The following is a 115,343-nucleotide window of genomic DNA, read 5'->3' as shown; positions in this document are numbered from 1 at the left end:
GAGCGCCGCGTCGCCGAGGAGACCACCCGCGCCGAGGGCAAGCCCGAGGCCGCGCTGCCGAAGATCGTCGAGGGTCGCGTCAACGGCTTCTTCAAGGAGGCCACGCTCCTCGGCCAGCCGTACGCGCTGGACAACAAGAAGTCGGTCGAGAAGGTTCTCGCCGAGGCCGGTGTCACCCTGAAGCGCTTCTCGCGCATCAAGGTCGGCATCTGAGTCCGTACCGCGATCGACGGTAGACCCCGCTAGGGTCGAAGGCGGTCGCCCGCGCACGGAGCACTCGTGCGCGACGTACGACCGCAGGATCTGACGAGGAGGCCATTGCCGACATGGGTTGCGAACGACACCCCACCGGCAGTGGCCTTCTTCGTATGTGTGCCAAGTAAGAGAAGCGAGAACCACATGACCACCAAGGCCGACTCGAAGAGTGACGACGGCAAAGTTCCCGGACGTTTCCTGCTGAAGCTCTCCGGCGAGGCGTTCGCCGGTGGGGGCGGCCTCGGTGTCGATCCCGACGTGGTGCACGCCATCGCCCGCGAGATCGCGGCCGTCGTCCGCGACGGCGCCCAGATCGCCGCCGTCATCGGCGGCGGCAACTTCTTCCGCGGCGCCGAGCTCCAGCAGCGCGGCATGGACCGGGCCCGCTCCGACTACATGGGCATGCTCGGCACGGTCATGAACTGTCTCGCGCTGCAGGACTTCCTGGAGAAGGAAGGCATCGACTGCCGCGTCCAGACCGCCATCACCATGGGGCAGGTCGCGGAGCCGTACATCCCGCTGCGCGCCGTGCGCCACCTGGAGAAGGGCCGCGTGGTCATCTTCGGTGCGGGCATGGGCATGCCGTACTTCTCCACCGACACCACCGCCGCGCAGCGCGCCCTGGAGATCGACGCCGAGGCGCTGCTCATGGGGAAGAACGGCGTGGACGGCGTCTACGACTCCGACCCGAAGACCAACCCCGACGCGGTGAAGTTCGACTCCCTCGGCTACGGCGAGGTCATCACGCGCGACCTCAAGGTCGCCGACATGACCGCGATCACGCTGTGCCGGGACAACAAGCTGCCCATCCTCGTCTTCGAGCTGCTCTCCGAAGGCAATATCGCCCGGGCCGTCAAGGGTGAGAAGATCGGCACTCTCGTGGGCGACCAGGGAAGCCGGGCCTGACCCCCGCGACCTGGGTCAGTCTCAAGGGACGCACGCGAGACGTCACTTGAGAGGGATGGACAAAGCCCTGCCGGTCGGACACCGTGCAGGAAAGAGACGCGACGCAGCCGGCCGCCCCGTGCTAGCCGGGCCACTCAAGACACGCAGGAGCAAGTGGTGATCGAAGAGACCCTCCTCGAGGCCGAGGAGAAGATGGAGAAGGCCGTCGTGGTCGCCAAGGAGGACTTCGCCGCGATCCGCACCGGGCGTGCGCACCCGGCGATGTTCAACAAGATCGTGGCGGACTACTACGGCGCGCTGACGCCGATCAACCAGCTGGCCTCGTTCTCGGTGCCCGAGCCGCGGATGGCCGTGGTGACCCCGTTCGACAAGAGCGCGCTGCGCAACATCGAGCAGGCGATCCGCGACTCCGACCTCGGCGTCAACCCGAGCAACGACGGCAACATCATCCGGGTGACCTTCCCCGAGCTCACCCAGGACCGCCGCAAGGAGTACATCAAGGTCGCCAAGACCAAGGCCGAGGACTCCAAGATCTCGATCCGGTCGATCCGCCGCAAGGCCAAGGAGGCCTTCGACAAGGCGATCAAGGACGGCGACGTCGGCGAGGACGAGGGACGCCGCGCCGAGAAGGAGCTCGACGACACCACCGCGAAGTACGTCGCCCAGGTGGACGAGCTGCTCAAGCACAAGGAAGCCGAGCTGCTCGAAGTCTGATCGAGGTCTGATCGAGGCTGATCGAAGTCCGAGGAATCAGGAAACCGATCCGTGAACGACTCTTCCTGGGGGGCGCCGCCCAGAGCCGGGTATTGGGGGCCGCCCGACCAGGGGCCTGGTCAGGGGGCGACCCCGCCGGGTCCCGCGTACGATGCGCAGGACGCGCTGTTTCCGTCTGAGACGCAGCCCATGCCCATCGTGCCCGACGTACCCGTGAACGGCGGAGACCAGGACGACGACCGGGGGGCCACTCGGATGGGCGGCCCCCTGTTCCGTGACGAGCCTCCGCAGGAGCCCATGCCCAGCGCACCACAGCCCGCCCCGGCAGCACCGCAGAAGAAGAGCGCGGGTCGCGACCTCGGGGCGGCCATAGGAGTCGGTGTGGGACTCGGCGCGGTGATCGTCGCGTCGTTGTTCATCGTGAAGGCCGTCTTCGTCGGCGTCATAGCGGTCGCCGTCGTGGTCGGTCTCTGGGAGCTCACCTCCCGGCTCGAGGAGCGCAAGGAGATCAAGGCGCCGCTGGTGCCGCTGGCGGTGGGCGGCGCGGCGATGGTCGTCGCCGGCTACGTCCGCGGGGCCGAGGGCGCCTGGGTCGCGATGGCGCTCACGGCGCTCGCGGTGCTCGTCTGGCGCATGACCGAGCCTCCCGAGGGCTATCTGAAGGACGTCACGGCGGGGGTCTTCGCGGCCTTCTACGTCCCCTTCCTCGCGACGTTCGTGGCGCTGATGCTCACCGCGGACGACGGTCCGCAGCGGGTGCTGACCTTCCTGCTCCTGACCGTGGTCAGCGACACCGGCGCGTATGCGATCGGCTGGCGCTTCGGCAAGCACAAGCTGGCGCCGCGCATCAGCCCCGGCAAGACCCGCGAGGGCCTGGTCGGCGCGGTCACCTTCGCGATGGCCGCGGGTGCGCTGTGCATGCAGTTCCTGATCGACGGCGGTACGTGGTGGCAGGGCCTGCTGATCGGCCTCGCGGTCGCGGCGAGCGCCACGCTCGGTGACCTCGGCGAGTCGATGATCAAGCGGGACCTCGGGATCAAGGACATGGGCACGCTGCTGCCGGGCCACGGCGGCATCATGGACCGCCTCGACTCCCTGCTCCCGACGGCACCGGTGGTGTGGCTGCTGCTGGTGGTCTTCGTCGGCTCCGGCTGAGCGGTTCCCTTGCACAGATCGTTGTACGAGCCCTCTTCCCGCACCGGAAGGGGGCTCGTTGCCGTGGGGGCCGGGGGCGGCGTGGTGATCGGGTTTCCGGGCGCGAGAGGCATGGGCGGTCATCTGCGACACTGGTAGTGCCATGCCTAAGCCCGGAGAACTCACTTTCGTCGCGCCCCGCGGAGCCAAGAAGCCGCCGCGGCACCTCGCCGACCTCACGCCCGCCGAGCGCAAGGAAGCCGTCGCCGCCATCGGCGAGAAGCCGTTCCGCGCCAAACAGCTCTCGCAGCACTACTTCGCGCGGTACGCCCACGACCCGGCGGAGTGGACCGACATCCCCGCCGGTGCGCGCGAGAAGCTCCGTGACGCGTTGCTGCCCGATCTGATGTCCGTGGTGCGGCACATCAGCTGTGACGACGACACCACCCGCAAGACGCTCTGGCGTCTGTTCGACGGGACGCTCGTCGAGTCGGTCCTCATGCGGTACCCGGACCGGGTCACCATGTGCATCAGCTCCCAGGCGGGCTGTGGCATGAACTGTCCGTTCTGTGCCACGGGACAGGCCGGGCTCGACCGGAATCTCTCGACCGGCGAGATCGTGCACCAGATCGTGGACGGCATGCGGGCGCTGCGGGACGGCGAGATCCCCGGCGGGCCCGCGCGGCTCTCCAACATCGTCTTCATGGGGATGGGCGAGCCGCTCGCCAACTACAAGCGCGTCGTCGGCGCCATCCGCGCGCTGACCGACCCCGAGCCGGATGGTCTCGGCCTCTCGCAGCGCGGCATCACGGTCTCGACGGTCGGGCTCGTCCCGGCGATCCACCGGTTCGCCGACGAGGGCTTCAAGTGCCGCCTCGCCATCTCGCTGCACGCCCCGGACGACGAGCTGCGCGACACCCTCGTGCCGGTCAACACGCGCTGGAAGGTGCGCGAGGTGCTCGACGCGGGCTGGGAGTACGCCGCGAAGTCGGGGCGCCGCCTCTCCATCGAGTACGCGCTGATCAGGGACATCAACGACCAGGCGTGGCGCGGTGACCGGCTCGGCCGGCTCCTCAAGGGCAAGCCCGTGCACGTGAACCTCATACCGCTGAACCCGACGCCGGGCTCCAAGTGGACGGCCTCGCGGCCGGAGGACGAGAAGGCGTTCGTGGAGGCCATCGCCGCCCATGGCGTGCCGGTCACGATCCGGGACACCCGGGGCCAGGAGATCGACGGAGCGTGCGGCCAGCTCGCCGCGGCCGAGAGGTAGTCTGGCGGGCGTACGGCTCGTACACACATCTGCATATTCCGACAGGGGAGCGCCACAGCGCTGAGAGTGCGGCACCTTGGACAGGTGGGCCGCAGACCCTCTGAACCTCGCCCGGGTCATTCCGGGTAGGAAGTTCGGTCATCACTCAAGCTGTTGCGCCCTGCCCGCAGGCCGTCCGGCCGGCGGGCAGGGCCGCGTCTTCTCCTGGTCACCCAGGAGGAAAGTCAGTGAGCACCACCAAGAAGGTCACGTCCGCCGCGGTCGCGGTGGGCCTCGGGCTCGTCGCGCTCTCCGCGTGCGGCGGGTCCGGGGAGAGCGACGCCAAGAGCGTCACGCTCGTCAGCCACGACTCCTTCAACGTCTCCAAGGACGTACTGAAGGACTTCGAGAAGCGGTCGGGCTACAAGGTCAAGGTCCTCAAGGACGGTGACGCGGGCGCCGCCGTGAACAAGGCGATCCTGTCCAAGGACAACCCGCAGGGCGACGTCTTCTTCGGCGTCGACAACACCCTGCTCTCGCGCGCGCTCGACAACGGGCTCTTCCAGTCGTACGAGGCCAAGGGCTCGGACAAGATCGGGGCGCAGTACCGGGTCGACCAGGACAAGCACCGGGTCACGCCCGTCGACAGCGGTGACATCTGCGTCAACTACGACAAGAAGTACTTCGCCGACAAGAAGCTCGCGCCGCCGAAGTCCTTCGACGACCTGGCCGAGCCGCGGTACAAGAACCTGCTCGTGACCGAGAACGCCTCGACCTCGTCGCCCGGCCTCGGCTTCCTGCTCGGCACCGCCGCCCAGTACGGCGACAAGGGCTGGCAGGACTACTGGACGAAGCTCAAGGCCAACGGCGTCAAGGTCGTCGACGGCTGGGAGCAGGCCTACAACGAGGAGTTCTCCGGCTCCGCCGGCGGCAAGAAGGCCAAGGGCGACCGCCCGCTCGTCGTCTCCTACGCCTCCTCGCCGCCCGTCGAAGTCCTCTACGCCGAGCCGCAGCCCAAGGAGGCGCCCACCGGCGTCGCCACCGGCACCTGCTTCCGTCAGGTCGAGTACGCGGGGCTGCTCAGCAACGCCAAGAACACCAAGGGCGGCAAGGCGCTCCTCGACTTCCTCGCGGGCAAGGAGTTCCAGGAGGACATGCCGCTGAACATGTTCGTGAACCCCGTGCGCGAGGGCACCGAGCTGCCCGAGCTGTTCACGAAGCACGGTGTGACGGTCGACGAGCCCGAGACCCTGGACCCGAAGAAGATCGCGGACAACCGCGAGGCGTGGATCAAGTCGTGGACCTCGCTCGTACTGAAGTGACGGAAGTGAAAGTGCGCCCCGTGCAGGGGCGCTCCCGCGGGAGCGCGGCGCGGCTCGGTCTGATGGCCGCGCCCGTCGCGTTCTTCGCGCTCTTCTTCGCCTACCCCGTCACGGCGATCGTCGCGCGCGGGCTGCACGTCGACGGCGTCTGGCGCTTCGGGCGGATCACCGAGGTGCTCGGGCAGTCCGACATCCGGTCCGTGCTGTGGTTCACCACCTGGCAGGCGCTCGCCTCGACCGGTCTGACGCTGCTGATCGCGCTCCCCGGCGCGTACGTCTTCGCGCGCTTCGACTTCCCCGGCAAGCAGGTGCTGCGGGCCGTGGTCACCGTGCCGTTCGTGCTGCCGACGGTCGTCGTCGGGACGGCCTTCCTCGCGCTCATCGGGCGGGGCGGGCTCTTCGACGAGCTGTGGGGCGTGCGCCTGGACACCACGGTGTGGGCGATCCTGCTCGCGCACGTCTTCTTCAACTACGCGGTCGTCGTCCGCACGGTCGGCGGGCTCTGGTCGCAGCTCGACCCGCGGCAGGAGGAGGCCGCGCGGATGCTCGGCGCCTCGCGCCTCAGGGCCTGGCGGACGGTGACGCTGCCCGCCCTCGGCCCGGCGGTGGCCGCCGCCGCGCTCATGGTCTTCCTCTTCACCTTCACCTCCTTCGGCGTCGTGCAGATCCTCGGCGGACCCGCGTACTCGACGCTCGAAGTGGAGATCTACCGGCAGACCGCCCAGCTCCTCGACCTGCCGACGGCCGCCGTCCTGACGATCGTGCAGTTCGCCGCCGTCGGGCTGATCCTGGCGGTCCACGCGTGGACGGTGCGCCGGCGCGAGAGTGCGCTGAAGCTCGTCGACGCGGCGGCCGTCGCGCGGCGCCCGCGCGGGGCGGGGCAGTGGACGCTGCTCGGCCTGGTCATGGCGACGGTCGCCGTGCTGATCGTGCTGCCGCTCGGCGTGCTCGTCCAGCGGTCGTTCGACGGTCCCGACGGCTTCGGGTTCGCGTACTACAAGGAGCTGACCTCGGCGGACGGCGGCGCCTTCCTCGTGCCGCCGATCGAGGCGGTCTGGAACTCCCTGCAGTACGCGGTCGTCGCCACGGCCATCGCGGTCGTCATCGGCGGGCTCGCGGCGGCCGCGCTGACCCGGCGCGCCGGCCGGCTCGTCCGCGGCTTCGACGCCCTGCTCATGCTGCCGCTCGGGGTCTCCGCGGTGACGGTCGGCTTCGGGTTCCTGATCACGCTGGACAAGCCGCCGCTCGACCTGCGGTCCTCCTGGATCCTGGTGCCGCTCGCCCAGGCGCTGGTGGGCGTGCCCTTCGTCGTACGCACCATGCTGCCCGTCCTGCGCGCGGTGGACGGACGGCTGCGCGAGGCGGCGGCCGTGCTCGGGGCCTCGCCGCTGCGGGCGTGGCGGGAGGTCGACCTGCCGATGGTGCGGCGGGCGCTGCTGATCGCCGCCGGGTTCGCCTTCGCCGTGTCGCTCGGCGAGTTCGGGGCGACCGTCTTCATCGCGCGGCCCGACAATCCGACGCTGCCGGTCGCCGTGGCGCGGCTGCTCGGGCGGGCCGGTGACCTCAACTACGGCCAGGCGATGGCCCTTTCGACGATCCTCATGGTGGTGTGCGCGGTGTCCCTGCTGCTCCTGGAACGCATTCGGACCGACCGCACCACGGGGGAGTTCTGATGACGGACGCGCTGCTGAGCCTGCGGGACGCGACGGTACGGTTCGGGGCGCGGGCCGCGCTCGACGCCGTCGGCCTCGACGTCGCCGAGCACGAGATCGTCTGTGTGCTCGGGCCGAGCGGCAGCGGCAAGTCGACGCTGCTGCGCGTGGTGGCCGGGCTGCAGGGGCTCGACGCGGGGCAGGTCCTGCTCGGCGGGCGCGACCAGCGCGGGGTGCCCGCGCACAAGCGGGGCGTCGGCCTGATGTTCCAGGACCACCAGCTCTTCCCGCAGCGCGACGTGGCGGGCAACGTGTCCTTCGGTCTGCGCATGCACGGCGCCTCGCGGGGCGAACAGGCCGACCGCGTGGCGGAGTTGCTGGAGCTCGTCGGGCTGCCGAAGGCGCAGCGGCGCGCGGTCGCCTCGCTCTCCGGCGGCGAGCAGCAGCGGGTCGCGCTCGCGCGGGCCCTCGCGCCCCGGCCCCGGCTGCTGATGCTGGACGAGCCGCTCGGGCAGCTCGACCGCTCGCTGCGGGAGCGGCTCGTGGTCGAACTGAGGGAACTCTTCGACGAGTTGGGCACCACCGTGCTCGCCGTCACGCACGACCAGGGCGAGGCGTTCGCGCTCGCCGACCGGGTCGTCGTCATGCGGGACGGGCGGATCGCCCAGTCCGGTACGCCCCTTGAGGTGTGGCAGCGCCCGGCGGACGAGTTCGTGGCACGCTTCCTCGGCTTCGACAACGTCGTCGTGGCGACGGTGACGGGCGAGGTCGCCGACACGGTGTGGGGCAAGGTACCGGTGCCCGAGGGGGCGCCGGCCGGGCGGCGCAAGGTGCTGGTGCGGCCGGCCGGGGTGCGTCTGGTGGCCGCCGACGAGGGGCTGCCGTGCGTGGTGACGGCGCGTACGTTCCGGGGCACGCATGTCGCCGTGCACCTGCAGCCCGAGGAGGGGCCGCGCCTGGAGGCGGCGTGCGCGCTGCGGCAGGCGCCGGAGGTGGGGGAGAGCGTGGGGGTCGGCTTCGACGCCGCCGATGTGGTGGTGCTGGGCTGAGGCCGGTGCGGGGCCGATGTGGTGGTGCTGGGCTGAGGCCGGTGCGGGGCCGATGTGGTGGTGCTGGGCTGAGACCGGTGCGAGGTCGATGCGGTGGTGCTGGCTGAGACCGTCTTGAGGTCGAGATGCCGGTGCCTGGCCGAGGCCGACGTGGTCGGGCCCGATCGGGCCCGCGAAAACGCGGGTGCCCTCGGTGGGGAGGCCGACCTAAGGTGCGGGCATGACGAGATTGAGCCATGATCGCTACTGCGCCGAAGTGACCGCCCAAACAACCCTCTTGAGGGCCACGCTGACCGGTGCGGATCTCTCCGTCACCGTGCCGACCTGCCCCGACTGGACGCTGGCGCAGCTCGTGCGGCACATGGGCGGCGCGGTGCGCTGGAGCGAGCGCCTGGTCGCGACGCGCGCCGAGCGGGACATCCCGGAGGAGGACATCCCCGAGGCCGGGGGCCCGGAGGGGGACGATCCGGCCGCGCTCGACGCCTGGCTGGCCCGGACCGCCGAGCTCGGCGAGCGGACGTTCCGCGCGGCGGGCGCCGACGCCGAGGTCTGGTCGTGGTCGGACGACCCGAGCGCCGGGTTCTGGGCGCGGCGCATGACGCACGAGCTGGCGATCCACCGTGCCGACGCGGCCATCGCCGCCGGTGTCGCGTACGAGATCGATCCGGAGGTCGCGGCCGACGCGATCGACGAGTGGCTCGACCTGGTCGCGCTCGCCCAGCGCGCCGACCCCGAGGACAGCGCCTCCGAGCTCAAGGGCGCCGGGCGCAGCATCCATCTGCACGCCACCGATGCCCCGCCCGGCCTGGACGCCGAGTGGCTCATCGAGTTCGGCGAGGACGGCTTCACCTGGCGGCGCGGGCACGCGAAGGCGACGGTCGCGCTGCGCGGCCCGCTCACCGAGGTGCTGCTCGCCTTCTACCGGCGGCGGCCGCTGGACGGCGGGCAGGTGGAGGTCTTGGGCGAGCGGGAGCTGCTCGACTTCTGGCTGGAGCGGGCGTCCTTCGGGTGACCGGGGCGCCGCGGGGGTGACGGGTCACCCGGGCCGGACCCCGTCCGATACCCGGGCCGGACCTCATCCGTCACCCAGTCCGTTACCCGGGCCGCACTCAGTCCGTCGGGGCGCCCGCGCCGAGGTCCCGCAGCGCGTCCGGCGCCTCCTCCACGCGGTCCACCAGGGCGATCCGCGACTCCATCGGCCTGTCGCGCGCCAGCGCCTGGAGCAGGGGCCACACCGGCAGGCGGTCCGTCCAGTGCGCGCGGTCGACGAGGACCATCGGTCGCGGCTCGCCGCGCGACTCGTAGTAGTTGGGGGTCGTGTTGTCGAAGACCTCCTGGACCGTGCCCGCGGCGCCCGGCAGGAAGACGACGCCCGCGTTCGAACGGGCCAGCAGGCCGTCCTCGCGGGTGGCGTTGGCGAAGTACTTGGCCAGGTGCGCGGCGAAGGGGTTCGGCGGCTCGTGGCCGTAGAACCAGGTGGGGATGCCCACCGACGTGCCGCCCGCGGGCCAGCGCTCGCGGACCGCGAAGGCCGCGCGCGCCCACTCGGTGATCGACGGCGTGAACGACGGTGCCTTGGCGAGGAGTTCGAGCGCCTCGTCCAGCATGTCGTCGGCGAAGACCGAGGCGTACGCGCCGAGGTTCGCCGCCTCCATCGCGCCGGGCCCGCCGCCCGTGGCGACGGTGAAGCCCGCGCGGGCCAGCTCCCGGCCGAGCCGGGCGGCGCCCGCGTACGCCTCCGTCCCGCGGGCCATCGCGTGGCCGCCCATGACGCCCACCACCCGCGCCCCGACGAGGAGTTCGTCGAGCGCGTCGGAGATGGAGTCGTCGTGGATGGCGCGGAGCATCGAGGAGAAGACGTCGCCGTCGGAGGTGGTCCGCTGGAACCAGTCGTACGCGTGGGCGTCCGGGGTCGCGTCGTAGCCGCCGTCGGCGAGGCCGGCGAACAGGTCGTCGGGGGTGTACAGCAGACCGCGGTACGGGTTGAACGGCAGGCCGGGGACCGGCGGGAAGACCAGGGCCCCACCGGCCCGCACGCGCGCCGCCGCGTCCTCGTCCATCGGGCAGCCGAGGAAGACGGCGCCCGCGACGTCGGCGGTGAGCAGTGCGGAGGTGCGCTCCGTCAGGTCGACGGCCTGGACGCGGCACCCGGCGAGACCGCCGCCTGCCGCGACCTCGTCGAACTCGGCGAGGGTCTCGATCTCGCGGTCCTCGCCCGGGAGTTGCGGGTCGGCCGTGCGGTGCGGGGCGGATGCGCTGTCGGGTGTCGGCTGCATTCGCCCATGCTAAGCAGCGCTCGGGGAGAGAGCCCGGTCAGCCCTGGACCTCCGAGGGGTCCATCCACATGATCTCCCAGGTGTGGCCGTCCAGGTCGTCGTAGGCGCGGCCGTACATCGAGCCGTAGTCCTGGACCTTGCCCGCCGTGCCGCCCGCGGCGATCGCCCTGTCGACGAGCTCGTCGACCTTCTCGCGGCTCTCGGCGCTCAGACAGAGCAGCGTCTCGCTGGTCTTTCTGGAGTCGGCGATCTCCTTCTGCGTGAAGTCCGCGTAACGCTGCTTGCTCAGCATCATCGCGATGATGGTCTCGCTGATGACGACGCACGCGCAGTCGTCGGTCGAGAACTGCGGGTTGATCGTGTAGCCGAGCTCCGTGAAGAACTTCTTCGACGCGGCGACGTCGTCGACGGCCAGGTTCACGAAGATCATCTGCTGGTACATGAGTGTCTCTCCCAGTGAGTGCGTGTGCCTTACGAAGGGGTAGACGGACACTCGGCACGGAACTCATCGCCCGTCGCGAACTTTTTTCGCACGAGTTTTCCCGTGTCCCCGCCGTCGCCGTCCCCGCCGTCGCCGCTCAGCGCACCAGCGGCAGGGCGGCGAGCTCCGCGACGAGCCAGGTCAGCGGCCCGAACACGGCGGCGAGCGCGCCCGCGCGGAGCGCCACCGAACCGCGCAGCATCGTCGCGGGCGCGCCGAGCCGCAGCAGCGCGGCCGTCGTGTGCGAGCGGGACTGCCGGGCCTCGATCGCGGCGGTGGCCAGGGTCAGCACCGCGCAGCCCGCGACGAGCAGCGCGCCGAGCGCGGTGAGCGGGCCGACGGCGGGGCGCGGCCCCGCGTACAGCACGGCCGAGGCGTACGCGCCCGACGCCACTGCGCACAGCACGCCCAGCGGCCGTCCGATGCGGCGCGCCTCCTGTTGCAGGACGCGCCCGGCGAGCAGCCGCACCGCGCCGGGGCGCACCGCCTGGAGGATCCGGCCGCAGAGGTGGGTGAGGCCGGGCCCCGCGAGCACCAGCCCGAGCGCGGTCAGCGCCCAGCCCGCCAGTACGCCCGCCGGGCTGCCGTCGGCGCCGCCCGGCATGGGCAGGCCGCCGCCCCCCGCCCCCACGCCGGAGCGGCTCGCGTACGTCTCGACGGCGAGGCCCGCCGCGAGCAGTGCGACGCCCCAGGGGAGTCCGCTCGGCGCCGGTGCCGGGGCGTCCGGTTCCCCGGCCGGGTCGGCACCGGGTTCCGTTCCGGTGGACTTGGCGGGGCGGGGCCGCAGGACCAGGGCGACGACGGCAGAGGCGAGGAGGGGGACGAAGGTGAGCAGGGTCAGGGCGGCGGCGAGGGGCAACGGCTTGTCGGCGGCGAGCAGTTCGGCCGCCGCGCCGTCGAAGGGCAGCCCCGACAGGTCGCCGCGCAGGTGCAGGAAGAAGAGCAGCGCGAGCAGGGAGCCGAGGGTGCAGGCCACGGCCGTGGAGATCGCGGCGAGCACCATCAGGCGGCCGGGCCCGAGCCCCACGGCGGAGAGCCCGGGACGGGGTCGGGTGGCGGGGTCGGTCCGGGCCACGGCGACGGCGAAGTGGACGGTGGCCGCGATCGGGGCGAGGCACCACGCGAGGCGCAGCACGGAACCGGCGCCGGGGTGTTCCATCGCGTACGTCAGGGTGCACAGCAGCAGGAACCCGGTCCCGGCGGACGCGGCGGCGACGAGCAGGCGCCGCAGCTGGACGAGCGGGTGCGCCCCGCGGGCTAGACGGAGAGCGAGCACGCGGCGCGGCCTTCCGCGGAGGAGACACCGGAGGTTCCGGTTCCGGCGACGGTGCCGGCGGGGGCGCCGGCGGGGGTGGCGGCGACGGTGCCGGCGGGGGTGGCGGTGGCCCCGGCCCCGGCAGCCGCGCCGGAGCCCTGCGCGGGCGTGGCACCGGCACCCGAGCCGCGCGTGGCGGCGGGCTGCTGCGTACCGGTGGGAGGGGCCGCCTGGCGCGTACCGGTGGGAACGGCTGCCTGATGGGTCCCGGTGGGAGCGGCTGCCGTGTGCGTACCGGCTGCGGCGTCGGCGGTCCCCGACCCGGCCGCGGTACCCGCCCCACTCGTGGCGCGCCCGGCGCCCGCGGCCCCGGCACCCGAAGAGGCGTCGGCCGCCCCCGCACCGGCGGACCTCGCCGTGACACCGGAGCCCGCCGGGCCACCGGCCCCTGAGGGGGCGCCGGAACCTGCCACGCCCCGGGAGGCCTCGGCGCCCCTCGAAGCCCCAGGAGTCTCCGAGGCCCGTGAAGAGGCCCGTGAAGCCCCGCCCGACCGCGCGGCCGGTGCGGAACCACCGGCCCCGGTCCCGGTCCCGGTCCCGTCCCCGGCCGGCAGATGCACCGTGTTCACGCGGCGGCCGTCCAGCAGGGTGACCGTGCGGTCGGCGAGGGTGGCGACCTCCGCGTCGTGCGTGGCGAGGACGACCGTGATGCCGTGGGAGCGCGCCGCCGTCGTCAGGGTGCGCAGCACGTGCGCGCGGTCGGCGCGGTGCAGGGGAGCCGTGGGCTCGTCCGCGAAGAGGACGTTCGGCGTGGTGACCAGGGCGCGGGCGATGGAGACGCGCTGGCGCTCCGCCTGGAGCAGGGCGTGCGGACGCTTGCGGGCGCAGTCGCCGATGTCGAGCCGGTCGAGCCACTCCTGGGCGGCCGGTTTGGCGACGCGGTGCGAGGCGCCGCGCAGCATCAGCGGCAGCGCGACGTTCTCCCAGGCGGTGAGCTCGGGGACGAGGTGCGGCTCGGGGTCGATCCAGCCGAACCGGTCGCGGCGCAGCCGCTCGCGCACGAAGGGGCCCATCGTGTGGACGGGCGTGCTGTTGAACCACACCTCGCCCTGCTGGGGCAGCAGTTGGCCCGACAGGCACCGCAGGAGGGTCGTCTTGCCGCAGCCGCGCGGGCCGTTGACGGCGAGGATCTCGCCCTCGCGGACACCGAGCGAGACGCCGGTGAGGGCGGGGGAGCCGTTGTGCTTGACGTGCAGAGCGCGTGCCCACAGCACGTCGTTGTCCGGCGGGGCCACCATGGCGTACACCTCGGTTCAGATCAGTTTGCCTCCCCCGTACGGGGGAACGAAGGCGGGGCCGATCGGTCACTGGGCACGCTAGGGATTCGGGTGGACCAGCCAGGAAAGGACGCGGCCCGGGTCACCCGTTCTCACTCGAACGGGTGCCCCGGGCCGGTGTCTGCTCAGACCTGACCGCCGGAGGTCACAGCTTCGTCCAGGCCTCCGTGAGGACCTGTCGCAGGACGCCCTCGATCTCGTCGAAGGTCTCCTGGGTGGAGATCAGCGGCGGGGCCAGCTGGACGACCGGGTCGCCGCGGTCGTCGGCACGGCAGTACAGGCCGTTGTCGTAGAGCGCCTTGGAGAGGAAGCCGTACAGGACGCGCTCGGTCTCCTCGTCGTTGAACGTCTCCTTGGTGGCCTTGTCCTTCACCAGCTCGATGCCGTAGAAGAAGCCGTTGCCGCGGACGTCGCCGACGATCGGCAGGTCGAGCAGCTTGCGGAGGGTCTGGTAGAACGCGTCCTCGTTGTCGAGCACGTGCTGGTTCAGGCCCTCCTTCTCGAAGATGTCGAGGTTGGCGAGGCCGACCGCGGCGGAGACGGGGTGGCCGCCGAAGGTGTAGCCGTGCAGGAAGGTGTTGTCGCCCTTGTAGAACGGCTCGGCGATGCGGTCCGAGACGATGCACGCGCCGATCGGGGAGTAGCCCGAGGTCATGCCCTTGGCGCAGGTGATCATGTCCGGGACGTAGCCGAACTTGTCGCAGGCGAACATCGTGCCGAGGCGGCCGAAGGCGCAGATGACCTCGTCCGAGACGAGCAGTACGTCGTACTGGTCGCAGATCTCGCGCACGCGCTGGAAGTAGCCGGGCGGGGGCGGGAAGCAGCCGCCCGCGTTCTGCACCGGCTCCAGGAAGACGGCGGCGACCGTCTCCGGGCCCTCGAAGAGGATCTCCTGCTCGATCTGGTCGGCGGCCCAGCGGCCGAAGGCCTCGGGGTCGTCGCCGTGGATCGGGGCGCGGTAGATGTTGGTGTTCGGGACCTTGTGCGCGCCGGGGACCAGCGGCTCGAAGGGGGCCTTGAGGGCCGGCAGACCGGTGATGGACAGGGCGCCCTGCGGGGTGCCGTGGTAGGCGACCGCGCGCGAGATGACCTTGTACTTCGTGTGGTTGCCGTTGAGCTTGTGGTACTGCTTCGCCAGCTTCCACGCGGTCTCGACGGCCTCGCCGCCGCCGGTGGTGAAGAAGACCTTGTTGAGGTCGCCCGGCGCGTAGTCGGCCAGACGTTCCGCCAGCTCGACGGCCTTGGGGTGGGCGTAGCTCCACACCGGGAAGAAGGCCAGCTCCTGCGCCTGCTTGTAGGCGGTCTCGGCGAGCTCGTGACGGCCGTGGCCGGCGTTGACGACGAACAGGCCGGAGAGGCCGTCCAGGTACTTCTTGCCCTTGTCGTCGTAGATGTAGGTGCCCTCGCCACGCACGATGGTGGGAACGGGCGCGTTCTCGTACGACGACATGCGGGTGAAGTGCATCCACAGGTGGTCGTAGGCGGTTTGGCTGAGGTCCTTGCTCACGGCTATCGGGTTCCCCACATATAGGTCTGCTTCTTGAGCTTGAGGTAGACGAAGCTCTCGGTGGAGCGCACGCCGGGGAGGGCGCGGATGCGCTTGTTGATGACTTCGAGCAGGTGGTCGTCGTCTTCGCAGACGATCTCCACGAGGAGGTCGTGCGAGCCCGCGGTCATCACCACGTACTCGGCCTCCGGCATGGCGGCCACGGCGTCCGCGACCGGGTCCACATCGCCCTCGACGTCGATGCCGACCATCGCCTGCCTGCGGAAGCCCACGGTGAGCGGGTCCGTGACGGCGACGATCTGCATCACGCCCTGGTCGAGCAGCTTCTGGACGCGCTGGCGCACGGCCGCCTCGGACAGGCCCACGGCCTTGCCGATGGCGGCGTACGGACGGCGTCCGTCCTCCTGGAGCTGCTCGATGATCGCCAGAGAGACGGCGTCCACCGGCGGGGTGCCGCTCCCGCCGCCGTTCCCGGTGCGGGAGCTGCGGGGGTTACTGGGGTCTGCGCTGCGACTGGCCACGACCTCACTGTGCACGACGTCTCGTCACTTCCGCAAGGCCAGATCGATGAAATTCGTTGTTCAAGACTTCGATACTCACGAATTCCGCAGTTCTGGGCTGCTGGGTATGTTGAAAGCGTCGGTACAGCGATTAGGGTGGGTGTCTCATCCACTGGACATCGGGACCCCGGGGCACACCGGGGCACCGGGAATCTGACAGGAGGGCCGGCAGTGACCACCGAGCTGCGCCGTCTGCGCAACTACATCAACGGAGAATTCCGGGACGCGGCCGACGGACGGACCACCGAGGTGATCAATCCGGCGACGGGCGAGGCCTACGCCACCGCGCCGCTGTCGGGTCAGGCCGACGTCGACGCCGCCATGAAGGCCGCGGCCGACGCGTTCCCCGCCTGGCGCGACCTGACGCCCGCCGAGCGGCAGAAGGCCCTGCTCAAGATCGCCGACGCGTTCGAGGAGCGCGCCGAGGAGCTCATCGCCGCCGAGGTCGAGAACACGGGCAAGCCGATCGGGCTCACGCGGTCCGAGGAGATCCCGCCCATGGTCGACCAGATCCGCTTCTTCGCGGGTGCGGCCCGGATGCTCGAAGGCCGCGCCGCGGGCGAGTACATGGAGGGTCTGACCTCCATCATCCGCCGCGAGCCGATCGGCGTCTGCGCGCAGGTCGCGCCGTGGAACTACCCCATGATGATGGGCGTGTGGAAGTTCGCCCCGGCGCTCGCCGCGGGCAACACGGTCGTCCTCAAGCCGTCCGACACCACGCCGGCGTCGACCGTCCTGATGGCCGAGATCATCGGCTCCATCGTGCCGCCCGGCGTCTTCAACGTCGTCACCGGCGACCGTGACACCGGCCGCGCCATGGTCGAGCACAAGACGCCCGCGATGGCCTCCATCACCGGCTCCGTGCGCGCCGGCATGCAGGTCGCCGAGTCCGCCTCCAAGGACCTCAAGCGGGTCCACCTGGAGCTCGGCGGCAAGGCGCCCGTCGTCGTCTTCGAGGACACCGACATCGCCGGTGCCGTCGCGGGCATCTCCGAGGCGGGCTTCTTCAACGCGGGCCAGGACTGTACGGCCGCCACGCGCGTGCTCGTCCACGAGTCCATCCACGACGAGTTCGTGACGGCGCTCGCCAAGGCCGCCGCCGACACGAAGACCGGGCAGCCGGACGACGAGGACGTGCTCTACGGCCCGCTCAACAACGCCAACCAGCTCAAGCAGGTCTCCGGCTTCATCGACCGGCTGCCCGCGCACGCCAAGGTCGAGGCGGGCGGCCACCAGGTCGGCGAGAAGGGCTACTTCTACGCGCCGACCGTGGTCTCCGGCCTCAAGCAGGACGACGAGATCATCCAGAACGAGGTCTTCGGCCCCGTCATCACCGTGCAGTCCTTCACGGACGAGGCACAGGCCGTCGAGTACGCGAACGGCGTCGAGTACGCGCTCGCCTCCTCCGTCTGGACGAAGGACCACGCGCGCGCGATGCGCATGTCCAAGGTCCTCGACTTCGGCTGCGTCTGGATCAACACGCACATCCCGCTGGTCGCGGAGATGCCGCACGGCGGCTTCAAGAAGTCCGGCTACGGCAAGGACCTGTCCGCGTACGGCTTCGACGACTACACGCGCATCAAGCACGTGATGACGTCCATCGAGGGTTAATCGTGTGACGCCCGATCCGCCCCCGCGTACCGTTGCGTACGCGGGGGCGGCTCCGCGGTGTGCTTCCTTCTTCTCTTCTCTGCAAAAGATCCGTAGCGCACCCACTTCCCGCCCCCGCCTTTGCGTACGCACGGGGGTATGACCTGATGACGAAGACGACGACCGACGACCTCGCGGGACTGCTGCTGCGCCGCCGGCAGAGCGTGTCCGTGCCCGAGGGCGCCGGACGGTCCTCGGTGACCGATGCCGCCGTCGTCGTCCTCGAGGCCGAACTCGCCGACCGCGGCCACCTGTTGACCGCCCCGCTGCGCCGCGCGCTCACCGCGCTGTCCGTCGAGGACCTCGCCGCGACCGGGCACGGGCTGCTCGCCGACGTCGACGCGCTGCTGGGCTCCGACCGTCACCACGAGCCCCTCTTCCGCCGGTTCCCCGACGAGATCCCGTACCAGTACGCGCACCGGCACTTCACCTCCGTCGTCGCCGCGCGCCTCGCCGCCCAGCCGCACCAGCCCTGCATGAACTGCGCGGGCACCGGGAACCGGGTGCGCGCCCTCGGCCCCTGCGCCCACCTGCTCTGCGACGACTGCCTCACCAAGATCGACGACTGGGGCTGCTGCGACGAGTGCTGCGTCTGGTACGCCTGCCCGATCTGCGAGAACCGCTACGAGACGGACGGGCCCACCGACCCCTGGCTCGACACCGGCGCGGGCCTCGGCGGCGACGGCGGCGCGATCCTGCGCACCCTGCGCCTCGGCGCGCCCGGCGACGCCGCCGCCGAGCTCACCGCGCTGCTCGCCCGCCGCACGCCCCTGAACCCCGAGGACCACGACGACCTGGTCCTCCTCCTCGGGCGCCTGGACCCGGCCGACGCCGGACGGTGGCTGCCCGCCGCCGTCCCGCTGCGCGAGAGCAAGGCGCTCGCCCTCGCGCCGCTCCTCGACCTGCCCGCGACGCGCCCGCTCGTCGCGCGGTACGCGGACACCGCCACCGACGTGCTGCGCATCCTCGCCGTACGCTCCGGCGGCGACCCCGACCTGCTCGAACTCCCGCGCCTGCGCGGCCTTTCGCGGCCGGTCCGCCGTGCGCTCCTGGACCTGCTCGACGGGCTGGACTTCGCGCGCCTCGCCGAGGACATGGCCCGCCACCCGCGCGCGTGGAAGCGGGCCGGCGAGATCCTGCACCCCTTCGAGGGCGCCCACCGGCACCCGCGCGCGGCGCTCGCCTTCGCCGTGCTGCGCGGGACGCGCCTCGGCGAGGACGCGCTCGGCGAACTGCTGCTCGCCGAGGCCGCCCGGCACGACGACGTGCGCCTGTCCGGCGACCGGCTGCGCGTCGTCACCTGGCAGGCGCGCGTCGAGGCGGCGCTGGGCCGCTGGGACACCGAGGGCGCGGCGCGCCTGCTGGCCGAGCGACCCGGTGAACTCCTGCGCCGTCTGGACCTGTTGCTGGCCCGCTCCGGCGCGGCGACCCTGCCGGAGACGCTCGGCGAGGCGCTCGCCGGGGCCCTGCCCCGCACCGCCCCCGGGCCGCTGCTCGGCGCGTACGGCCGGATGCAGGTCCGCGCCGTGCCCGGCCACCGCCGGGTCTTCTTCCCGCGCGGACGCGTCACCAAGGCGTACGCGGTCGCGGACGAGCGCCCGCCGCTGCCCGCCCGGGTCGCGGGGCGCGCCGGTGAGCTGATCGCGGCGGAGGCCGTGCGGCGCCTGGCCGCGCGCGAGGGGGAGCGGTACGACCTGGCGGTCCTCGACGCCTCGCTCACCGACCTGCCCGTGCCGTTCGCCGAGCGCGCCTCGGCCGCCTCGCTGGTCGCCGTGCCGCGCGGCAGCGCGCTGCCGATGCCCGCGGACGGCGAGACCGTGCGGCTCTTCCTGCACTGGACGCAGCCCAAGGGCCTGCGCGTCGACCTCGACCTGTCCGTCGCGCTCTACGACGACCAGTGGCGCTTCGTCGGCCTGTGCGACTACACCCAGCTGGAGTACGCGGGCGGCGCCGCCCTGCACTCCGGCGACCTGACCTCGGCGCCCGCCCCGCACGGCGCCACCGAGTACCTGGACCTGAACCTGCCGCGGCTCGCGCACGCGGGCGTGCGGTTCGTGGTGCCCGCGGTCCTGTCGTACAACGACGTGCCGTTCGACGAACTCCCCGACGCCTTCGCGGGGTTCATGGCCGTCGAGGGCACGGCGCGGGCCGTCTACGACCCGCGCACCGTGCGCCGGCGCTTCGACCTCGCGGGCGACGCGACGGTGCGCGTCCCGATGATCGTCGACCTGCGGACACGGCGCGCGTGGTGGGCCGACGTCACCCTCGCCACGAGCGGCGGCGCGCACGACGTGTGGCGCTACCGCAGGAAGCTCGCCCACCTGGGCAGCGACCTGCTCGACACCTTCACGCCGGGCGGCCGGGCCACGCTGTGGGACCTGGCCTGCTGGACCGCGGCGGCCCGCACCGACGGCGACGTGTACGTGCGCGGGCGCGGCCACGTCCTGTGGGGCTACCGCCGTGCCGAGGACGAGCCGCGCGAGGACTTCGCGCTGCGGATCAGGGACGGATGGGAGCCGGACGCGCTGCGCGCCGAGCCGGAGCTCGGCGGGCGCCGTGCGCTTCTGGCGCTGCTGCACGGCGAGTTGGCGGGTGCGGACGACGTCGCGTCCGGCACGGCGTACCGGCTCTACCCGGGCCCGGTCGACGCCGCCCCGCTGGAGCGGATCACGGCGGGGGACCTGGCGGCGTGGCTGGAGCCGGCCCGGCGGTCCGCCGGGCCGCGAGCGGCGGGGTGATCGACAGGGTGTCGGGTCCACGCGACGGGGCTCGACGCTGCGTCCATTGCCGCGCCGCCGCGCGACGGCGCATGCTGCCGGGGTGCGAGCGAACCCCAGAGCCACCTCCGTGTCCCGCCGTTCCCTGCTGCGTGCCCTCGGCGGCGGCGCGGCCGTCAGCGTGCTCGCGGGCTGCGGGGTGCCCGCCGCGTACATCGAGCCGGGGGAGCGGTCCGCCGGTGACCGCTCCCGGCAGGACCGGAAGCTGACCTTCGCCAACTGGCCGCTGTACATCGACACCGACGACGAGGACAAGACGAAGCGCCCTTCGCTGGACGCCTTCGAGAAGCGGACCGGGATCGACGTCCGCTACACGGAGGAGATCAACGACAACGACGAGTTCTTCGGCAAGATCAGCCCGTCCCTGATGAACCACCAGGAGACCGGCCGCGACCTCATCGTCATCAGCGACTGGATGTGCGCCCGCTTCGTACGCCTCGGCTGGGTGCAGGAGATGGACCGCGCGAAGCAGCCGAACGTCACCAAGTACCTGGACCCGCAGCTGCGCTCCCCGCACTTCGACCCGGGCCGCAAGTTCACCGTGCCCTGGCAGTCGGGCATCACCGGCATCGCGTACAACAAGCGCCGGGTCGGCCGCGAGATCAAGCACGTCTCCGACCTGTGGGCCGACGACCTCAAGGGCCGCGTCACGCTGCTCTCCGGCCTCGACGAGGCGTTCGCGCTGCTGCTCCAGGGCGACGGCGTCGACATCACGAAGTGGACGGCCGACGACTTCCACCGGATGTGCGACAAGGTCGAGAAGATGGTGGACTCCCACCACATCCGCCGCTTCACCGGCAACGACTACATCAAGGACCTCTCCAGCGGCGACGTCCTGGCCTGCCAGGCCTACAGCGGCGATGTCATCCAGCTCCAGGCGGACGACCCGGACATCGAGTTCATCGTCCCCGAGGAGGGCGCCGAACTCTGGGCCGAGTCCCTGATGATCCCCAACCTGGCCCGGCACAAGCAGAACGCCGAGCGGCTCATCGACCACTACTACGAGCCCGAGGTCGCCGCGGAACTCGCCGCCTGGGTCAACTACGTCTGCCCGGTCCCCGCCGCCCGCGACATCCTCGCCTCCTCCAAGGACAAGGACCTCGCGGCCCTCGCCGAGGACCCGCTGATCTTCCCCGACGACGACATGCGCAAGCGGCTCGCCATCGCCCGCGACATCACGTCGAAGGAGCGGACGGAGTTCGCGAAGCGGTGGAACGCGCTGGCGGGGCTGTAGGGACCGCGGCGGCCTGCTCGGCCAGCCCTTCCTGGGGCACATGGCTGTCCGGCCCGCCCGCCACGACGAGCGTCCTGGCCGTGATCTAGGCGTACACACGACGGTGAGGGGCGGCCCTTGAGGCGGCCTGGACACCCGGCAGGCGAGCCGTACGCCCGCCAGGTCCACGGTGCGGTGATCGACCATGTCCCGAGTGCAGGCGGGCTGTTGACGCACCGGTCGGGGTGAGTCAGCGGCGCCGGCGCAGGGCCTTGTGGATGTCCTCGGCGGCGTACGTGACGTTCAGGCGCCAGGTCGCCAGCTTGTCCTCCACCGTGGACGCCGCCCTGCGCCATTTGAACCAGGGCGGCAGCTGCCGGAACGGCACGTGGTCCAAGGTGTCGTCGACGGCGTTCTCCGCGAGACCTCTGTGCCCCTCCGCGCGCAGCGCCTCGTACAGCTCCGGCGTCAGCTCGCCGTTGATCCGGGCTGCCGTGCCGGCCGCGGTGTACGCGAAGCCCCGCTGAGCGGGGTCCGCCAGCCGCATCGCCGTGATGATCCGGGGCGAGGCCTCGGCCAGCGGGCAGTTGAAGGCCAGGCCGATCACGGCCGTGCCGAGGTGCGGCTCGCCGCGCTCGTACGCCGCGTCCCACGCGGCGGGGTCGTCCAGGCCCAGCAGACCCTCGCCGCTCTCCCAGTGCCACGCAGACGTCATGCCCCGACTTTCTTGTTGCTGTTCATCTGACGACGCGCTCAGCCCAGAGCCGCCCGCGCGATCCGCTCGGCCACCGGGTTCATGCCCTCGGCCTTCGCGTCGGTCGCGTTGACCGAGTGGACGAGGGTACGGCGGCCGTCCTCGGTGGCGGCGATGATGGTGGAGTAGCCGTAGCGGGCGCCGGTCTTGAGCCAGACCATCCGGTCGCCGATGCGCATGCGCTGGAGACCCGCGCCGAAGACGGCGCCCTTGATCTTCTCCGGCACCGTGAGCATCTCCTTCAGCTGCGGCTCCGGCAGGATGTCACCGCCGAACAGGGCCCGCGTGAACACCTCCAGGTCGGCCGTGGAGGAGATCATGTCGCCCGCCGCGAAACGGTCGTACTGGTTCCACTCGGTCACGTCGACGAGGCGGGTCGTGCCGTCGGCCTGCTTCATCTGCTGGTAGCCGCGGTTGTGCGGGCCGCGGATGCGGGGGTCGGTGCCGGGGAAGTACGTGTCGCGCATGCGCAGCGGCTCGAAGATCCGGACCTTGGCCTGGTGGGCGTACGTATCCCCGGTGACCTTCTCGATCAGCAGGCCGAGCACGGTGTAGCCGATGTTGCGGTAGTGCTGCTCGTCGCCCGGGGAGTGCTCGGGGCCCTTGGCGACGGCGGAGTCGACGACGGTGCGCGGGTCCAACGTGTCGTAGCGGTGCGCGAACTCGTCGTCGAAGCCGTCGCCCGGCTTCAGGCCGCTCGTGTAGTTGAGCAGGCTGCGTACGGGAATGGGCTCGAAGTCGCCCGTGAACAGGCCCGGCATGTAGTGCTGCACCGGCTTGTCGAGGTCGAGCCTGCCCTCGGCGGCCAGCTGGAGCGCCACGGCCGCGGTCACGATCTTCGTGACGGAACCGGCGCGGAAGCGGCCGTGCGGATCGGCCTTGCGGTGCGTGACCAGGTCGTGCACGCCCGCGCTGCCGCGCCAGGTCCCGTCCGTGCCGCCGACGCGGACCAGGGCGGCGGTCGCGTCGGCGTCCGGAAGACCCTTGATCGCGTCGCGCAGGGCCGTGCCGTCGGGTCGGTCCGACGGGGCGTCGACGGCGGTGACGGGCGCGGCCCGCGGGTGGGCGAGGGCAGGGGCGGCCGCGGCGCCGGTCAGGCCGAGGACGAGGGCGGCGGCGAGAGCGGCGCGGGCGGGGACCTTCACGGTGACTCCTGGGGCTGCTGGGCTGTGGTGCTCTCATCCTGGTGATCGCGGGCAGGGCGCGGATCGTCGGTGAGGAGGGCACGGGCCCGGTGAGCCGTCGGGGTCAAGCGGCCTCGGGGGCAGGGAAGTTGAGGGGGATGTCCCCTAGGGGGTGGCGGTGCGCAGCGCCGTCAGGACGTCGACGCGGTTCGTGGTGACGGAGTCGACGCCCGCGTCGAGCAGACGGCGCATCGAGCGCCGGGTGTCCGGGGTCCAGGCGGAGATCAGGAACCCCTCGCGGTGCACCTGGAAGGCCAGCTCGCGGTCGACCAGCGGGAAGCGGTAGTTGAGCCAGCGCGGCGCGAGCGCGTCGAGCAGGGCGCGGCGCGGCGGGGCCGGGCTCGTCCAGGTCAGCGCGATCTCGGCGGCGGGGTCCGCGGCGCGCACCGCGAGCATCGTCCGGGCGCCCGCGCAGTAGTAGACGCGCTCGGCGGCCCCGCAGTCCGCGACGGTGCCGACGACCGTGCGCACCGACACGGGGGTCGCGTCCGGCAGATCGATCATGATCCGGTGCCCGTCCGTGGCTTTCAGGGCCGCTTCGAGCGTCGGTACGCCGCCCTCGGTGAGGCCCTCGACCTCCGCGGCGGACAGCGCGGCGAGCGGACGTTCGTACCCCCACAGCCGCTTGAGCGTCGCGTCGTGCAGCAGCACGGGCACGCCGTCGCGGCTCAGGCGGACGTCGATCTCCACCGCGTCCGCGCCCCGGTCGAGCGCGGAGCGCAGGGACGGGATCGTGTTCTCGCGGACGCGGTAGGGATCGCCTCGGTGGGCCACAGCAGTCACGGTGCGCATGGGCCCATTGTGGTGCCGTCGTTACGGGGCGAGCCAGGTCTCCGTGTACGTGTCGATCTCGGCGGCGATGCGGTCCTTGCCGGCCCGGTCGAGGAAGGAGGCCTCGACGGCGTTCTTGGCGAGGGCCGCGATGCCGCGCTCGTCGAGGCCGAGGAGGCGGGCCGCGACGGCGTACTCGGTGTTCAGGTCGGTGCCGAACATGGGCGGGTCGTCGGAGTTGATCGTGACGGTCACGCCCGCCTCGACGAACTGCTTGACGGGGTGCTCGTCGAGGGTGGCCACCGCGCGCGTCGCGATGTTGGAGGTCGGGCAGACCTCCAGCGGGATGCCGTGCTCGGCGAGGTGCGCGAGGAGCTTCGGGTCCTGGGCCGAGCTGGTGCCGTGGCCGATGCGCTCGGCGCCGAGGTGGGTCAGGGCGTCCCAGACGGTCCCGGGGCCCGTGGTCTCGCCGGCGTGCGGGACCGAGTGCAGGCCCGCCGCGATGGCCCGGTCGAAGTAGGGCTTGAACTGCGGGCGCGGCACGCCGATCTCGGGCCCGCCGAGGCCGAAGGAGACCAGGCCCTCGGGGCGCAGCCGGTCGGTGGTGGCGAGCCGCACCGTCTCCTCGGCCGACACGAGCCCCGCCTCGCCGGGGATGTCGAAGCACCAGCGCAGCACGGTGCCGAACTCGCCTTCTGCGGCCTTGCGGGCGTCCTCGATGGCGTCCATGAAGGCGCGGTCGTCGATGCCGCGGCGCACGGAGGAGTACGGGGTGATGGTCAGCTCGGCGTAGCGGACGTTCTGCCGGGCCATGTCGCGGGCCACCTCGAAGGTGAGCAGGCGCACGTCGTCCGGGGTGCGGATCAGGTCCACGACGGAGAGGTACACCTGGATGAAGTGCGCGAAGTCCGTGAACGTGAAGTAGTCGGCCAGCGCCTCGGGGTCGGTCGGCACCGCGGAGTCGGGGTGCCGGGCCGCCAGTTCCGAGACGATGCGGGGGGAGGCCGAGCCGACGTGGTGCACGTGCAGTTCCGCCTTGGGCAGTCCGGCGATGAAGGCGTGCGGGTCTCGGTCGGTCGACGCCGTGGGCGTCCGCTGCTGCTCGGTCACGGTTTCCTCCCCAGGAACGGGCTTGATCGGCTGATCGGTGGGTCGGCCTCATCGTAGGCGGCGGTCGGCACGGGAAAAGCAGGGGCCGTAGCATGACGGAACGTACGAAAGAGGTGACCCGTCATGTCCGCCAAGTCCGAGGACGACGCCGTTTCCGGTGCCGAGACGCCTTCCGGCGCGGATGCGCCGTCGGGCGCCGAGGCGCCGGAGGAGCGGGATCCGTGGGCTCCGCCGTCGGAGGACGGGGTGCAGCTGGAGAAGCGGGGGGTCTGGGCCGCGCCGGTGCCGGACGGCACTCCGGGGCAGAGTGGTACTCCGGGGCCGGGGGGTGCGCCTGTGCAGGGCGGTGCGCCCGTGCAGGACGGTGCTCCGGTGCCGGGCAGCGCGCCCGTGCCGGGTGGCGCACCGGTGCCGGGCGATGCCCCGGTGCCCGCTGACCCGTCGGCCGGGCCGCCGGTGCACGACCAGTGGACGATGACGTCGATGCCGGGGGCCCCGCAGGGCGCTCCGGGGGCGTATCCGGGGGCTCCGGTGCCGCCCGGACCCGCGGGGGAGAGCAATCCCTTCGCGGCACCGGGGGAGCACAATCCCTTCGCGGCGCCGGGGGAGCCGGTGCCGCCGCCCCCGCTCTCGCCGGACGGTCCCGGGCAGGTGCCGTACGGCTACCCGGGGCAGCCCGGCCCCGCCGGTCAGCCGGGGTATCCGGGCCCGCAGGGCGGCTATCCCGGCTACCCCGGATACCCGGGTCACCCGGGCGGTCACGGCGCCCCCGGCTACGGCTGGCCCGCCATGCCGATGGCCCCGGCGAACGGCATGGGCGTGACGGCGCTGGTCCTCGGGATCATCTCCGCCGCCGTCTTCTGCCTGTGGCCGCTGGCGATCGTCCTCGGCATCCTCGCGGTGGTCTTCGGCGCGGTGGGCCGCGGCAAGGCGCGGCGAGGCGAGGCGACGAACGGCGGCCAGGCCCTCGCGGGGATCATCTGCGGGGCGGTGGGCGTCGTCCTGGGCGTGGTCCTGCTGGTGATCCTGATCGTGGTGCCGGACGAGGACCTGGACGCGGGGTCCTCGGACGACCCGGGCTTCTCGACGACGCTGGTCGTGGGCTCCCAGCGGGGGAGGGCCGGGGGCTCCATGCGCCCCCGGAACCCCGGCCCCCTCCGACCACAGGGCCACCCCACGCCTAAAGCCGCCCCCGCGCCTCCATCAGCGCGAAGCCCAGCAGGTTCGTGCCCCGCCACCGCGCGGGGTCCTCGATGCGGGGGTCGTCCGCAGCCAGGCCCACGCCCCACACCCGGTCCAGCGGGCTGGCCTCCACGAGGACCCGCCGCCCCGTCCCCACGAGGTACTCCCGCAGCGCCGGGTCCGACGTGAACTTGTGGACGCTGCCCTCGACCACGATCGCGAACCGCTCCCGCGCCCACGTCGCCTCGTCGAAACCCCGCACGAGCCGTCCCGCGTTCTTCGCCTCGGCGGGGGTCCTCGCCGTGAGCGCGGCGCGCTCCGCGTCCGCGTCGCCGAAGAGGCGGGCCTTGCCGGCCATCATCCAGTGCTCGGCCGTCGCGTACGACACGCCGTCGACCGTGAAGGGGGACGGCCACCACTGGCTGAGGCGGCTCGGGCCCGGCGTGCCGTCCCGGCGCGGGGTGTGTCCCCAGAAGTGCAGGTACTTGATCCGCTCCCCGGCGCGCGCCGCGCCGACCAGCTCCGCCACCGAGCGGACCGAGTCGATCTTCGTCATGACACGCGAGTCTGGCACGCACCACGGACACTCCGTCCTTGGTTTTCCGGGACGACTCGACACCTGGTCGACAGATTCCGTCGCGTAACCAAAAGGCAACTACGGAATCACTTGTTGGACTACCACCGCTCTGTCAGGATCGGCACTCAAATCGATCTGGAGCTACGCCGATCCCCGCCGCACGGGGAGCTCGGCGGAGGAGAGCGTCATGCACAACTTCCAGGCGCAGGACCACTTCGCGGACGGCGCGCAGTACATCGCAGGGCAGCTGACCAAGGGGACGTCGGGGAACACCCACGCCGTCGTCGACCCCGCCACCGGCGACGAGGTCTACGCGTACGAACTGGCCGGGACGGACGACGTCGACGCCGCCGTCGCCGCGGCCGCCGAGGCGTTCCCCGGCTGGGCGGGCGCCACCCCGGGCGAGCGCTCCGACGCGATGCACCGCTTCGCGGGCGTGCTGGCCGAGCGTGCCGAGGAATTCGCGCAGGCGGAGTCGTTGCAGTGCGGCAAGCCGATCAAGCTGAGCCGGGAGTTCGACGTCCCCGGCACCGTCGACAACGCCGCCTTCTTCGCGGGCGCGGCCCGCCATCTCCAGGGCCAGTCGGCGGGCGAGTACACCGGCGACCACACCTCGTACGTACGGCGCGAGCCCATCGGTGTCGTCGGCTCCATCGCACCCTGGAACTACCCCCTCCAGATGGCCGCCTGGAAGGTCCTGCCGGCGATCGCGGCCGGCAACACCATCGTCCTCAAGCCGGCCGAGCTCACCCCCTTCACCTCGCTGCTCTTCGCGCAGGCCGCCACCGAGGCCGGCATTCCGGCCGGTGTCGTCAACATCGTCTCGGGCGCGGGCAGGGACGCCGGAGAGCACCTCGTCGGGCACCCGGACGTGGCGATGACCTCCTTCACCGGGTCCACCGGCGTCGGCAAGCGCGTCGCCGAGATCGCCACCGCCACCGTCAAGCGGCTCCACCTGGAGCTCGGCGGCAAGGCGCCCTTCGTGGTGTTCGACGACGCCGACCTCGACGCCGCCGTGCACGGCGCGGTGGCCGGCGCCCTCATCAACTCGGGCCAGGACTGCACCGCCGCCACGCGCGCGTACGTCCAGCGCCCGCTGTACGACGCCTTCGTGGCGGGCGTCGCCGACCTGATGGAGAGCGTGCGGCTCGGCGACCCCTTCGACCCGAGCACCGACATGGGCCCGCTCATCTCGCACGTGCACCGCGACCGCGTCGCCGGTTTCGTCGACCGTGCCCGCTCCTACGCGCGCGTGGTCACCGGCGGCGAGGCGCTCCGGCACCCCGGCGCGTACTACAAGCCCACGCTCGTCGCGGACGCCGCGCAGGACAGCGAGATCGTGCAGTCCGAGATCTTCGGCCCCGTCCTCGTGGTGCTGCCCTTCGACAGCGACGACGAGGGCATCCGGCTCGCCAACGACACGCCCTACGGCCTCGCCGCCTCCGCCTGGAGCCGCGACGTGTTCCGCGCCAACCGCGCGACCCGCGAGATCAAGGCCGGGTGCGTCTGGGTCAACGACCACATCCCGATCCTCAGCGAGATGCCGCACGGCGGCTACAAGGCGTCCGGCTACGGCAAGGACATGTCCGCGTATTCGTTTGAGGAGTACACGCAGGTCAAGCACGTCATGTTCGACAACACCGCCGTGGTCCGCAAGGACTGGCACCGCACGATCTTCGGGGACCGATAGCCACCAGCCGACAGACCGCCCGACCAGCGGCCGGCTCCCTCCCGAAAGGGCAACCACGCGCATGGAGCAGTACGAGCCCGACACTCCGTCCCCGGCCCAACTGGCCGCCATGCACCGCAGCCTGCGGAACGGCAGGGGCGCCCTGACCCGCCGTTCCCTGCTGCGCGCCACCACCGGCGGCGCGCTCGCCGTCGGCGGTCTCGGGGCGCTGAGCGCCTGCGGGATCCCCGCGGCGGGCAAGGAACAGGGCGGTGTCGCCGCCGACGACCACTCGGCCGACGAGAAGCGGATCAACTTCTCCAACTGGACCGAGTACATGGACGTCGACGAGAAGGACAAGAACCGTCGGCCGACCCTCGCGGCGTTCACGAAACGCACCGGGATCACGGTCAAGTACACCGAGGACATCAACGACAACGTCGAGTTCTTCGGGAAGATCAAGCCGCAGCTCGCGGCGGGCCAGGACACCGGGCGCGACCTCATCTGCGTCACCGACTGGCTGGCGGCCCGGCTCATCCGCTTCGGCTGGGTCCAGAAACTGGACCCGGCCAACCTGCCCCACGCGTACACGAATCTGTCGTCCCAGTTCCGCAACCCCGACTGGGACCCCGGCCGTGCCTACTCCTACCCCTGGACCGGCATCTCCACCGTCATCGCGTACAACAAGAAGGCGACCGGTGGGAAGAAGATCACCTCGGTCTCCGACCTGCTCGACGACCCCGCCCTGAAGGGGCGCGTCGGGTTCCTCTCCGAGATGCGCGACACCGTCGGCATGACGCTCATCGACATGGGCAAGGACCCCGGGGACTTCACCGACGACGACTTCGACGCGGCGATCGCCCGCCTCCAGAAGGCCGTCGACAAGAAGCAGATTCGCCGCTTCACCGGCAACGACTACACCTCGGACCTCGACAAGGGCGACATCGCCGCGTGCCTCGGCTGGGCCGGCGACATCGTGCAGCTGAAGGCCGACAACCCCGACGTCGACTTCCACATCCCGGACCAGGGCTACATCACGTCCACGGACAACCTGCTCGTCCCCAACAAGGCGCGCCACAAGCGCAACGCCGAGCGGCTCATCGACTACTACTACGAGCCGGAGCCCGCCGCCCGCCTCGCCGCGTACATCAACTACGTGTGCCCGGTCGACGGCGTGCGGGACGCGCTCGCGCGGATCGACGAGGACGCGGCGTCGAATCCGCTGATCATTCCCGACAAGGAGATGAAGGCGAAGTCCCGGGCGTTCAGGTCGCTGACGCCGAAGGAAGAGACCGCGTACGAAGAGAAGTTCGCGAAGCTGACCGGCGCGTAGGCGGCTGCGCTTCGGCGTGCATTCGTCCGCGGCTCTCGTGTGGTTGCTCGCGCAGTTCCCCGCGCCCCTCACGGGGCCACTCCTCCCGCTCCTCGATTTCCCTGGACCCCACCATGACCTCTGCCCAAGAACCCGGCGGCGACGTCCGCCTCAGCGGGATCAGTAAGACGTACGGCTCCTTCACCGCCGTGCACCCGCTCGACCTCACCGTGCCGCAGGGCTCGTTCTTCGCGCTGCTCGGCGCGTCCGGCTGCGGCAAGACCACCACGCTCCGCATGATCGCGGGCCTGGAGGAGCCCAGCTCCGGCACGGTCCGCCTCGGCGACCAGGACGTCACGGCCCTGCCCCCGTACAAGCGGCCCGTGAACACGGTCTTCCAGTCGTACGCGCTCTTCCCGCACCTCGACATCTACGAGAACGTCGCCTTCGGCCTGCGTCGCCGCGGCATCAAGTCCGTGAAGAAGCAGGTCGGCGAGATGCTCGACCTCGTCCAGCTCGGCGAGCAGGCCCGCAAGAAGCCGCACCAGCTCTCCGGCGGCCAGCAGCAGCGCGTCGCCGTCGCCCGCGCGCTCATCAACCACCCCAAGGTGCTCCTGCTCGACGAGCCGCTCGGCGCCCTCGACCTCAAGCTGCGCCGCCAGATGCAGCTGGAGCTCAAGCGCATCCAGACCGAGGTCGGCATCACCTTCGTGCACGTCACGCACGACCAGGAGGAGGCCATGACGATGGCCGACACCGTGGCCGTGATGAACGGCGGCCGCGTCGAGCAGCTCGGCGCCCCCGCGGACCTCTACGAGAACCCCCGCACCACCTTCGTCGCCAACTTCCTCGGCACCTCGAACTTCATCGAGGCCGAGATCGGCGGCACCAGCGGCGACGACATCGTCCTCAAGGCCGGGGACGGCAAGCTCGTGCTGCCCGCCGCCCGATGCAGCGCCCCCACCACCGCCGGCGGCAAGGTCCTGGTCGGCATCAGGCCCGAGAAGATCTCCCTCACGCACGCCGACGACGCGGGGGAGATCCCCGAGGGCCGCAACCGCATCACCGGACGCATCGCCGACAGCAGCTTCATCGGCGTCTCCACGCAGTACGTGGTCGACAGCCCGGTCTGCGACTCCTTCGAGGTGTACGCGCAGAACATCGAGCGCGACGGCCGCCTCGTCCCCGGCGCCGACGTGGTCCTGCACTGGAACCCCGCGCACACCTTCGGCCTCGACGCCGCCCAGGACGTCGAGGCGGGCGTCGAGAAGGTCGAGGAGGACGCCTCCGCATGACCACCGTGACCGACGCACCACCACCCAAGGCGCCCGTCCCCGAGGAAGCGCCGCCGCGCAAGGTGCGCAGGCGCGGCCGCCTCGTCCCGTACTGGCTGCTGCTCCCCGGCATCCTCTGGCTCGTCGTCTTCTTCGCGCTCCCGCTGGTCTACCAGGCGTCGACGTCCGTGCAGACCGGCTCCCTCGAAGAGGGCTTCAAGGTCACCTGGCACTTCGCCACGTACTGGGACGCGCTCTCCGACTACTGGCCGCAGTTCCTGCGCTCGGTGCTCTACGCGGGCGCCGCCACGATCCTGTGCCTGCTGCTCGGCTATCCGCTCGCGTATCTCATCGCGTTCCGCGCGGGCCGCTGGCGCAACCTCATCCTGGTCCTCGTCATCGCGCCGTTCTTCACCAGCTTCCTCATCCGTACGCTGGCGTGGAAGACGATCCTCGCGGACGGCGGGCCCGTGGTCGGCGCCCTCAACTCCCTGCACGTCCTCGACGTCACCAGCTGGCTGGGCGTCACCGACGGCGACCGGGTCCTGGCCACCCCGCTCGCGGTGATCTGCGGACTCACGTACAACTTCCTGCCGTTCATGATCCTGCCGCTCTACACCTCGCTGGAGCGCATCGACGGCCGACTGCACGAGGCCGCGGGCGACCTCTACGCCTCGCCGGCCACGACCTTCCGCAAGGTCACCTTCCCGCTCTCCATGCCCGGTGTCGTCTCCGGGACGCTGCTCACCTTCATCCCGGCGGCCGGCGACTACGTGAACGCCGATCTGCTCGGCTCCACCGACACGCGCATGGTCGGCAACGTCATCCAGACGCAATTCCTGCGCATTCTGGATTACCCGACCGCCGCGGCGCTCTCCTTCATCCTCATGGCCGCGATCCTCTTCATGGTGACCTTCTACATCCGCAAGTCGGGGACGGAGGATCTCGTCTGATGGCCGCTTTCTTCCGCTGGCTGCGACGCCATCTCGTCGTCATCGCGGGCCTGTGCACGCTCGCTTATCTGCTGCTGCCGAACGTGATCGTGACGGTCTTCTCCTTCAACAAGCCGAAGGGGCGTTTCAATTACTCCTGGCAGGAGTTCTCGCTCGACGCCTGGAAGGACCCGTGCGGCGTCGCCGACATGTGCGGGTCGCTCTCGCTGAGCCTGCAGATCGCCACCTGGGCGACGATCGGCGCGACCGTGCTCGGCACGATGATCGCCTTCGCGCTGGTGCGCTACCGCTTCCGGGCGCGCGGCGCCGTGAACTCGCTGATCTTCCTGCCTATGGCGATGCCCGAGGTCGTCATGGCCGCCTCGCTGCTGACCCTCTTCCTCAACATGGGCGCTCAGCTGGGCTTCTGGACGGTCCTGATCGCCCACATCATGTTCTGTCTCAGCTTCGTGGTGACCGCCGTCAAGGCGCGCGTCATGTCGATGGACCCGCGCCTTGAACAGGCCGCGCAGGATCTCTACGCCGGACCCGTGCAGACCTTCCTGAGGGTCACGCTGCCGATCGCCGCACCGGGCATCGCGGCGGGCGCGCTGCTCGCCTTCGCGCTCTCCTTCGACGACTTCATCATCACGAATTTCAACGCGGGATCGACTGTGACGTTCCCCATGTTCGTCTGGGGATCCGCACAGCGGGGCACGCCCGTTCAGATCAATGTGATCGGTACGGCGATGTTCCTCGTCGCGGTCCTGCTCGTGGTCGCCGGAATGCTGATCGGCAGGCGCCGCGGCAAGCAGGCGAATTAGCTCTACTACCGTTTTCCTGAAGGAGTGGAAATCATGGCCCCTGGCGCCATGACCCGTTGGACCAGCTCACTCTCCGACGCCCAGCCGGTCTCGTACTGGCTGGACGACCCCGGCAGGCCCGCCCCCGAGCCCGCGCTCACCGGCGACGACCGGTGCGACCTCCTGGTCGTCGGCGGCGGGTACAGCGGACTGTGGACCGCGCTCATCGCCAAGGAGCGCGACCCGCGCCGCGAGGTGGTCCTCGTCGAGGGCCGCGAGGCGGGCTGGGCCGCCTCCGGCCGCAACGGCGGCTTCTGCGCCGCCTCCCTCACGCACGGCCTCGCCAACGGCCTCTCCCGCTGGCCCGGCGAGATCGGGAAGCTGGAGGAGCTCGGCGCCCGCAACCTCGACGAGATCGAGGCGGCCGTCAAGCGCTACTCCATCGACTGCGACTTCGAGCGCACCGGCGAGATCGACGTCGCCACCGAGCCGCACCAGCTCGCCGAACTGCGCGAGATGTACGACGAGATGGCCGAGCGCGGCCTCGCGGGCGGCGTCGAGCTGCTCGACGCGGACGCCCTGCGCGAGCAGGTCGACTCGCCGACCTTCCTCGGCGGCCTCTGGGACCGCGACGGCGTCGCGATGCTGCACCCGGCGAAGCTCGCCTGGGGCCTCAAGCGCGCCTGCCTGGCGAAGGGCGTACGCGTCTACGAGCACACGCCCGCGCTCCAGCTGGCCTCCGCCGGCGCGGGTATGGCGGTCCGCACGCCGTACGGCAGGGTCTTCGCCCGCCAGGTCGCGCTCGCCACGAACATCTTCCCTTCGCTGGTCAAGCGCATCCGCTCGTACACCGTCCCGGTCTACGACTACGCGCTGATGACGGAGCCGCTGACCGACGAGCAGCTGGCGTCGATCGGCTGGAAGAACCGCCAGGGGCTCGGCGACAGCGCCAACCAGTTCCACTACTTCCGGTTGTCGGCCGACAACCGCATCCTGTGGGGCGGTTACGACGCGATCTATCCGTTCGGCGGGAAGGTGCGCGCCGAGTACGACGACCGCCCCGAGACGTACGCGAGGCTCGCGGGCCACTTCTTCACCTGCTTCCCGCAGCTGGAGGGGGTGCGCTTCACGCACGCGTGGGGCGGCGCGATCGACACGTGCTCGCGCTTCTCGGCCTTCTTCGGTACGGCGCACAAGGGCCGCGTCGCGTACGCGGCGGGCTACACGGGCCTCGGTGTCGGCGCCACCCGGTTCGGCGCGGACGTCATGCTGGACCTGCTCTCCGGTGAGCGCACGGAGCGCACGGAGCTGGAGATGGTCCGCACGAAGCCGCTGCCGTTCCCGCCCGAGCCGTTCGCGTGGACCGGGGTCGCCCTGACCAAGTGGTCGCTCGCCCGCTCCGACGCCAACGGCGGCAAGCGGAACCTGTGGCTCAAGACGATGGACAAGCTGGGCCTCGGCTTCGACAGCTGAGGCACCGCGGTCGAGCGGGCCGAGTCACCGCGATCGAGCGGGGCGATGCGCCGCGGTTGAGCGGGGCGTGATCGACCGGCGCACGCCCCGCCTCCCGCCTGTGACCCCATTCACTGCCAACTCGTGGCCGCAACCCGCGTAATGCCCGGCGCCCGGACGCCTCTCACCTGTGACGTACATCGTTGTCGCACAGACAGAGGGAGGTCCCGCCATGACTGAATCCGGGGCTAAGCCGGCGGTCGAATGGCTCGTATCGGTGGCGCCGGATCCGGACGCCTGCCGCTGGGAGTGGGAGCGCAATCCGCTCGGGGTCGCGCTCCTTCCCGCGGGCAGGCGCTGGGACGTGCTGATCCTGCCGGGCGAGCTCGGGCATCCCACGCTCGACGTGCTGACCCGCTGCATCGACCGCCCCGGTCCCGTCCTCGCCGACTTCGGGGACGCGCGCATGGGCTTCTTCGTGCCGCCGGGCACGGTGGCCCGCTGGGTGGGCACGGGGGTGCGCGGCGCGGGCCGCGGGACCTGGATCGTCGTGCCCTACCCGGGCCGGGCCACGGGCGGTGTCCGCTGGCTCGTCGCTCCGGACGGCTCGGGCACGCTGACGGATCCGGCGCTGCTCGAACTCGCGATGCACGAGGCCGCCGCGGGGCTGGCCCGGGACCCGCAGGGCCCGCAGGACGCACGTGACCCACGGAACTCGCGGGACCCGCAGGACGCGCGGGACGGGGAGGAGTGAACTGCGTGAACCCTTGACAACTTAATTGGTCTGGACCAAGTTGGGCGCGCGCCACCCTCCAATCCCCCCATGTCCGGAGGCAGTTGTGGACCGCTCGCTGATACGCCATGCCAGACGCACGACCCTCGCCATCGCCGCGGCCCTCGCCATCGCCGCGCCCGCGGTGACCTCGGCGACCGCGCAGGCCGCCGACGCCGCGCCGAAGGCCTCCGCCGCCGACCGCGCGCAGGCCCCCGCCGACCACGCCCTCGTCGGCTATCTGCACACCAGCTTCGCCAACGGCTCCGGCTACACCCGGCTCGCCGACACCCCCGACAGCTGGGACATCATCGACCTCGCCTTCGGCGAGCCGACCTCCGCCACCTCGGGCGACATCCGCTTCGGCCTCTGTCCGAAGACCGAGTGCCCGAACGTCGAGACCAAGGACGAGTTCAAGGCCGCGATCAAGGCCAAGCAGGCCGCGGGCAAGAAGGTCCAGATCTCCATCGGCGGCCAGAACGGCCAGGTCCAGCTCACGACGACGGCGGCCCGCGACAAGTTCGTCTCCTCCGTCTCGGCGATCATCGACGAGTACGGACTCGACGGCCTCGACATCGACTTCGAGGGCCACTCCCTCTCGCTGAACGCCGACGACACGGACTTCAAGAACCCGAAGACCCCGTCGATCGTGAACCTCATCTCGGCGGTGAAGACCCTCAAGGCCAAGTACGGCTCCGGCTTCACGCTCACGATGGCGCCCGAGACCTTCTTCGTGCAGCTCGGCTACCAGTACTACGGCACCGGCAAATGGGGCGGCCAGGACCCGCGCGCGGGCGCCTACCTCCCGGTCATCCACGCCCTGCGCGACGACCTCACGCTGCTGCACGTCCAGGACTACAACTCCGGGCCCATCATGGGCCTGGACAACCAGTACCACTCCATGGGCGGCGCGGACTTCCACATCGCGATGACCGACATGCTGCTCACCGGCTTCCCCGTGGCGGGCGACAAGAACAACGTCTTCCCGGCGCTGCCGCCCGAGAAGGTCGCCATCGGCATGCCGGCCTCCGTCAACGCGGGCAACGGCCACGTCTCGACCGGAGAGGTCAACAAGGCCCTGGACTGCCTGACGAAGAAGACGAACTGCGGCTCGTACCAGACCCATGGCACCTGGCCGAACCTGCGCGGGCTGATGACGTGGTCCATCAACTGGGACCGCTTCAACAACTGGGAGTTCTCGAAGAACTTCGACGCGTACTTCGGCTGACGGGCCGCCTTCCGCACGGTCGACGCACCACGCGTACGTGAGGGGCGGACGCGCCACGCGTACATGAGGGGCGATCGCGGGCTACTCCGCGGTCGCCCCTCGCCCGTACCGCGCGATCACCACCACCATCACCTGGAGCAGCATCGCGCACAGCAGCCACGAGCCCACCACGTCCAGGGGCCAGTGGTAGCCGCGGCGCACCAGGCCGAAGCCGACCGCCACGTTCAGCAGGGCGCAGCCGATGACCAGTTCGCGGCGGCCGTACGCACCGCGCAGCCAGGGGAGCAGGAGCAGGGCCGCCGCGCCGTAGGCGACCAGGGCGGTCGCCGCGTGGCCCGAGGGGTAGAACCCGCCCTCCCCGGCCATGCCCGGCGGTCCGGGGCGGTCGACGGCCGCCTTGAGCGGGGCGATCAGTACCGGTACCAGGGCCATCGCGACGGCCGCCGCCACCGGCGGCAGCCACCAGCGGAACGCGTCCGCGCGCCGGCCGCGCCAGGCGACGTACGCGAGGACGGCGGCGAGGACCGGCACGGCCACCGGGATGTTGCCGAGGTCGGCGAGGAGCTCCGCGGCGCGGTCGGGGACGCCGCTGCCCACGAGGGCGCGCCCCGCGCGTTCGTCGGCGCGGCGCAGCGGGCCGTCGACGACGACCTGCCAGGTGAGCAGCGCGAACAGCAGCGCGCACAGGAGGAGGAAAGGGGTCGGCCGCCCGGGAACAGGGGGGGTGGTTCCGGGGCGGCCGAGATGACCGGGGTGCCGCGCGCCCCGGGGGGTTTGGGGCGGGCGGCGATCCGATCGGTGAGGAGTTCCGGAGCCGGAGGCCCCAGGTGTGTGCGCGAAGGCACGGCCAGGGCGGGGCTGGGGAGGCTCCGCGCCGGCGTCGCCCACAGTCCCCTGTGGGCGGGGTGTTTCTCTCATCTGCAGAAACCGTACGGCAGGTCTTCGCGGGCCGACAGGCGGAACGGCATCCCGTCATCGTGCCCGCACACGTTCTTCACACGCCCCGACGGTCACCCCAGGTCACGACTTCCTCAGCGTGCGGGGTACACACACGTCAGGGCCCGTTCCGGCGATGCGGAGGGGCCCTGACGCGCGCGGGGCAACAGGGGTCAGACGCGGGCGAACGCGCCTTCGATGATGTCCAGGCCCTCGTTCAGCAGTTCGTCGCCGATGACCAGCGGCGGCAGGAAGCGCAGGACGTTGCCGTACGTGCCGCAGGTGAGGACGAGCAGGCCCTCCGCGTGGCAGGCCTTGGCCAGGGCGGCGGTCGCCTCCGGGTTCGGCTCCTTGGTCGTGCGGTCCTTGACCAGCTCGATGGCGATCATGGCGCCGCGGCCGCGGATGTCGCCGATGACGTCGAACTTCTCGGCCATCGCGGCCAGGCGGGCCTTCATCGTCGACTCGATCGCCTTCGCCTTGGCGTTGAGGTCGAGCTCCTTCATGGTCTCGATGGCGCCGAGCGCACCGGCGCAGGCCACCGGGTTGCCGCCGTAGGTGCCGCCGAGGCCGCCGGAGTGCGCGGCGTCCATGATCTCGGCGCGGCCCGTCACGGCGGCGAGCGGCAGACCGCCCGCGATGCCCTTGGCGGTGGTGATCAGGTCCGGGACGATGCCCTCGTCCTCGCAGGCGAACCACTGGCCGGTGCGGCAGAAGCCGGACTGGATCTCGTCCGCGACGAAGACGATGCCGTTGTCGTTGGCGAACCGCACGATCTCCGGCAGGAAGCCCTTGGCCGGCTCGATGAAGCCGCCCTCGCCGAGCACCGGCTCGATGATGATCGCGGCGACGTTGTCGGCGCCGACCTGCTTGGTGATCATGTCGATGGCCTGCTGGGCGGCCTCGGGGCCGGCGTTCTCGGCACCGGTCGGCCAGCGGTAGCCGTAGGCGACCGGAACGCGGTAGACCTCGGGCGCGAACGGGCCGAAGCCGTGCTTGTACGGCATGTTCTTGGCGGTCAGCGCCATCGTCAGGTTCGTGCGGCCGTGGTAGCCGTGGTCGAAGACGACGACGGCCTGGCGCTTGGTGTACGCGCGGGCGATCTTGACGGCGTTCTCGACGGCCTCGGCGCCCGAGTTGAACAGCGCCGACTTCTTCTCGTGGTCACCCGGCGTCAGCTCGGCCAGCGCCTCGGCGACGGCGACGTAGCCCTCGTACGGCGTGACCATGAAACAGGTGTGCGTGAAGTCCTGGAGCTGGGCGCTCGCCCGGCGTACGACGGCCTCGGCGCTGGCGCCGACGGAGGTGACCGCGATGCCGGAGCCGAAGTCGATCAGACGGTTCCCGTCGACGTCCTCGATGATGCCGCCGCCGGCGCGCGCGGTGAAGACGGGCAGCACGGAGCCCACGCCACCGGCGACCGCGGCGGTACGGCGGGCCTGCAGCTCCTGCGACTTCGGACCGGGGATGGCGGTGACGAGGCGGCGCTCCTGCGGGATCTCGCTCATGCGGGGCTCCTGATTCTGGGGTTGGACGGCTGCCCCGGGGCTGATTCCGGTTTCGCCTGGTTCTTCGGGGGGTTTCTTCGCAGGTTAGGGGCGCGGCGCGGAGGCGGTCATGCTCCATCGGGGTGGGATTTGGCCGCGTCGTTGTCCGACTTGGACACATGCCGCGCCCCGGCCGTCCGGACCGACCGGGCGCGTAAGCGGTGAACTCCCCTCGCGCGGGCACTACATTGAGCGCGGATCGACGGACGGACCGGCAGGTCAGGGGGCAAGGGCGATGGACACCGAGGGCACGCACGGGGCACGCGACGGACAGCGGGCCGCACCGGTTCCGCGCCCGGCACCGCCCGCCGTCCCCACCACGCCGCCGATGCCCCGACAGGCACCCGGCACCCCCGTCGGCGCGCCCTCCTCCGCCGCCCCCGCCGAGGTGCCCGCCTCCGTCGCCGAATGGCTCGCCGCGCCCCGCCCCGAGACCGCCCCCGGCATCTGGCGCTACGGCTACCGGCCCCCGGAGCCCGAGGCAGACACCGAGAGCACCAACCGCCGCCTGGTCGTCGGCATGGTGATCTCCGCCGTGCTCGGCCTGGTGTTCTGGTCGCTGTGGCGGCAGGGCAGCATTCCCTACCAGTGGGCCCCGCTGAAGCTGTTCACCCCGGGGGACTGGTGGTGGGCGGGCAGCACCCAGCCCAAGGCGTCGCAGGGCATGGACGCCCGGATCGTCTACGACGGGATCGTCTTCGGCGCCGTCGTCTACACCGTGGGCCGGCTCGGCGCCTGGCCCGACGCGATCCGGCACTTCGTGATGCGGCGCCCCCAGCCGTCCCGCGCCGTCCTCGCCTCCGTCGGAGCGGTCGCCGTCCTGGTCTTCGTCTGGCCGGACGCCCTCGGGCTCGACACACGGCCGCTGCCCGTGGTCGACCCCGTCCTGTCCCTGGTCGCCCTCGTCGCGGGCGGCCCCGAGGTCCTGGCCTCGGTCGTGCTCACCGACACCGTGTACGTGCTGATCACGCTCGCCGTGCTGTGGCCGTTCGTGCGGATCGGCGGCTGGTGGCAGGCCGTCCGCGAGAGCAGGACCCCGGCGGCCCGGCGGCCCGCCGCCCCGCCTCGCCCCGCCGACGCGCCGGCCCGCGCCCACTGGCCCGAACTGCGCGCGGCCGGCCAGGACAAGGCCGCCGACCTGCTCTCCCTCGAACTGGTCAGCGGCCGCATGAACGACGTCGACTGCGCCCGCGTCACCCACGCCTGGCGCACGGCCGCCCCCGACCCGGCCGCCCTGTCCACCTTCGTGGACACGGTCTCCCGGCAGGGCGCCGCCGCCTGGCTCCACCCCTCCGGCCAGCGCGACCTGCCCGCGCGCGCCGCCGCCCACGACCTGCTCGTCGGCCAGGTCCGGATCGGCCGCTTCGCGCGCGACGAGCGCAACCCGTACGCCGTGCGGGGCGCCCACGCCGCGCTCGACCCCGCCGTGCTCGGCACCTCGCTGCTCGCCGTCGGGCCCTCCGGAGCGGGCAAGACCGGCAGGCTCATGAGCCCCGTCGCCGAGTCGCTGGCCCTGGGCGCGCTCACCGGACGGTGCGCCGTCGTCGCCGTGTGCGCGGCGGGCACCGCCCTCGGTCCCGACCAGGCGTACGACGTCGTGGTCAAGCCGGGCGACCCGGAGTCCGTGCACGACATCGACCTGTATGCGGACTGCGCCGACCCCGACGAGGCCGCCGCCTTCCTCGCCGAGGGCCTGGTCGGCGACCTCGACGCCGTCGACACCCGGCGCGCCGCCACCGCGCTCGCCCAGCTCCTCGGCCCCTTCCGCGCCGTGCGCGGTCACTTCCCTTCCGTGCCCGTGCTGCGCGAACTGCTCGAAGGCGACCCCGCCGCCCTCGGCGCTCTCCAGAAGGACCTCGCCGGCGCCGAGCACACCGCCATGCGCCGCGAGCTCGACGCGCGCGTGCGCCAGGCCGGCTCGCCGGGCGACCCCGGTCCCGCCCTCGCCGACCGGATCGGCCTGCTCGACCGGCCCGCCTTCGCCGACTTCTTCGACCCCACGGGACAGGGGCGCCCCTTCTCGATGCGGGCCGTCGCGCACCATCCGCTGCGGGTCCGCGTCGACCTGCCCGAACACGGTCACGAGGAGGCGTCGCGGCTGCTGGCCCGGCTGCTCCTCGCCCAGTTCGCGTACGTCGTGCGCGGCCGGGCCCGGCGCCCGCACTTCGCCTGCCTGGTCCTCGACGACGCCGCGCGCACCCTCACCGCCGAGAGCGTGCGCGCCATCCAGCGGCTGCGGTCGCTGAACGCGGGCGTCGTCCTTGGCCTGCGCACCATCGGCGAGGTGCCGGAGCCGCTCCAGGGCCCGCTGTACGCGGCGGTCGGCTGCCGGATGGCGTTCTCCGGCGTGACGACCTGGGACGGGCGCCGGTTCACCGAGGCCTGGGGCACCGAGTGGATCGAGACCAAGGAAGTCGCCCAGCACACGGTCTTCGCCGACCAGCCGATGACGCGCGCGCTGCACTCGCTGCGCAAACTGGTCACCGGCAAGGCGGTGACCACGGACGCCGTGACCGTCCGCAAGGTCGAGCGCGAGCGCTGGTCCGCCTCCGACCTCGCCCACTCCCTGCCGCCGGGACACGCCGTCCTGTCGCTCACCACGGTGGACGGCGAGCACGCGCCGCCGCTCCTGGTGGACCTGCGGGGCCGCGGGGCTGCCGGGGCGGCCGGGGCGCGCGACTGATCATCCGGGCGCACCTCTTGTTACCCGGGCGTACATCGAGTTACCCGGGCTTACGTCTTGTCGGCACCCGACGGTGAGGCAGAATCGACACAGGTCGTTCATACGGACCGGCCAAAAGATCCACAACCCGGCGTCCGGGCCTCCGGAGGCGCCGGACCGCAGTCCGTCCGCCCGCCTGCCGCAGACCTGAAGGTCCCATGCCGCCCACGCTCGCCTCGCTCGTCCACCACTCCGCGCTCAAGCTGACCGTGCGCGCGGGCGAGGAACGCCTGGACACCCCCGTCCGCTGGGCGCACGCCAGCGAGCTCGCCGACCCCGTGCCCTACATGGAGGGCGGCGAGCTCCTCCTGATCACCGCGCTCAAGCTGGACGCGGAGGACCCGGAGGCCATGCGCCGCTACGTGAAGCGGCTCGCGGGCGCCGGGGTCGTCGGCCTCGGCTTCGCCGTCGGCGTGCACTACCCCGACATCCCCAAGGCCCTCGTCGACGCCGCCACCGACGCGGGCCTGCCGCTCATCGAGGTGCCCCGGCGCACGCCGTTCCTCGCCATCAGCAAGGCCGTCTCCGCCGCCATCGCCGCCGAGCAGTACCGCGCCGTGACGGCGGGCTTCGCCGCCCAGCGCGAGCTGACCCGGCAGGCCCTGAGCGACGGCCCCGAAGGGCTGCTGCTCGCCCTCGCCGGACAGGTCGACGGCTGGGCCGCGCTGTACGACGCGTCCGGCGCCGTCGTCGCCACCGCCCCGGAGTGGGCCTCGCGCCGGGCCGCCCGGCTCACCGCCGACGTCGAGCGGCTGCGCGAGCGGCCCGCGCCCGCCAGCTCCGTCGTCGCGGGCGCCGACGACCGCGTGGAGCTGCACTCGCTCGGCACCGGACGCAGGCCGCGCGCCGCGCTCGCCGTCGGCACGGCGGCCGCCCTCGGCACCGCCGAGCGGTACGCCGTGCACTCCGCCGTCGCCCTGCTGACCCTGACCACGGAGCGGTCCCGCTCGCTGCACGCCGCCGAGCAGCGCATCGGCGCCGCCGTGCTGCGGATGCTGCTCGCGGGGGAGCCGGACCACGCGCGCACCGTCGCGGGGGAGCTGTACGGCGGCCTCCTCGACGCGCCCTTCCGGCTCGTCGTCGCCGACGTGGCGTCCGCGTCTGCCGCGCGCGTGCGGGCGGGCGCCGACGGCGCGGGGGCCGAGGGCGACGCGTCGAAGGAAGCGACCCCGCAGACCGCGGCGCTCCTCGCGGCGGCCGGCGCGGGCGGCGGCACGGATCCGCTCGCCGCGCTCGTCGACGTCGTCGAGGCCGCGGCGGCGCGCTCCGGAGAAGCGCTCCTCGTCGTCCCCTACGGCGAGCGGCTCGTGCTCCTCGCCGTGGACGGGGGAGCGGGTGTGCGGGCCTGCACGGAGTACGCGGCGGCGCTGGAGTCCGCGCGCGTCGGCGCGGCGCACGAGGCCGCGGTCTCGGGCGAGGAGGCCGAGCTGGTCATGGGGCTCTCCGCGCCGGCCGGGCCGATCGCCGCGGCCACCGCGTACAAGCAGGCCGAGCAGGCGCTGTCCGTCGCGCGGCGGCGGGGGCGGGCTCTGGTCGAGCACGAGGAGCTGGCGGCGGGCTCGGTGCTGCCGCTGCTCGCGGACGACGCGGTGCGGGCGTTCGCGGACGGTCTCCTGCGGGCGCTGCGCGAGCACGACGCGACGGGGCGCGGCGATCTCGTCGCCTCGCTGCGGGCGTGGCTCTCCCGCCACGGCCAGTGGGACGCGGCGGCGGCGGACCTGGGCGTCCACCGCCATACGCTGCGCTACCGCATGCGCAGGGTCGAAGAAATCCTGGGCCGCTCCTTGGACGACCCGGACGTCCGCATGGAACTGTGGCTCTCCCTGAAGGCCACATCGACGACAACGGACTGACGCTGACGCGCTCTGCCGGTGCGCCTTTGTCCGTCGGTGGGGCGGGGCCGCGGGGGTATGTGCGTACTCGCCATCCCTGCGCCCCGCCCCAAGCCCAAAGACGCCATCGCCCGCTCGGTGCTCCGTTCGCACATACCCCCACGTCCCCTCGGGCCGGTCGTGCGCGTGCGGCCCGGTGGCCGCTCCCGCTGTGGGCAGGCGTTCCGCAAGGCGGAACGGGTGGGCACAGCCCCCGGTGCCGGGCGGCGATGACCGTGGCTCCAGCCCCGGCGCAGCCGCCCCGTGCCGGGCAGCGATGAAGGAGGCCCCGCCCCGGCCCACCCGGGGCACCCCGTACAAACCGGTTAAGGCCCCCCGGCCAGTACTCCGCGTCGGACAAACGTCAGGCCCACCCCCTGCCCCTACGGTGAGGGACGTACCCCCAGACACATCTCCGCGGAAGGGCCGGGAATCGACATGACTTCCATCCACGCCTTCTGGCTCGCCGGTCGCCAGACCACCGGCGAGACCACCTTCGACGTCACCTCTCCCTGGGACGGACGGGTCGTCGGCAAGGCCGCCGTCCCGACCGACGCCCAGGTCGAGGAGGCCGTCGCCGCCGCGTACGCCGTCCGCGACGAGTTCGCCGCGACCCCGGCCCACGTCCGCGCCGCCGCCCTCACGCACGTGTCGAACCGCCTGGTCGAGCGCACCGAGGAGATCGCCCAGCTGATCTCCGCCGAGAACGGCAAGCCGATCAAGTGGGCCCGCGGCGAACTCGGCCGCGCCATCTCCGTCTTCCGGTTCGCCGCCGAGGAGGCCCGCCGCTTCAACGGCGGCGAGGCCCAGCGCCTGGACACCGACGCCGGCGGCCAGGGCCGCCTCGCCCTGACCCGCCGCTTCCCCAAGGGCGTCGTCCTCGGCATCGCGCCGTTCAACTTCCCGCTGAACCTCTGCGCGCACAAGATCGCCCCGGCCATCGCCGTCGGCGCGCCGATCATCCTCAAGCCGGCCCCGGCCACCCCGCTCTCCGGCCTGATCCTCGGCGAGCTGCTCGCCGAGACCGACCTGCCGGCCGGTTCGTGGAGCATCCTGCCGGTCGCCAACGACAAGATGCCCGCCCTCGTCCAGGACGAGCGGATGCCGGTCATCTCCTTCACGGGCTCCGACAAGGTCGGTTACGCGATCATGGACTCGGTGCCGCGCAAGCACTGCACCCTGGAGCTCGGCGGCAACGGCGCGGCCGTGATCCTCGACGACTTCTCCTCGGACGAGGACCTCGACTGGGCCGCCTCGCGCATCGCGACCTTCTCCAACTACCAGGGCGGCCAGTCCTGCATCTCGGTGCAGCGGGTCATCGCGGACGCCGCCGTGTACGACCGGCTCGTGCCGCGCATCGTCAAGGCCGTCGAGGCCCAGGTCACCGGCGACCCGTCGGACCCGAAGACCGATGTCGGCCCGCTGGTCAGCGAGGACGCCGCCAAGCGCGTGGAGTCCTGGGTGGACGAGGCGGCCAGGGCCGGCGCCACGGTCCTCACGGGCGGCAAGCGCGACGGCGCCTCCTACGCGCCGACCGTCCTCGCCGACGTACCCGCCGACGCGACCATCGCGTGCGAGGAGGTCTTCGGCCCGGTCCTCACGCTGAAGAAGGTCAACGGCGAGGAAGAGGCGTTCGCCGCCGTCAACGACTCCAAGTTCGGCCTCCAGGCGGGCGTGTTCACGCACGACCTGCAGGTCGCCTTCCGCGCGCACCGCGCCCTGGAGGTCGGCGGCGTGGTCATCGGCGACGCCCCGTCCTACCGCGCCGACCAGATGCCGTACGGCGGCGTGAAGCAGTCCGGCGTGGGCCGCGAGGGCGTGCGCTACGCGATGGACGACTACACGTACGAGCGCGTGATGGTCCTGACCGGTCTCGCCCTCTAGGACGCGACCGCCCACCATCGGGCAAGACCCCGGCGCGCGCCTGTTCCGCGCGCCGGCGACGACGGCCGGAGCCCACTGTGCGGGGGCTCCGGCCGTCGTGCTGTACGCCGTGCGTCAGACGATGCGCTCCTGCGCGTCGAACTGGTCGACCGGCTCGTTCGTGCAGGCCGCCACCGGGCCGCCGAGCACGTTGCCGCCGACGCCCTGGGGCGCCGGGACGGCGCAGCGCAGGTCCACGTGGACGAACGAGGCGCCGTAGCTGTTGAGGATGCCGCCCGGGTCGCCGCCGATGGCCACGTCGCCGTTGTTGGTGGCGAACTCCGAGGAGTCGGCCGCGGCCACGCCCGCACCGCCGACCGTCGCGGCGGCGGCCGCCGCCATGAGCGCGGCACCGGTCAGTACTTTCCGGATCATCTGTGCTCCAAGAGGGGAGAGGAAGTCGATGGCAGCACGTGCGGCCATCAACCGGAGAAAACAGGGCGGCCGGGTAAAGGTCACCGCGTTTCATTCATTCAGGGCAATGCGCTGAGCAAATGCCCGAAGTCAATGTGTCGCGTCAATGGACCGAGTCAATGGGCCGAGTCAATGAGTCGAGTCAATTCAAGGGCGTAAATGTCGACCTGCATGGTCGATGGAGTGGAATTGTTCACGCGAATGCCGGAGAAACGAGAGGGCCCTCCCCCGGCCGTGCAAGGAGACAGCACGGTCGGGGGAGGGCCCGCTCAGACCCGCGACGAAGGAAGGGATCCCCGGCGCAGGGTCAGAGGATGCGCTCCGGGGCGTCGAACTGGTCGACCGGCGCGTTGTTGCAGGTCGTGACCGGGCCGCCGAGGACGTTGCCGCCGACACCCTGGGCCGCCGGGACGGCGCAGCGCAGGTCGACGTCGACGAACGGGGCGCCGTAGGCGTTGGCGACACCGCCCGGGTCGCCGGCGATGGCGACGTCACCGTTGTCGGTGGCGAACTCCGAGGAACCGGTGCCCGTACCGCTGACCGTGTCGCCATAAGCGACGCGGGCGGCCTGGTTCATGTCGTGCGCGCTGGTGGTCATGTTCTCGGCCTCGGGACCACTCGTCGTCGCCGAGGCCACACCGGCGGCGCTCACGGTGGCGGCGGTGGCGGCGGTCGCGAGCGCGGCGCCGGCCAGAACCTTCCGGATCATCATTTCTCCAATTCGAGAGGGGGTGACGGCTGCATTCTGCAGCAGTCGTTCTGCTGGAACGGGACTCCGGGAAGAAAGGTCACCCGCATTCACGCATTCAGTCCATTCGGTGCCCCGGACGCCTTGTGCGGAATGTGGACCGACAAAGTCCTTTGCGGACGAGCGGCGGAATGCGGGGCCCTCTCCGGCCGGCGCGGCGGCCGGTCCGGTCCGGCCGGATGCTGCGCGAGGGCTGGCCGGGATGCCCTGGATCGGGTACATACGATCGAGTAGCACCGGTCGGTAACGAGCCGGGCCGGTGGCCCCGACACGCGGCGAGGTGAACCTCATGTCCGCAACATCCCCCGCACCCGAGAACCGGGCGAAGGTCTCCGAACGAGAGGCCAGGCAGGTCGCCGAGGCCGCTCGTGAGCAGGACTGGCGCAAGCCGAGCTTCGCCAAGGAACTCTTCCTCGGCCGCTTCCGGCTCGACCTGATCCATCCGCACCCGCTGCCCCCCGGCCCGGACGCGCAGCGCGGCGAGGAGTTCCTCGCCAAGCTCCGCGACTTCTGCGAGACGAAGATCGACTCCGCCCGCATCGAGCGTGAGGCGCAGATCCCCGACGAGGTGGTCGAGGGGCTCAAGGAGCTCGGCGCGCTCGGCATGAAGATCGACACCAAGTACGGCGGGCTCGGCCTCACGCAGGTGTACTACAACAAGGCCCTCGCCCTGGTCGGCTCCGCGAACCCCGCGATCGGCGCGCTGCTCTCCGCGCACCAGTCGATCGGCGTACCGCAGCCCCTGAAGATCTTCGGCACCCAGGAGCAGAAGGACACCTTCCTGCCCCGGTGCGCCCGCACCGACATCAGCGCCTTCCTGCTGACCGAGCCGGACGTCGGCTCCGACCCGGCGCGGCTCGCCACGACGGCCGTGCCCGACGGCGACGACTACGTACTGGACGGCGTGAAGCTGTGGACCACCAACGGCGTCGTCGCCGATCTGCTCGTCGTCATGGCGCGCGTACCGAGGTCCGAGGGCCACAAGGGCGGCATCACGGCCTTCGTCGTCGAGGCGGCCGCCGAGGGCATCACCGTCGAGAACCGCAACGCGTTCATGGGCCTGCGCGGTCTGGAGAACGGCGTGACCCGCTTCCACCAGGTCCGCGTCCCGGCCGCCAACCGCATCGGCCCCGAGGGCGCGGGCCTCAAGATCGCCCTCACCACGCTCAACACGGGCCGCCTCTCGCTGCCCGCGATGTGCGTCGGCGCCGGCAAGTGGTGCCTGAAGATCGCCCGCGAGTGGTCGGGGGCGCGCGAGCAGTGGGGCAAGCCGGTCGCGTACCACGAGGCCGTCGGCGCGAAGATCTCCTTCATCGCGGCGACGACCTTCGCCCTGGAGGCCGTGCTCGACCTCTCCTCGCAGATGGCCGACGAGGACCGCAACGACATCCGCATCGAGGCCGCCCTCGCCAAGCTGTACGGCTCCGAGATGGCCTGCCTGATGGCCGACGAGCTCGTCCAGATCCGCGGCGGGCGCGGCTTCGAGACCGCCGCGTCGCTGGCCGCCCGCGGCGAGCGCGCCGTCCCCGCCGAGCAGATCCTGCGCGACCTGCGCATCAACCGCATCTTCGAGGGCTCCACCGAGATCATGCACCTGCTGATCGCGCGTGAGGCCGTGGACGCCCACCTCAAGGTCGCGGGCGACCTCATCGACCCGGACAAGTCCCTGTCCGACAAGGCGAAGGCGGGCGCCAAGGCCGGTGGTTTCTACGCCCGGTGGCTGCCGAAGCTGGTCGCGGGCCCCGGTCAACTCCCGCGTTCGTACGCCGAGTTCCACCCGGAGGGGCATGTCGACCTCTCCGGTCACCTCCGCTACGTCGAGCGCGGCGCCCGCAAGCTGGCCCGCTCCACCTTCTACGCCATGTCCCGCTGGCAGGGAAAGATGGAGACCAAGCAGGGCTTCCTCGGCCGGGTCGTCGACATCGGCGCCGAGCTCTTCGCGATGAGCGCGGCGTGCGTCCGCGCCGAACTCCTGCGGACCACCGAGGACTACGGCCGCGAGGCGTACCAGCTCGCCGACGCCTTCTGCCGCCAGGCCCGCATTCGGACCGACGAACTCTTCGACCGGCTGTGGACCAATACCGACGAACTGGACCGCAAGGTCGTCAAGGGAGTTCTCTCGGGAACGTACACCTGGCTCGAATCGGGGATCATCGACCCCTCCGGAGACGGTCCGTGGATCGCGGAAGCGGCCCCCGGACCCTCGAAACACGAGAACGTCCACCGCCCCATTCGCTGAAAGCCGTCACCCCCACCGCATTCCGCCCCAGCCGAAACCGGTCCGCTTGATGTGTGTGGTGCCCCCGCCCACAATGGGCGGACCGGCCGGCGAACCCAGGGGGGATTTCGGTGTCCGTCCTCAAACTGGAGCGTCTCACCGGAAAGATCATGCGCGCCGGCGAGGGCCGCATGCTCCGCAGGCTGGAACGCATCAGGGATCTCGTCAACTCCGTCGAGGGCGACATCGAGGAACTCTCCGACGAGGAACTGCGCGCCCTCACCGACGATTACAAAGATCGGTACGCCGAAGGCGAGAGCCTCGACGACCTGCTTCCCGAGGCCTTCGCGACCGTCCGCGAGGCCGCCCGGCGCACCCTCGGCATGCGCCACTTCGACGTCCAAGTGATGGGCGGCGCCGCGCTCCACCTCGGCAATGTCGCGGAAATGCAGACGGGCGAGGGAAAGACCCTCTCCGCGACGCTGCCCGCCTATCTGAACGCCCTCACCGGCAAGGGCGTCCACCTCGTCACGGTCAACGACTACCTGGCCGCGCGCGACGCCCGGTGGATGGGCCGCGCCTACCGCTTCCTCGGCCTGACCGTCGGCGTCATCAGGGCCGAGATGAGCCCGGCCGAGCGCCGCGAGGCCTACGCCTGCGACATCACGTACGGCACCAACAACGAATTCGGCTTCGACTACCTGCGCGACAACATGGCCTGGTCGAAGGGCGAACTCGTGCAGCGCGGACACCATTTCGCGATCGTCGACGAGGCCGACTCCATCCTCATCGACGAGGCCCGCACCCCGCTGATCATTTCCGGCCCGGCCGACCAGCCCACGCAGTGGTACGGATTCTTCGCCGCCGTCGTACGGAACATGAAGGGCGTCGCGATCCAGGAGGAGAAGTTCACGACCCCGCAGCGCAAACTCGAACTCGCCGAGCTGCGCGCCGCGCACGACTACGAGTACGACCCGAAGAAACGTACCGTCGCCGTCCTCGACAGCGGCGTGGAATTCCTCGAGGACCAACTCGGCATCGACAACTTCTACGACTCCGCCCACACGCCCCTCATCGGCCAGCTGAACAACGCGCTCAAGGCCAAGGAACACTTCAAGAAGGACAAGGACTACGTCGTCACCGACGGCGAGGTCCTCATCGTCGACGAGCACACCGGCCGCATTCTCGCCGGCCGCCGCTACAACGAGGGCGTCCACCAGGCGATCGAGGCCAAGGAAGGCGTCACGATCAAGGACGAGAACCAGACGCTCGCCACGATCACCCTGCAGAACTTCTTCCGCCTCTACGAAAAGCTCTCCGGAATGACCGGCACGGCCATGACCGAGGCCGCCGAGTTCCACCAGATCTACAAACTCCACGTGGTGCCCATCCCCACCAACAAACCGATGGTCCGCGCCGACCGGCCCGACGTGGTCTACCGCGACGAGTCCGTGAAGTTCGGCGCGGTCGTCGAGGACATCGTCGAGCGGCACGACGCGGGCCAGCCGATCCTCGTCGGCACGGTCTCCGTGGCGAAGTCCGAGCACCTCTCCGCGCTGCTCAACCGGCGCGGCATCCGGCACGAGGTGCTCAACGCCAAGAACCACCGGCGCGAGGCACAGATCGTCGCGCAGGCCGGCCGCAGGGGCGCCGTCACCGTCGCCACCAACATGGCGGGCCGCGGCACCGACATCATGCTCGGCGGCAACCCCGAGGCCATGGCCGAGGCCGAGCTCAAGGAGAGCGGCCTCACCCCGGAGGAGGCCCCCGACAGCTACCGCGCGGCCCTGGAGCGCACCGAGGCCGCCGCGCGGGCCGAGCACACCGAGGTCAAGGAGCTCGGCGGCCTCTACGTCCTCGGCACCGAGCGCCACGAGTCGCGCCGCATCGACAACCAGCTGCGCGGCCGCAGCGGCCGCCAGGGCGACCCCGGCCAGTCCCGCTTCTACCTCTCCCTCGGCGACGACCTGATGCGGCTGTTCCGCGCCGAGCTGGTCGAGCGGGTCATGCTGATGGCCAACATCCCCGACGACGTCCCCATCGAGAACAAGATGGTGACCCGCGCCATCGCCTCCGCCCAGTCCCAGGTCGAGCAGCAGCACTTCGAGACCCGCAAGAACGTCCTCAAGTACGACGAGGTCCTCAACCGCCAGCGCGGCCTGATCTACCAGGAGCGCCGCCGCGTCCTGGAGGGCGAGGACCTCCGCGGGCAGATCCACCACTTCATGGACGACACCGTCGAGGGGTACGTCGCCGCGGCCACCGCCGAGGGCTTCGCCGAGGAGTGGGACCTGGAGCGGCTGTGGAGCGCCTGCCGCCAGCTGTACCCCGTGCGGGTGACCACCGAGGACCTCGACCAGGAGGCGGGCCACCGCTCCGACGTGAGCGCCGAACTGATCGCCGAGGCCCTGCGCGACGACATCCACGCGCGCTACGAGGAGCGCGAACGGGCGCTCGGCGAGGACGTCGTGCGCGAACTGGAGCGCCGCGTCGTGCTCTCCGTCCTCGACCGCAAGTGGCGCGAGCACCTCTACGAGATGGACTACCTCCAGGAGGGCATCTGGATGCGGTCCTACCTCGGCCGGGACCCCCTCTTCGAATTCCAGCGCGAGGGGTACGAGATGTTCGTCGCGATGATGGACGCCATCAAGGAGGAGTCCGTCGGCTATCTGTTCAACCTGGAGGTCCAGGTCGAGCCCCAGGAACAGGCCCAGCGGGACGCCGTGGAGATCAGCGCCAAGGGCCTCGGGGCGGGCCGCGCCGACGCCCGGCTGCACTTCAGCGCGCCGACGATGGACACCGCGGAGGGCGTCATGGAGGGCGACTTCACGGCCGCCGACGCGGCGCCCGCGGACCGCCGCGGCAAGCGGCGCTGACCGCCGCCGTACGCCACGTACGCGCTATCGGGGCCCGCGCTGTCCGGCCGGGCCGCCCGTGCGGCCACAATGGGGGGATGAGCGACAGCCCATCCCCCCTCGCCGACCCGCACCTCGTCTTCGACCCCCTGACGGGAGACGGTCCGCGGGATCTCGTGATCCTCGGCTCCACGGGCTCGATCGGCACCCAGGCCATCGACCTCGTCCAGCGCCACCCGGACCGCTTCCGCGTCACCGGGCTCTCCGCCGCGGGCGGCCGCGTCGGCCTCCTCGCGGAGCAGGCGCGCCGGCTGCGCGTGAAGACCGTCGCGGTCGCCCGCGAGGACGTCGTCCCTGCGCTGCGCGAAGCCCTCCGGGACCAGTACGCGGGGGAGCCGCTCCCCGAGATCCTGGCCGGGGCCGACGCCGCCACCGAGCTCGCCGCCTCCGACTGCCACACGGTCCTCAACGGCATCACCGGCTCCATCGGCCTCGCGCCGACGCTCGCCGCTCTGGAGGCGGGCCGCACCCTCGCGCTCGCCAACAAGGAATCCCTCATCGTCGGCGGCCCCCTGGTCAAGGCGATCGCCAAGCCCGGCCAGATCATCCCGGTCGACTCCGAGCACGCCGCGCTCTTCCAGGCGCTGGCAGCCGGCACGCGCGCGGACGTACGCAAACTGGTCGTCACCGCCTCCGGAGGCCCCTTCCGGGGACGTACGAAGGCCGATCTCGCCGATGTCACCCCCGAGGACGCCCTGGCGCACCCCACCTGGGCCATGGGCCCGGTGATCACCGTCAACTCCGCGACCCTGGTCAACAAGGGTCTGGAGGTCATCGAGGCGCACCTGCTGTACGACATCCCCTTCGACCGCATCGAGGTCGTGGTCCACCCCCAGTCGTACGTGCACTCCATGGTGGAGTTCACCGACGGCTCGACGCTCGCCCAGGCCACGCCGCCCGACATGCGCGGCCCGATCGCCGTCGGCATCGGCTGGCCCGAGCGGATCCCCGACGCCGCTCCCGCCTTCGACTGGACGAAGGCGTCGACCTGGGAGTTCTTCCCCCTCGACAACGACGCTTTCCCGTCGGTCGGGCTCGCCCGGCACGTCGGGGAGCTCGCGGGCACGGCCCCGGCGGTGTTCAATGCCGCCAACGAGGAGTGCGTCGACGCGTTCCTGAAGGGCGCGCTGCCCTTCAACGGCATCATGGAGACGGTGACGCGGACCGTGGAGGAGCACGGCACACCGGCCGCGGGAACCTCCCTGACCGTCGCGGACGTCCTCGAGGCGGAGACCTGGGCGCGTGCTCGGGCACGTGAACTGGCAGCACAGACGACCGCGGAGGCTCGTGCATGACGACCTTGATGATGATCCTCGGGATAGTCGTCTTCGTGATCGGGCTGCTCTTCTCGATCGCCTGGCACGAGCTGGGGCACCTGTCGACCGCCAAGATGTTCGGCATCCGCGTGCCCCAGTACATGGTCGGGTTCGGCCCGACCCTCTTCTCGCGCAAGAAGGGCGACACCGAGTACGGCATCAAGGCCATCCCCCTCGGCGGCTACATCCGCATGATCGGCATGTTCCCGCCGGGCGCGGACGGCCGCATAGAGGCACGCTCCACGTCGCCGTGGCGCGGCATGATCGAGGACGCCCGCTCGGCGGCCTTCGAGGAACTCCAGCCCGGCGACGAGTCCCGCCTCTTCTACACGCGCAAGCCGTGGAAGCGCGTGATCGTGATGTTCGCGGGCCCCTTCATGAACCTGGTCCTCGCCGTGGCGATCTTCCTCGGCGTCATGATGACGTTCGGCATCAACAGCCAGACGACCCAGGTCAGCAAGGTCTCGGACTGCGTCATCCAGCAGAGCGAGAACCGCGACAAGTGCGCGAAGGGCGACCAGGTCGCCCCGGCCAAGGCGGCGGGCCTCAAGGCCGGCGACAAGATCGTCGCGTTCCAGGGGCAGGCCGTCGACGACTGGTCCACGCTCCAGTCGAAGATCCGCGACACCATCGGCCCGGCCACGATCACGGTCGAGCGCGACGGCAAGAAGCTCGACCTGCACGCGACCCTGATCAAGAACCAGGTCACCAAGACCGACGGCGACGGCGCCTACGTCGAGGGCAAGTACGTGAACGCGGGCTTCCTCGGCTTCACCCCCGCCAGCGGCATCGTCCAGCAGTCCTTCGGCCAGTCCGTGGACCGCATGGGCGACATGATGGAGAACGGCGTCGAGTCGATCATCGCCCTGCCGTCCAAGATCCCCGACCTGTGGGACGCGGCGTTCGGCGACGGCGAGCGCAAGCAGGACTCCCCGATGGGCGTGGTCGGCGCGGCCCGCGTCGGCGGCGACGTGTTCACCCTGGACATCCCGCCGGAGAACCAGATCGCGATGATGCTGTTCCTCATCGCGGGCTTCAACCTCTCGCTGTTCCTCTTCAACATGCTGCCGCTGCTCCCGCTCGACGGCGGCCACATCGCGGGCGCCCTGTGGGAGTCCGTGCGGCGGAATACGGCCAAGGTTCTGCGCCGTCCCGACCCGGGACCCTTCGACGTCGCGAAGCTGATGCCGGTCGCCTACGTGGTGGCGGGGATCTTCATCTGCTTCACGATCCTGGTGCTCATCGCGGACGTGGTGAACCCCGTGCGCATCTCCTGACGAGGCGCGCAGGACGTCGGCGGAACGCGGACGTCCGCGGGAAGAAGTCCCGGTAACGAGAAGTTTGCGGCGGCCCGGCACCCTATGTGGCGGGCCGCCCACCATTGAGTGGAGTTGTGGCCGTGATGTGCCCGGCTCCACCGGGGTGCCGTAATCTCGGAGTCCGGAGCCCGCCGATCTCGGGACCCTGATCCACACACAGTGATCCACACTCTTGGGGATGCTCGCCAGATGACTGCCGTATCGCTCGGAATCCCGTCCGTTCCGACCAAGCTCGCCGACCGAAGGGTCAGCCGCAAGATCCAGGTCGGTTCGGTGGCCGTAGGCGGGGACGCGCCGGTCTCGGTGCAGTCGATGACCACCACGCGTACGTCCGACATCGGGGCGACGCTGCAGCAGATCGCGGAGCTGACCGCGTCCGGCTGCCAGATCGTGCGGGTGGCCTGCCCGACGCAGGACGACGCGGACGCGCTCGCCACGATCGCGCGGAAGTCCCAGATCCCGGTGATCGCGGACATCCACTTCCAGCCGAAGTACGTCTTCGCGGCGATCGACGCGGGGTGCGCGGCGGTCCGTGTGAACCCCGGCAACATCAAGCAGTTCGACGACAAGGTCAAGGAGATCGCGCGGGCCGCCAAGGACGCGGGTACGCCGATCCGCATCGGCGTCAACGCGGGATCGCTGGACGCCCGTCTCCTGAAGAAGTACGGCAAGGCCACCCCCGAGGCCCTCGTCGAGTCGGCCCTGTGGGAGGCGTCCCTCTTCGAGGAGCACGGCTTCCGGGACATCAAGATCTCGGTCAAGCACAACGACCCGGTGGTCATGGTCAACGCCTACCGCCAGCTCGCGTCCCAGTGCGACTACCCGCTCCACCTCGGCGTCACCGAGGCCGGCCCCGCCTTCCAGGGCACGATCAAGTCGGCCGTCGCCTTCGGCGCGCTGCTCTCCGAGGGCATCGGCGACACGATCCGCGTCTCCCTGTCGGCCCCGCCGGCCGAGGAGATCAAGGTCGGCATCCAGATCCTCGAATCCCTCAACCTCCGCCAGCGCCGCCTGGAGATCGTCTCCTGCCCGTCCTGCGGGCGCGCCCAGGTCGACGTCTACAAGCTCGCCGAAGAGGTCACCGCGGGCCTGGACGGCATGGAGGTCCCGCTCCGCGTCGCCGTCATGGGCTGCGTCGTGAACGGCCCGGGCGAGGCCCGCGAGGCCGACCTCGGCGTCGCGTCCGGCAACGGCAAGGGCCAGATCTTCGTCAAGGGCGAGGTCATCAAGACCGTCCCCGAGTCCAAGATCGTGGAGACCCTCATCGACGAGGCGATGAAGATCGCCGAGCAGATGGAGAAGGACGGCGTCGAGTCCGGCGAACCGACGATCTCGGTCGCGGGCTGACCCCACACGCCCCGGTGCCCCGCCGCTCCCGAAGCGGCGGGGCACCCGCATGTCCACAGCCGCCCTCTCCACCCACCGGGGGCCACCGGGCACGTCCTGCCCCGTAGGACGCGGCCGGGAGCCCCCCATCGGAGGCGGCCGGGCACCTCCTGCCCCATCGGACGCGGCCGGGCAGCCCCTGCCGCACCCGAGGCCACCGAGGCAGCACCCACCCGCCCCGGTCCGGAGCCGCGACACCTCACCCACCCACCCACCCGCCCCTACTCCCACCCGACGTCGCGGGGCGAACGGGTGGGTGGGTGGGAGCAACGCCGCGCAGCGGCGAAAGGACCCCGGGCCGCACCCGGGCCGCACCCGCGCACCCAGGGCGGCCCCCACAGACAAAAGGCGCCCCCGCACAAGGCGCCCCCGCCAGGTACAGTGCGGAGATCAGCAGACCGTATGGTGAGGCCCCCGCACGTGTTGACTCAGACCACCACCCGGGTCCTCGAACCGAGTGACCTCGACGCCGCGCTCGCCGTGCTCGACCGCGAGCCGGTCGCGAACGCCTTCGTGACCGCCCGCGTCCAGGTGGCGGGCCTCGACCCCTGGCGCCTCGGCGGCGAGATGTGGGGCTGGTACGAGGACGGCATGCTGGAGTCCCTCTGCTACGCGGGAGCCAACCTCGTCCCCATCTGCGCCACCCCACGGGCCGTCCGCGGCTTCGCCGACCGCGCCCGCAGGGCAGGCCGCCGCTGCTCCTCGATCGTGGGTCCCGCGGGCCCCACGGCCCAGCTGTGGCGCCTGCTCGAACCGTCCTGGGGCCCCGCCCGCGAGGTCCGCGCCCAGCAGCCCCTGATGGTCGCCGACCGCCTCCCGGACGACGTCGTCCCCGACCCGTACGTCCGTCGCGTCCGCAAGGACGAGATGGAGACGATCATGCCGGCGTGCGTCGCGATGTTCACCGAGGAGGTCGGCGTCTCGCCGCTGGCCGGCGACGGCGGACTCCTCTACCAGGCCCGCGTCGCCGAACTCGTCGGCTCCGGCCGCTCCTTCGCCCGCCTCGACCAGGACGGCAAGGTCGTCTTCAAGGCCGAGATCGGCGCCGCCACGGCACAGGCCTGCCAGATCCAGGGCGTCTGGGTGGCCCCCGAGTACCGCGGCCGCGGCCTCGCCGCCCCCGGCATGGCCGCCGTCCTGCGCTACGCCCTCGCGGACGTCGCCCCCGTCGTCAGCCTCTACGTCAACGACTTCAACACCGCGGCCAGGGCGGCGTACCGACGGGTCGGCTTCCAGGAGGTCGGCGCGTTCATGAGCGTCCTGTTCTGAACCGGCCGACACCGTGCCCCGCCCCGCCGAGCGCCCTGTTCAGAAGCGCGGCGGCGCGAAGTAGGGTCGCCCCATGACTGACGACGTCGTGATCGGGCCGCTCGACCTCGCCGCGCGGGTCGACGAGGCGCTGCGCGTCCAGGCCCACGCCTTCGGTCTCAGTGACGACGAGGTGGCCGTACGACGGCAGATCGTGCTGCGTCACCTCACCTACCCCGGCGCCCGCGCCTTCGGCGCCACCACCCCCGACGACCGGCTCGTCGGCTTCGTCTACGGCATGCCCAACGACCGCGCCCACTGGTGGTCGACCGTCGTCGAGCCCTATCTGCGCAGCCGTGACCTGGACGGCTGGCTGGACGACTCCTTCGTCATCACCGAACTGCACGTCCACCCCGGCCACCAGAACCGCGGTGTCGGACGCGCGCTCATCACCACCATCACGGACGGCGTCGCCGAGCCCCGCTCGATCCTGTCCGCCATCGACGTGGAGAGCCCGGCCCGCGGCCTGTACCGCTCGCTCGGGTACGCGGACCTGGCCCGCCGCGTCCTGTTCCCCAGCGCCCCCAAGCCGTACGCGGTGATGGGCGCCCCCCTGCCCCTGCACCGTCACCGCTGAATCGATTTCCGACCGGGGCGGGGCGCCGGATAACCTCCTGGGACCAACCTTTCGCAGCAGGAGTCAAGAATCATGGCCAAGGCCCAGGTCCAGCGCATGTCCCGGTTGATGGCGAAGACCCTGCGCGACGACCCGGCGGACGCCGAGGTACTGAGCCACAAGCTCCTCGTCCGCGCCGGTTACGTACGCCGTACCGCCGCCGGCGTCTGGTCCTGGCTGCCGCTGGGCAAGAAGGTCCTCGCCAACGTCGAGCGCGTCGTCCGCGAGGAGATGGACGCCATGGGCGCCCAGGAGGTCTCGCTGCCCGCCCTGCTGCCCAAGGAGCCCTACGAGGCGACCGGCCGCTGGACCGAGTACGGCGCGGAGCTCTTCCGCCTCAACGACCGCAAGGGCGGCGACTACCTCCTCGGCCCCACCCACGAGGAGATCTTCACCCTCCTGGTCAAGGACCAGTGCACGTCCTACAAGGACCTGCCGGTGATCCTCTACCAGATCCAGACCAAGTACCGCGACGAGGCCCGCCCCCGCGCCGGCATCCTGCGCGGCCGCGAGTTCCTGATGAAGGACTCGTACTCCTTCGACCTGGAGGACGAGGGCCTCGCCCAGTCGTACGCGCTGCACCGCGCCGCGTACCAGAAGATCTTCGCCCGCCTCGGCCTCGACTACCGCATCTGCGCCGCCACCGCCGGCGCCATGGGCGGCTCGAAGTCGGAGGAGTTCCTCGCCCCGGCCGCGGCCGGCGAGGACACCTTCGCCGACTGCCCGAACTGCGACTACGCGGCGAACACGGAGGCGGTCTCCTACGCCCTGAAGCCGGTCGACGCGGCCGGTGTGCCCGCCGCCGAGGAGATCCCCACCCCCGACACCCCGACCATCGAGACGCTCGCCGCGCACCTCGGTGTCGAGGCGTCCGCGACGCTCAAGAACCTCCTGGTGAAGGTGGACGGCGAGATCGTCGCCGTCGGCGTCCCCGGAGACCGCGAGGTCGACATGGACAAGGTCGAGGCCCACTTCGCCCCGGCCGCCGTCGAGCTGGTCACGGCCGAGGACTTCGAGGGCCGCGACGACCTCGTGCGCGGCTACGTCGGGCCGCAGGGCCTGGAGAAGGTCACCTACCTCGCCGACCCGCGCGTCGCCCCCGGCACCGCCTGGATCACCGGCGCCAACAAGGACGGCGTGCACGCGAAGAACGTCGTCGCGGGCCGCGACTTCGAGGTCGACGCGTACGTCGACGTCGTCGTCGTCCAGGAGGGCGACCCGTGCCCCCAGTGCGGCACCGGCCTCAAGCTGGACCGCGCCATCGAGATCGGCCACATCTTCCAGCTCGGCCGCAAGTACGCCGACGCCTTCCAGCTCGACGTGCTCGGGCAGCAGGGCAAGCCGGTCCGCGTGACCATGGGCTCGTACGGCATCGGCGTCTCGCGCGCCGTCGCCGCGCTCGCCGAGCAGCACGCCGACGACAAGGGCCTGATCTGGCCCGAGGAGATCGCCCCGGCCGACGTCCACGTCGTCGCCGCGGGCAAGGCCCTGCAGACCGAGCTGGCCCTGGAGGTCTCGGACAAGCTGGCCGCGGCCGGTGTCCGGGTCCTGGTCGACGACCGTCCTGGCGTCTCCCCGGGCGTGAAGTTCACCGACTCCGAGCTGATCGGTGTGCCGAAGATCCTGGTCGCGGGACGCCGCGCCGGTGACGGCGTCGTCGAGCTGAAGGACCGCCGCACCGGCGAGCGCGAGGAGCTCACGGTCGACGAGGCGATCGCCCGCCTCACCGCCTGACGGCCCCCGCACACGAAAGAGGGCGCACCCCGCACGGGGTGCGCCCTCTCGCGTACCGCTACAGCCAGCCCGCGAACTCCAGGAGCAGCTCCGCGTCCTGCGTGCGCCCGACCCGCCGGGCCCGGACCCCCGACTCGACCGCGCGGAACAAGGTCCAGCCCCGCAGCCGTTCCTGGTCCACCTCCAGGGACTCGGCGAGCTTCTTCACACGCCGTCGCGTGATCGAGGCGCCCGAGGGCGAGGCGATCAGGTCCTCCACCCGGTCACGGACCAGCCGCGCCAGATCGAAGGCGGGCTCGCCCACCACGGGGTCGGGCCCCACGGCCAGCCACGGCAGCCGGTCCCCGGCGAGGACCTTGCTCTGCCGGAAGGTGCCGTGCAGCAGCCGGGCCTCGGGCGCGGCGGCGAGCAGTTCGTCGCGGGCGGCCAGCGCCGCGTCCACCAGCGGCGCGACCTCCGCGTCGGCGGCGGCCCGCATGGCCTCGGCCTGGCGCCCCGTCCGCTCGGCGACGGTCTCGAAGCGGTGGCCGGCGGGCGGCTCGACCCACAGCCGCCGCAGCGTCCCCGCGGCCTCCAGGAGCGCCTTGGCCTCGGGCAGCGAGCGCACGGAGACGTCCCTGTGCAGCCGTTCGAGCAGCACCGCCCCGTCGGCGGCGTCCGGGTCGAGGAGCCGGACGGCCCCGAGGCCGCCCCAGTGCGCGAGCGCGGCCCGCTCGCTGCCGGGGCGCGAGCGGGGCGGCACGAGCTTGAGCACGGCGGGTGTGCCGTCGGCCAGCTTCACCAGCAGCACGAGCCCGCTGCGGCCACCGGGGACGTGCATCCGTTCGACGGTCAACTCGCGTAGAGCGACGGCCTGTTCGGCTGCCTCGGGCAGCTTCTCCAGCCAGTCGTCGCCGTCCTGCGCCGTCTCGCCGAGTGCCGTGACGAGGCGCTGGGGCGGTTCGAAAGCCATGCGCGAGTCGTTCCCTTCCTGGACGTCCTGGCCCGGTTACGCCTTGGGGGTCGCCGGTGCCGTCGAGCCGGACGCGGCGGACCGCTCGGCGAGCCCAGGGAAGGCTACGCTCCCGCCCCGCCACCGCGCCGCCCGGACCGCGGCCTCGCGCAGGGCCGCGGCCGCGCTGCCCCGGCGGGTGCCCGCGGCGGCGCGGACGAGGTCGGAGTAGACGCCCGCGACCCGGTCCTCCAGCTCCGCCGCGAGCCGCACGGCCGCCGCGGAGTCCGGCACGGGGAACGGCAGGGCGTAGGCCGCGTCGGCGGGCTGCGGCTCGCCGCCCAGGTCACGGACGGTGCGCTGCAACTCGTCGCGCCGGGCGCGGTGCGCGTCGTACGCCGTGCGCGCCTCGGCCCGGCGCGCCTCGCCGATCCGGCCGCCGACGACGCCGTAGCCGTACACGGCCGCGTGCTCGGCGCTCAGGGCGGCCTGCACGGCCTTCAGCTCCTCGTCCTCGGCGGCCCGGGAGGAGCCGTTCGGGACCATCGCGCGGCTCACTTGTCGTCCTCCGTCAGCAGATAGGCGTGGGCAGCGCCCGCGGCGGCCACCGAGGCGAGCAGCCTGGCCTGCTCGGCCGGGGCGTCGAGCAGGGCCTCGGACCTGCGGTCGGCGAGCTCGCGCTCGGCCTTGGCCAGGTCGCGTACGGCCCGCTTCGGGTCGGACGCCACGGACGGCGCGGGCGAGGGCTTCGCGGAGGCGGAGGCAGGGGCGGAAGCGGACGGCTTCGCCGAGGGGGAGGCCGGAGCCCCGTCGTCCTCGAACGCCTCCGCGTGCCGCCGCACCTCGTCCCGCAGCGGCCCGAGCCGCCCGGCGAGCGAGGGATGCGCGGCGAGCACCGCGTCGTAGCGCCCGAGGAGCACCCTGCTGTCCTTGGCGGCGCGGGCGCGCAGGCGCCGGGCCGCGGAGGGGCGTTCGTCGGTGTCGGTGGCGTCCGTGCAGCCCGCGAGCAGCGCGGCCGACGTGACGCCGGCGGCCCCGGTGAGCAGACTCCTTCGGCGCGGGCCCGGACGGGACCGCGGGGTGGTGAGATACGGCGGCACGGCAGACATCCTCGGAAGGAAGGCCAAAAGGCGTGAACGAGAAAGGAACGGAAGGGAAGAACGGGTGGGCGCGGGCCCGGTGATCACCGTACCTTCGGACCGCCCCGCTCCCGGCGATCGGCTCGGTGCCGGGGCCCGAGTCCTCCCGCCGGTGGGCGGCAACACCCCTTCGGACCGGATACCCTTTGACCTGACACGCGACGATCCCACAACAGCACACGCGGCCGAGGAGTCACCCGGATGAGCACCACCCAGAGCGAGAGGCTGCGGCAACTACTGGAACCGCTCGTGACCTCCCAGGACCTGGATCTCGAAGAGATCGAAGTGGCCTCGGTCGGACGCAAGCGGGTGCTGAGAGTCGTCATCGACTCCGAGGACGGCGTGGACCTGGACCAGATCGCGGACGTGAGCCGGGCGCTCTCCGCGAAGCTCGACGAGACCGACGCCATGGGCGAGGGGGAGTACGACCTGGAGGTCGGCTCGCCCGGCGCCGAGCGCGCCCTGAGCGAGCACCGCCACTTCGTGCGCGCCGTCGACCGCCTGGTCAAGTTCCAGCTCACCGAGGGCGGCGAGCTGATCGCCCGCATCCTCACCGTGGACGACGAGGGGCTCGACCTGGAGGTCCCCGGCGTGAAGGGCCGCAAGCCCACCACCCGCCGCATCGCCTTCGACGAGATCGACAAGGCGCGCGTGCAGGTCGAGTTCAACCGCAAGGACAAGAAGGAAGAGGAGGCGTAGCCGTGGACATCGACATGAGTGCCCTGCGGGGTCTGGTCCGGGAGAAGGAGATCTCCTTCGACCTGCTTGTCGAGGCGATCGAGTCGGCCCTCCTCATCGCCTACCACCGCACCGACGGCAGCTTCCGCCGCGCGCGCGTGAAGCTGGACCGCGAGAGCGGCCATGTGACGGTGTGGGCGACGGAGGACCCGGCGGACCTCGAAGAGGGCCAGGAGCCCAAGGAGTTCGACGACACCCCGTCCGACTTCGGCCGCATCGCCGCGACCACGGCCAAGCAGGTCATCCTGCAGCGTCTGCGCGACGCCGAGGACGACGCGACCCTCGGCGAGTACGCCGGGCGCGAGGGCGACATCGTCACGGGCGTCGTCCAGCAGGGCCGCGACCCGAAGAACGTGCTGGTCGACATCGGCAAGCTGGAGGCCATCCTGCCGGTGCAGGAGCAGGTCCCCGGCGAGGAGTACCCGCACGGGATGCGCCTTCGTTCGTACGTCGTCCGGGTGGCCAAGGGCGTCCGCGGCCCGTCGGTGACCCTCTCGCGCACGCACCCGAACCTGGTGAAGAAGCTCTTCGCGCTGGAGGTCCCGGAGATCGCCGACGGTTCCGTCGAGATCTCGGCCATCGCCCGCGAGGCCGGCCACCGCACCAAGATCGCGGTCCGCTCGACCCGCTCGGGTCTGAACGCCAAGGGCGCCTGCATCGGCCCGATGGGCAGCCGTGTGCGCAACGTCATGGGCGAGCTGAACGGCGAGAAGATCGACATCGTCGACTGGTCCGACGACCCGGCCGAGATGGTCGCCCACGCGCTCTCCCCGGCCCGCGTCAGCAAGGTCGAGGTCGTCGACCTCGCCGCCCGCTCGGCCCGGGTGACCGTGCCGGACTACCAGCTGTCGCTCGCGATCGGCAAGGAGGGGCAGAACGCCCGCCTGGCCGCGCGGCTCACCGGCTGGCGCATCGACATCAGGCCCGACACCGAGCAGCCCGCCGACCAGTAGCGGGTCCGCCGGGCCGGTGGCCGCCGGGAATAAATTCCGGGCGGTCATGGCTTGGATCACGACAGTATGTGGCGAGTAGCCGTTCGATTCTTGCCCCAAAGGGGTGAGGTCGGTGCGGGGAGGTAGACTTAAGCGTGTCTGGCCGGACGCATGCCCGCGCACGCCCTGAGCGCACCTGTGTGGGGTGCCGGGAGCGAGCGGCCAAGAGCGATCTGCTGCGCATCGTGGCGATGGAGGACGCCTGCGTCCCCGATCCAAGCGGTACGCTGCCCGGCCGGGGTGCGTATGTACACCCCGCCCTGGTCTGTCTGGACCTGGCGGTCCGCCGCCGGGCGTTCCCCCGGGCCTTCCGTGCCCAGGGACCGCTCGACACGGAGGCGTTGCGCCGGGCTGTCGAGACAGTTGCCCAGCAGGCAACACCGTAAGACGCGGTCGTACGGAACCCCGTGCGGCCCTGGTACCTCGCGAGTTGGAAGTAGGTCGAGATTGCGATGAGCACTCGATGAGTACGCGATGAGTACGCCCATGAAGTAGCGACGGTCCGGCGTAACCCGGACCTAAAAGGAGCGAAGTGGCTAAGGTCCGGGTATACGAACTCGCCAAGGAGTTCGGCGTGGAGAGCAAGGTCGTCATGGCCAAGCTCCAAGAACTCGGTGAATTCGTACGTTCGGCGTCCTCGACGATCGAGGCGCCCGTGGTACGCAAACTGACTGACGCATTCCAGCAGGGCAGTGGCAACGGCAAGTCCGCCGCCAAGCCCGGGGCGCCGCGCAAGGCCGCCCCCAAGCCGCCGACCCCGTCGGCGCCCTCTCCCGCGCAGGCCGCCCGACCGGGTCCGGTCGCGCCGAAGCCTGCGCCCAAGCCCGCCGCGGCCGAGAAGCCCGCGGCTCCGGCCTCCCCGGCGACCCCGGGCCCGCGCCCGACGCCCGGCCCGAAGCCGCCCGCGCCGAAGCCGGCCCCGGCCTCCCCGGCGCCGTCCGCCCCGGAGTTCACCGCTCCGCCGGCCGCGCCCGCCGCTCCCGCGGCGCCGCAGGCCCCCCGCCCGGGCGCTCGTCCGGGTGCCCCGAAGCCCGGTGGCCGTCCGGCCCCCGGCCAGGGTCAGGGTGGTCAGGGCCAGGGCGGTCGCGGTGACCGTCAGGGTGGTGCCCCGCGCCCCGGTGGCCAGGGTGCTCCCCGTCCCGGCGGTGCCCGTCCCGCGGGTCCGCGTCCGGGCAACAACCCCTTCACCTCTGGTGGCTCCACCGGCATGGCGCGCCCGCAGGCGCCCCGTCCGGGCGGTGCCCCGCGTCCCGGCGGCCAGGGCGGCCCCGGTGGCGCCCCGCGCCCGCAGGGCGGCCAGGGCGGTCCCGGCGGCGCTCCCCGTCCGCAGGGTCAGGGCGGCGCCCGTCCGACCCCGGGCGGCATGCCCCGTCCGCAGGCTCCGCGTCCCGGCGGCGGCCCCGGCGGCAACCGTCCGAACCCGGGCATGATGCCGCAGCGTCCCGCTGCGGGCCCGCGTCCCGGCGGCGGCCCCGGCGGTGGCCGTGGTCCCGGCGGCGGCGGTCGTCCGGGTGGCGGCGGCGGTCGTCCCGGTGGCGGCGGCTTCGCGGGTCGTCCCGGTGGCGGTGGCGGCGGCTTCGCCGGCCGTCCCGGCGGTCCCGGTGGCGGCGGCGGTGCCGGTCGTCCCGGTGGTGGCGGCGGCTTCGGCGGTCGTCCCGGCTTCGGTGGCCGTCCCGGTGGTCCGGGTGGCCGTGGTGGCACGCAGGGCGCCTTCGGCCGTCCCGGCGGTCCCGCGCGTCGCGGTCGCAAGTCGAAGCGGCAGAGGCGCCAGGAGTACGAGGCCATGCAGGCCCCGTCGGTCGGCGGCGTGATGCTGCCTCGCGGCAACGGCGAGACCGTTCGCCTGTCGCGCGGTGCGTCCCTCACCGACTTCGCGGAGAAGATCAACGCCAACCCGGCGTCGCTCGTCGCGGTCATGATGAACCTCGGCGAGATGGTCACGGCCACGCAGTCCGTCTCCGACGAGACGCTGCAGCTCCTCGGCGACGAGATGAACTACACGGTTCAGATCGTCAGCCCCGAGGAGGAGGACCGCGAGCTGCTCGAGTCCTTCGACATCGAGTTCGGCGAGGACGAGGGCGGCGAAGAGGCGCTCATGTCCCGTCCGCCGGTCGTCACCGTCATGGGTCACGTCGACCACGGCAAGACCCGACTGCTCGACGCGATCCGCAAGACGAACGTCGTCGCGGGCGAGGCCGGTGGCATCACCCAGCACATCGGTGCCTACCAGGTCGCGACCGAGGTGAACGGCGAAGAGCGTGCCATCACCTTCATCGACACCCCCGGTCACGAGGCGTTCACCGCCATGCGTGCCCGTGGTGCGAAGTCCACCGACATCGCGATCCTCGTGGTCGCGGCCAACGACGGTGTGATGCCGCAGACGATCGAGGCGCTCAACCACGCCAAGGCGGCCGACGTGCCGATCGTGGTCGCGGTCAACAAGATCGACGTCGAGGGTGCCGACCCGACCAAGGTGCGCGGTCAGCTCACCGAGTTCGGTCTGGTGGCCGAGGAGTACGGCGGCGACACGATGTTCGTCGACATCTCCGCGCGCCAGGGTCAGAACATCGACCAGCTGCTCGAGGCCGTGGTCCTGACCGCGGACGCCTCGCTCGACCTGCGGGCCAACCCGGAGCAGGACGCGCAGGGTATTGCCATCGAGGCCCACCTCGACAAGGGCCGCGGCGCCGTCGCGACCGTCCTCGTCCAGCGCGGTACCCTCCGCGTCGGCGACACGATGGTCGCCGGTGACGCCTACGGCCGCGTCCGCGCGATGCTCGACGACAAGGGCGAGAACGTGGAGGAGGCGGGTCCCTCGACCCCCGTCCTCGTGCTCGGTCTCACCAACGTCCCGGGCGCCGGCGACAACTTCCTGGTCGTCGACGAGGACCGCACGGCCCGTCAGATCGCCGAGAAGCGTGCCGCCCGTGAGCGCAACGCCGCGTTCGCCAAGCGCGTGCGCCGTGTCTCGCTCGAGGACCTGGACAAGGTGCTCAAGGCCGGCGAGATCCAGCAGCTCAACCTCATCATCAAGGGTGACGCTTCTGGTTCCGTCGAGGCCCTGGAGTCCTCCCTGCTCCAGCTGGACGTCGGCGAAGAAGTCGACATCCGCGTCCTGCACCGCGGCGTGGGTGCGGTCACCGAGTCGGACATCGACCTGGCGATGGGCTCCGACGCCATCGTCATCGGCTTCAACGTCCGCGCGGCCGGCCGTGCCGCGCAGATGGCGGAGCGCGAGGGCGTCGACGTCCGCTACTACTCGGTGATCTACCAGGCCATCGAGGAGATCGAGGCGGCCCTCAAGGGCATGCTCAAGCCGGAGTACGAGGAGGTCGAGCTCGGCACCGCGGAGATCCGCGAGGTCTTCCGCTCGTCCAAGCTCGGCAACATCGCGGGTGTGCTCATCCGCTCCGGCGAGGTCAAGCGCAACACCAAGGCCCGCCTGCTCCGCGACGGCAAGGTCATCGCGGAGAACCTCAACATCGAGGGTCTGCGCCGCTTCAAGGACGACGTCACCGAGATCCGCGAAGGCTTCGAGGGCGGTATCAACCTCGGCAACTTCAACGACATCAAGGTCGACGACGTCATCGCGACGTACGAGATGCGCGAGAAGCCGCGCGGCTGATCGACCGCCGCACGGCGGTCGTGACCGAGTGGTCTGTGTCGGGGCCGGTCGACGGGGGAAATCCCGTCGATCGGCCCCGGCCGTTCCGTGTACGGTTCTGGTGTCCCTGCCAAGCGGTTGGCGGGGCACCGAACCCGTACCGGCGGGACATCCGGACACACATGTATGTGGGGACTCTGTCCTTCGATCTGCTCCTCGGCGACGTACATTCGCTGAAGGAGAAACGCTCCGTCGTCCGTCCGATCGTCGCCGAACTCCAGCGCAAGTACGCGGTGAGCGCGGCGGAGGTCGGCGGTCAGGAACTGCACCGGAGGGCCGAGATCGGCCTCGCGGCGGTGTCCGGTGACGCGGGCCATCTCACGGACGTACTGGACCGGTGCGAGCGCCTCGTCGCCGCCCGGCCCGAAGTGGAGCTGTTGTCGGTCCGGCGACGGCTGCACGGCGACGACGACTGAACAAGGCAAGACAAGCCCAGGGAATGCCCGGGGATAAGGGAGACGGACCAGTGGCCGACAACGCGCGGGCGAAAAGGCTGGCGGACCTCATTCGAGAGGTGGTTGCTCAGAAGCTGCAGCGCGGGATCAAGGACCCGCGGCTCGGGACGCACGTGACCATCACGGACACCCGGGTGACCGGCGACCTGCGGGAGGCCACGGTCTTCTACACGGTCTACGGCGACGACGAGGACCGCGCGGCCGCCGCCGCGGGCCTGGAGAGCGCCAAGGGCGTGCTCCGGTCGGCGGTCGGCCAGGCCGCGGGCGTGAAGTTCACCCCGACCCTGGCCTTCGTCGCGGACGCCCTGCCGGACAACGCGCGGGCCATCGAGGACCTGCTCGACAAGGCACGGCTCTCGGACGCCAAGGTGCGGGAGGTCTCCGCGGGCGCCGAGTTCGCGGGCGAGGCGGACCCGTACAAGAAGCCCGAGGACGAGACGGACGGCGACGCCTCAGCATGAGCAAGAGCGGTACCACGCCGGACGGCCTTGTCATCGTCGACAAGCCGTCCGGCTTCACTTCGCACGACGTGGTGGCCAAGATGCGGGGGATCGCCAAGACCCGCCGCGTGGGCCACGCCGGCACCCTCGACCCCATGGCGACGGGCGTCCTCGTGCTCGGCGTGGAGCGCGCCACCAAGCTCCTCGGCCATCTGGCGCTCACCGAGAAGGAGTATCTCGGCACGATCCGCCTCGGCCAGAACACGATCACCGACGACGCCGAGGGCGAGATCACCTCGTCCGCCGACGCCTCGAAGGTGACCCGTGAGGCGATCGACGCGGGCATCGCCAAGCTCTCCGGCGACATCATGCAGGTGCCGTCGAAGGTCAGCGCCATCAAGATCGACGGCAAGCGGTCGTACGCGCGCGCCCGCAAGGGCGAGGACTTCGAGATCCCGGCCCGGCCGGTGAAGGTCTCGGCGTTCACCGTGTACGACGTGCGGGACGCGGTGGCCGAGGACGGCACGCCCGTCCTCGACCTGGTCGTCTCGGTCGTCTGCTCCTCGGGTACGTACATCAGGGCGCTCGCCCGCGACCTCGGCGCGGACCTCGGCGTCGGCGGCCACCTGACCGCGCTGCGCCGCACCCGCGTCGGCCCCTACAAGCTCGACGCGGCCAAGACGCTCGACCAGCTCCAGGAGGAGCTGACCGTGATGCCCGTGGCCGAGGCCGCGGGCCGCGCCTTCCCGCGCTGGGACGTGGACGACAAGCGCGCCCGGCTGCTGCTCAACGGCGTCCGGATCGACATGCCCGAGGAGTACGCGGGCGTGGGCGCCGTCGCCGTCTTCGACCCGCAGGGCACCTTCGTGGTCCTCGCGGAGGAGTCGCGGGGCAAGGCCAAGAGCCTGGCCGTCTTCGCCTGACGCTTTCGTCGTGGAGCGGCGGGCTGCGATCCGCCGCTCCACGATCCCCCCTTCAGAGGTGTATCCATCACCCCGCGCCGATTCACCCCTTCGGGCAGGCGCTCGGAGTGAACCGAGGGAGCGGAAGGGGGCGCGTTCGCGTCGCGTTCTGTCCCGCTGATCACCGCCGACCTACGGTCGAAGGGACGGGGCAGGCCGGGGAGGTTCGAGCATGGCGGGACGGGGCCCGCGGGCCAGGGGCACCGGGGACACGGGGGAGCACGGCGGCCCCGACGCACTCGACCGGGCCCTCGTGCGGTTGTGCGATCTGGCGGGGCGCCCGCGCGGCACGGGCTTCGCGGTCGACGAGCAGGGCACGGTCCTCACCAGTCACGAGGCGGTCGACGGCCTGGCCAGGGTCGTCCTGCACGCGCCGGGCGAGCGGACCTGCGTGGTGCCCGCCGACGCCGTCGTGCCGCTGCCCGACACCGATCTCGCGCTCGTGCGCACCGAGGGCCTGGAGCTGCGGCCCCTGCCCGTCACCGTGCGGGACACGGTGGAGACCGGCACCTATGTGCGGATCGCCGCGCGCGGCTGGCGCGAGGCACGCGTCCTCGGCTGTTCCGAGGTGACGTACACGGCGACGGACCGCTTCCATCTGGTCGGCTCCGCGCTGGAGCTGGCGATCGGCACCGAGGGCGCCGACGCGCTGCGGCTGGGCGGCGGCGCGGCGGGCGGACCGGTCGTGGACGCCGCCTCCGGCGCCGTCCTCGCCGTCCTCGGCACCGCCCTGCTGCCCCAGCCGACCGCCGCCGCACCGGCCGACGAGTCCCCCTTCACGCACCGCCCCGCCGGCTATGCCGTCTCCCTGCGGGACGCGGCCGCCGCCGACCCGGACGGCCCTCTCGCCGAGCTGCTCGTACACAACGCCGCGACCGTTCCCGCGTACGGCGAGGACCTCAACCTCGCGGGCGCGCTGCACCTGACCGCCGTCTCCGCGGGGTCCGACGGACCGCGCCCCGGACCGTGCGAACCGGTCGAACGGCCCGATACGACACGGGAGTTCACCGCCTTCGCGGACGGCTCCGCACGCGTGCTCGCCCTGGTCGGCGACCCCGGCACGGGACGGACGACGGAACTGGCCGCGCTCGCCGCGCGCCGGGCCAAGGGGGCCGGGCCCGCGCCCACGCTGTGGCTGCGCGGCGCCGACCTCCGGGCCACCGACACGTCCGTGGCCGACGCGGTGGAGCGGGCGCTCGACCGGGCGGGACGGATCCTGGCCGCCTCGCGGGAGGCGCCGGAGGGCGGGGACCTCGGCGACATCTCGGCCGACCGGGTGGCACGGCTCGTGCGGGCGGCGGGGCGTCCGCTGCTGGTGCTGCTCGACGGGCCCGAGGAGATGCCGCCCGTGCTCGCCCACCGCCTCGCGGAGTGGAGCCTCGGCACCGACCAGTGGCTGGGCCGGACGGGGACGCGGCTCGTCGTGGCCTGCCGGGGCGAGTACTGGGAACAGGCCGGGGCCTACTTCGACGCGGCGTCGCTGCACGGGCCGGACACCGGGTCGGGGCTCCCCGGTCACGTACGCCTGGACGATCTGCCGGAGCCGCAGGCCCGCCGGGCCCGCGCGCGGTACGACATCCCCGACGGCGCCCTCGCGGCCGCCGACGCCCGGCATCCGCTGGCGCTGCGCCTCCTCGGCGAGGTGCGGGCCGCCCGCCCCGACGCGCCGCCGCCGGGCACCCCGCGCCGCGAGGAGGTCTTCGCCGCGTATCTGGACCTGATGTGCCTGCGGGTCGCGGTGCGCCTCGCGGCGGCGAACGGCCTGCGCGGCAGCGCGGTGCGACGCCTCGCGGCGCGCGTGTCCGGGCAGGTCCACGAGGCGGCGCGGCGGTGCCTGGGCCCCGGACAGGGGGAGCTGGACCGGGCCTCCTTCGAGGCGGTGTTCCCGTGGGGCGCGCTGTCGGGCAGGACGAGCGGCACGGAGTTCCACGGCTGCACGGGATGGGCGTCGGCCGTGCTCACCGAGGGGCTGCTGGTACCGGCCGGTCCCGGCTACCGCTTCGCGCACGAGGAGCTGGCCGACTGGATCCAGGGGATGCATCTGGACGTGGACGGGGCGCTGGCCACCCTGGTCCTGCGCCACCGTGACGCGGCCCGCGACCCCGCCGTCCCCGAGCAGCGCCGCCGCAGGCCGGCCCCGCGGGCCGCGCGCCCCCTGCCGGTGCCGCGCCACCGGATCGGCCCGGTCGTCCAGGCGCTGCTGTCCCTGGGGCGGCAGTGGGGCGCCGCCGAGCTGGCCGCACGCCTGGGCGAGCTGGCGGACACGCTGGTCCAGGGCGCGACCGCGCCGGGGGAGCGCGGCCGTTCGGGCGGGCCGGGCGACGCCGAGTGGTGGGCCCGGCAGCTGTTCGCGGAGGTCCTGCTGCGCGTGCCGGACGCGTCCCCCTACCTCGCGGTGCTCGAACCGCTGGCCGAGCGCGGGGAGTTCGGCACCGGATTCTGGCTGCGGCTGCCCCTGGGCGAGAGCGAGCGGTTCGCGCTGCTGCGGCGGCTCGTCGTGCACGACGGACCGCCGGGGGACCCGGGCCGCTGCCTGGACGCCGTCGCCGAGCTGCTCGCCGCCGACCCCGCGGGCGTACAGCCGCGCCTGGCCCGCTGGTTCACCGACGAGCGGCCGCTGGCCGCCGCGCCCGACGCCACCGTCGCCTCCGCCGCGCAGGCGCTGCTCCACACCCACCGGCACCGCGCCATCGACGACCTCACCGAGGCGCTGGTCGACTGCGCCCACCCCTGCGCCGACGAGCTGCTCGCCGCCCTCGCCGAGGAGGAGCCCGCCGCCGTCTGCCGCGCCGTCGACCGCTGGGCCCACGACGAGCGCCCCGGGCGCCGCGTGGCCGCCGCCGCGTACGGTCCGCTCGCCGCCCCGCACACCAGCGCGGACGCCGACCGCGCGCTCCTGCGCCGGGCCGCTCTGACCCTGCTCGCCCGCCCCGCCGACGAGGCCCTGCACGGCGCCGCGCTCGCCGTCCTCGTCCGCGACCCGTGGACCCGCTCCCGCCACCTGCCGCAGGCCCTCGACCGCTTCGCCGCCTGCGACCCGCAGCTGCCCGCGGGCGCGCTGGCCGCCGCCCTGAGCACCCACCCCGACCCGGTCCTCGACGCCTTCCGGGCCCGGCTGCACGCGCCGGGCCCGGTCCTCGACGACATCCTGTGCGGCCTCACCGACGTGCCCACGCCCGCCCTCGCCCGCCGCGTGGCCACGCTCGTGCACGACCTGGTGGAGGCCCGCCCCGAAGCGGCGGGACCCGCGGCCGCGTCCATCGACCGGCGCCTCGAACAGGGGCCCGGCGTGCGCGCCGTCCTCTACCCACTGGTGGCCGCGCTGCTGCACAGCCGCCCCGCGCGGGTACGGGAGGCCCTGGCCCCCGTGCTCGCCGTGCCCGGCACCCCCGCCTCCCGCGACCTGCGGGCCGAGCTGCTGGACGTGCTGCTCAGCCAGGAGAGGGACTGCGCCGTCCTGGAGAGCGTGCTGCGCTCGGTGGCGGGCGGCGCGGGGGAGTGCGGGGACGCGGGGTGCGAGGGGACGGGGTGCCGGAACACGGAGCGCGGGGACACAGGGTGCGGGGAGGCCCGGGCCCGTGCGCGCGTGCACCGCGTCGGACTGCTGTTCGTGCGCACTCCGGAGGGCGCGTCCCGCTTCGACCGGTGCCTGGTCGAACTGGCCCGCGCCCGGCCCGCCTTCGCCACGCTCCTCGCCCGCTGGCTCGGCGCCGCGCCGCACGAATGGGCCGCGCTGGTCGGCCCGAGCGCCCGCCGCGCGATCGACGACCTCGCGGGCGGCGTACGGGTCCCTGCCTAGCCGGGAGTGACCCCCGCCACCCCCTCCGATGCGAGCGGGGAGGGGTCGGCATGGCAGTCTTAGTCCTGCGTTATCGGCAATGGGAACGTACAGACGTACGTGACAAACACGGGTTCGGCGAGGAGCAAAGAAGTGCAGCGCTGGCGTGGCTTGGAGGACATCCCCCAGGACTGGGGGCGCAGCGTCGTCACCATCGGTTCCTACGACGGTGTGCACCGCGGTCACCAGCTGATCATCGGGCGTGCCGTGGAGCGGGCGCGCGAGCTCGGTGTGCCCGCCGTGGTCGTCACCTTCGACCCCCACCCCAGCGAGGTCGTGCGCCCCGGCAGCCACCCGCCGCTGCTCGCCCCGCACCACCGGCGCGCCGAGCTGATGGCCGACCTCGGCGTGGACGCGCTGCTGATCCTGCCGTTCACCAGCGAGTTCTCGAAGCTGTCGCCCGCCGACTTCGTCGTGAAGGTCCTCGTCGACAAGCTGCACGCCCGCGTGGTCGTCGAGGGCCCCAACTTCCGCTTCGGCCACAAGGCCGCGGGCAACGTCGGCTTCCTGACCGAGCTCGGCCGTACGTACGACTACGAGGTCGACGTCATCGACCTCTTCGTCAGCGGCGAGGCCGGCGGCGGCGAGCCCTTCTCCTCGACCCTGACCCGGCGCCTGGTCGCCGAGGGCGACATGACGGGCGCCGCGGAGATCCTCGGCCGCCCGCACCGCGTCGAGGGCGTCGTCGTGCGCGGCGCCCAGCGCGGCCGCGAGCTCGGCTACCCCACCGCCAACGTGGAGACCCTGCCGCACACCGCCATCCCCGCCGACGGCGTGTACGCCGGATGGCTGCACGTCGAGGGCGAGGCGATGCCCGCGGCGATCTCCGTGGGCACGAACCCGACGTTCGACGGGACCGCGCGGACCGTCGAGGCGTACGCGATCGACCGCGTCGGCCTCGACCTGTACGGCCTGCACGTGGCCGTGGACTTCCTCGCCTTCGTGCGGGGCATGGCGAAGTTCGACTCCATCGACGCGCTGCTCGTCGCGATGGCGGACGACGTGAAGAAGGCGCGGGAACTGGTCGAGGCGGCCGAGGCGTAGGCGCCGGTGGGGGCGGCGCCCCGTCAGGGGCACGGGGAACTGCGCGAGCAACCACGATGTGCCCGCAGTCGCCGAAGCACTGGCCCCGGCAGACGCTAACGCGCCGCCGCCCAGTGGCAGGCGACCTGTGTCTCGCTGCCGCCCGAGAGGACCGCCAGGTCCTCGCCCCGGCACCGCTCCGCCACTCCCGCTCGCTCCGCCTCGCCGGAGGCAAGCACCTGGCATCGCGCGTGGAAGCGACAGCCACCCGGAATGCGTGAGGGGTCCGGCGGCTCACCCGTGAGGACCACGGGGGCACCCGGCGCCTCCGGCAGGACCGACAGCAGGGCCTGCGTATAAGGGTGCTGAGGTGCCGTCAGCACCTCCTCCACCGTGCCGGTCTCCACGATCCGCCCCAGGTACATCACCGCCACGCGGTCCGCGATGTTCCAGGCCAGGCCCAGATCGTGCGTCACCACCAGCGCGGAAAGGCCGAGTTCGTCGCGCAGGCGCAGCAGCAGCGCGAGGATCTCGCCGCGCACGGACGCGTCGAGGGACGCCACCGGCTCGTCGGCGACGATGAGTTCCGGCTCCAGGACCAGCGCGCCCGCGATGACGACGCGCTGGCGCTGCCCGCCCGACAGCTCGTGCGGGTAGCGCAGGAAGAACCGCTCCGGCGGGCGCAGACCGGCCCGCGAGAGGGCCTCGGCGACCGCCGCCCGCTCGTCGCCCGCGTACCCGTGGATGCGGAGCCCCTCGGCCACGGCGTCGTACACCGTGTGCCGGGGGTTCAGGGACCCGCTGGGGTCCTGGAGGACCAGCTGGACGCGCTTGCGGTACGCCTTGAGGGCGCGGCTCGCGTAGTCGAGCGGCTGTCCGCCGAACGTCACCTTGCCCGATGTCGGCGGCACCAGGCCGAGCAGCGAACGGGCCAGTGTCGTCTTGCCGCACCCCGACTCCCCGACCAGGGCGACGATCTCGCCCGCCTGGATGTCGAGGTCGACGCCGTCCACCGCCCGCGCGGTCGGGGCGCCGCGGCGGCCGGGGAAGGCGATGTGCAGGTCGGCGGCCGACAGCAGGGGGCCGCCCGGGGTCTCGGTGGTCATGCGCGGCTCCTCGTCAGGGCGCTCTGGTTCACGATGTGCTCTCCGCCGCCGAGGCCGCCGTGGGCTGCGCCGGAAGCTGCGCGCCCGCGTGGACGCACGCCGCGCGGTGGTGCGGGCCCGCGTCCCGCAGGGCCTGGTCCTCCGTGGCGCAGGAGTCGAGGACGACCGGGCAGCGCGGGTGGAAGGTGCAGCCCGCGGGGAGCGCGGCCGGGTCGGGCGGGTCGCCGGGCAGCCCGCGCGGGGCGAACCGCGACGCCGCGTCGCCGATCCGCGGGAAGGCCGCCGACAGGGCCTTGCCGTAGGGGTGCCGGGCGTTCTCGTACACCTCGGCGGCCGGGCCCTCCTCGACGACGCGGCCCGCGTACATCACCGCGAGCCGGTCGCAGGTGTCGGAGAGCACCGCCAGGTCATGGCTGATCATCATCAGGCCGAGGTCCTGCTCGGCCACCAGCTGCTCGATCAGGCGCAGGATCTGGGCCTGGATCATCACGTCCAGCGCGGTGGTCGGCTCGTCGGCGACGATCAGGCGCGGGTCGCAGGCGAGCGCCATCGCGATCATCACGCGCTGGCGCTGGCCGCCGGACAGCTCGTGCGGATACGCGTCCGCGCGGGCGGCGGGCAGCCCCACGTGTTCGAGGAGCTCGCCGACCTTCTTCTTCGCGCCCGTCGGCGTCGCCTTCTTGTGCAGGAGGATCGGCTCGGCGATCTGGTCGCCGATGCGGTGCACGGCGTTCAGGGAGTGCATCGCGCCCTGGAAGACGATCGACGCGCCCGCCCAGCGCACCGCCCGGACCCGACCCCACTTCATGGTGAGGACGTCCTCGCCGTCGAGCAGGATCTCGCCGCTCACCTTCGTGCCCGCGGGCAGCAGCCGCAGCAGCGCCAGGGCCAGCGTGGACTTGCCGCAGCCCGACTCGCCGGCGACGCCGAGCTTCTGCCCGGCGTCGACGGAGAGGTTCACGCCGCGCACGGCGGCGGCGCCGTTCGCGTACGTCACTTCGAGGTTTCTGACGTCGAGGAGACGCGCGTCGTTCGCCTTGGTCATGTCGGTCAACGGGAGGCCCCCAGCCTGGGGTTGAGCACGGATTCCACGGCGCGCCCGCACAGCGTGAACGCGAGCGCGACGACGGCGATGGCGAGACCGGGCGGGGCGAGGTACCACCAGTGCCCGGCGCTGACCGCGCCCGCCTCGCGCGCGTCCTGGAGCAGGCCGCCCCACGAGACGCTCGTCGGGTCGCCGAGGCCGAGGAACGCGAGCGTCGCCTCGGTGAGGATGGCCCCGGAGATCACGAGCGTGGTCTGCGCGAGGACGAGCGGCATGACGTTCGGCAGCACGTGCCGGGTCATGATGTGGCCGTGGCCGCCACCGAGGGCCTGCGCGCGCTCGATGTACGGGCGCGACTCCACCGCGAGGGTCTGCGCGCGCACCAGACGGGCCGTCGTCGGCCAGGTCGTCACGCCGATCGCCAGGATGATCGTCCAGATCGAGCGGGACATCACGGACGCCAGCGCGATGGCGAGCACCAGCGTCGGCATCACCAGGAACCAGTCGGTGACCCGCATGATGACGGTCGCGTACCAGCCCTTGAAGTGACCGGCCGTGATGCCCACGAGCGTGCCGATGGCCACCGAGAGGACGGCCGCGAGCAGCCCCACGGACAGCGAGATGCGCGCGCCCCACACCAGCAGGCCCAGCAGATCGCGCCCGAACTGGTCGGTGCCCAGCGGGAACTCGCCGCTCGGCGACTCCATCGGCTTGCCCGGCGCGTCGGTCACGCTCTGCGCGTCGGAGCCCACCAGCAGCGGCGCGAAGATCGCGGCCAGGGCGATCAGGACGAGCGCGGCGAGGCCGAAGAGCCCGGCCCTGTGGGTGCGGTACTCCCGCCAGAAGCGGGCCGCGGAATGGCGGCGGCGGGTCCAGGCGAGCGACCGCGCGCTCTTGGCGGCGGGCGCCGCCGGGGTGGTCGGTGCGGATTCGGTCGTCATCGGCCCACCCGGGGATCGAGCAGCGGATAGATCACGTCGGCCAGGGTGTTCATCAGGATCACCGCGGTGGAGAAGACGAAGAACAGCCCCTGCACCAGCGGCAGGTCGGGCACGCTCAGCGCCTGGTAGAAGAGCCCGCCGAGCCCCGGCCAGGAGAACACGGTCTCGACGAGGATCGCGCCCGCCACCACCGTGCCGAGATTCACGAACATCAGGGTGACGGTCGGCAGCATGGCGTTCGGCACCGCGTGCCGACGGCGTACGAGGTCGTCGCGGAGCCCCTTGGCGCGCGCGGTCGTCAGATAGTCGCTGCCCATCTCGTCCAGCAGCGAGGACCGCATGACGAGCAGGGTCTGCGCGTACCCGACCGCGACCAGCGTGACGACGGGCAGCACCATGTGGTGCGCGACGTCGAGGACGTAGGCGATCCCCGTCTCGCCGCCCGACTCCAGACCACCCGTCGGGAACATCCCGGGAATCGGCCCGATCCCCACCGCGAAGGTGATGATGAGCAGCAGGCCGAGCCAGAACGACGGCACGGAGTACAGCGTCAGGGCGAGCCCGGTGTGGAAGCGGTCGCCGAGCTTTCCGTTGCGCCAGGCCGTGCGCGTGCCCAGCCAGATGCCGATGAGGGTGTAGAGGACGTACGCCGTTCCGGTGAGCAGCAGCGTCGCCGGCAGCGCCCCGGTGATCTTCTCCATCACGGGGGCGTGGAACTGGTACGACGTGCCGAAGTCACCGCTCAGCACATTGCCGGTGTAGTCCCAGAACTGGGCCATGACCGGCTTGTCGAGGCCGAACTCCTTGCGCATGGCGGCCAGTTGCTCGGCCGAGACGCGCTTGCCGCCCGTCATCTGCTTGACCGGGTCGCCGGGGATCAGCCGGAACAGGAAGAAGCTGGTGACGAGCACGGCGAACAGCGACACGACCGCGCCGCCGAGCTTGCCCAGCACATAGAGGAGATAGGCGCGGGTGTTGCGGGCGCGCGGCCCGCGGGCCGACGGCGCCCCGGCGGTGGCCGGGTCGCCGTCGGCCCCGGAGCCCAGGGGGCCCTCGGTGTCGAGCAGTGCGGGATTGCTGTCAGCGGTCATGCGTTACTCGCGGTCCTCTGCGGTCGAACGGCGGCGCAGGGCGAACAGGACTCCGCTGCCCACGAGCACCACCGCGGCAGCGGCGATACCGATGATGACACCGGTCGAGCTGTCGTCCTTGGAGGAACTCTTCCCATCCGCGGGAACGGCCGACCACCAGCTCCAATATCCGTCCTGGCCGTAGATGTTGCCCGCGGCCGTCGGCATGGTGGTGATGGACTTGATCTGGTCGGTGCGGTAGGCCTCGACGGCGTTCGGATACGCGAGGACGTTCATGTACCCCGAGTCGTACAGCCACGACTCCATCTGCTTGACGATGTCGGCGCGCTTGGCCGGGTCGTACTCGGCGAGCTGCTTGTCGTACAGGTCGTCGTACTTCTTGTCGCAGATGAAGTTGTCGGTGGCGGCGCTCTCCTTGGCCTTCTTCGGCAGCGCGGCGCAGGTGTGGATGCCGAGGACGAAGTCCGGGTCCGGGTTGACGGACCAGCCGTCGAAGGCGAGGTCGTACTCGCCCGCGTACCAGGGCACGGACACGTCGTCGAGGCAGTTGACCTTCAGCCCGATGCCGAGGTCGCCCCACCACTCCTTCAGATACTTCCCGACCGCCTTGTCATTGGGGTCGGTGGCGTGGCACAGGATCCGGAAGTTCAGCGGCTTGCCGTCCTTGCCGACGCGCTCGCCGTCGCCGTTCTTCTTGTACCCGGCCTCGTCGAGGAGCCGCGCGGCCTTCTTCGGGTCGTACGTCATCTCCTGGTCGGCCGAGGGCTTCCAGGCGTACTCGGAGAAGCGCGGCGGAATGTACCCGGCGCCCTCGACGGCCTGCCCCTGGAAGACCTTGTCGACGATCGTCCTGCGGTCCACGGAGAGGAAGAGCGCCTGGCGGACCTTCTTGTCCAGCAGGGCCGGGTTGCCGTCGCCGAACTTCTCGCCGTCCAGGGTCTTGGCGCCCGGGTTGGTGGCGAGCGCGAAGAAGCGCCGCCCCGGCCCCTCGTTGACCTTGATGTTCTCCTCGTTCTTCAGGGACTGGGCCTGCGCGGGAGTGAGTGCGGGCTGCCCGGCGACGAAGGAGACCTCACCCTTGCGCAGGGCGGAGACGGCGGCGTCCTGGTCCTTGTACGTCTTGAAGACCAGCTCGTCGAACTTGGGCGCCCCGCGCCAGAAGTCCTTGTTCGCCTTCAGCCGTACGTACTGGTCGACCTTGTAGTCCGTCAGGATGAACGGACCGTTGCCGACGACGGGGAAGTCCTTGTCGTTGTTGAACTTCGAGATGTCGTCGACCTTCTCCCAGACGTGCTTGGGGACGATCGGCACGTCGAGGGCGGCCATGGTCGCCTGCGGCTTCTTCAGCTCGATGACGAGCTTGGTGGGGCTGGGCGCGGTCACCTTCTTGAAGTTGGTGACGAAGTTGGAGTTCGCGGTGGCGGTGCCCTCCTTGGACATCACCTTGTTGAACGTCCAGGCCGCGTCCTCGGCGGTCGCCTTCTTCCCGTCCGACCACTTCGAGTCGTCCCGGATGGTGTACGTCCAGGTCAGCTTGTCGGCGGACGGCTTCCAGTCCGTGGCGAACCCGGCGATCGCCTTGTTGTCCTTGGCGTCGTAGTTCGTCAGGTACTCGTACGTCAGCCGGTGGATGCTGGTGCTCAGCAGCCGCTGGGCGAGGAAGGGACTGAGCGAGTCGACGCTCTGCGCGACGGCGACGGTGAGCACCTTCTTGCCGTCGTCGGCCTTGGCCTCGGCCCGCTGCGGAGCCGGATTGAGCGGTGTCGCGAGACCGGCCGTAAGGGTGAACGCGGCGGCGCCACCGGCGAGCACGAGCCTCAGGCGGCCGCGGGTGCGGTGCGGTGCCGCTGTCTTCGGTACTGCTGATCTGCCGTGCTGATCTTGTGTGTCCATGGGTCGGTGACCTCGCGTCATCGCTCGCGCAGGGATGGCTGGTTGCACGTAGGTTCCACGTTGGCTTCACGTTGTGTGATCAAGGAACGTCAGCTGGTTGATGTGTGTGTCTACCAGCGCCAGTCTGCGCGCGTCAACGGCAGGTGAACCCCATGTGGCCTGCGGAAATAACGAGTTGACCGGGATTTCATCCGCATTGGTCAAGACCACTGACGCATGCCTGGTGAGGGGGTGACGGTGGGGGGAGGGGCTGGTGAGGGGGCGTCCCCGTCCCCGCTGTGGGCAGGCGTTCCGCACGGCGGAACGGGTGGGCACAGCCCGAAGGTGCCGGGTGCGGGGAACGGGGGCGGAAACGGCGGTGGGCCCGCACCGAGGAACGGTGCGGGCCCACTGACGATCGGACGGCGGCTACTGCTGCGGCGGGGGCGGCGGCGCCTGGAACGGCGCCCCCGGCTGGAACGGCGCCCCGGGCTGCACGGGCGGCGGCACCTGCTGCCCGTCCTGCGCCTGCTCCTGCTGAGGCGGCTGCGCCTGAGGGTGAGGCTGAGGCAACGGAGCCTGCTGCTGCGGAGGCGCCGCCTGCCACCCCTGCGGAGCCCCCGGCTGCTGAGGGTACGGCTGCCCCGGCGCCTGCTGCCCGGGATACGCCTGCTGCCCGGGCTGCGGCTGCTGAGGCGCGTACGGAAGAGGCTGCCCCGGCTGGGGCTGAGGCTGGGGCTGAGGCGGCACAGGCGGCTGCCCACCATGCGGCTGGGCCGGAACCTGCCCACCCTGAGGAGCCCACCCCTGCGCACCCGGCGCCCCCTGCCCCGGCATCGGCGGAGCCATGTGCGGCGGCGGATTCCCGTCCGACGTCCACAGCCCCTGCTGCTGCTGAGCCCGCACGAAGTCCTCGGCCACCAGCGCCGAAAGATTGAAGTACGCCTCCCGCACCTTCGGCCGCATCATGTCGAGATCGACCTCGGCGCCCGCGGCGAGATGCTCGTCGAACGGCACCACCACAACACCCCGGCACCGCGTCTCGAAGTGCGACACGATGTCATCGACCTTGATCATCTTCCCGGTCTCGCGCACTCCGGAGATGACGGTGATGGAGCGCGACACGAGGTCCGCGTACCCGTGCGCGGACAGCCAGTCCAGCGTCGTCGACGCACTGCTCGCCCCGTCCACGGACGGCGTCGAGATGATGATCAGCTGGTCGGCGAGGTCGAGCACCCCGCGCATGGCGCTGTAGAGCAGCCCCGTACCGGAGTCGGTCAGGATGATCGGGTACTGCTTCCCGAGCACGTCGATCGCGCGCCGGTAGTCCTCGTCGTTGAACGTCGTCGAGACGGCCGGGTCGACGTCGTTGGCGATGATCTCCAGGCCGGACGGCGCCTGCGAGGTGAACCGCCGGATGTCCATGTACGAGTTGATGTACGGGATCGCCTGGACGAGGTCACGGATGGTGGCCCCGGTTTCGCGCCGCACACGACGGCCGAGCGTACCGGCGTCGGGGTTGGCGTCGATCGCGAGGATCTTGTCCTGCCGCTCGGTGGCGAGCGTCGACCCCAGCGCGGTGGTGGTCGTCGTCTTGCCCACGCCGCCCTTGAGGCTGATGACCGCGATCCGGTAGCAGGACAGCACCGGCGTACGGATCAGCTCCAACTTCCGCTGCCGCTCGGCCTCTTCCTTCTTGCCGCCGAGCTTGAACCGCGAACCGCCGCCGACGGGACGGCTGCTCTTGGCCTTCGACTTGGCGTTGCGCAGCAGCCGGTCGGAGGACAGCTCCACGGCGGCGGTGTACCCGAGCGGAGCCCCGGGGTTGGTCCGCTCCCGCTGATCGTGCTGCACGGCCTGCGGCCAGGCGGCACCGGTACGGGGATCGACGGGCGGCTGCCCGGCCTGCGGCGGCAGGGGCTGGGGCGCCTGCTGCTGTACGGGCGGCTGAGGCTGCGGAGCCGGCGGCTGGGGCGCCTGCGGTGCCTGCTGCTGAGCCGGAATGGGCTGCTGCCCCGGCTGCCCCTGCTGCATGGGCGGCTGCGGGAACCCGTAACCACCGGGCTGCACAGGAGAGTTGGGAGCGGCGGGCGCAGGAGCGGGCGGAGTGTTCTGCGGGGGAGTGGGCTGGGGGAACCCATAGCTGCCCTGCGGATTGACCGGAGCCGGAGCCGGAGCCGGAGCCGGAGCCGGAGCCGGAGCAGGGGCGGGGGCGGGGGCGGGCGCGGCGCTCTGCGGAGGCGTCGGCTGCGGGAACCCGTAACTCCCCTGAGGCGCGCCAGGAGCGCCGTTCGCGGGCCACGCGCCGGGCGCGGGCTGCGGGGCCTGCGGCTGGGCGGGCGCGGGGAAGGGGGCAGGAGCCGGGGCGGGCGCGGGTGCCGGCGGCGGGTTCTGCGCCTGTACGGGCTCCGGCGCGGGCTGCACGGGCTGCGCGGGAGGCGGTGCCTGCGTGTGCGCGGGCCACTGCGGCGCGGCGGGCGGAGCGGCGGGCTGGAAGGCCGGCGGCAGGGGCGGAAGCCCGTCCTGCGCGGGCGCGGGCGGCGGAGTCCACGAGGCAGGCACCGCGTCCTGCGGAACGGCGTCCTCGGGAACGGACGCGGAGCCCGCGTCCACGTCGTCCGCGTCCGCACCGGCGGAGCCGCTGACGTCATCGGCGACAACAGGCTCGGCCTCGGCAACCACAGGAGCCTCGTCCACCGCGGCGCTCTCAGAAGCATCCGGGACATCCGAGGTGTCCGGGGCATCCGGGGCATCCGGGGCCTCAGGGGCCTCAGGGGCAGCGCCCTCGCTCTGGGCCTGGGCCTCGGCCTCCGCGGCAGCGGCCCGCTCCTCGATCTCCTGCTTCAGAGCACGGGGCGAGAACCGCATGGTGGCGCCGCTCTCAAGATCACCACTGTCGAACCCCTGGACAACGGGCTCGACCACAGGAGCGGGTGCGGGCGCGGGCTCAACGACGGGAGCAGGCGGAAGAACAGGGGCGGGCGGAGCAACAGGAGCAGGCGGAAGAACAGGCTCACCCGGAACCGGCGCCGCGACCGCAGGAGCCTCGACTTCAACATCCTCGGCAGCCTCAGCAGAGACCTCGTCGGCTTCGGCCTCCTCGACCGAGACCTCCTCAGGAGAGACCTCCTCGGCCTTGGCCTCCTCCTCCTTGGCCTCGACCAGGGCGTCGACCTCCCCCTTGGGCACGACACCGGTCACATGCACGGAGGCGGCGGGCCCGGCGAGGGCGCCACTCCAGTCGGAGACACCCCCGCTGGAACTCACAGGCGGAACGACGGAGCCCACAGAAGCCTCGGACGCCTCAGGCACCTCAGGCGTCTCCGGCTCCCCGGACTGCTCCACGTCATCGGAAGCCACCTCGGGAGCCGCGGGCTGGAACCCACTGCCGACGGGCAGCTTCGGCACCACGCTGGGGACAGCGCCCGAAGGGGGAGTCATCGGCGCGGGCGGAGCCGGCGGCGCGGAGAAGGACGGAACGGCGGGCGGCACAGGCGCGGCCGGAGCCGGAGCCGGCGGTTCGGAGACCGACGGATCGGCGGCCGGGGGAGCGACAGCAGGCGGAGCAGAGGCCGACGGCGCGGAAACAGGCGGCGTAGAAACAGGCGGCGCCGAAGGCGTCTCGCCCGCGCTGCCGGAAGCGTTCTGCGTGTACCAGGCGGGCGGTGCGTAGTCGATGGTGAACTCGCCCGTCGTCTCGGAGGCGGACTCCGCGTCGGACTGATCATCGACGGGTGAGTCCCAGCCCCCGCGGATCTCGTCCCGATCGCTGCTCACAATGCCTCCTGGTGTGGTCGAGCACCCTCGTGCCGTGGTGGGGGGCGACCGTTCCTGTCGTCCGATCCGCGTGGCTCTCCCCGTTGAGGACGCGCCCGAACCGCTCAAGGGTTCTGGCGTCGCGCCCAGTCCCAGCCTAATCACCAAAACCACGAGCACGGCAGGGCAGTCCACCCCACCAACACTGTCCATTGCGTCACGCCCCACCCAGGAGCGATCCGCGTACATCAAACCGTGACAGACAAATCACCCAACACTCGACACCGCACCCCGAATTGCCCGATGCCCCGCGCGGTCAGTCCATCCGCCGGGCGGTACCCAACAATCCGGTCTCGGCATCGGTGGCCTGCGTCATCACGTACTGCCGGTCCCGATCGGCACACCACAGCGTCACACCGTCCGCCAGTGTCGGCAGCGACTCCACATCCGCACCCGGCAGCCCCAGCAGCCGCCCGATCTGTGCCGCTTCGTCCGGCGACACCCGCTGCACGCCCACCAGCCGAGCCTGCCGCACGAGCCGGGGTGCGACGGGACTCAGATAGGGCAGCACCGTCAGCACGGACTGCCAGGGCGCGGACGCGACCCGCCCCCGGGGCGGCCGCATTCCGCAGTCCCGCACGACGAGCACCGGACTCCCCGCGGACGCCCCCTGCGGTGGCACCCGCCCCACGTCATGCACGGCCATCCCGCTCTGCCCGACCCCGAGCGCCTGCACCAGCTGCGCCCACGCCCCGGCCCGCCCGGTCTCGACCGCAACCCGCGCCCCGGTCGCGGCCGCTCGCAACGCGATGACCTGCGCCGTCCACAGCCCGCCGATGAAGACCATGTCGTACGGAGTGGGCCGGTTGACGCCGAGCACGGCGGGGCTGCCGTCGGCGTCGACGCCTATGACCACGCCGTCGTCCCCGATGGGGAGGTCGAGTTCGGGCAACGACTCCAGGGGAAGCGCATGCCGGGGATGCCGCGGCCCGATCAGGCCGAACCCCGAACGAATCCGCTGCCGGGCGCGAGCCGCCGTCGAAGGCTCGGGTTCCCCGGACCGCGCGGACGGTGCAGGTGCAGGTGCGGTCATCAGCGCGTGCCCCCGAGCGGCAGAGTGGCGAGAGTTCCGGGCAGCTGTTCACGGTCGAGCCGCACGAGGCCGACCCTCGCCTGCCGCGCGGTGTGCTCCAACGCGCGTCGTGCGGCGACGAGTTCGGCGTCGCCGCGCCCCGTCACGCGCAAGTGCCCACACAGCGACACTTCCCTGCGGTCATCCCGCCGCAGTGCCAGGCTGAACGTGGTGGCCAGTGCCGGAACCGCGGTGAGCGCGGCCACGAGTTGCGGGAGGGACTGACCTGCGGAACCACCGAGTTGCGGCCAGCGCCTCACCCAGTACGTCGTGTGCCTGCGGTTGTCGCAACGCCACGACCGTGCCGACTCCTCGGTCCGGCGCTCCGGCGCATCGGCACGCCCCGCCTGGGCCGTGACCAGGGGGTTGGCGCCCGCGGACGTGGCGATGGCGGACGCCAGCTCCTCCTCGTCGAGCACCGTGACCCGGAAGCCCGCCCCGGTCAGCCGACTTGCCAGCTGATCGGCGATTCGCACCACGCACTTCTGGGCACCGAGCAGCCCTCCGCCACGTGCCGTCACGGCCTCCGGGCAGAGCTCAGGGTCGAGCTTCAGGGCGATCCAGGTGATCCGTACCGAGGGAGCTCCTGTCTGTGCCTGCAGGGGCGCGTAGTTGCCGACGGCGATCGAATCCTGCGGCAGGTGCAGCGCGGGTGCGGGTTGAGTGTGCAGCACGACCTGCGCGGACTCCAGCCGGATGCCGTCGACCTCGAGTGCGTCCGCCACGAGCCGCAAGGGGAGCGGGCGTTGACGCCTGTCGGCGCGCAACGAGGTGGCCTCCGACTCGACCTGGAGCACGACGGTCACGAAGGTGCCGTCCCCGACGATGCCCACGGAGCGGCGGTCCCGATCGCCGTACGCGTAGGTCCGCAACGCGGGATCACATTCGACGGCCGGTGCGAGCCCCGGTTCGGTGCCGGGGCGCACCGCGGTGTTCGCGGCTCGCCTCTGCCGTGCGCGCAACGCCCTTGCTGTGCCCAGCCAGTCGGGCAGGGAGCGCCCCCGGCGGCGTACGACCGCCAGGAGGAGAAGAGGCGTGGACACCAGGAGGGCTGGGATCACGAGGAGTTGGTCGACGGCCCAGGCGGCGAGGAGCAGCGCGGCGGCGACCTCGACGAGGACGAGTTGTTGCAGCCGGAACGAGCCGTACTGCTGTGCCCGCAGGCGCAGTTGAACGGATGCGGGGCCGCGGCCTGCGGACGGGCTCTGTCCCTCCGGGCCGCCCCGGGAGTCGCCGGGCCCGGCGGCCGGGGTGCGTACACGTGCTCGCGGTCTGCTCCGGGTGCCCGCAGCCATCACTCCATACCCCCCGAATCCGGCGAATTCCCTTGATAAGCAGGGTGCTTGCGGTCTCTGGTGCCCTACCCGCTGCGCACGCGCGACTACTCACCCTGCATAGTAGGGGTCGGGTCTTGCAATGGAGGAATGGGGTTCGCGCCCCGAAACGCGGTGGGGGAGAAGCAGGCGCTCATGGCATCACGGCGGGACGAGCTCAACGCGTACACCTTCGCGAAGAAGCGGACGTTGGCGGCATTTCTCCAGCCCTCCCCGACGGGATCCGAAGAGGGGGCGCCGCGTCCACTGCGAGCCTTCCTGCCGAGCGTGATCATGGGTGTTCTCGTGCTGGCCGTGTTCGGCGCCTGGGGGATGTTCCAGCCCAAGGCGCCCCCCGGGTGGGATGCGCCGGGCACCCGCGTCATCGTGGGAAAGGACTCGACGACGCGGTACGTCGTACTCAAGACCGGCAAGAAGTCGCGCCTGCATCCCGTCCTGAACCTGGCCTCGGCGCGTCTGCTGATGAACGGCTCCGACTACAAAGTCATCCAGGTCAGCGACGGCATCCTCGACGCGGGCAAGCCGCCACGGGGCCCCATCATCGGCATTCCCTACGCTCCTGACCGCCTCCCTTCGCCCGACGAGGCGGGCACGGCCAAACGCTGGGCCGTGTGCGAGCAGCCGGGTTCCGAGGGCCGCACGACGCAGGAGGCCACGTTCGTCCTCGCCGACCGGGAAGCCGAAAAGACGGACGGCTCGCGGCGGCTCGACACGGGTGAAGTCCTGTACGTGAAGACGCGCACCGGGACACGCCACTTGGTGGACGCGGCAGGGACGGCCTACGAGGTGGAGGGCGCAGAGGGAGACCTCTTGGCGGACGCGCTCGTGGGTCCGACGAGGAAGCCGCAACTGGTGACCAAGGAGTGGCTGGCCACGCTGCACCGAGGCAGCCCGATCCGCTTCCCGCAGCTGCCCCCGAGCGTGGGCGACCCGGCCAACGCGTCGGACCAGCTGTCCTCCGAGGAGAACCGGGTCGGCATGGTCCTGAAGGCGGAGACCGGCGAGGGCGTCAAGCACTTCGTGGTGCTTCCCGGTAAGGTCCAGCCGATCACCGAATTCACCGCCTGGCTCCTGACCAACTCACGGCAGACGGCGCGACTGAACATGGACGGCGAGGCCCGCACCGTGGGCCTCCAGGACTTCGAGTCCGCCGACGGCACCTTCGAGGGGGAGGCCGCGAAGTGGCCCCGGCACCGCACCGTTCAGGTCAACAGCGGGACGAGCGGCACCGGTCGGGACACGGTGTGCAGCGTGCTCCGGAACGTGGATGACGAAGGCGGTACGACGCTGAGCACGTGGGCCGGCACGAAGTACCCGGCCGACATCGGCGCAGGCGGCACCAGCACGTACGTAACCCCCGGAACGGGCCTGCTCTACACCCAGGTCCGTGGCACGCAGACGAAGACGGGGTCGCTCTTCCTCGTGACGGACACCGGCCTGCGGTACGGCGTTCAGGCCAACGGCGACAGCGACAGCGAGAAGTCCGACATCGGGTCGGACGGCAAGCAGAAGACGACCGACGGCAGCCCCGAACCGAGCGAGGCCCAGGTCAAGCTCGGCTACAAGAACGTCCGGCCCGCCAAGGTCCCCCTGCCCTGGTCCGACTTCCTCGCCAAGGGGCCCCGCCTCGACACCAACAGCGCCCGACAGCCCCAGAGCTCCTGATCCTTCGCCCCTGATGCCACCGACGGAAGGACAGAGGTAGTGGTGCCGCTGACGAAGAGGGCTCTGCTGGTCGGGGCCGCCCTGGTCGCGTCCATGAGCGCGGCCACACCCATGGCGGCTGTCGACGACGTCAGCACCCGCCCGCATACGCAGGTGCGGCTCGCCGGCAACGGCGCGTGCCAGACCCCCGCCGAGCAGATCAAGGGCCGTCCGTGGCCGCTCCAGCGCGTGCTGCTCGACGAGTTGTGGCAGGACGGGAAGAAGGGCCGGGGCATTCGCGTAGCAGTGATCGACACCGGGGTGGACGACAAGAACCCGCAGCTCGCAGGGGCGGTCGACGCCCGCGCGGGGCGCGACTACCTGACGAAGGGCACGGGCGCGGACCCCACCAAGGACGAGGTCGGTCACGGCACGAAGGTCGCGGGAATCATCGCGGCCCGACCGCACGAGGGAACGGGCTTCGTAGGCATCGCACCCGCCTCGACCATCATTCCGATCCGGCAGAACGACGCCCAGAACAGCGGAGACTCCGACTCGATGGCGAAGGCCATCGACCATGCGGTCGCCGAGGGCGCCGATGTCATCAACATCTCCCAGGACACGACGAAACCCCTGTCGCGCACTTCGGCCCTGGCCAAGGCGGTACGTGACGCCCTCGACGCCAAGGTCGTGGTCGTCGCTTCCGCCGGAAACGACGGGCTGGACGGCAAGGTGAAGAACACGTATCCGGCAGCCTTCGACGGCGTCCTGGCGGTCGCGTCCTCCGACCGCAACAACGAACGAGCAGCCTTCTCCCAGCCCGGTGACTTCGTCGACGTCGCGGCCCCCGGCGTGGACATCGTGTCCACCGTCCCCGGAGGGGGCCAGTGCACGGACAACGGCACGAGCTTCTCGGCGCCCTTCGTCGCAGGCGTGGCCGCCCTCCTGAAGTCCCGGTACCCGGACTGGAGTCCGGCCCAGATCGCCACCCGGATCGAGCAGACGGCAGAGCGTTCCATCAACGGCCACGACAACTACGTCGGCTGGGGCGTGATCGACCCCGTACGAGCCGTCACCGCTTCCGACACCGCCCGGCCCGCGACCTCGCCCACCCCGGACCCCGGGGTGTCGAAGGCCCCGCCACCGGACACGGCGGCCTTCTCGCTCGCCGAGACCTCTCAGGAGCGGGCCGAGCGATACGCGACGTACGCAGTCGGCATCACCGTGGCCGTGGTCGCGGTCATCGCGGGCGCGGCGGCGGCCCTGCGCGAGGCCCGCAGAAGAAGGGACCTCGGGGCATGAGCTTCGGACCGCCTCCCTCGGCCTTCCGCTTCTCCGTCGACGACATGAGCCCGGGGGAGGAGTACGAGATGCCGGGCACCTGGGCTACGTACAAGGCGCTCGCCAAGGGATCAACAGAACGCTCGTGGGATACAAGGTCGGCAAGGACGTGACCACGGACGACGAAATCTGTCGCATTTCCTTGTCCGGCCCCGTCTGCGGTGTGACGCGACACGTGACCGTGGAAGGCCGCACCGGGGTGCTCCACCGGTCCCGGAAGAACCCGGTGTCCCTTTGCAATCAGGTGGCGTTCGTCGACATCGACTCCGGCAAGAAGCTCTGGGACAAGGAGTTCCCCACGTCGGAATCCGCCTTCGGGCAGGACGCGACGAGCGTGACGATGACGCGAGGCACGGTCGCCGTCGCGTGGGGCGACGGTGCGACGGCGTACGACATGGACCGAGGCACCCGGCTCTGGAAGAACAAGAAGAGCGCCGGATGTACCTACCAGGGCCTGGCGGGCGGACGAGGCCTGCTCACGCTGATGACCTGCTCGCGAGGCGAGGAGCTCACCTACCGGGTCAGGAAACTCGCCCCTCGGAACGGCGCCACCGAGTGGACCCACCGGGTTGCGGGAGAGATTCGACTCCGGTCGCAACCAATTGTTCTATCCCCTGCGGATGAGCGGCGGGCAGGTCCTCGCATTCCGAGAGAGCAGCGACCACATCACCCCCATGCAAATGGTGAGCCTGAATCCGATGACGGGAAAGGAGACCCCCTATTTCTCCTTCAGCCTCCCTCCCGAGGCCTGGACGCTCACTTCTCTGGAACTGGCGGACATGGTCGTCCAGAGCGGTCGCATTTTCTTCGGCAGCGCGCGTGCCACGGGACCGAGCGCCGACGACAAGGACGCCGCCGACGACAAGGACGCACAGGAGGTTTCATGGCTGGTTCTCGGCGTCGGAAGCGCGGCGGAGAGACACAACTGACCATCAATACATGCTAGTTGTGGAACCAGAATGACTAGAGTGGCCTACAGCATCACGAGTTGATGCTGCACGGGGGCGGCGCAGCGTCGCGAAGGGCGTGTCACCACGCGTGAGCCGGACGCGACACCTTGCCCGCCGGAGCCGGGGAGGCCCTGGCACAGAGCCGAATAGAAGAACAGCGGTGGTACCGCCGCTGTCTGCACATGAGGAGGGCAAGAGCGATGAGCGTTGATTACAGCAATGACGATCTGACCAAACTGGCGGACAAGATCCGCAACTTCCACATGGACGTGAGCAAGCGCGTCACGTCGCTGAACACGGTCGTGGACATGATCCAGGCCGGTTGGAAGGGCGCTGCGGGCAAGGAATTCGACACCCTCCAGCGAGGCGTCAACCAGCACCTGAAGAAGCTTCAGGACAATCTCGTCGACCTCGAAGACGTGATGCGCATGAGTGTCAAGGGCTTCGACAGCCACGAGCAGGAGCGGATCGCCCAGATCCGCAAGGTGGACAACTCGTACGAGGTGCCGAGCAAGATCGTCGACCACGCCTGAGACGCTGCGACCGAAAGTCAGGGAGTACCGAGATGTCTGACAGCTTCGACCGCACAGCGGTCAATTACGACACCGTCACCACGGCGGCCACTGACGTGCGCAACAACGCCAGGGACATGGATGCGGGACTGGAGACCCTCATGCGCGAGGTCGCGCGCGTGGCCGAGACCTGGGACGGCGAGGCCAAGACCGCGTACCGCGACATCCAGGCGCAGAGCGAGGCGGAGATGAACGCGATGGTGCAGAAGCTCCACCGCATCGCCCGCCTCCTGGACGAGTCCGTCGTCGGATACAGCGACACGGACAAGGGCAATGCGGCGCGCTTCCGCATGCTGAGCTGAGGCCGGCTCGCGGAAACGCGGCGAACGAGAGCGGAGAGGGAGGGAGCCCACGGCCCCTCCCTCTCCGCTCTCCACACGCCTCTACACGCTTACGACCCTCCCGGAGCTCACCCGGCCGAGTTGGCCTCGCCGGCGGCCACACCACCGTTACGAGTACTCGGCTCCAGATCGAACTCCCCGTCCCGCGCCCCGAGCACGAAGGCCCGCCACTCGGCCGCGGTGTACCGCAGCACGGTCCCGGGATCCAGCGACGACCGCATCGCAACGGCCCCCTCGGGCAGATAAGCGATCTCGACGCGCTCCTCGGCGTCCTCCGTACCGGGCGCGCTGTGCCACTCGACGCCGGAGATATCAAGCGCGTAGAGCTCGTCCTTCTCCCGCTCCTTACGCGCCTTGACGTCCTCGTCCTGTCCCTCGCCCATGACGAACCGGCCCCTTCCCGACGTACGAAACCACTGGTGGTTCAGCCTACTTGGCGGGGTGGGGGTGGGGTGGAGGAGCGACGGGTTTCACCCCGCACCGGGGCAGGGTGCTGATTCCTGCCCGAGCACACCAGGCCGACCGCCCCGCCAGGAATCACGGCCGAAAGTCTTAACGGGCACAGGTATTCAGTGGCCCGCATACGGTTCGCGCGCTTCCCTACCCCACCGGAAAAGGCCGCATACTCTCAGGACGCGGCAGCACGACCTCGTTCTTGCACTTCAACGCAGCGATCATCTTCTCAGTCGAACGAAATGGAATGCGGAATCGGGTTTGCTCCTCGAGATCGAGATCGTTATAAAGTGAAGCTGTCACATCGACCGGTGACGTGGATCCCTGTCGGTGTGCAGGGAAAGAGGAGGCCACTGGATCCGCTTTCACTGGTTGCCTGCATGCCTGATTTCAAACCGTAGGATCTGTACCCACTCGTGCTTCGGCGCTCATTCCTTGGGAAGATTGGCGTTTCGGTCACACCGAATTGGATCCTCAAGGCAGGTGACCCTGGAGTGGGGTCATCGGCAAAGGGAACATTGCAGACCTCTACTATACTCTTTCGCAAGGTCTTGCTGCCGACGCGTAGCCAATTTTTTGACCAGAAGGCATATGCACCCGGTCAATTTCTGCGCTCGCTTTAGCTTCCTTCAGTGCATCTGCGTCGAGCACTCCTTCGCAGGCGGGCTTCAAAGCCGAGACCCCGCGAGGAGGCTCATCGTCGGACGTGCAAGCCACCGGAAAAAGCAGCGTCAGCACGGCAAGAGTTCGAGCTGCGCTACGCCTCACCTTCTGCCCCCCATCGGTCGATCGGCCTTATTCGCGTGGCTGCACAAGCCAAGTTATCGATCTTCTTTTGTGAGACCCGCTCATTCGCTTCATCTGCCTCCGCATTTGAATCCCTCAACAGTCTTCTTCATGTACGCATCCATAAAGTTCTTTATGTCGGTGCGCAGTTCGGATTCTTGCTTCGATGCTTGGGGGAGCAGCAGAGTGAGGGTGAAGTGGGATGCATCGGAATTCTTGCAAGAGGCAGTAGAGATGGCCCCATCATTGCCAATGACGGTTTGATATTTACTGCTTGTCCGGTGAGGTTCCGTCAGGGAGCTGACAGAGGCGTCAGACGCTGCGTACTTCATGATATCGACTGAGTCAGAGGACCAGGCAAACCTGAAACTCAAGACAGGTTGGTCGTCAATCATGAGGTCGCAAGGCGCAGTTTGAGCATTTGCATTATCGAGGCGGCTGTACTCGCTGAATTTCCCGGTGTCTCCTAGCAATGGGCGGACGTGTTTCGCATCGATCCGAGTGCCACAGATCTTCGAGGGCACTTCTTCGTCAGAACTTCCCGCGCAAGAGGCGACAGCGAAAGTCGAGAGAACTAGCACTGGGGCAAAAGTGCGTGCTGCGCTGAGCTGCCGATTCAACTGGGCTTCTCCCCCGAAACTCCGTTGGCATGGTTGGCGCCAGCAGATGCTGACTTGTCGATGGCGTCTTGCGCGTCATACTCGCTGCCTCCGTGGGCCTTCTCCCACTGCTCCGCGAGGGCCATCAGTTGGCCATTCCTCTTCTTATAGGAATCGGCGTTCGCATCGGCCTGGTTATCGTCAAGCCGGGCCTGCTCATCCTTTTGCCACTTCTCGGCTACATAATCGAAACCTGCCTGAACATCCTCACTCCCCACGGGCAGGTAACTGATTCCCTTATCGATGATCCACTTGCCTTTGATCTCTGCTGTTTCGGGGTCTGCCGCAGCCTGAGATCGCGCTTCTTCCAGGAATCCGACTGTGCGACCGGCTCTGGTGAGGGAGTCCTTGGGGTGCTCATCCTTGTCCAGCTTCTGATCGTAAATGTCTGCAACGATGGATTTGTTAATGCCGTGATTCAGCTCTCCGTAAGAGTCATCACTTTTCGAGACCTGCTTGAGGACCTCAAATAGGTCACGCTGCGGTACCGGAGAATCTGCAACCTTCACGGTACTTGCGGCTGCATGAACGGTATCTCCGTGATTGACGAGGATCTTCGACATTGGTTCACGCAGCGATGACGGGAAATCGTCTCCTCTCTCGGATAGGTACGAGAGGGAAGATTTGAAGACCTCTCTATTTTCGTCCGTATGTTCAACGAACTTCGCATTCTCGTCCGAGGGAGATATCCCTGTCGCTGCAGCTTGCAGTGCGGCGCCGAGTCCGACTCGGTCATCGGAGTCCAGGGCGGGCGTATAAGTCGAGGATTTTGCTCCCTCGTGGACTCTTTCTATGACGTTCCAGTCGCGATGCTGACCGTCGCCGGCCTCCAGTAGGTATCCGATATTCTTTTCTGAGTTCAAGAAGGATGCTGAGGTTTGTGGGTCTCGGCTCATTACGCCGAGGAGTCCGTCGAGTGGGTCGTTGGCAAACCAACCAGAAGTCTTACCGCTGTACGGGCCCTTGAGGTCCCAGATGTCAGGATTCTTCTTTTCGGCGCTGATGATGTCGTTTCCGACGTCTTTGAGGAATCCGGAAGAAAAGCCATTACCCTTCTCTCCGGCCCCCGCCTGCATGAGGGTCACCAGCGACTGATATCCGTGTACTTTGTCCAGGCGTGCTCCATGGAAATCTGTTGAATAGCGGCTAACTCCAGCCTTCTTTAGGTCGGCATGCCATTCCTTATACCATTTGGTGTCGGTGTTTTGAGTGGCTTTCGCGAGAGTGTTTGCCAGTCCCGTTTCAAGCGCGGCATAGTCACCGCTGTGCCCTGGGTCTTTGACGTAGCCAAGATCGTTTAGCCTATTGCTCAAGGTGATCGTTCCGCTGGGGCCGAGGCTGTCCAGAAGTGTCCGGCTGAAGACCCCGTTACCACCGTACTCTTTGAATGTCCGCTTCAGTGTCGAGATTTCACGAGCTGATGGCTTTTCTCCTTCATTAATACGGGTCAGGGTGTCTGCTGCTTCCTCGGCTTCATGTTCTGCTTCGTAGTCCTTGATCCTTTTCCTGGCGTGGGCATTGAACCCGTTTAGGGTTCCGTCGCCCAGATCGGAATCAATAACGACAGCTTGGAGGGAGATTTTGACCAAACGATCAGCTTCATCGACTGCCTCTACCGCCTTACGGATATGTCCTGACCACGATGCCTCAAGTTCTGGGAGCCCTGGGTCATTACGCGCGGCGCTGGCCGCACTGTCGGTGGCATTCTTGTAATCAAAACGACAGATTCCCTGATCCGAGACCGCCATGCCTGCTTCGACGGCCTCTGAGCGTGCCTTCTTGACCGCCGCTTTCAGGTCAGAGAATTGCGTGTGTGCGTCTCGCAGTAGAGAGGCAACTGCCTTTGCCTCCGTTTGTGCTGCGCGAAGTTCCTGGAGCGTGATGTCGAAGCGTTCGTTTGCGGCCCTGGCACTCTGTCCTTGCCACGCTGGACCGCCCAGTGAGATCCCATGGACTTCCTTTTTGTACTGACCCTCCAGCGTCTTGAAAGAGTCCGCCATGCCATCCCAACTCTTGGCAGCTGACGTCAGGGCCGACAGATCAGTGGTCATGACTTCGTGATAGCTGGGCATGGAACCGGGTCCTTCTAGTCGGCGATGCTCACAGTCAGCTGAGCTTCTTGATGTCGGACTCCCGCATGATTTGCGAGCGGATTCCGAGTTCATTGGTGCGGAAGGTGTTCGACGTATCACGCAAGGCCGTGCTTTCGGCTGCGAGCCGCTTCTTGAGTGAGTTAACCTGCTCGGTCCAGGTCTTTTGAGCCTTCTGGAGTGCGGCCGAGGTCAACCAGCCGTCACCATCCTTTGGCTTGAAGGCTTTGACAGCGGCGGCGGTTTCTTCGTCAGCGATGTCACCGGCTTTTTGAGTGTCTCTAATGAGATGTTCATCGATGGCATTTGCCGCTTTCTTCTTCTCGGCCGGGCTTGAGGCTAAGTCCGCGCCTCCCGTCACGCCGCCATTATGGGGAGCGGCCGTGTTCAACTGCATACTGACGTCTGGGAGCGTCGAGGCTCTACTGCGGGCCTGTCCCCACTCTTCTTCGAACGACATAGACTCTGCCTTTCGGATGATCACCGATTGTGCGATGTAAAAACGGGCCGAGGGATTACAGATCCGGGTTCACCGGATGAAGGGTGCTGAGCCTGCTGGTACTCGTGGGGTGTAGGAAGGGGTAATGGCTAGGACTAGGCCTTCCGGCTACGGGAGCGCGCGAGTACGACCGAGCTTGCCCCAATAACGACGACAACGCCCACCCCCGTAGCTACCCACGGGATGCTGTTGTCAGCATCGACACTCGGTGATCCAGCGACGGCTTCGTCGGCCTTGTTGCCGCTTCGTGGGGAGTTGTTGGACTGAGACGGCCTCGGAGATTTGGCCGCCGCTGCGAGGTCCTGCAACGGGTACTTGTCGGCAGGCCCGGGATCGCCCGGGTTCTTGAGCGCGATGCGAGGACGCACCGCGCCGTAGCCGACCGAGTCGTCCCGGCTCCAGCCGTCGTCGTTGCCCTGCATCGTGTTGATCATGACCCGTAGGACCTGGTTGTTCGTCCAGTTGGGGTGCTTGGACCAGATGAGGGCGGCGGAGGCGGAGGCGAGGGCCGTGCTGTTGCTCGTTCCGTGGGTCTTGCACAGCTGGGTTCCGCCGGCGCATGCGTGCCACATGTTGTCCCCTGGGGCGACCATGTCGACCTGAGGGCCCCACTGCGACTCTTTGGTCCGTTCGACCTTGCTGTTGATGGCGCCGACTCCCACCACGCCCGGTGTGGCTGCTGGGTACTGCGCCTCATTACCTTTGGCGGCGCTGTTCCCCACGGCGGCGAAGATGAGCTTTCCCTTGCCGATCGCGTACTTGACCGCGGCGGTGAGCTCGGGAGTGTTCACGTTTGAGGAACCGTGACGGTTCGAGTTGCCCATGGAGATGTTGAGGATCTGGGCCTTGGAGTCGGCCGCGTAACGGATGGCAGTCGCCATGTCGTGGGAGTACCCGGAGAGTTGACGTTCTTGGGCGGACCTCTCGTTGCTGTAGGTCATTCGGATCGGAAGGATCCTGGCGCCTGGAGCGAGTCCGTACGAACCTGCCGTCTCTCCCCGAGCGCCTGTTCCTGCGATGAGCGTTGCGGTTCCCGTACCGTGATTCGCTCGGTCGCTGGTCTCATCACCCGGGAGGTCCGAGTAGTCCTTCCCATCGAGGACTTGGCCGCGTAGATCAGCCACCGAGTCATCGACCCCGGAGTCAATGACCGCGACTGTCACGCCGCGGCCGGTACTGGTCTTCCACATCTCTTCAGCGCGCATGGCGTCAAGGTGCCACTGCCTGGACCGAACGGTGTCGGCACGAGCCGGAGTGGCCGCGATGCTCGCCATGAGAAAGCCCAGGGCCGCCGACATGGCGACCCTGGAGCGGACGATGCTCTTCCTGGTGGTGGGCATCTGCGTTCCTTGTCAGGTCAGTCGACGACTGGCGGGACGATACGGCGTTGGTCAGGCTGCCACGTCTCTTCTTCCTCGACGAGGTGGTTCGACCGGTCGGGTCGGCCCTCGTCGCGGCGTGAAGGGTTCCCCTGGCCGCCTTGCGGGACGGTAGCGGGGCGTCCCATAGCTGCTGAGCGCGTCGAGTCCCCCGAGGAGGAACCGCGTACCAACCCTGCACCACCCGGTGTGAAGGGGCGTCCGCCAACACCGCCGGGTGGCTGCGGCTGCTTGCCGATCGCCCCACCGGGCTCCCCGGTAAGACGGCGACCGCCGACAACACCCGTGCGACCGGCCCCCGGCCCATTAGCCCCGGGACCGGCTCCCGGGGCCATGGGTGGACGGCCCTGCATGTGGTCTCCGCCGAAGACATTGCTTCGGGGGATCCCAGTCGTCGGACGCCCGGAGTTCGGAGGTACGGGACGGCCGCCGATGATGCCGGTCTCCTTGGGCGGTCGATTGCCAAGCCCGTAGTTGCTCCCCCCGTTGGGCGGAAGGAGCGGTGGGCGTACGGCTGGAGAGGGATGGCCCGGCGGCGGGGTGGTCGGCCCCACTTGGCCAGGGGGAGGGCTAAAGGGGGGAGGCGCGGTCCCGAGGTTCGGGGGCGTCGGGCCTTCGGGTCGGCCCGGAGGGATCGGGCTAGGAGGAATCTCCGGAGAGGGCGGCGACGGGGGGAGCGTCGTGACGCGGTCGATCCCCATGGATACGGGATCCGGACGGTGCGGCTGCGAAGCGACAGGTGGCGCTGTTGTCCCCGCGCCTTCGGGTGATGCACCTGGGGCGCCATGGCCTGCAGAGGGGGCCGCAGCGGATGCGACTGGCATCGCGGGAGAAGGGCCCGAAGCCGCCGGGCCACTCGCCGGCGGCCCACCCGCCGTCGGCCCACCCGCCTGGTCCGGCAATGCCTGGTAGCTACCGCCGTCGGCCCACCCGTCAGGGTTGTCTGAATGCATGGCCGGCGGCGCAAACGTAGGCGGCGTAACCCCATTAACCTGCTGCGCAGACTGCTGATACGTCTGCGCCAACTTCCGCATCCGCTGCACCGCTTCCGCCTGCGCCGCCTCGATCCGCTCCTGCGCCGCGGTCGCGTCCGCCTTGGAGTCGCGGGTGACCTTGCGGGCGTCGGGATCGTTGTGGGCCTTCTGGGCGGCGTCCATGTTCTTGTTGGCGGTGCGCAGGTCGGCCTTGGCCTGGGTCGTGTCCGAGGCGGGCGGCATCGATGCCTTCGCCTCGGCGATCGCCTCGGCGACCACGCCCATCCAGCGCGACGCGACCTCGCTGTACTCCCCGAGGTAGAGCGTGGCGCTCGCCGACTGCGTGCCCCACGCGCGGAAGGCGTCGCCGCCCTCTCCCTGCCAGTGCAGGCCCTTCGTGTACGTCATGAGGTCGTCGCCGATCTTGGTGATCGTCGACGCGGCCTTGGATAACTTGCCGGCGAGTTGGGAAGCGCCCTCCGAGCTCGCGGACTCCAGCAGCGCGAGCAGCTGCTCGTGCGTCATGGACTCGAAGTCTGTGTGAGCGAGCTTGGGCGTACCGCCCTTGGATCCCTCAGCCATGTCTTTGTGCCCCCGTTCCGCGTCCCCGTCCCCGTCCTCGTACCCGCGCCCGTCTCTGTTCGGTCGTCACAGAGCCGTGTCCTTGTCCGTCGCCTTCGGGCCGGAGCCATCGGCCCCACCGGAGCCGGACCTGGGACCGCCAGGCCCCTGTGCGTACGGATCCCGGTCCGGGTCGTAGTACTTCTCGGCCTCCGCGTTGATCGCCTTCATCCGCGCGCGGATGTCGTCCTCGAGGTTGTCGTAGCCCACGCGGGACGCGTGGACGGCAAGCCCCAGCCCCTCGATCTGCGTGCCCAGAGCCTTCGAGAGCTTCTCCAGCTCGTCGTGCACGATCGAGTACGAGTCGTAGAGGTACTGCGCCTCTTTGAAGTCCCCCGAACCCAGCTGTGCTCGTGACAGCCGATCGGCACCGACCCTGCCCGGCGCCGCCTCAGAGCCCTCGAGCTCGATGAGCAGGTCGTCGACGCGCTTTTTGAAGCCCTTCATCGCGCTTGCCTGGACGTCCAGCGCCATTTGTGGATTTACGCCGTAAAGGTTGTCGAACGACTTGTCCGTGTCCGGAGTTCCGCCGTTGCCCCCGCCCGAACTCGCCACGCCTGCCTCCCCGTTCAGTCATGTCTCCAGCACGCACTCTAGTAGCGGTCCGGGAGCCGCCCCACTTGAATCAGGGCGGTCCCGCGCTTTCGCGACACGAAGGTTCCGCGCCCCGGCGGCATCGGGCGTGCGCGGACATTTCCGAGGATGTCGCCTTCGCTCGGATCGCCCGACAACAGCACGCCCTGGGCGCCCAGTTCCTTCACACGCTGCATGAAGGACTCGTACATCGAGCGGGACGCGCCCGCGGAGCTCCGGGCGATGATGAATTTGACGCCCACGTCCCGGGCGAAGGGCAGATGCTCGACCAGCACGCTCAGCGGGTTGACCGAGTTGGTGGCCACCAGTTCGTAGTCGTCGATGATGACGAACAGTTCCGGACCGTTCCACCAGCTTCGATCACGCAGCTGCTGCGGAGTGATGTCGGGCTTGGGTGCCCGCTTCTCCATGAACGTGGCGATGGCGTTCATGTGGACGTCCATTGCCGACGCCATCGGGGCGTATTCCAGCAGGTGGTCCGGCGACACGGCCTCCAGCATGGTGCGCCTGTAGTCGCCGACCACGATGCGCGCCTGCGCGGGGGTGTACCTCTCCGCGATTTGTTTAGCGATCAAACGAAGCAGATTCGTCTTGCCCGACTCGCTTTCGCCGAAGACGAGGAAGAAGGGATCTGTCTCGAAATCGACGAAGACCGGTTCCAGGTTCGTCTCGTCGATACCGATCGCGACGCCGTGCTGCGGGAACTCGAAACCCTTCGGGAGCTGATCGGCTGGGAGTTTGCGCGGCAGCAGCCGCACCGTCGGTGCGGCGGGCCCGTGCCAGTTGCTCTTCACCGTTTCGACCAACTGGGCCGTCGCGTCGGACAGGTTCGCAGGATCGGGCGACGAGTCGACACGCGGCATCGCCGTCATGAAGTGCAGCTTCTCCGGAACCTGGCCCCGGCCCGGCACCCCGGCGGGCACGTTCATGGCGACCTTGCGGTCGAATTCCGAGTCCATGACGTCGCCGAGACGCAGCTCCAGGCGGCCGAGCATCTGGTCCTTGAGCGCCGCCCGTACCTCCATGTAGCGCGAAGCGGACACGACGACGTGCACGCCATAACCGAGGCCACGGCCTGCGATGTCGTTGACGACGCCTTCGAGCATGTCGTAGTCGTTCTTGAAGCTTCCCCACCCGTCGATGACGAGGAAGACGTCACCCCAGGCCTCGCCGGGGAGCTGACCCGCGGCGCGCTGTCGCCGATACGTGGTGATCGAGTCGATGCCGTTGGCGCGGAAGAAGGCCTCGCGGCGGTTCAGGACACCGGCGACCTCTGCCACCGCACGCCGGACCCGTTCCGGATCGAGACGGGAAGCAACCCCTCCCACATGCGGCAGATCGGCGACCGAGGCGAGGCCGCCGCCACCGAAGTCCAGGCAGTAGAACTGCACTTCGTGGGCGGTGTGGGTCAGCGCGAACGACGCGATCAGCGTGCGCAGCAGCGTCGACTTTCCCGATTGGGGTCCACCGACCACCACCATGTTTCCGGCCGCGCCCGAGAAGTCGCTGTAGAGCACTTCACGCTTCTGCTCGAACGGCTTGTCGACCAGTCCCAGGGGAACGGTCAGGCCCCCGGGGCGTGTGTAGTCCCCGGCATGCAGGCCCCGCTCCGGGGACACCACGAGCTGCGGCAGAAGCTGGTCCAACGTGGGGGCCTCGTCCAGCGGCGGCAGCCACACCTGGTGCGCCGGCACGCCCTGTCCCTCCAGGCGGCGCACCACGACGTCCAGCACGGTGTCGGCCAGCGCGTCGTCTTCCCTGCGGGAAGACGCCTGGAGCTGACCGCTGTCCGGGGTCGTGTACGTCGCCGCCACCGGGGCCGCGGTGAAGAGTGCGGGCCTGCGCTGGATGGGCAGCTGCGTCGATGCCGGGTCCGCGCCGCCCGCGCGGTACACCCCGGAGACGTACGCCGCTTTGAAGCGGGTCATTTCATCCGTACCGAACTTCAAGTAGCCGGAGCCCGGCACGGACGGCAGGTGGTAGGCGTCCGGAACGCCCAGCGCCGTACGGGACTCCGAAGCGGAGAAGGTGCGCAGTCCGACGCGGTACGACAGGTACGTGTCGAGTCCGCGCAGCTTGCCCTCCTCCAGGCGCTGCGAAGCGAGCAGCAGATGCACCCCGAGAGACCGGCCGATGCGACCGATCTGGATGAACATGTCGATGAAGTCGGGCTTGGCGGTGAGCAGTTCGCTGAACTCGTCGATCACCAGGACGAGCGAAGCGAGGGGGGCCAGAGGTGCACCCGCGGCGCGCGCCTTCTCGTAGTCGTGCATGTTCGCGTAGTTGCCCGCAGAGCGCAGCAGCTCCTGTCGGCGCTGCAGTTCGCCGCGGATCGCGTCGCCCATGCGGTCCACGAGGGTGAGGTCGTCGGAGAGGTTCGTGATCACCGCCGCGACGTGCGGCATGTCCGACATGCCGGCGAACGTCGCACCACCCTTGAAGTCGGCGAGGACGAAGTTCAGGGTCTCGGAGGAGTGGGTCACGGCCAGTCCCAGGACCAGCGTGCGCAGGAGTTCGGACTTGCCCGAACCCGTGGCACCCACGCACAGTCCGTGCGGACCCATGCCTTCTTGGGCCGCCTCCTTGAGGTCCAGCATCACCGGCTGGCCGTCCTCGCCCACCCCGATCGGGACGCGGAGCCGCTCCGCCGTCGAGCGGGGCCGCCACGTGCGCGTGACGTCGACCGATCCCGCGTCTCCCAGATTCAGCAGATCGGTGAAGTCCAGGTTCGCGAGCAGCGGCTCGTCGTCGTCGCCCCCGCCCATGCGCAGCGGCGCCAGCTGTCGCGCCAGCGCCTCCGCGGCGGGCAGGGGCAGCGTGTCCGGTACGCCTTCGTAGGCGACGCCACCGGTCGACTCCAGGAGGAGCGTGCCGGGCCGGGCCACCACGGAGAGGCCCCCGCGGGGCTCGTCCAGGTCCCCGGTGACCACCTCGATGATCGTCACGCCCTGCAGCCCTTCCGGCGCGGCGAACGCGGACGTCGGCGGCACCATGCCGCCGTCCAGTACGACCACGAGGTGCGGCTGGTCGAGCACGGGCTGTCCGTCACGGCTGAACCGCGGCCGTCCGTCGAGACGGTCGGCAAGGAGCTGCTCCAGCTCACCGAGGTCATCACCGAAGAGCCGCCTCGCGCCGGCGCCGTCGACCTGCCCCGGCAATTGGCAGTGGGGGAGCCACTTCGTCCAGTCCCACCGCCCGACGGCACCGGGGGCCGCGACCACCGCGATCACCAGGTCCTCGGGCCCGTGCAGAGTGGCCAGTTGGGCGACCAGCGAGCGTGCCGTGCCCTGCGCGGATTCCGGCTCTCCGGAGACCGTCAAGTGGTAGAAGGCGCGCATCGAGACCGCGACCGGCAGCCCGTCCAGCGAGCTGTGCACGGCGAGGAACTGCTGCATGGCCCCCGCGGCCAGCGGCTCCAACTCGTCGACCGGCGCCGTCTCGGGTGCGACCAGGGGAGTGGCCAGCTGCTGCGGGCCCAGGCCCACCCGAACCTGCCCGAAGTCCCGGTCGCCGATGCGGCGTTCCCACACCCGGCTCCCCTCGGCGACCACCGACCACAGCTGCTCCGGGGAGGGGTGCAGATAGAGCTGCGCGTCGCGCTGCTTCAGGGCGGTGCGGCGCACCGTACGGCGCGTCTGCGCGAGGTACTTGAGGTAATCGCGGCGTACGTCCGCCATTTGCCCCTGCGTACCGCGCCGGTATCTGACGACCTGGGCGACGACCATCGCGACCGTCGACACCAGCATCACGACGCCCATGATGCGCATGAAGGGATGGGCATTGGGCGACGCGAAGAAGAAGACCACCGACGAGCCCATGCCGAGCGTCGGCAGGACCTGCATCAGCACGCCCTCCTGCTGCCCGCGAGGGAGCTCCGGCGGAGGTGCCAACTGCAGCTCATCACTGGGCACTTCGGGTGGCAGAGAACGCGGCGGGCGTTTGATGACGATCTGACTCACCGGAGCATCAATCCCCCCTATGCGGACGGACAGTTCCGTACCGCTGCCTCATCAGTGCGGTCTCCCCCCGCACCTGGGTGATCCTATGTGCAGGCACTGACAGGGCGTAGCGGTAGGGTGACGCACGCACGGTGCGCAACCGCGAATCAGGGGGTCATTCAAGGTGAGTTCGCCCGCAGCGACCGGTTTCTGCAGGGTCACTGTCGTCGCGCCCGACAGTCGTATCGATGTGGCTCTGCCCGAGGACATCGCCGTGGCCGACATCTATCCGGAGGTTCTCCGGCTGACTCGCCAGACCCAGCCGGTCGGTACGCCGACCGGCTACAACCTCGTACGCCAGAACGGCACCGTTCTGGAGGGCGCCCGCACTCTTGCCGCCCAGCGGGTCCTCGACGGCGAGGTGCTCAGCCTGCGGCCCTTCGCCATGTCGCTGCCGCCCGCCGTGTACGACGACGTCGCCGACGCGGTCGCGACGGCCGTGGTCCGGGACCGCAGGCTGTGGAGGGACGCACTGCTGCGCGGTGCCGGTCTGACCGGAAGCTTCCTGGTCCTGCTCCTGATGGCCTTCGTGCTCTGGTTCGCCGATCCCGTGCGCCACGACATGCACAGCCTGCCGGGCATCCTCGCGGGCGGCATGGGCCTGCTCCTCACAGCCTTCGCCGGCGTACGCGTGCGCGTCTACGAAGACCGTGCCGTCGGTGCGGTCCTGGGTCTCGCCGCCCTGCCCCTCCTCCTCGTCGCCGGATCGGGAATCATCGCCGCGGACACGGGGCAAGGCCCGGGCCGACTGCAGTTCCTGCTCGGCTGCGTCACCGTACTCGTGGCATCGGTGCTGCTCGTCGTGGTCTCTCCCGGCAGCGACGCCCCCTTCGTGGCCGCCACGTTCCTGTCGACAGCGGGCACCCTGGCAACCTTCGCCGCGATCATCACCGAAGCCACGGCGACGGAGGCCGCCGCGGTCACCGCCCCGGTGACCATCGCCCTCGTCGCGTTCCTTCCGGGACTGTCCTCGCGCTTCGCCCGGCTGCCCATCGGCTATGCCTCGCCGCGGAGCTCCGTGCAGGAAGACTTCGACGCCGACCTGAATGCGACCGTCGACCCCGGCCCCCTGGACGCGGCCCGGATCGCGGCCCAGGCCCGGCGCGGCCACGAGCTGCTGCTCGGCCTGGTCGCCGGCTCCACCTCCGTCGTCGTGGGGTCGGCCGTCGTCCTCGGCTTCTCCGGGAACGTCTGGGGACAGCTCCTGGCGCTCGCCGCGGGCCTGGCGATCCTGCTCCGCGCCCGGCTCTTCCGCTACACCTCGCAGGTCGTGTGCGCGCTCGGAGCAGGTATCGCCGCCATCGCCCTGCTCCTCATCGGTCTGGCGCTGAATCCGCCCGACGACGCCCTGCAGGAGCTGCTCCTCCACGGCGACCGCGGCCCCCTTGACCTGCGCGCGGTCTGGCTCACCGCCGCCATCGCGCTGGGATGCGCCCTGCTGACGGCCATCGCCTTGATCATTCCGACGAAGGGGCTCTCCCCCTTCTGGGGCCGTCTCCTCGACCTCACGGAATCGGCGATACTGCTGTCCCTGGTCCCGCTGGGCCTCGCCGTACTGGACGTCTACGACGCGGCCCGCTCCTTGACCAGCTGAGCAGGGCGGCACCAGCTGAGCGGCGCGGCAAGCCAAGCAGGGCGGCCTCGCCCCGGGCAAACCACTCACAAGCCGACTGGTACCCTGTGAAACGACCGTCTGTATGCGCACCCCCGAATCCCCAGGGATCCGGACCTCGGGCCCATCAGGACCCGGACCCGCGCCGGACGGCTCATCCCCGCCTCCCGAGTCACGGAAGCCCCCCTGAGACGTAGACCAGGGGCACTCGGAGGCACTCGAAGACATCACGAGGAGTACGCGTGTCGCTCGACGCCGCTACGAAGAAGCAGATCATGACCGAGTTCGGCCAGAAGGAGGGCGACACCGGCTCCCCCGAGGTCCAGGTCGCGCTGCTCTCGCGTCGTATCTCTGACCTGACCGAGCACCTCAAGACCCACAAGCACGACCACCACTCGCGTCGTGGTCTGCTGATCCTGGTCGGTCAGCGTCGCCGCCTGCTGCAGTACCTGGCCAAGAAGGACATCCAGCGCTTCCGTGCGCTGGTCGACCGCCTCGGCATCCGTCGCGGTGCGGCGGGCGCCAAGTAAGTCGCCGTGAAGGGAGCGGTTCCCACTCGAAGCACTCGAAGGGGGCCGCTCCCTTTGCTGTACGTGCGCAGTGTCACCGACGCTTTGTAGTCTGGTGACACCAAGCACGTCCCCACGAGTACGTCCGTACTCCGTACACCCCCACGAGGGAGAGGCGCACCCAGCCGCCGCCGGTCCTCGGTAGTGGCCCCCGGGAGACATCCCCGGGTGCTTCGATCGAAGACCGGCCCGCACACACGGCGCGCTTCTCCACACGGTCCACCGTCACGCACGGGGACCCCCGCCCCCGGCCACACGGGCCGCCGGGCGAGAAGACGAAACGTAGACACGTAGGAGAACCGCTAGTGGAGAACGAGACCCACTACGCCGAGGCCGTCATCGACAACGGCACCTTCGGCACCCGCACCATCCGCTTCGAGACGGGCCGCCTGGCCAAGCAGGCCGCCGGCTCCGCCGTGGCGTACCTGGACGACGACACCATGGTGCTGTCGGCCACCACCGCTTCGAAGAAGCCCAAGGACCAGCTCGACTTCTTCCCCCTCACGGTGGACGTCGAGGAGCGGCAGTACGCCGCGGGCAAGATCCCCGGTTCCTTCTTCCGTCGTGAGGGCCGGCCCTCCGAGGACGCGATCCTCACCTGCCGCCTGATCGACCGCCCGCTGCGTCCTTCCTTCAAGAAGGGCCTGCGCAACGAGATCCAGATCGTCGAGACGATCATGGCGCTCAACCCCGACCACCTCTACGACGTGGTCGCGATCAACGCCGCCTCCTGCTCCACGCAGCTGGCCGGCCTGCCCTTCTCGGGCCCGATCGGCGGCACGCGCGTGGCGCTCATCAAGGGCCAGTGGGTCGCCTTCCCGACGCACACCGAGCTCGAGGACGCCGTCTTCGACATGGTCGTCGCCGGTCGCGTCCTCGAGGACGGCGACGTCGCGATCATGATGGTCGAGGCCGAGGCCACCGAGAAGACCATCCAGCTGGTGAAGGACGGCGCCGAGGCCCCGACCGAAGAGGTCGTCGCCGCCGGTCTGGAAGCCGCGAAGCCCTTCATCAAGGTCCTCTGCAAGGCCCAGTCGGACCTCGCCGCCAAGGCCGCCAAGCCCACCGGCGACTTCCCGGTCTTCCTGGACTACCAGGACGACGTGCTCGAGGCCCTGACCGCCGCGGTCAAGACCGAGCTCGCCCAGGCGCTCACCATCGCCGGCAAGCAGGAGCGCGAGGCCGAGCTGGACCGCGTCAAGGAGATCGCCGGCGAGAAGCTGCTCCCGCAGTTCGAGGGCCGCGAGAAGGAGATCTCCGGTGCCTACCGCGCGCTGACCAAGAAGCTGGTCCGCGAGCGCATCATCAAGGACAAGGTCCGCATCGACGGCCGCGGCGTCACGGACATCCGTACGCTCGCCGCCGAGGTCGAGGCCATCCCGCGCGTGCACGGCTCGGCGCTGTTCGAGCGTGGCGAGACCCAGATCCTGGGCGTCACCACCCTCAACATGCTCCGCATGGAGCAGCAGCTGGACACCCTTTCCCCGGTGACCCGCAAGCGCTACATGCACAACTACAACTTCCCGCCGTACTCCGTCGGTGAGACCGGCCGCGTCGGTTCGCCGAAGCGCCGCGAGATCGGCCACGGCGCCCTCGCCGAGCGCGCCATCGTGCCGGTCCTGCCGACGCGCGAGGAGTTCCCCTACGCGATCCGTCAGGTGTCCGAGGCCCTCGGCTCCAACGGCTCGACGTCCATGGGCTCGGTCTGCGCCTCCACCATGTCGCTGCTGAACGCCGGTGTGCCGCTCAAGGCCGCCGTCGCCGGTATCGCCATGGGTCTGATCTCCCAGGAGATCGACGGCGACACGCACTACGTCGCCCTCACCGACATCCTCGGTGCGGAGGACGCGTTCGGTGACATGGACTTCAAGGTCGCCGGTACGAAGCAGTTCGTGACCGCGCTGCAGCTCGACACCAAGCTCGACGGCATCCCCGCCTCGGTCCTGGCCGCCGCGCTGAAGCAGGCCCGCGACGCGCGTCTGCACATCCTCGACGTGATGAACGAGGCGATCGACGTTCCGGACGAGATGTCCCCGAACGCGCCGCGCATCATCACCGTCAAGATCCCGGTGGACAAGATCGGTGAGGTCATCGGCCCCAAGGGCAAGATGATCAACCAGATCCAGGAGGACACCGGCGCCGACATCACGATCGAGGACGACGGCACCATCTACATCGGTGCCGCCGACGGCCCGGCCGCCGAGGCCGCCCGCGCCACGATCAACGGCATCGCCAACCCGACCATGCCGGAGGTCGGCGAGCGCTACCTGGGCACCGTCGTGAAGACGACGACCTTCGGTGCGTTCGTGTCCCTGCTCCCGGGCAAGGACGGTCTGCTGCACATCTCGCAGATCCGCAAGCTCGCCGGCGGCAAGCGCGTGGAGAACGTCGAGGACGTCCTCGGTGTGGGCCAGAAGGTCCAGGTCGAGATCGCCGAGATCGACTCCCGCGGCAAGCTCTCCCTCATCCCCGTCATCGAGGGCGAAGAGGGCGACGACCAGAAGGACGACACCGACAAGTGACGTCGCGTAGCACCACGACGACGGCCCGCACCTCTTCGGAGGCGCGGGCCGTCGCCCGTACCCAAACCCTGATCAAGGGCCAGAACGGCATCGGCACGGTCCGCAGGACCACCCTCCCCGGCGGCCTGCGCGTCGTCACGGAGACGCTGCCCTCCGTCCGCTCGGCGACCTTCGGCATCTGGGCCAACGTCGGCTCCCGCGACGAGACCCCGTCGCTGAACGGCGCCACGCACTACCTGGAGCACCTCCTCTTCAAGGGCACGAACAAGCGCAGCGCCCTGGACATCTCCTCCGCGATCGACGCGGTCGGCGGCGAGATGAACGCCTTCACGGCGAAGGAGTACACCTGCTACTACGCGCGCGTGCTCGACACCGACCTGCCGCTCGCCATCGACGTCGTCTGCGACATGCTGACGGGCTCCCTGATCCTCCAGGAGGACGTCGACGCCGAGCGCGGCGTCATCCTCGAAGAGATCGCGATGACCGAGGACGACCCGGGCGACTGCGTGCACGACCTGTTCGCGCACACGATGCTCGGCGACACCCCCCTCGGCCGCCCGGTCCTCGGCACGGTCGACACGATCAACGCCCTCACCGCGGACCGCATCCGCCGCTTCTACAAGAAGCACTACGACCCGACGCACCTCGTCGTCGCGGCCGCGGGCAACGTGGATCACAACAAGGTCGTACGCCAGGTCCGTGCCGCCTTCGAGAAGGCCGGCGCCCTCCACCGCACCGACGCGATCCCGATGATCCCGCGCCAGGGCTCCCGCGCCCTGCGCACCTCGGGCCGCGTCGAGGTCATCAACCGCAAGACCGAGCAGGCGCACGTCATCCTCGGCATGCCGGGTCTGGCCCGCACCGACGACCGCCGCTGGGCCCTCGGCGTCCTGAACACCGCGCTGGGCGGCGGCATGTCCTCGCGCCTCTTCCAGGAGGTGCGGGAGAAGCGCGGCCTGGCCTACAGCGTGTACTCGTACACGTCGGGCTTCGCCGACACCGGCCTCTTCGGTGTGTACGCGGGCTGCCGCCCGAGCCAGGTGCACGACGTCCTGAAGATCTGCCGCGACGAGCTCGACCAGGTCGCGCAGCACGGTCTGACGGACGACGAGATCGGGCGCGCCATCGGCCAGCTCGCGGGCTCCACCGTCCTCGGCCTGGAGGACACCGGCGCTCTGATGAACCGCATCGGCAAGAGCGAGCTCTGCTGGGGCGAGCACATGTCGGTCGACGACATGCTGGCCAAGATCTCCGCGGTCACCCCCGACGAGGTGCGCGAAGTGGCCCGTGACGTCCTCGGCCGCCGCCCGTCCCTCTCGGCCATCGGCCCCCTCAAGGACAAGCAGGCGGCCCGCCTCCACGAAGCGGTCGCCTAGGACTCCCGGGCCCGCAAGGGACCGACTCCCGTAAGGAAACGAAGGACATGAGCAAGCTGCGCGTGGCGGTCATCGGCGCCAAGGGCCGGATCGGCTCCGAAGCCGTACGGGCCGTGGAGGCCGCCGAGGACCTCGAGCTGGTCGCCGCCCTCGGCCGGGGCGACCGTCTGGAGGCGCTGACGGACACCGGCGCCCAGGTCGCGGTCGAACTGACCCACCCGGACGCGGTGATGGGCAACCTCGACTTCTGCGTACGCAACGGCATCCATGCCGTCGTCGGGACGACGGGCTGGACCGACGAGCGCCTCGCGCAGCTGCGGACGTGGCTGGCCGCGTCGCCGGAGACGGGCGTGCTCATCGCCCCGAACTTCTCCATCGGCGCGGTCCTCACCATGAAGTTCGCGCAGATCGCCGCGCCGTACTTCGAGTCCGTCGAGGTCGTCGAGCTGCACCACCCGCACAAGGCCGACGCGCCCAGCGGCACCGCCACGCGCACCGCCCAGCTGATCGCCGAGGCACGCCGGGAGGCGGGCAGCGCCCCGCAGCCCGACGCCACGTCGACGGCCCTGGACGGCGCCCGCGGCGCGGACGTGGACGGCGTGCGGGTGCACTCCGTGCGCCTGAGCGGCCTCCTGGCCCACCAGGAGGTCCTGCTGGGCGGCGAGGGAGAGACCCTGACCGTGCGGCACGACTCGCTGCACCACAGCAGCTTCATGCCGGGCATCCTGCTCGGCGCGCGCCGCGTGGTGAGCACCCCGGGTCTGACGTTCGGCCTGGAACACTTCCTGGACCTCGGCTGATCACGAGCTGACACCCATGCGAGCAAAGATCACCTACGCCGTCACGGCTGCCGTCCTGGTCGTCTACTTCGTCCTGGTCGGCAGCCGCGGCGTGCTCCTGATACAGCACGGCACCGTCCTCACCGTCACCTTCGGCGTCGCGGTGCTGATCCTGCCGGTCATCGGCGTCTGGTTCCTCTGGAAGAACACCCAGTTCGTCCAGCGCGCCAACCGTCTGGCCGCCGAGCTGGAGGCCGAAGGCGGCCTCCCCGTCGACGAGTTGAAGCGCACGCCCGGCGGCCGCATCGACCGTGACTCGGCCGACGAGGTCTTCGCCCGCCGCAAGGCGGAGACGGAGGACTCACCGGACGACTGGCGCTGCTGGTTCCGCCTCGCCGTGGCCTACCACGACGCGAGGGACACCCCGCGCGCGCGAAAGGCCATGCAGCGGGCCATCGCCCTGCACACGGGAAAGCCAGCCGACGCGTGACACGCGCGGCCGGCCGGTGAAGGAATGACTAGGCGGTGGGCCGGTACTCGTCGGCCCACACCTCGATGGCGTCGGCGGCGCGGTTGAACGCCTCGCGCCGCGCCAGGAAGTCGGCGTTGCGGTCGGTCAGGAGCGGCTGCGGTCCCTCGGGCCGCTGATCACGTCGTACGAGGACGAGCGCCTGCCCCTGCACCGTGCGGGGCAGCCCCATCCACCGCACCGGCTGCTGCGCGGTCCGTACGTGCGCGATCTGCGCCCACGACACCGTCTGCGTCGTCAGGAAGCCGACCCTGCGCAGCCCCTGGGCGCTGACCCAGGTGCCCATGCGCAGCAGCCGCAGGGAGCTCACGATGATGAGCACGGCGAGGCCGGCGCAGATCGCGGCACCCGTGAGCGAGTCCGCGAACGCGATGATCACGGCGGCGAACAGGACGTACGAGGCGAGCAGCAGCAGGAGGGCGGCGGCGCCCACCCGCCACGGGCCGGGACGGTAGGGCCTGCGCCAGTGGTCGCGGTCGTCGAAAGGCAGCGCGGCGTCGTCCGCCGCGTCGTCGAAAGCGCGGTCCGCGGTCAGGAAGGGCAGGGGCACGGGCTGATCCTCACTCGATCCACGCATTTGGGCTGTGCCCGGTGAGGCTATCGAGCCGTGTCCCCTGCTACCACCCTTGGGGGTCCGGACGAGTCAGTGCCGGACAGTGCGCAGGTCGGCGCCGGTCAGCGTCCTTCGGACGCCTCGGACTGCTGCGTCTTGGCGGGTGACTGGTCGGCGGACATCGCGGGCATCCCGAAGAGCAGGGATCCCACCAGACCGGCCACCACGGTCAGGCCCATGAGCGTGCGGCCGGCGATCTGACCTGCCGATGCGCGCTCTCGGGGCGGGGGAGTGACGTTACTGCGGAACTTGTCGGCTTCGGCGATGAAGGCGAACGGGACGGGCTCTCGCCGACGGAACATGGGGTGCGCTTCTCCTCACGGGTCTCGAACGTGACTCTGTGATGAGACAGACGCTCGAATCGCCCAAAAGGTGCCCTGTTTCGGCAAATTAGTCGAAGAATGTCGTAGCGGGTCACCGAACGGCCGATTGTCGGTGGCTGGCCATAGAGTGGGCGCCGCCCGAGTGATGCACATGGAAGGACCCCCGCCTGTGAGCGAGACCCCCACCGAAGACCTCAAGCCCAGCTTCCGCAGCGAGGTCACCGTCGAGCTGGTGAAGCACGCCGCCGCCGACTCCGACGTCCTGTGGGCCGCCCGAGTCTCCACGGCGGGCGAGCAGTCCCTCGACGAGCTCCAGAAGGACCCGGAGCGCTCCAAGGGCCTGATCAACTACCTGATGCGGGACCGCCACGGCAGCCCCTTCGAGCACAACTCGATGACCTTCTTCATCAGCGCCCCCATCTTCGTCTTCCGCGAGTTCATGCGGCACCGCGTGGGCTGGTCGTACAACGAGGAGTCGGGCCGCTACAGGGAGCTGGAGCCGGTCTTCTACGTCCCGGACGCCTCCCGCAAGCTCGTCCAGGAGGGCCGCCCGGGCAAGTACGTCTTCGTCGAGGGCACCGAGGCCCAGCAGGAGCTGACGGGCCGCGTGATGGAGGACTCGTACCGCCAGGCGTACGAGGCGTACCAGGAGATGCTCGCCGCCGGCGTGGCCCGCGAGGTCGCGCGCTCGGTGCTCCCAGTCGGCCTCTTCTCCTCGATGTACGCGACGTGCAACGCCCGCTCGCTGATGCACTTCCTCGGCCTGCGCACGCAGCACGAGCTCGCCAAGGTCCCGTCCTTCCCGCAGCGGGAGATCGAGATGGTCGGCGAGAAGATGGAGCAGCACTGGGCCGGACTGATGCCGCTCACCCACGCGGCCTTCAACAAGAACGGACGCGTGGCGCCTTAAGGCACTGATGTACGGATGGTCCGAGTGAAGTGTCCGGATTGCGACACTTCGTGAAGTTCATCTAGCCTGATCAAACGGACCCGGCACTGCTTGAACCCCCGAGCAGGCAGTGCCGGGCTCCCTTTGTCAGGTCCACTCACATCCCCCGAGGGGGGACCCCGCGCTGAGCAGCGAGTAGCGTGTTACCCATGGCTCCGACCTCCACTCCGCAGACCCCCTTCGGGAGGGTCCTCACCGCCATGGTCACGCCCTTCAAGGCGGACGGCGCACTCGACCTCGACGGCGCGCAGCAGCTCGCCGCCCACCTGGTGGACGCAGGCAATGACGGCCTGGTCATCAACGGCACCACCGGTGAGTCCCCGACCGTGAGTGACGCGGAGAAAAACGATCTCGTACGAGCCGTACTGGACGCCGTCGGAGACCGCGCCCACATCGTCGCGGGCGTCGGCACGAACGACACCCGCCACAGCATCGAGCTCGCCCGCGCCGCCGAGCAGGCCGGTGCCCACGGCCTCCTGACCGTCACGCCGTACTACAACAAGCCCCCGCAGGAGGGCCTGTTCCGGCACTTCACCGCCATCGCCGACAGCACCGGGCTGCCGGTCATGCTCTACGACATCCCGGGCCGCAGCGGCGTACCGATCAACACCGAGACGATCGTCCGACTCGCCGAGCACCCGCGCATCGTCGCCAACAAGGACGCCAAGGGCGACCTCGGCCGTGCCAGCTGGGCCATCGCCCGCTCGGACCTCGCCTGGTACTCCGGCGACGACATGCTGAACCTCCCGCTCCTGTCCGTCGGCGCCTGCGGTTTCGTCTCCGTCGTCGGCCACGTCGTCACCCCCGAGCTGCGCGCCATGCTGGAGGCGCACCTCACGGGCGACGTACAGAAGGCCACCGAGATCCACCAGAAGCTGCTCCCCGTCTTCACGGGCATGTTCCGTACGCAGGGTGTGATCACGACCAAGGCGGCGCTCGCCCTCCAGGGCCGGCCCTCGGGTCCGCTCCGCCTGCCGCTGGTCGAGCTGTCCCCCGAGGAGACGCACCAGCTCAAGATCGACCTCGCCGCCGGCGGGGTACAGCTGTAACCACAGACTTCACAACTGAATAAGCGAAACACCGCGGGCGCGACACGCACTGCCGACCGCCCGCACCCCACACAACAACTGCTACTGCACGAACGTCATGCGCGCCACGTGCCCTAGAGGTACGTGGCGCGCGTGGTGAGGAGAGTCTTTTGAGTCATCCGCATCCTGAACTCGGCGCTCCGCCGAAGCTCCCGAAGGGCGGCCTGCGGGTCACCCCGCTCGGCGGCCTCGGCGAGATCGGCCGCAACATGACCGTCTTCGAGTACAACGGTCGCCTGCTGATCGTCGACTGCGGAGTGCTCTTCCCCGAGGAGGAGCAGCCCGGAATCGACCTGATCCTGCCGGACTTCTCGTCCATCAGGGACCGCCTCGACGACATCGAGGGCATCGTCCTCACGCACGGCCACGAGGACCACATCGGTGGTGTGCCGTACCTCCTGCGCGAGAAGCCGGACATCCCGCTGATCGGCTCCAAGCTGACCCTCGCCCTGATCGAGGCGAAGCTCCAGGAGCACCGCATCCGGCCGTACACGCTGGAGGTCGCCGAGGGCGACCGCGAGCACCTCGGCCCGTTCGACTGCGAGTTCATCGCGGTCAACCACTCCATCCCCGACGCCCTGGCCGTCGCCGTCCGCACCCCCGCGGGCATGGTCGTCGCCACCGGCGACTTCAAGATGGACCAGCTGCCGATGGACGGCCGCCTCACCGACCTGCACGCGTTCGCGCGGCTGAGCGAGGAAGGCATCGACCTCCTGCTCTCCGACTCGACGAATGCCGAGGTACCGGGCTTCGTCCCGCCGGAGCGGGACATCTCCAACGTCCTGCGCCAGGTCTTCGCGGGCGCCCGCAAGCGCATCATCGTGGCGAGCTTCGCCAGCCACGTGCACCGCATCCAGCAGATCCTGGACGCCGCCCACGAGTACGGCCGCAGGGTCGCCTTCGTCGGCCGCTCGATGGTCCGCAACATGGGCATCGCCCGTGACCTGGGCTACCTCCGGGTGCCCCCGGGCCTCGTCGTGGACGTCAAGACGCTCGACGACCTTCCCGACAGCGAGGTCGTCCTGGTCTGCACGGGTTCCCAGGGCGAGCCGATGGCCGCGCTGTCCCGCATGGCCAACCGCGACCACCAGATCCGGATCGTCCAGGGCGACACGGTGATCCTGGCGTCGTCCCTCATCCCCGGCAACGAGAACGCGGTCTACCGCGTGATCAACGGCCTGACCCGCTGGGGTGCGAACGTCGTCCACAAGGGCAACGCGAAGGTGCACGTCTCCGGCCACGCCTCGGCCGGCGAGCTGCTGTACTTCTACAACATCTGCAAGCCCAAGAACCTGATGCCGGTCCACGGCGAGTGGCGCCACCTGCGCGCCAACGCGGAGCTCGGCGCCCTCACCGGCGTCCCGCACGACCGCATCGTGATCGCCGAGGACGGCGTCGTCGTCGACCTCGTCGAGGGCAAGGCGAAGATCGTCGGCAAGGTCCAGGCGGGTTACGTCTACGTGGACGGCCTCTCCGTGGGCGACGTCGGCGAGCCCGCCCTGAAGGACCGCAAGATCCTCGGGGACGAGGGCATCATCTCGGTCTTCGTGGTGGTGGACTCCAGCACCGGCAAGATCACCAGCGGCCCGACCATCCAGGCGCGCGGCTCCGGCATCGACGACTCGGCGTTCAGTGCCGTCATGCCCCGGATCCAGGAAGTCCTGGACAAGTCGGCCCAGGACGGCGTCGTGGAACCCCACCAGCTGCAGCAGCTCATCCGCCGCACGCTGGGCAAGTGGGTGTCGGACAACTACCGCCGACGCCCGATGATCCTGCCCGTGGTCGTCGAGGTCTGACCCTCACGACTGCGTGATCTCCGGAGCGGGGCGCCTCGATTTGCATCGGGGCGCCCCGCTCCGTTAGGTTTACGGCTCCGCCAGCGAGGGAAGCCCCGAGCACTCACGTGCCTGGGACCGACCGAGCGGGGGTGGAAATTCCGACTCAGAATCTCTGATAAAGTCGGAACCGCCGGAAAGGGAAACGCGAAAGCCGAAAGGCCGGAGCGGGAACCGGAAAGGCACCGAGGAAATCGGACACGAAAGAGTCTGATAGAGTCGGAAACGCAAGAATAAAAGAAACACCGAAGGGAAGCGCCCGGAGGAAAGCCCGAGAGGGTGAGTACAAAGGAAGCGTCCGTTCCTTGAGAACTCAACAGCGTGCCAAAAGTCAACGCCAGATATGTTGATACCCCGTCTACCGGACATCAGTCCGGTGGCGAGGTTCCTTTGAAAAAGTCCTGTACGGCATGACCGTGCAGGCGCACAGCGAGGACGCTGTGAACGACCGGGACTAT

Annotated in this window: 87 protein-coding genes, 3 pseudogenes and 1 riboswitch (1 of these 91 running past the window's edge); of the genes and pseudogenes, 56 read left to right on the top strand and 34 right to left on the bottom strand. The window is 70.5% G+C overall.

What is annotated here, in order from left to right; all coding sequences use genetic code 11:
• The 9 genes from tsf to AB0L89_RS07385 form a co-directional block, all read left to right on the top strand.
• Positions 1 to 213, top strand: the final stretch of a protein-coding gene (tsf, locus tag AB0L89_RS07425) for a translation elongation factor Ts (RefSeq protein WP_365135854.1). 624 nt of this gene lie to the left of the window's left edge; the window shows 213 of its 837 coding nt (coding positions 625-837); the start codon falls outside the window, past its left edge; its stop codon occupies positions 211 to 213.
• 186 nt (positions 214 to 399) lie between these two features.
• Positions 400 to 1,161, top strand: coding sequence for a UMP kinase (gene pyrH / locus AB0L89_RS07420; RefSeq protein WP_365135851.1), 762 nt, complete (start codon positions 400 to 402; stop codon positions 1,159 to 1,161).
• Positions 1,162 to 1,317: 156 nt separating this feature from the next.
• Complete coding sequence (gene frr, locus AB0L89_RS07415; RefSeq protein ID WP_055565944.1) at positions 1,318 to 1,875, top strand: ribosome recycling factor; 558 nt, start codon at positions 1,318 to 1,320, stop codon at positions 1,873 to 1,875.
• Between the two features lie 51 nt (positions 1,876 to 1,926).
• Complete coding sequence (locus AB0L89_RS07410) at positions 1,927 to 3,030, top strand: phosphatidate cytidylyltransferase (protein ID WP_365135848.1); 1,104 nt, start codon at positions 1,927 to 1,929, stop codon at positions 3,028 to 3,030.
• A gap of 142 nt (positions 3,031 to 3,172) precedes the next feature.
• Positions 3,173 to 4,279, top strand: coding sequence for a 23S rRNA (adenine(2503)-C(2))-methyltransferase RlmN (gene rlmN, locus AB0L89_RS07405; RefSeq protein WP_365135845.1), 1,107 nt, complete (start codon positions 3,173 to 3,175; stop codon positions 4,277 to 4,279).
• Positions 4,280 to 4,312: 33 nt separating this feature from the next.
• Positions 4,313 to 4,429, top strand: a riboswitch (TPP riboswitch).
• 77 nt (positions 4,430 to 4,506) lie between these two features.
• On the top strand, positions 4,507 to 5,580 hold the full coding sequence (locus AB0L89_RS07400) for a thiamine ABC transporter substrate-binding protein (RefSeq protein WP_365135842.1): 1,074 nt from the start codon (positions 4,507 to 4,509) through the stop codon (positions 5,578 to 5,580).
• Between the two features lie 62 nt (positions 5,581 to 5,642).
• Complete coding sequence (locus AB0L89_RS07395; protein WP_365137160.1) at positions 5,643 to 7,253, top strand: iron ABC transporter permease; 1,611 nt, start codon at positions 5,643 to 5,645, stop codon at positions 7,251 to 7,253.
• Positions 7,253 to 8,281 carry an ABC transporter ATP-binding protein gene (locus tag AB0L89_RS07390; protein WP_365135839.1) on the top strand — a complete coding sequence of 343 codons (1,029 nt, stop codon included), beginning with the start codon at positions 7,253 to 7,255 and terminating at the stop codon, positions 8,279 to 8,281. The genes AB0L89_RS07395 and AB0L89_RS07390 overlap by 1 nt, the downstream gene beginning before the upstream one ends.
• A gap of 220 nt (positions 8,282 to 8,501) precedes the next feature.
• Positions 8,502 to 9,293 carry a maleylpyruvate isomerase family mycothiol-dependent enzyme gene (locus AB0L89_RS07385; protein WP_365135836.1) on the top strand — a complete coding sequence of 264 codons (792 nt, stop codon included), beginning with the start codon at positions 8,502 to 8,504 and terminating at the stop codon, positions 9,291 to 9,293.
• Positions 9,294 to 9,390: 97 nt separating this feature from the next.
• Here the strand turns inward: AB0L89_RS07385 and AB0L89_RS07380 are convergent, their stop codons facing one another.
• The 6 genes and pseudogenes from AB0L89_RS07380 to AB0L89_RS07355 form a co-directional block, all read right to left on the bottom strand.
• Positions 9,391 to 10,557 (bottom strand): LOG family protein, encoded by a 1,167-nt coding sequence (locus AB0L89_RS07380; RefSeq protein WP_365135833.1) that lies wholly within the window; start codon positions 10,555 to 10,557, stop codon positions 9,391 to 9,393.
• A gap of 37 nt (positions 10,558 to 10,594) precedes the next feature.
• Positions 10,595 to 10,999 (bottom strand): VOC family protein, encoded by a 405-nt coding sequence (locus tag AB0L89_RS07375; protein WP_365135830.1) that lies wholly within the window; start codon positions 10,997 to 10,999, stop codon positions 10,595 to 10,597.
• Positions 11,000 to 11,135: 136 nt separating this feature from the next.
• Positions 11,136 to 12,314 carry a hypothetical protein gene (locus tag AB0L89_RS07370; RefSeq protein ID WP_365135827.1) on the bottom strand — a complete coding sequence of 393 codons (1,179 nt, stop codon included), beginning with the start codon at positions 12,312 to 12,314 and terminating at the stop codon, positions 11,136 to 11,138.
• 587 nt (positions 12,315 to 12,901) lie between these two features.
• Positions 12,902 to 13,591: pseudogene (locus tag AB0L89_RS07365) on the bottom strand (ATP-binding cassette domain-containing protein); the annotation flags it as partial.
• 184 nt (positions 13,592 to 13,775) lie between these two features.
• On the bottom strand, positions 13,776 to 15,155 hold the full coding sequence (locus tag AB0L89_RS07360) for an aspartate aminotransferase family protein (RefSeq protein WP_365135824.1): 1,380 nt from the start codon (positions 15,153 to 15,155) through the stop codon (positions 13,776 to 13,778).
• On the bottom strand, positions 15,140 to 15,673 hold the full coding sequence (locus AB0L89_RS07355; protein ID WP_365135821.1) for an Lrp/AsnC family transcriptional regulator: 534 nt from the start codon (positions 15,671 to 15,673) through the stop codon (positions 15,140 to 15,142). The genes AB0L89_RS07360 and AB0L89_RS07355 overlap by 16 nt, the downstream gene beginning before the upstream one ends.
• Before the next feature lie 195 nt (positions 15,674 to 15,868).
• Here AB0L89_RS07355 and AB0L89_RS07350 point away from each other — a divergent pair, with 195 nt between their 5' ends.
• The 3 genes from AB0L89_RS07350 (at position 15,869) to AB0L89_RS07340 (ending at position 21,358) form a co-directional block, all read left to right on the top strand.
• On the top strand, positions 15,869 to 17,308 hold the full coding sequence (locus tag AB0L89_RS07350; RefSeq protein ID WP_055698977.1) for a gamma-aminobutyraldehyde dehydrogenase: 1,440 nt from the start codon (positions 15,869 to 15,871) through the stop codon (positions 17,306 to 17,308).
• A 146-nt stretch (positions 17,309 to 17,454) separates the two neighbouring features.
• The gene (locus AB0L89_RS07345; protein WP_365135818.1) at positions 17,455 to 20,085 is read left to right on the top strand and encodes an MXAN_6230/SCO0854 family RING domain-containing protein; all 2,631 of its coding nucleotides are present in this window, start codon (positions 17,455 to 17,457) and stop codon (positions 20,083 to 20,085) included.
• Between the two features lie 109 nt (positions 20,086 to 20,194).
• Positions 20,195 to 21,358 (top strand): extracellular solute-binding protein, encoded by a 1,164-nt coding sequence (locus tag AB0L89_RS07340; protein ID WP_365135815.1) that lies wholly within the window; start codon positions 20,195 to 20,197, stop codon positions 21,356 to 21,358.
• 229 nt (positions 21,359 to 21,587) lie between these two features.
• Here the strand turns inward: AB0L89_RS07340 and AB0L89_RS07335 are convergent, their stop codons facing one another.
• The 4 genes from AB0L89_RS07335 to AB0L89_RS07320 form a co-directional block, all read right to left on the bottom strand.
• Positions 21,588 to 22,052: a hypothetical protein gene (locus AB0L89_RS07335; protein WP_365135812.1), complete on the bottom strand. Its 465-nt coding sequence runs from the start codon at positions 22,050 to 22,052 to the stop codon at positions 21,588 to 21,590.
• Positions 22,053 to 22,090: 38 nt separating this feature from the next.
• A complete protein-coding gene (locus AB0L89_RS07330) occupies positions 22,091 to 23,236 on the bottom strand; it encodes a serine hydrolase domain-containing protein (protein WP_365135810.1) in 1,146 nt (381 codons plus the stop codon).
• Between the two features lie 144 nt (positions 23,237 to 23,380).
• Positions 23,381 to 24,067 carry a glycerophosphodiester phosphodiesterase gene (locus AB0L89_RS07325; protein ID WP_365135807.1) on the bottom strand — a complete coding sequence of 229 codons (687 nt, stop codon included), beginning with the start codon at positions 24,065 to 24,067 and terminating at the stop codon, positions 23,381 to 23,383.
• A 21-nt stretch (positions 24,068 to 24,088) separates the two neighbouring features.
• Positions 24,089 to 25,156, bottom strand: a complete 1,068-nt coding sequence (locus tag AB0L89_RS07320; RefSeq protein WP_365135804.1) for an adenosine deaminase — start codon at positions 25,154 to 25,156, stop codon at positions 24,089 to 24,091.
• A 123-nt stretch (positions 25,157 to 25,279) separates the two neighbouring features.
• On the opposite strand from AB0L89_RS07320, the pseudogene AB0L89_RS07315 reads away from it, so the two are divergent.
• Positions 25,280 to 26,113 (top strand): annotated as a pseudogene (locus tag AB0L89_RS07315) (DUF4190 domain-containing protein); the annotation flags it as partial.
• A 223-nt stretch (positions 26,114 to 26,336) separates the two neighbouring features.
• Here AB0L89_RS07315 and AB0L89_RS07310 read toward each other — a convergent pair.
• On the bottom strand, positions 26,337 to 26,894 hold the full coding sequence (locus tag AB0L89_RS07310) for an NADAR family protein (protein WP_365135801.1): 558 nt from the start codon (positions 26,892 to 26,894) through the stop codon (positions 26,337 to 26,339).
• 208 nt (positions 26,895 to 27,102) lie between these two features.
• Here AB0L89_RS07310 and AB0L89_RS07305 point away from each other — a divergent pair, with 208 nt between their 5' ends.
• From AB0L89_RS07305 to AB0L89_RS07270, 8 genes and pseudogenes are all read left to right on the top strand, one after another.
• A complete protein-coding gene (locus AB0L89_RS07305; protein ID WP_365135798.1) occupies positions 27,103 to 28,605 on the top strand; it encodes a gamma-aminobutyraldehyde dehydrogenase in 1,503 nt (500 codons plus the stop codon).
• Between the two features lie 61 nt (positions 28,606 to 28,666).
• Positions 28,667 to 29,917, top strand: a complete 1,251-nt coding sequence (locus AB0L89_RS07300; protein ID WP_365135795.1) for a spermidine/putrescine ABC transporter substrate-binding protein — start codon at positions 28,667 to 28,669, stop codon at positions 29,915 to 29,917.
• 113 nt (positions 29,918 to 30,030) lie between these two features.
• The gene (locus tag AB0L89_RS07295) at positions 30,031 to 31,191 is read left to right on the top strand and encodes an ABC transporter ATP-binding protein (protein WP_365135793.1); all 1,161 of its coding nucleotides are present in this window, start codon (positions 30,031 to 30,033) and stop codon (positions 31,189 to 31,191) included.
• Positions 31,188 to 32,123, top strand: a complete 936-nt coding sequence (locus AB0L89_RS07290) for an ABC transporter permease (RefSeq protein WP_365135790.1) — start codon at positions 31,188 to 31,190, stop codon at positions 32,121 to 32,123. The genes AB0L89_RS07295 and AB0L89_RS07290 overlap by 4 nt, the downstream gene beginning before the upstream one ends.
• Positions 32,123 to 32,926 carry an ABC transporter permease gene (locus AB0L89_RS07285; RefSeq protein ID WP_365135787.1) on the top strand — a complete coding sequence of 268 codons (804 nt, stop codon included), beginning with the start codon at positions 32,123 to 32,125 and terminating at the stop codon, positions 32,924 to 32,926. The genes AB0L89_RS07290 and AB0L89_RS07285 overlap by 1 nt, the downstream gene beginning before the upstream one ends.
• Before the next feature lie 33 nt (positions 32,927 to 32,959).
• Complete coding sequence (locus AB0L89_RS07280; protein WP_365135784.1) at positions 32,960 to 34,378, top strand: FAD-dependent oxidoreductase; 1,419 nt, start codon at positions 32,960 to 32,962, stop codon at positions 34,376 to 34,378.
• Between the two features lie 211 nt (positions 34,379 to 34,589).
• A complete protein-coding gene (locus tag AB0L89_RS07275; RefSeq protein WP_365135782.1) occupies positions 34,590 to 35,111 on the top strand; it encodes a hypothetical protein in 522 nt (173 codons plus the stop codon).
• A 232-nt stretch (positions 35,112 to 35,343) separates the two neighbouring features.
• Positions 35,344 to 36,357 (top strand): annotated as a pseudogene (locus AB0L89_RS07270) (chitinase); the annotation flags it as partial.
• A gap of 81 nt (positions 36,358 to 36,438) precedes the next feature.
• Here AB0L89_RS07270 and AB0L89_RS07265 read toward each other — a convergent pair.
• Positions 36,439 to 36,954 carry a phosphatase PAP2 family protein gene (locus AB0L89_RS07265; RefSeq protein WP_365135779.1) on the bottom strand — a complete coding sequence of 172 codons (516 nt, stop codon included), beginning with the start codon at positions 36,952 to 36,954 and terminating at the stop codon, positions 36,439 to 36,441.
• A 512-nt stretch (positions 36,955 to 37,466) separates the two neighbouring features.
• On the bottom strand, positions 37,467 to 38,801 hold the full coding sequence (gene gabT, locus AB0L89_RS07260; protein ID WP_365135776.1) for a 4-aminobutyrate--2-oxoglutarate transaminase: 1,335 nt from the start codon (positions 38,799 to 38,801) through the stop codon (positions 37,467 to 37,469).
• Between the two features lie 274 nt (positions 38,802 to 39,075).
• Between gabT and AB0L89_RS07255 the strand changes: the two genes are divergently transcribed.
• The 3 genes from AB0L89_RS07255 (at position 39,076) to AB0L89_RS07245 (ending at position 45,317) form a co-directional block, all read left to right on the top strand.
• The gene (locus AB0L89_RS07255; protein WP_365135774.1) at positions 39,076 to 41,523 is read left to right on the top strand and encodes an ATP/GTP-binding protein; all 2,448 of its coding nucleotides are present in this window, start codon (positions 39,076 to 39,078) and stop codon (positions 41,521 to 41,523) included.
• 197 nt (positions 41,524 to 41,720) lie between these two features.
• On the top strand, positions 41,721 to 43,415 hold the full coding sequence (locus tag AB0L89_RS07250) for a PucR family transcriptional regulator (protein WP_365135771.1): 1,695 nt from the start codon (positions 41,721 to 41,723) through the stop codon (positions 43,413 to 43,415).
• A 456-nt stretch (positions 43,416 to 43,871) separates the two neighbouring features.
• Positions 43,872 to 45,317: an aldehyde dehydrogenase family protein gene (locus AB0L89_RS07245; RefSeq protein WP_365135768.1), complete on the top strand. Its 1,446-nt coding sequence runs from the start codon at positions 43,872 to 43,874 to the stop codon at positions 45,315 to 45,317.
• 114 nt (positions 45,318 to 45,431) lie between these two features.
• On the opposite strand, the gene AB0L89_RS07240 is transcribed toward AB0L89_RS07245, so the two are convergent.
• Together AB0L89_RS07240 and AB0L89_RS07235 are read right to left on the bottom strand one after the other, a co-directional pair.
• Entirely contained in the window at positions 45,432 to 45,779 is a 348-nt protein-coding gene (locus AB0L89_RS07240; protein ID WP_365135765.1) for a hypothetical protein, read from the bottom strand.
• 298 nt (positions 45,780 to 46,077) lie between these two features.
• Positions 46,078 to 46,482 carry a hypothetical protein gene (locus tag AB0L89_RS07235; RefSeq protein ID WP_365135762.1) on the bottom strand — a complete coding sequence of 135 codons (405 nt, stop codon included), beginning with the start codon at positions 46,480 to 46,482 and terminating at the stop codon, positions 46,078 to 46,080.
• Positions 46,483 to 46,807: 325 nt separating this feature from the next.
• On the opposite strand from AB0L89_RS07235, the gene AB0L89_RS07230 reads away from it, so the two are divergent.
• The 8 genes from AB0L89_RS07230 (at position 46,808) to AB0L89_RS07195 (ending at position 59,330) form a co-directional block, all read left to right on the top strand.
• Positions 46,808 to 48,757 (top strand): acyl-CoA dehydrogenase family protein, encoded by a 1,950-nt coding sequence (locus tag AB0L89_RS07230; RefSeq protein ID WP_365135759.1) that lies wholly within the window; start codon positions 46,808 to 46,810, stop codon positions 48,755 to 48,757.
• Between the two features lie 149 nt (positions 48,758 to 48,906).
• The gene (gene secA, locus AB0L89_RS07225) at positions 48,907 to 51,612 is read left to right on the top strand and encodes a preprotein translocase subunit SecA (protein ID WP_365137158.1); all 2,706 of its coding nucleotides are present in this window, start codon (positions 48,907 to 48,909) and stop codon (positions 51,610 to 51,612) included.
• A gap of 77 nt (positions 51,613 to 51,689) precedes the next feature.
• A complete protein-coding gene (dxr, locus tag AB0L89_RS07220; RefSeq protein WP_365135756.1) occupies positions 51,690 to 52,946 on the top strand; it encodes a 1-deoxy-D-xylulose-5-phosphate reductoisomerase in 1,257 nt (418 codons plus the stop codon).
• Positions 52,943 to 54,244 (top strand): site-2 protease family protein, encoded by a 1,302-nt coding sequence (locus AB0L89_RS07215; protein WP_365135753.1) that lies wholly within the window; start codon positions 52,943 to 52,945, stop codon positions 54,242 to 54,244. Before dxr ends, AB0L89_RS07215 begins: the two co-directional genes overlap by 4 nt.
• Positions 54,245 to 54,475: 231 nt before the next feature.
• Positions 54,476 to 55,633: a flavodoxin-dependent (E)-4-hydroxy-3-methylbut-2-enyl-diphosphate synthase gene (ispG, locus tag AB0L89_RS07210; RefSeq protein WP_365135750.1), complete on the top strand. Its 1,158-nt coding sequence runs from the start codon at positions 54,476 to 54,478 to the stop codon at positions 55,631 to 55,633.
• Between the two features lie 459 nt (positions 55,634 to 56,092).
• Positions 56,093 to 56,941, top strand: a complete 849-nt coding sequence (locus AB0L89_RS07205; protein WP_365135747.1) for a GNAT family N-acetyltransferase — start codon at positions 56,093 to 56,095, stop codon at positions 56,939 to 56,941.
• Positions 56,942 to 57,014: 73 nt separating this feature from the next.
• Entirely contained in the window at positions 57,015 to 57,557 is a 543-nt protein-coding gene (locus AB0L89_RS07200; protein ID WP_365135744.1) for a GNAT family N-acetyltransferase, read from the top strand.
• Between the two features lie 72 nt (positions 57,558 to 57,629).
• On the top strand, positions 57,630 to 59,330 hold the full coding sequence (locus tag AB0L89_RS07195; RefSeq protein ID WP_365135741.1) for a proline--tRNA ligase: 1,701 nt from the start codon (positions 57,630 to 57,632) through the stop codon (positions 59,328 to 59,330).
• A 58-nt stretch (positions 59,331 to 59,388) separates the two neighbouring features.
• On the opposite strand, the gene AB0L89_RS07190 is transcribed toward AB0L89_RS07195, so the two are convergent.
• From AB0L89_RS07190 to AB0L89_RS07180, 3 genes are read right to left on the bottom strand one after another with little or no spacing between them, the layout of a single operon-like run.
• Positions 59,389 to 60,282: an aminoglycoside phosphotransferase family protein gene (locus AB0L89_RS07190; RefSeq protein ID WP_365135738.1), complete on the bottom strand. Its 894-nt coding sequence runs from the start codon at positions 60,280 to 60,282 to the stop codon at positions 59,389 to 59,391.
• Positions 60,283 to 60,318: 36 nt separating this feature from the next.
• On the bottom strand, positions 60,319 to 60,807 hold the full coding sequence (locus AB0L89_RS07185; RefSeq protein ID WP_365137155.1) for a ferritin-like domain-containing protein: 489 nt from the start codon (positions 60,805 to 60,807) through the stop codon (positions 60,319 to 60,321).
• Between the two features lie 8 nt (positions 60,808 to 60,815).
• Positions 60,816 to 61,370 (bottom strand): hypothetical protein, encoded by a 555-nt coding sequence (locus AB0L89_RS07180; protein WP_365135735.1) that lies wholly within the window; start codon positions 61,368 to 61,370, stop codon positions 60,816 to 60,818.
• Positions 61,371 to 61,601: 231 nt separating this feature from the next.
• Between AB0L89_RS07180 and rimP the strand changes: the two genes are divergently transcribed.
• From rimP to AB0L89_RS07135, 9 genes are all read left to right on the top strand, one after another.
• Positions 61,602 to 62,099, top strand: a complete 498-nt coding sequence (gene rimP / locus AB0L89_RS07175; RefSeq protein WP_365135732.1) for a ribosome maturation factor RimP — start codon at positions 61,602 to 61,604, stop codon at positions 62,097 to 62,099.
• 2 nt (positions 62,100 to 62,101) lie between these two features.
• A complete protein-coding gene (gene nusA, locus AB0L89_RS07170; RefSeq protein WP_055701497.1) occupies positions 62,102 to 63,091 on the top strand; it encodes a transcription termination factor NusA in 990 nt (329 codons plus the stop codon).
• Between the two features lie 134 nt (positions 63,092 to 63,225).
• Positions 63,226 to 63,516 (top strand): YlxR family protein, encoded by a 291-nt coding sequence (locus tag AB0L89_RS07165; protein ID WP_079036870.1) that lies wholly within the window; start codon positions 63,226 to 63,228, stop codon positions 63,514 to 63,516.
• 146 nt (positions 63,517 to 63,662) lie between these two features.
• Positions 63,663 to 66,755, top strand: coding sequence for a translation initiation factor IF-2 (gene infB / locus AB0L89_RS07160; RefSeq protein WP_365135727.1), 3,093 nt, complete (start codon positions 63,663 to 63,665; stop codon positions 66,753 to 66,755).
• Positions 66,756 to 66,916: 161 nt separating this feature from the next.
• Positions 66,917 to 67,210, top strand: coding sequence for a DUF503 domain-containing protein (locus AB0L89_RS07155; protein WP_365135724.1), 294 nt, complete (start codon positions 66,917 to 66,919; stop codon positions 67,208 to 67,210).
• Between the two features lie 50 nt (positions 67,211 to 67,260).
• On the top strand, positions 67,261 to 67,710 hold the full coding sequence (gene rbfA, locus AB0L89_RS07150; RefSeq protein ID WP_055701493.1) for a 30S ribosome-binding factor RbfA: 450 nt from the start codon (positions 67,261 to 67,263) through the stop codon (positions 67,708 to 67,710).
• A complete protein-coding gene (truB, locus tag AB0L89_RS07145; RefSeq protein WP_365135721.1) occupies positions 67,707 to 68,612 on the top strand; it encodes a tRNA pseudouridine(55) synthase TruB in 906 nt (301 codons plus the stop codon). The genes rbfA and truB overlap by 4 nt, the downstream gene beginning before the upstream one ends.
• Positions 68,613 to 68,823: 211 nt before the next feature.
• On the top strand, positions 68,824 to 72,450 hold the full coding sequence (locus AB0L89_RS07140; protein WP_365135718.1) for a trypsin-like peptidase domain-containing protein: 3,627 nt from the start codon (positions 68,824 to 68,826) through the stop codon (positions 72,448 to 72,450).
• A 132-nt stretch (positions 72,451 to 72,582) separates the two neighbouring features.
• Entirely contained in the window at positions 72,583 to 73,533 is a 951-nt protein-coding gene (locus tag AB0L89_RS07135) for a bifunctional riboflavin kinase/FAD synthetase (protein WP_365135715.1), read from the top strand.
• Positions 73,534 to 73,628: 95 nt separating this feature from the next.
• Here AB0L89_RS07135 and AB0L89_RS07130 read toward each other — a convergent pair whose 3' ends face one another.
• The 8 genes from AB0L89_RS07130 to eccE form a co-directional block, all read right to left on the bottom strand.
• Complete coding sequence (locus AB0L89_RS07130) at positions 73,629 to 74,618, bottom strand: ABC transporter ATP-binding protein (protein WP_365135712.1); 990 nt, start codon at positions 74,616 to 74,618, stop codon at positions 73,629 to 73,631.
• 28 nt (positions 74,619 to 74,646) lie between these two features.
• Positions 74,647 to 75,663 (bottom strand): ABC transporter ATP-binding protein, encoded by a 1,017-nt coding sequence (locus tag AB0L89_RS07125; RefSeq protein WP_365135709.1) that lies wholly within the window; start codon positions 75,661 to 75,663, stop codon positions 74,647 to 74,649.
• A gap of 5 nt (positions 75,664 to 75,668) precedes the next feature.
• Positions 75,669 to 76,604: an ABC transporter permease gene (locus tag AB0L89_RS07120; protein WP_365135706.1), complete on the bottom strand. Its 936-nt coding sequence runs from the start codon at positions 76,602 to 76,604 to the stop codon at positions 75,669 to 75,671.
• Positions 76,601 to 77,695, bottom strand: a complete 1,095-nt coding sequence (locus AB0L89_RS07115) for an ABC transporter permease (protein ID WP_365135703.1) — start codon at positions 77,693 to 77,695, stop codon at positions 76,601 to 76,603. The genes AB0L89_RS07120 and AB0L89_RS07115 overlap by 4 nt, the downstream gene beginning before the upstream one ends.
• Before the next feature lie 3 nt (positions 77,696 to 77,698).
• Positions 77,699 to 79,588 (bottom strand): ABC transporter substrate-binding protein, encoded by a 1,890-nt coding sequence (locus tag AB0L89_RS07110; protein WP_365135700.1) that lies wholly within the window; start codon positions 79,586 to 79,588, stop codon positions 77,699 to 77,701.
• A 408-nt stretch (positions 79,589 to 79,996) separates the two neighbouring features.
• Entirely contained in the window at positions 79,997 to 83,344 is a 3,348-nt protein-coding gene (locus AB0L89_RS07105) for an SCO5717 family growth-regulating ATPase (RefSeq protein WP_365135697.1), read from the bottom strand.
• Between the two features lie 295 nt (positions 83,345 to 83,639).
• A complete protein-coding gene (locus AB0L89_RS07100) occupies positions 83,640 to 84,416 on the bottom strand; it encodes a hypothetical protein (protein WP_365135695.1) in 777 nt (258 codons plus the stop codon).
• Entirely contained in the window at positions 84,416 to 85,750 is a 1,335-nt protein-coding gene (eccE, locus tag AB0L89_RS07095) for a type VII secretion protein EccE (protein ID WP_365135693.1), read from the bottom strand. Before eccE ends, AB0L89_RS07100 begins: the two co-directional genes overlap by 1 nt.
• Positions 85,751 to 85,924: 174 nt before the next feature.
• On the opposite strand from eccE, the gene eccB reads away from it, so the two are divergent.
• From eccB to AB0L89_RS07070, 5 genes are all read left to right on the top strand, one after another.
• Positions 85,925 to 87,454 (top strand): type VII secretion protein EccB, encoded by a 1,530-nt coding sequence (gene eccB, locus AB0L89_RS07090; protein WP_365135690.1) that lies wholly within the window; start codon positions 85,925 to 85,927, stop codon positions 87,452 to 87,454.
• 93 nt (positions 87,455 to 87,547) lie between these two features.
• Positions 87,548 to 88,735: a type VII secretion-associated serine protease mycosin gene (gene mycP, locus AB0L89_RS07085; protein ID WP_365137152.1), complete on the top strand. Its 1,188-nt coding sequence runs from the start codon at positions 87,548 to 87,550 to the stop codon at positions 88,733 to 88,735.
• 659 nt (positions 88,736 to 89,394) lie between these two features.
• Entirely contained in the window at positions 89,395 to 89,703 is a 309-nt protein-coding gene (locus AB0L89_RS07080; RefSeq protein WP_365135687.1) for a hypothetical protein, read from the top strand.
• A gap of 221 nt (positions 89,704 to 89,924) precedes the next feature.
• On the top strand, positions 89,925 to 90,257 hold the full coding sequence (locus AB0L89_RS07075) for a WXG100 family type VII secretion target (RefSeq protein WP_055568692.1): 333 nt from the start codon (positions 89,925 to 89,927) through the stop codon (positions 90,255 to 90,257).
• Between the two features lie 32 nt (positions 90,258 to 90,289).
• Positions 90,290 to 90,598, top strand: coding sequence for a WXG100 family type VII secretion target (locus AB0L89_RS07070; RefSeq protein WP_365135684.1), 309 nt, complete (start codon positions 90,290 to 90,292; stop codon positions 90,596 to 90,598).
• A gap of 107 nt (positions 90,599 to 90,705) precedes the next feature.
• Here the strand turns inward: AB0L89_RS07070 and AB0L89_RS07065 are convergent, their stop codons facing one another.
• From AB0L89_RS07065 to mycP (AB0L89_RS07050), 4 genes are all read right to left on the bottom strand, one after another.
• Complete coding sequence (locus AB0L89_RS07065; RefSeq protein ID WP_365135681.1) at positions 90,706 to 91,020, bottom strand: DUF397 domain-containing protein; 315 nt, start codon at positions 91,018 to 91,020, stop codon at positions 90,706 to 90,708.
• A gap of 1,472 nt (positions 91,021 to 92,492) precedes the next feature.
• Positions 92,493 to 94,607 carry a hypothetical protein gene (locus tag AB0L89_RS07060; protein ID WP_365135678.1) on the bottom strand — a complete coding sequence of 705 codons (2,115 nt, stop codon included), beginning with the start codon at positions 94,605 to 94,607 and terminating at the stop codon, positions 92,493 to 92,495.
• A gap of 34 nt (positions 94,608 to 94,641) precedes the next feature.
• Complete coding sequence (locus AB0L89_RS07055; RefSeq protein WP_365135675.1) at positions 94,642 to 95,085, bottom strand: hypothetical protein; 444 nt, start codon at positions 95,083 to 95,085, stop codon at positions 94,642 to 94,644.
• A 134-nt stretch (positions 95,086 to 95,219) separates the two neighbouring features.
• On the bottom strand, positions 95,220 to 96,464 hold the full coding sequence (gene mycP / locus AB0L89_RS07050) for a type VII secretion-associated serine protease mycosin (protein ID WP_365135672.1): 1,245 nt from the start codon (positions 96,462 to 96,464) through the stop codon (positions 95,220 to 95,222).
• 1,194 nt (positions 96,465 to 97,658) lie between these two features.
• Between mycP (AB0L89_RS07050) and AB0L89_RS07045 the strand changes: the two genes are divergently transcribed.
• Positions 97,659 to 97,799: a hypothetical protein gene (locus AB0L89_RS07045; protein ID WP_365135669.1), complete on the top strand. Its 141-nt coding sequence runs from the start codon at positions 97,659 to 97,661 to the stop codon at positions 97,797 to 97,799.
• A 326-nt stretch (positions 97,800 to 98,125) separates the two neighbouring features.
• Here the strand turns inward: AB0L89_RS07045 and AB0L89_RS07040 are convergent, their stop codons facing one another.
• Together AB0L89_RS07040 and eccCa are read right to left on the bottom strand one after the other, a co-directional pair.
• Positions 98,126 to 98,572 carry a hypothetical protein gene (locus AB0L89_RS07040; RefSeq protein ID WP_365137149.1) on the bottom strand — a complete coding sequence of 149 codons (447 nt, stop codon included), beginning with the start codon at positions 98,570 to 98,572 and terminating at the stop codon, positions 98,126 to 98,128.
• A gap of 119 nt (positions 98,573 to 98,691) precedes the next feature.
• Positions 98,692 to 102,651, bottom strand: a complete 3,960-nt coding sequence (gene eccCa, locus AB0L89_RS07035) for a type VII secretion protein EccCa (RefSeq protein ID WP_365135666.1) — start codon at positions 102,649 to 102,651, stop codon at positions 98,692 to 98,694.
• A 163-nt stretch (positions 102,652 to 102,814) separates the two neighbouring features.
• Between eccCa and eccD the strand changes: the two genes are divergently transcribed.
• From eccD to AB0L89_RS07005, 6 genes are all read left to right on the top strand, one after another.
• Positions 102,815 to 104,284, top strand: a complete 1,470-nt coding sequence (gene eccD, locus AB0L89_RS07030) for a type VII secretion integral membrane protein EccD (RefSeq protein ID WP_365135663.1) — start codon at positions 102,815 to 102,817, stop codon at positions 104,282 to 104,284.
• 260 nt (positions 104,285 to 104,544) lie between these two features.
• The gene (gene rpsO, locus AB0L89_RS07025) at positions 104,545 to 104,832 is read left to right on the top strand and encodes a 30S ribosomal protein S15 (protein WP_030363216.1); all 288 of its coding nucleotides are present in this window, start codon (positions 104,545 to 104,547) and stop codon (positions 104,830 to 104,832) included.
• A 344-nt stretch (positions 104,833 to 105,176) separates the two neighbouring features.
• Complete coding sequence (locus AB0L89_RS07020) at positions 105,177 to 107,393, top strand: polyribonucleotide nucleotidyltransferase (protein ID WP_365135660.1); 2,217 nt, start codon at positions 105,177 to 105,179, stop codon at positions 107,391 to 107,393.
• Positions 107,390 to 108,769 (top strand): pitrilysin family protein, encoded by a 1,380-nt coding sequence (locus AB0L89_RS07015; protein ID WP_069886134.1) that lies wholly within the window; start codon positions 107,390 to 107,392, stop codon positions 108,767 to 108,769. The genes AB0L89_RS07020 and AB0L89_RS07015 overlap by 4 nt, the downstream gene beginning before the upstream one ends.
• 47 nt (positions 108,770 to 108,816) lie before the next feature.
• Positions 108,817 to 109,569 (top strand): 4-hydroxy-tetrahydrodipicolinate reductase, encoded by a 753-nt coding sequence (dapB, locus tag AB0L89_RS07010; RefSeq protein WP_365135656.1) that lies wholly within the window; start codon positions 108,817 to 108,819, stop codon positions 109,567 to 109,569.
• Positions 109,570 to 109,585: 16 nt separating this feature from the next.
• Complete coding sequence (locus AB0L89_RS07005; protein ID WP_365135653.1) at positions 109,586 to 110,038, top strand: tetratricopeptide repeat protein; 453 nt, start codon at positions 109,586 to 109,588, stop codon at positions 110,036 to 110,038.
• 28 nt (positions 110,039 to 110,066) lie between these two features.
• Here the strand turns inward: AB0L89_RS07005 and AB0L89_RS07000 are convergent, their stop codons facing one another.
• Entirely contained in the window at positions 110,067 to 110,627 is a 561-nt protein-coding gene (locus AB0L89_RS07000) for a hypothetical protein (RefSeq protein WP_365135650.1), read from the bottom strand.
• Positions 110,628 to 110,752: 125 nt separating this feature from the next.
• Positions 110,753 to 110,992 carry a hypothetical protein gene (locus AB0L89_RS06995; protein WP_365135647.1) on the bottom strand — a complete coding sequence of 80 codons (240 nt, stop codon included), beginning with the start codon at positions 110,990 to 110,992 and terminating at the stop codon, positions 110,753 to 110,755.
• Positions 110,993 to 111,182: 190 nt separating this feature from the next.
• Between AB0L89_RS06995 and thyX the strand changes: the two genes are divergently transcribed.
• The 3 genes from thyX (at position 111,183) to AB0L89_RS06980 (ending at position 114,846) form a co-directional block, all read left to right on the top strand.
• Positions 111,183 to 111,923 carry an FAD-dependent thymidylate synthase gene (gene thyX, locus AB0L89_RS06990; RefSeq protein WP_365135644.1) on the top strand — a complete coding sequence of 247 codons (741 nt, stop codon included), beginning with the start codon at positions 111,183 to 111,185 and terminating at the stop codon, positions 111,921 to 111,923.
• Between the two features lie 188 nt (positions 111,924 to 112,111).
• Complete coding sequence (gene dapA / locus AB0L89_RS06985; protein WP_365135641.1) at positions 112,112 to 113,011, top strand: 4-hydroxy-tetrahydrodipicolinate synthase; 900 nt, start codon at positions 112,112 to 112,114, stop codon at positions 113,009 to 113,011.
• Between the two features lie 149 nt (positions 113,012 to 113,160).
• On the top strand, positions 113,161 to 114,846 hold the full coding sequence (locus tag AB0L89_RS06980; RefSeq protein ID WP_365135638.1) for a ribonuclease J: 1,686 nt from the start codon (positions 113,161 to 113,163) through the stop codon (positions 114,844 to 114,846).
• Positions 114,847 to 115,343: the final 497 nt, after the last annotated feature.

Source organism: Streptomyces sp. NPDC052114 (genome assembly GCF_040680155.1).
Lineage (GTDB): Bacteria > Actinomycetota > Actinomycetes > Streptomycetales > Streptomycetaceae > Streptomyces.
This window is presented reverse-complemented; position numbering and strand designations above follow the sequence as displayed.

Excerpts from the sequence above, each read along its gene's own strand:
- pyrH (WP_365135851.1), top strand. The coding sequence starts at position 400 with ATGACCACCAAGGCCGACTCGAAGAGTGACGACGGCAAAGTTCCCGGA.
- rlmN (WP_365135845.1), top strand. The coding sequence starts at position 3,173 with ATGCCTAAGCCCGGAGAACTCACTTTCGTCGCGCCCCGCGGAGCCAAG.
- AB0L89_RS07395 (WP_365137160.1), top strand. The coding sequence starts at position 5,643 with ATGGCCGCGCCCGTCGCGTTCTTCGCGCTCTTCTTCGCCTACCCCGTC.
- AB0L89_RS07390 (WP_365135839.1), top strand. The coding sequence starts at position 7,253 with ATGACGGACGCGCTGCTGAGCCTGCGGGACGCGACGGTACGGTTCGGG.
- AB0L89_RS07385 (WP_365135836.1), top strand. The coding sequence starts at position 8,502 with ATGACGAGATTGAGCCATGATCGCTACTGCGCCGAAGTGACCGCCCAA.
- AB0L89_RS07380 (WP_365135833.1), bottom strand. The coding sequence starts at position 10,557 with ATGCAGCCGACACCCGACAGCGCATCCGCCCCGCACCGCACGGCCGAC.
- AB0L89_RS07375 (WP_365135830.1), bottom strand. The coding sequence starts at position 10,999 with ATGTACCAGCAGATGATCTTCGTGAACCTGGCCGTCGACGACGTCGCC.
- AB0L89_RS07345 (WP_365135818.1), top strand. The coding sequence starts at position 17,455 with ATGACGAAGACGACGACCGACGACCTCGCGGGACTGCTGCTGCGCCGC.
- AB0L89_RS07335 (WP_365135812.1), bottom strand. The coding sequence starts at position 22,052 with ATGACGTCTGCGTGGCACTGGGAGAGCGGCGAGGGTCTGCTGGGCCTG.
- AB0L89_RS07325 (WP_365135807.1), bottom strand. The coding sequence starts at position 24,067 with ATGCGCACCGTGACTGCTGTGGCCCACCGAGGCGATCCCTACCGCGTC.
- AB0L89_RS07310 (WP_365135801.1), bottom strand. The coding sequence starts at position 26,894 with ATGACGAAGATCGACTCGGTCCGCTCGGTGGCGGAGCTGGTCGGCGCG.
- AB0L89_RS07305 (WP_365135798.1), top strand. The coding sequence starts at position 27,103 with ATGCACAACTTCCAGGCGCAGGACCACTTCGCGGACGGCGCGCAGTAC.
- AB0L89_RS07300 (WP_365135795.1), top strand. The coding sequence starts at position 28,667 with ATGGAGCAGTACGAGCCCGACACTCCGTCCCCGGCCCAACTGGCCGCC.
- AB0L89_RS07295 (WP_365135793.1), top strand. The coding sequence starts at position 30,031 with ATGACCTCTGCCCAAGAACCCGGCGGCGACGTCCGCCTCAGCGGGATC.
- AB0L89_RS07290 (WP_365135790.1), top strand. The coding sequence starts at position 31,188 with ATGACCACCGTGACCGACGCACCACCACCCAAGGCGCCCGTCCCCGAG.
- AB0L89_RS07285 (WP_365135787.1), top strand. The coding sequence starts at position 32,123 with ATGGCCGCTTTCTTCCGCTGGCTGCGACGCCATCTCGTCGTCATCGCG.
- AB0L89_RS07280 (WP_365135784.1), top strand. The coding sequence starts at position 32,960 with ATGGCCCCTGGCGCCATGACCCGTTGGACCAGCTCACTCTCCGACGCC.
- AB0L89_RS07275 (WP_365135782.1), top strand. The coding sequence starts at position 34,590 with ATGACTGAATCCGGGGCTAAGCCGGCGGTCGAATGGCTCGTATCGGTG.
- gabT (WP_365135776.1), bottom strand. The coding sequence starts at position 38,801 with ATGAGCGAGATCCCGCAGGAGCGCCGCCTCGTCACCGCCATCCCCGGT.
- AB0L89_RS07255 (WP_365135774.1), top strand. The coding sequence starts at position 39,076 with ATGGACACCGAGGGCACGCACGGGGCACGCGACGGACAGCGGGCCGCA.
- AB0L89_RS07250 (WP_365135771.1), top strand. The coding sequence starts at position 41,721 with ATGCCGCCCACGCTCGCCTCGCTCGTCCACCACTCCGCGCTCAAGCTG.
- AB0L89_RS07245 (WP_365135768.1), top strand. The coding sequence starts at position 43,872 with ATGACTTCCATCCACGCCTTCTGGCTCGCCGGTCGCCAGACCACCGGC.
- AB0L89_RS07240 (WP_365135765.1), bottom strand. The coding sequence starts at position 45,779 with ATGGCCGCACGTGCTGCCATCGACTTCCTCTCCCCTCTTGGAGCACAG.
- AB0L89_RS07235 (WP_365135762.1), bottom strand. The coding sequence starts at position 46,482 with ATGATGATCCGGAAGGTTCTGGCCGGCGCCGCGCTCGCGACCGCCGCC.
- AB0L89_RS07230 (WP_365135759.1), top strand. The coding sequence starts at position 46,808 with ATGTCCGCAACATCCCCCGCACCCGAGAACCGGGCGAAGGTCTCCGAA.
- secA (WP_365137158.1), top strand. The coding sequence starts at position 48,907 with ATGCGCGCCGGCGAGGGCCGCATGCTCCGCAGGCTGGAACGCATCAGG.
- dxr (WP_365135756.1), top strand. The coding sequence starts at position 51,690 with ATGAGCGACAGCCCATCCCCCCTCGCCGACCCGCACCTCGTCTTCGAC.
- AB0L89_RS07215 (WP_365135753.1), top strand. The coding sequence starts at position 52,943 with ATGACGACCTTGATGATGATCCTCGGGATAGTCGTCTTCGTGATCGGG.
- ispG (WP_365135750.1), top strand. The coding sequence starts at position 54,476 with ATGACTGCCGTATCGCTCGGAATCCCGTCCGTTCCGACCAAGCTCGCC.
- AB0L89_RS07200 (WP_365135744.1), top strand. The coding sequence starts at position 57,015 with ATGACTGACGACGTCGTGATCGGGCCGCTCGACCTCGCCGCGCGGGTC.
- AB0L89_RS07195 (WP_365135741.1), top strand. The coding sequence starts at position 57,630 with ATGGCCAAGGCCCAGGTCCAGCGCATGTCCCGGTTGATGGCGAAGACC.
- AB0L89_RS07190 (WP_365135738.1), bottom strand. The coding sequence starts at position 60,282 with ATGGCTTTCGAACCGCCCCAGCGCCTCGTCACGGCACTCGGCGAGACG.
- AB0L89_RS07185 (WP_365137155.1), bottom strand. The coding sequence starts at position 60,807 with ATGGTCCCGAACGGCTCCTCCCGGGCCGCCGAGGACGAGGAGCTGAAG.
- AB0L89_RS07180 (WP_365135735.1), bottom strand. The coding sequence starts at position 61,370 with ATGTCTGCCGTGCCGCCGTATCTCACCACCCCGCGGTCCCGTCCGGGC.
- rimP (WP_365135732.1), top strand. The coding sequence starts at position 61,602 with ATGAGCACCACCCAGAGCGAGAGGCTGCGGCAACTACTGGAACCGCTC.
- AB0L89_RS07155 (WP_365135724.1), top strand. The coding sequence starts at position 66,917 with ATGTATGTGGGGACTCTGTCCTTCGATCTGCTCCTCGGCGACGTACAT.
- truB (WP_365135721.1), top strand. The coding sequence starts at position 67,707 with ATGAGCAAGAGCGGTACCACGCCGGACGGCCTTGTCATCGTCGACAAG.
- AB0L89_RS07140 (WP_365135718.1), top strand. The coding sequence starts at position 68,824 with ATGGCGGGACGGGGCCCGCGGGCCAGGGGCACCGGGGACACGGGGGAG.
- AB0L89_RS07130 (WP_365135712.1), bottom strand. The coding sequence starts at position 74,618 with ATGACCACCGAGACCCCGGGCGGCCCCCTGCTGTCGGCCGCCGACCTG.
- AB0L89_RS07125 (WP_365135709.1), bottom strand. The coding sequence starts at position 75,663 with ATGACCAAGGCGAACGACGCGCGTCTCCTCGACGTCAGAAACCTCGAA.
- AB0L89_RS07120 (WP_365135706.1), bottom strand. The coding sequence starts at position 76,604 with ATGACGACCGAATCCGCACCGACCACCCCGGCGGCGCCCGCCGCCAAG.
- AB0L89_RS07115 (WP_365135703.1), bottom strand. The coding sequence starts at position 77,695 with ATGACCGCTGACAGCAATCCCGCACTGCTCGACACCGAGGGCCCCCTG.
- AB0L89_RS07110 (WP_365135700.1), bottom strand. The coding sequence starts at position 79,588 with ATGGACACACAAGATCAGCACGGCAGATCAGCAGTACCGAAGACAGCG.
- AB0L89_RS07100 (WP_365135695.1), bottom strand. The coding sequence starts at position 84,416 with ATGACCGCACCTGCACCTGCACCGTCCGCGCGGTCCGGGGAACCCGAG.
- eccE (WP_365135693.1), bottom strand. The coding sequence starts at position 85,750 with ATGGCTGCGGGCACCCGGAGCAGACCGCGAGCACGTGTACGCACCCCG.
- eccB (WP_365135690.1), top strand. The coding sequence starts at position 85,925 with ATGGCATCACGGCGGGACGAGCTCAACGCGTACACCTTCGCGAAGAAG.
- mycP (WP_365137152.1), top strand. The coding sequence starts at position 87,548 with ATGAGCGCGGCCACACCCATGGCGGCTGTCGACGACGTCAGCACCCGC.
- AB0L89_RS07080 (WP_365135687.1), top strand. The coding sequence starts at position 89,395 with ATGAGCGGCGGGCAGGTCCTCGCATTCCGAGAGAGCAGCGACCACATC.
- AB0L89_RS07075 (WP_055568692.1), top strand. The coding sequence starts at position 89,925 with ATGAGCGTTGATTACAGCAATGACGATCTGACCAAACTGGCGGACAAG.
- AB0L89_RS07070 (WP_365135684.1), top strand. The coding sequence starts at position 90,290 with ATGTCTGACAGCTTCGACCGCACAGCGGTCAATTACGACACCGTCACC.
- AB0L89_RS07065 (WP_365135681.1), bottom strand. The coding sequence starts at position 91,020 with ATGGGCGAGGGACAGGACGAGGACGTCAAGGCGCGTAAGGAGCGGGAG.
- AB0L89_RS07060 (WP_365135678.1), bottom strand. The coding sequence starts at position 94,607 with ATGCCCAGCTATCACGAAGTCATGACCACTGATCTGTCGGCCCTGACG.
- AB0L89_RS07055 (WP_365135675.1), bottom strand. The coding sequence starts at position 95,085 with ATGTCGTTCGAAGAAGAGTGGGGACAGGCCCGCAGTAGAGCCTCGACG.
- mycP (WP_365135672.1), bottom strand. The coding sequence starts at position 96,464 with ATGCCCACCACCAGGAAGAGCATCGTCCGCTCCAGGGTCGCCATGTCG.
- AB0L89_RS07045 (WP_365135669.1), top strand. The coding sequence starts at position 97,659 with ATGTTCTTGTTGGCGGTGCGCAGGTCGGCCTTGGCCTGGGTCGTGTCC.
- AB0L89_RS07040 (WP_365137149.1), bottom strand. The coding sequence starts at position 98,572 with ATGGCGCTGGACGTCCAGGCAAGCGCGATGAAGGGCTTCAAAAAGCGC.
- dapB (WP_365135656.1), top strand. The coding sequence starts at position 108,817 with ATGAGCAAGCTGCGCGTGGCGGTCATCGGCGCCAAGGGCCGGATCGGC.
- AB0L89_RS07005 (WP_365135653.1), top strand. The coding sequence starts at position 109,586 with ATGCGAGCAAAGATCACCTACGCCGTCACGGCTGCCGTCCTGGTCGTC.
- AB0L89_RS06995 (WP_365135647.1), bottom strand. The coding sequence starts at position 110,992 with ATGTTCCGTCGGCGAGAGCCCGTCCCGTTCGCCTTCATCGCCGAAGCC.
- dapA (WP_365135641.1), top strand. The coding sequence starts at position 112,112 with ATGGCTCCGACCTCCACTCCGCAGACCCCCTTCGGGAGGGTCCTCACC.